Genomic DNA, 100,972 nt, shown 5'->3' on the forward strand with positions numbered 1-100,972 from the left:
CTGTCTTCAAATCTACTGTATACTTCTTTACCATTATGCTATTCACCGCCACACTTCAAATAGCTTACCAAAATCTGCATTCACCCGGCAAAGTTGAGTTGCCAGACCACTAGTAGTCTGCCAAGATAACTTTGCGTGGTGGCTGGCAGAGGGGCAGAGGGGCAGGGGAGAGAGTACCTTCATTCCCCCCTGCTCCCCTGCTCCCCTGCTCCCTTGCAGGGTCTACACAGCAATATTGGGTTGGTGAACTACTAGAGTGATAGTCAAGTTATCCCACAACTGTAGGTTTTCGTGGTTGGGAAGTTTCCACCACTTCGTAAAGTCTGGCCTCAAACTTCTCCATACAAGCAGACCAATCATACTGAAGAATAGAAGGACGAGCTTGTTCACTCATTGCGGCTTTGAGTTCAGGATTTTCTAGGATAGCGATTACCTTTTGAGCAAAATCTCTGGGGTTATTTGGTTCTGCTAAAAAGCCATTCTGACCAGGAAATACTTGTTCTGATGTTGAAGGTGCAGTTACGGCTACTACAGGAGTTCCCGAAGCTAAGGCTTCGTTAGTTGTGGTGCAGAAGTTTTCTGTTACTGAAGGGTTGACAAATATATCTGCACGCGCAAACCAACCTAAAAGTTCTGTACCGTGTGACTCACCCCAGATAGTAATACCAGAACCAAATTTTGCTGCACGCCGACGAATTTCGGCATCTAAGGGGCCGCTACCAACAATCACTAAATGCACATCAGGAACTTTAGCGGCAATTATTGGAAAAGCATCTATTAATTGAGGCACATTTTTTTCGGCTGTCACACGTCCTACAAAGAGTAATGTCGGACGATTATCATTCGGTATTGGATTATGAATGATATTTTGGGGATGAAATTTTTCGCAATTAATTCCTTGATAGGGAAGATATTCACTTCGTTTACATTGGAGGTTTTGATATTTTACAAGCTGTTCTTTAGAAGAAAATAAATTCAGATCGTAAGATTCACTAAACTGTTTAACTATCAGAGGAATAATCGGGCGCAGGAAGTTGAAAAATGTATCGCCTAAATAATATTTAATGTAGGCAACAATATCAGTATGAAAAACTGAAACAATTGGAGTATGAGTTTTTTTTGCATATCCTACTCCAACAGGACGACCATAACCTTGTAAAAAGGCTGAATACACTCCTCGCATTTGGGCTGCTTCTTCAACCACAATAATATCTGGTTGAAATTGTTTTAGTAGTTTATTATCACTCCAATGACGATAATTTAATGGTTGGGGAAGAGACTTATAAAAGATTAAAGGCTCTGTGGGGAATTTGTATGAAGAAAAAGTCGGAAAAGATTTTAACTCATCTAGCCCTGGCATGGGGCGATCGCTCACTTTTTTGGGATACTTATTGTTGATTTCTGGATGGACAAGTAAAACTTCATGTCCTTGTTGTAGCAACCAGCGAACTCTTTGATGGACTGCAACGGAAACTCCTGTCAGAAAAGGAGAGTATAATCCTGTAAACAGTGCAATGCGTAGCTGTTGCTTTTTCATGATTTTAGTTAGTTTGTTAATTTTTCTCGGAGTTTCATCGTTTGTGAGGAAAAAGATACTCGACTCCTCATAGCAATTCTGTATTAAGATGCACTGAATTAGAGAACGAACCACAAAGGTCGCATAGATGCGATAGCGGCTTCCCGTTCGCGCAGCGTCTCCGTCAGGAGAAGGGTAGGACACAAAGGAAGACGAGATAAAAGATTAAATGCAGTCTCACATAGAATTGGTATCACAAATCAGATAGGATTGCTATAAAATTCTGGCTCACACCGCAAAACGCTAATTTGAGGATTTACGCATTGCTAGAGAAATTCCTGAAAGCACAATTCAGGAGTCAGAAGTCAGAAGGATTAATAAATCAGCTTCTTTTCACACTCATTGCCGAGTGCTGAATAGTATGAAGATTACTTCTGACTTCTGAATGTTAGAGAGAAACTTTGCGATCGCTTGGCTGATCTTGTAAATGATAAGGACGATATTCTACAAGACGGATATTCCAAGGGCCTTGAACTTGATATGTCACGCCACGCCAATGAACTGTGGGCATCTGAAACGATGCTAACATAGCTAACCCATAAATCCATTGTGTGAAGGGCAAAGTTATTGCAATTTTCCCAATTACGGCTGCGGAAAGTTTTGTTACTTGTTGACCTTGAGCGCGAATTTCTGGCTGTACTCCTAACTCTAAAAAGAGGATCAGCATCACTAAAGCCAACATATAACTGACATACCAACTCAAAGCTAAGTTGGCGCTGTCTCCTTCTCCAATTAACAAAGCTGCGAAAAATACTAGCAATAAAAGATTCGGTAGCATGATTGTGAAAATCACATCAGTAGCTACAGCTATCCATAAAGGATGGTACAAGCGAGAAGATAACAATTGACGTTGAAACCAGTATCTTAAACTCGGTAAATCGCACTCTTCCTTATTCAACATAATCAAAGAAGGCACAAACTGAACTTTAAGTTTATGCTTACCTAAAACACTACGAATCATCGTATCTTCGCCAAAAGCTTGACTCCACTTATCTAACAGTCCAGTTTGATGAAGTACAGAGGTTTTGATTGCTAAAGTTCCACCCCAAGGAATGCCATAAAGAAACATCTGTACAAGTGCCGAAACATTCCAGATGTAACGGACTACAGTACCCCAATATCTACCTGTTGGAAGGTACCAACGATTCCCTGTAGTTGCACCGACTTTCGGGTTATTGAGAGGTGTGACTAATTCCCGCAACCAATTGGGATGCACAACTGTATCAGCATCAACTAAAGCCACAACCTCGTAAGACTCATCGAGTTCTGAGACAGCTTGAATCAAAGAACTACATTTGAGGCTGCAACTATGACGAACTATTTTGAGTGGTTGGATATCAACATTAGTCGCTCCTAGTTCATTGATAGTATTGTGGGCTATTTGCCATGCTGGATCGTCGATGCTATCCACAACCAACTTCAAATTATAGTTAGGGTAGTTCTGATGAAGTAGCGATCGCAAGCAATTTGGTAAAAACGGATCAGCACCACGCAAACAAAGAATTACTGCTGTTTTTGGCAGTTCTTCATCTAGTAATGGATCTTGTGGTCGTGAAGACAAACACCACAACAACGCCAACACCGAACACACTTGAACAGCTAACCAACTCAACAAGCACCGAGACAAAAATATTATTAACTCATTCATGTTTGAGAAACCCTACGCAATTGCATCTGAAAGACAAGCTATAAATAGCTTTTGTGACTCATGAAAAATAACAGTCAACTGACGCAGGATTTACACAGAGTTTGTTAGGATTTTGGACTTTTAGATCCCCGACTTCTCTAAGAAGTCGGGGATCTGATGATTGGCGATTAAAACTCTAGTACAGATTGGCGTAAATAAATAGATCATCGGTAATTATTAAAAGACTTGTGGTATCACGATTCTTTCTTTTTCCTTTTGACTTTTTACTTTTGCCTTATTGCACTAGCCCCTTTTAACTCACAAAGATATTTTGCTATCTATCGGTTGATCCAAAAAATCATAAGCTTGGTATTCCACTAAACGGATATTCCAAGGCCCTTGGACACGATAAATCACACCCCGCCATTTAACAGTTGATCTGACCAAAGAAGTAAGTAATGCTAAACCATATACCCATTGTGTTAACGGGATGGCAATCAACATTTTTAATACTGTGCCGATGGATAATTTTGTCACTGACTGACCTTGATTTAAAATTACTGGTCTGACTCCTATCTCTAATGTCAACATGAGTAAAAGTAGCCCCAGGGTGTAGATGCTATAAGAGCGAAATAATAAGGCGGCGGTTTGCCATTCTTCATCCCACAAAGAGGCTAGTAATAAAACAATAGTGATGGCGGGAAATAAAATACTAGAAATTACATCCCCAACTATAGCTATCCATTGCGGATGATAAAGTCGAGAGTATAAAAACATTCGTTTGAGATGATCTATTAAGCCGAGTAAATCAGATTCTTCCCGATTTAACATCATCAAAGAAGGTACAAACTTGATTTGCATTCCGTGTTTTTTCAAAACTTTGTGCATCATCAAGTCTTCATTTAAGGCTTTACCCCACATATCCAGTATCCCGGTTTGGCGCAGTAGTTGTGTTTTGATGGCTAAAGTACCGCCCCAAGGAATACCAAATAAAAACATCTGCACAACTGTAGAAACATTACCTGCATAGCGGACTACCGAACCCCAATATTTACCAGTTGGTACATACCAACGATTACCAGTTGTCGCGCCGACTTTGGGATGAGATAAAGGGCTAACTAATTCTCGCAACCAGTCGGGATGGACTACCGTATCAGCATCCACAAAAGCCACAACTTCGTAAGTATCATCTAATTCGGCAAAAACTTGCAAAAGGGCGCTGCATTTGAGGCTGCAATTGTGGCGAATCACCCTTAAATAGCTGATATCAACATTAGTTGCGCCTAGTTGACTGATAGTGTCGTGGGCTATTTGCCAAGCTGGATCTGTTTGACTATCGACAACTAGTTTTAAAGTATATTGTGGATAATTTTGAGTGAGAAGCGATCGCAAACATTCCGGTAAAAACGGATCGGCTCCACGTAAACAAAGAATTACCGCCGTTTTGGGTAGCTGCTCATCTGCTAATGAGCTTCTTTTACTGAGGCGCAAGTAGAACAAGAAAACAAGTGCTAGACACACCTGAATAGCCAGCCAACCCAGCAAAGACTTAGACAGGAATATCGTAAATGCTTCCATGTAATTGAGATGTGAGGAGGAGTTGAGGTGAGGGGGGAAGGGGGAGACAAGGGTGACAAGGGTGAGGGGGGAGACAAGGGCGACAAACATAGTTTCTACCTTGTCCCCTTGTCTACCTTGTCCCCTCTCTCCCCTTATGGATCAAGTGAATACTTCATGACAATATTGATGCTGGTGTTTTTGTTAACGACAAAACTAGCGTCACGAAATTTTGGTGTACCTGTTTGCACAGAAACAGTAGGATTTTTAGAAATACCAAAGCCTTCTTTAGGGATACCGAAGAAGTCTGTATTTAATTTGCGATCGCCATTTTGGTCGTCAACAATTGCTACTGCATAAGTACCATGTTTTAAACCAGAGAATTTTTTAACTACAGTGTTACCTGTAATTTTGGCGCAACCGCTTTGGACTTCACTTTTATCACTCATCGGGAATCCTTTTTCCCCAGCGTAAATGCGGAAGCACACATCACCTTTTTGATGGCGAACATTTTTGACTACAATAGTAAGTGTTGCAGTTTGTTCTGCGGTTACGGGTTTAATACAATAAATGCTGATTAAAGAAGAAAGCACAAAGTAAGACCAACGTGCAATTTTACGCATGATGATTCATGAAGAGGTAATGTTTATCTTTTAACGCAGAGGTGCGCTGAGGTTAACGCGGAGGTACGCTAAGTCTCTACCTAATCTCTGGATTATTTACTCTGCGTCCTTGGCGTTCTTGGCGGTTCGTGAAAAAATTAAGTAGATGATAGCCGATTACACTACTTAACTAGTTTTTGGATATCTGTTTTCTGCACCCATTCTGATGTTCTACGCAAGCCTTCTTCTAGGTCAATTTTGGGTTTGTAATCTAATAAGGTTTGGGCTTTAGCGATAGAATAAGCATAGGGACGGGTCATAAAATCAACTGATTCTGGGAGAATATCAGCTTTTTTACGAAATAGTTTTTGTCCTTGACTGCGGATTTTGAGAAATAGTTTGATTTCATCTTTTGGTACAGACATCGGAGCCTGTAAACCTTCAGTTGCAGCCAAGCGCATGAAATACTCTTTCCAAGAAGTTTGTTGACCGTCGGTGATGTTAAAAACTTCGCCGTAAGCTTCTTTTTGAATGGCTAAAAAGATAGCATCAATCAGATTATCTATATATAAATGGTTGATAACTCCTTGACCATCGTTAGCATAAGCAAATAGCTTTTGACGCATCATCAAAAGTGGTCTAATGATCCAAGGTATACAACCAGGGCCATAAACATCACCAGCACGAATTACAATCACACCAAAGTCTGGCTGAGAGTTTAGGGGTAAAAGTTCTTGTTCGGCTTCGATTTTGGTCTGACAGTAAGGATTATTATCACCAGATAAAGGGCCAGTTTCGCTTACGCCATCGGGATAATCAAAGCCATATACCATCGCACTGGAGAGGTGGACGAAGGTTTTTACACCAGCACTTTTGGCAGCTTTTGCGATGTTGAGAGTACCGTTAACATTGATTTCCCGAAACTCTTTGATGGGGCCAGCTTCTTGGGTGAGTTGTGCTGTGTGGAGAACAATATCTACTCCCTGACAAGCTTTTTGGGCAATTTTGGGGTCGGTAATGTTACCAGCGATCGCTTCTACATTCAGATTTTGTGGTATCTTGCGATCGCTAGAACTTTGCAACCCGCGCACTTTCATTCCCTGCGCTATGGCTAACTCGGCTGCACGCAACCCGATAAAATCATCAATCCCAGTAATCAGGAGAGTTTTGTTTTGTAAGTTCATCAGGGGTTATTATTTTACTAAAGTTTGAATGTTTAATGTGAGGGGTTAGGGGCTAGTACAAAAAGGCAAAAGTAAAAGGTCAAAAGGAAAAAGAAAGAATAGTGATACCACAAGCTTTTTAGTAATTCCTTATGGTCGGTTTATTTACGCCGAACTGTACTAGATAAAAAGAATTAGAAAAGTGAAAACCCTATTTAATCCCTACTCCCTACTCCCTACTCCCCACTCCCTAAAAAATATCTGCCGGGTCAGCAGAACGCAATTTATTAATTGCAAGTGCGCCAGAGGTAATACACATCAAGACTGCTGAGATAAACACTATCAAGGCATTTGTCGCATTCATCATGATGGGTAATTTTGTTGCTTCCCTTGCAAAGTCATACAAAATTATGGAAGTGAAAAATCCGGGAATATATGAGAGAAATGCCAAGATTAACGCTTGTTGAAATACCACCTTTAACAAATAAGAGTTGGGATAACCAATGGCTTTTAATGTCGCATAAGCAATAAATTGAGTGGCAATATTACTGTAGAGAATTTGATAAACAATCACCACACCTACCACAGAAGCCATTGTTAACATTAGATTCAAAATAAAACCAATCGGTGTTCTATCTGCCCAATATTGTTTCTCAAAGTTGATAAAGCCTTGACGAGTAAAAACTAGAACATCATTTGGTAAATTGCCTTGTAAACTCTTTAAAACTTTTTCTTTATCAGCATCAGGCTTGAGAGTAATTATGCCGATGTCGATTTTTTCTGCTGGGCGAGTATTGGGATTTATCCGCAAAAAAGTTGAGTCGCTGACAATTAAGTTTCCATCTACACCAAAGGAAGGGCCTAAGCTAAATAATCCCCCGACTCGTACGTTATAGCCAATTGGCCCATCAAAAGGAAAGATTTCAATTGTCTGTTCAGTATCTCCTTTATCAAAATTCGCAGCAATTGGCCCAAATTCTGGACGAGAATCGCGGTCAAATAGCATGACATCAGGAATTTTGAGCTTGTCCAAATTCTGCTCAATTTCTGGGATATTTAGTACCGGATTTCCTGGGTCAAAGCCAATCACATAAATAGAATATTTCTCACCATTGACGGGATTTTTTAACTTGGCAAATTGCAAGTACATGGTGCTAACAGATTCAACACCATCAAACCCCAAAGATTGATATAAACGAGTGCGAGAAAAGCTTTGATTAGATGTCAAAGACTTATATTGTGCGCTAACTAAAAATAAGTCCCCGCGTAGGCTTTGATGTACTGCAGTTGCACTAGAATAAAGTGCATCTTGAAACCCTAACTGGACAAACATTAGCAGCACAATGAAAGCAATTCCGGCTACAGCAACGACAAAACGAATCTTTTGTTGGGCAAGCTGTAGCCATGCTAAAGGAATCTTGAAATTCATGGATTCATTTGTTATTTGTTAATTGTCATTAGTCATTAGTCATTTGTTATGTTGACTATTGACTATTAACTTTTGATTGTTGACTAAATTTGAATAGATACATCCACTTGCAGATTTGTCATCCGAGCTACTTTTTGACTATCTGCGGGGTTATCAATAGAGATTTTGACTTCTACAATTCTGCGGTCGGTATCAGACCTGGGGTTGAGACTAAAGATGCTTTGTTTGTCAACTTGCCAACCAATTTCTTTCACAGTTCCCTGCAATTTTCCAGTAAATGCAGCACTAGTAATTGATGCTTTTTGACCGACACGTACTTTTTGAATATCGGTTTGATACACTTCTGCAATTACATACATTTGTGATATCTTACCGATTTCTGCAAAACCAGAAGTATTGATAACTTCGCCAGTTTTGGCATGAATTTTGAGAATCCTACCGTCAATGGGAGCTTTAATGTATGTTAATTCTTGGTCAGCTTTGGCTTGTTTAATTGCTGTGACAGCACTTTTAACTTCTGTTTGCGCGGCTTCAACATCTACAGAACGTACTTCTTTAATACTGCTGAGTCTGGCTTGCGCTTCTTTTTGTTGGTCTTGTAGAGTGTTTTGGGTACGAGTCAGCGCCGCTTGCGCTTCGGTAAGTTGTTGCTGGGCGGTTTTGAGTTGTAAAGCTTTGCTGTCTGCCACAGAAGCCGCGATCGCACCTTGTTTGTATAATTGCTGATAGCGATCGTTTTCTTTTTGAGCGTTATCTACTTCAGCTTTAATGCGGTTAATAGTTGCTTGTTGTGTGGCAACTTCTCCTTTTAATTGAGATGCTAAATTCGCAATGCTGGCTTTTTGCGCCTCGATATCTCCAGATTTTGCCCCAGCTTTTACCTGTGCTAATTTAGCTTTGGCAACTTGTAATTTATCTAAGGATTGTTGTAAAGCGGCTGTGGCACGATTATAATCTTCTAAATATGCCAATACCTGCCCAGCTTTGACTTCATCCCCTTCTTTGACCAACAGCTTTTCCACACGCACACCGTTGATAGAATTAGGCGCAGACAAATAAGTAACTTTACCTTCTGGCTGCAAACGTCCTAAAGCGGTGACTGCAACTTTTACAGGCGCGGGTTTTGGTGTTGTTGCTTGAGTGGTATGAACTGCGACACGGTTTGATTTTGGTGCAACAGTGTAAAAAGTTCCTAGCCCAGCCACAGCTACAGTAATAGAAGCTGCCAAAATTATTTGCCACCGACTCAAGGGTTTTGTAAACAAGTGGCCGTATCTTTTTAGTGCCATATTTTTATTCCAATCGTGCTATGCCAGGGAACAGCCGAAATGACTGATAATTAAGCTGAAAAATAAAGTCTGAAAATGTAAGCATTCAGGAGTCAGAAGGTAGGAGGAAAGAATAATTTATATTTCTCCTATCTTTTCCACTCCCTACTCCCTACTCCCTACTCCCTATTTCATAATTCACACTTCATACTTCATACTTGTTGTACGCCTTTACACCAATCTTGATAATTAATTGTGCGGATAACTAACAGAAGGCTGTACTCTAAATCTTTCTCAGTTTTAACTTAATTTCCTATCAAATCCAGTATTCTAAATTACGATAACGCTAACCCAAAAATTTAGTTTTCCTCAAATGAAGCGTTTAGAAAATCTGGATAAACTGTGTCCAATTATTGCAAAATTGTTTACTCTTGTCAACCGATTGGCATTGCTTAAGTTAGCTTTTAATGACTCAGCTATGTGCTTGGGAGTGGGGAATGGGGAGTAGGGAATAGGGATAAATTTTAACAATTATTTTCATGATTATTTTTTACCAAAATTGTGTAATTTCAAATACATTGTATAGATAGCTATTGCCAGACAGGTGAGAAAAATTGAAAAACATGAATGCTACAAATAGTAATACTTTCACCTTCTGCCTCCGGTCGCCGAGCGACTTGTACCGAGCGTTCGCGCAGCGTCTCCGTCAGGAGAAGTCGAGGTAAGTCGAGGTGCTGCATTCTCCTAAATTTCAGGAACAAAATTCTAGATTTCAACTCACTAAATAAAATGTGTGAAATTGACTTCGCGTGTTATCTTGGTTGTTTTAACTGAACTTATATGAAAACAGTAATTATGCCTGTTATTGCTATCGATCAAATTCATATAGGTGCTAACCGCCGTCCTGTTAATGCTCATAAAGTTAGTGAGTTAAAAGAATCAATTAAAGCCAATGGTTTACTCAACCCCATCACGGTAGATCAGAATTTGACCTTGGTTGCTGGTTTGCATCGCCTCACAGCTTGTCAGCTTTTGGGGTTAGAAACCATCGAATGTAATGTTGTTAACTATCAAGATGCTGACCAAGCGCGGCTGGCAGAAATTGACGAAAACCTGATTCGCAATGAGTTAGAACCCTTGGAGCGTTCAGAACTGTGGTTAGAGCGTGACCAGATTTTAGAGCGGATGGGGTTACGGGCGAAAGCTGGAGATAACCAACATACCTTCAAAGGTGGTGCAACCATTTCACCACCTAAAAGAACCATCGAGTTGGCGAAGGAAGTTGGATACTCTGAGCGTACTTTTCAACATGGAAAGCAAATCGCTAAAAGTATCCATCCAGATGTGAAACAGATGATTAAAGGTACATCTCTAGCTGACAGTCCTACAATACTACTGAAAATTGCCAGGGCTGGTAGCGAAGAACGCAGTTTAGCCGAAACTGCACAAAAAGCTTTGGAATTGGCCCAAAAACAGGGAGATGAACCAGCAATTATTCAGCAAACACAATTAATTGCAGAAGCTAACAAAAAGCAAAAAGAGTTACAGATATTAGCTTTTAAAAGTGCTATGGCGGAGAAAGAAGCGAAATTAGCCATCAAAAAGGTGCAACGCCAGGTAGAACAAGCAATTGAGCAAACCAAAGCCAATGTAGAACCCGCCATAAAAGTTGGTGAAGAATGGATGTTGGGAAGACATTTGGTTTATTGTGGCGATACTTACACTTCACAGTTTCGGAATTTGTTACCTTCAGATGCAGCACTGGCGATCGCTACTGTATCCTCTACATGGCAACATAATTATTTAGTAGACGAAGCCAGGGTTGTGGCTGTCCTCCGTTCTGAAGGACAAATTTACGATTTTTACAAACATAACAAAATGCCATTTCAATATGAGTTGTTAGTAAATAACCTTTATATAGGCATTTTTTCACATCATGCGATCGCTAAACCCCAATCACCAATTCACATAGAAGGTATAGAAGGTGTTGTCAATTATTTAATAAATTTCTACACCAGTCCCAATAATTTTATCATTGCGCCATTTATGGGGAATGGTGAAATATTGGCTACTTGTGAAAGGTTGGGACGCATCTGTTTTATTGGCGATGAAAATCAGCAATTAGTTAATCGCGGCGTGATGCGCTGGCAGCAATTGACTGGCAAGTTAGCAAAAAAAATGGTGAGTGTTTGATGAGTAGAAGGCAGTGGTTCGGCTTCGCTCACCAACCACGGAGGAGCTTTTGATTTGCCGTCCATTTGATTCAAAGTTAGATCCCCGACTTCTTGAAGAAGTCGGGGATCTGGAACACCTCATTTTCTGTAACGTTTTTAGCAGATATACATTTCAACACTCAAATGTTTGTAATTTGTGAAATGTCATCAAAGTATTGTTTATGCTGTACTTTCTAAAATTTTAATATTTGCTGATTCCTAACTTATTGGTGTTGTTTTTTGCCTTATTTTAAAAATTCATCAAAAAGTCGAATCAAATTATGATGCTACGTTGAAAATATCGGATATATACCCATGTATTTGCTTATGGATTGTCTACGGAATATGCTGATGGTGCTAATGGCTATGAAATTAAGCTGTATTTGGATTTGGGAGAGCGATCGCGTAAATGCACAACCACTAAATATGAGTTTGCAAATATACTTGAATGCAATATTGTGTTTAACATTGCCATCTACTAAAAGCCAGATTCTTTTCTTAAAATCCCTTGAAGAAATGATTTAGTTTATGTGAAGTGTGCTATTCTTTTTATTAATTCAACTCTTCAAAGCCCAACGGAAACAGAACACATTTATTGTGCTTGAAGATGAGAAACATACTATACAAAGTCGCATCACTATCACCTTGTAACTGTTGGTTAATTTCTTCAAATTACTGTGAAATTTAAAGTAGAGGTGATGTTCTTTCGGTAACGAACTTGTCAGCTTTTCTGGGTCGAATTCCGTACAATATATTATCCTGGACGTTGAAACTGGCTATGGCATTTATCAAGATACAGAACGTTGTCATTAATACCAGCTACGTTGCTGCTGTTAAGCTAGATAATCAAACGAGCTTGGGAGAAAAAAGCGTTTCTGTCCTCATGGCTACTCCTAAGTTTCCATTGTTCCAGCCGGATGCAATCACACAAAACTTCTACCATTACGAATGGCTTGAATTTACTGGTCAAGCTGCTAACGCGCTTCAAGATTATTTTACCAGTTTCAACAACGTTATTGACCTGCTACCACAATATCAGGAAAAGTGTGAAGTATGAAGTGTGAAGTGTGAAAGACTTCATTCTTAAGTAATTCGGCAGTAATAAACACCTGACAAATAAGCAATAAAAAATGATGTTTGTCCCGACTTACTTAATGTTTCGTACTTCATTTGTATTGTGTAGTGTTTGTTAGGAAAAAAGCATTTAGCCTTCATACATAGGATAGCTAGTTGCTTGTCACAACAGACAGATGATTTTTGATGGGTAACAAAGACTACTGTAGCTTCACAATCCACAGTAATTAAAAACTGTCTATGTCCTATGTCTGCTTATTCAATTGATACTGCTTTGGCGGAATTAGAAGCCCAGATCAACAGTTGTGAAAAAACTTTGATTCGGTATATAGAGGAAAAAAAGATGACGACAGACAAACCAATGTCGATTAACAAACTTAACAGACAACTGCAACAAAATCCTATAGCTATTGTGGGCATGGCTTCATTATTTGCGAAAGCCAGAAATTTGCGGGAATATTGGCAAAATATCATTAACAAAATCGATTGTATTACTGATGTTCCGCCCTCTCACTGGAGCGTAGAAGATTATTACGACCCCAACCCCAGAACCCCAGAAGATAAAACTTATTGTAAACGCGGTGGCTTTATTCCAGAGGTTGATTTTAACCCGATGGAATTTGGGATTCCGCCCAGCATTTTAGAAGTAACTGATGTTTCGCAATTACTCAGTTTGGTAGTTGCAAAAGAAGCAATGGAAGATTCTGGCTATGGTGAATCTCGTGAGTTTAGCCGCGAAACAACTGGGGTAGTTCTCGGTGTGGCGATGGCTAAACAGTTGGGAATGCCACTAGCTGCACGCTTAGAATATCCTATCTGGGAAAAAGTTCTTAAAAGCAGTGGTCTTTCTGACGAAGATACCAAAAAAATCGTTGACAAAATTAAAGCCGCTTACGTCAAGTGGGATGAAAACGCTTTCCCTGGTATGCTGGCTAACGTTGTGGCTGGACGTATCGCCAACCGCTTGAACTTCGGCGGAATTAACTGTGTAGTTGACGCGGCTTGTGCTAGTTCCTTCGGTGCGTTGAAATTAGCTATCAGCGAACTCATCGAACATCGCGCTGATATGATGCTGACTGGTGGTGTAGATACAGATAACACCATCATGGCTTACATCTCCTTCAGCAAAACCCCGGCGGTTTCTCCCAGTGAAAGTGTGAAACCATTCGATGCTAAATCTGATGGGATGATGCTGGGTGAAGGTATCGGGATGATTGTTCTCAAACGTCTAGAAGATGCAGAAAGAGACAACGATAAAATCTATGCCGTAATTAAAGGCATCGGTACTTCTAGCGATGGCCGCTACAAGAGTATTTATGCACCCCGCAAAGAAGGGCAAGTAACAGCCTTACGCCGCGCTTACGAAGATGCTGGTTTTTCTCCGGCTACCGTCGGTCTGATGGAAGCCCACGGTACTGGTACAATGGCTGGCGACCCGACTGAGTTCGGTTCTTTAAGAGACTTCTTTGGGGTACACGACCAGAAAAAACAGCACATCGCTTTAGGTAGTGTGAAATCCCAAATCGGACACACCAAAGCAGCTGCGGGTGCGGCAAGTTTAATTAAAACTGCTTTGGCACTGCATCACAAAATTTTACCGCCAACCATTAATATTACTGAGCCGAACCCCAAACTCGACATTAACAACTCGGCATTTTATCTCAATACTGAAACCAGACCTTGGATACGTGCTGAAGGCGACGCGCCACGACGTGCGGGTGTGAGTTCCTTCGGTTTTGGTGGGACAAACTACCACGTAGTTTTAGAAGAATACGAAGCGGGACAAAATAAACCTTACCGCATACACAGCACACCCCAGGAAATTCTGCTGTTTGCGGCTAACCCAGCGCAACTACTCAGCAAGTGTGAAGCAGATTTATGGAAGTTGCAATCAGAAGGCGGCGACAGACACTTTTCTCAGTTGGTGCAAGATAGTCAATCACTAGAAATTCCCCAAACTGCGGCGAGAGTTGGTTTTGTTGCTGAAAACCTACAAGAAGCTTGCAAGTTGCTGCAAATCAGTATCGACTGGTTGAAACTCAAAGGTGCAGCCGCATCTTGGGAACATCCCCAAGGTATTTACTACCGCGCCTCTGGGATGGAATTAGGCGGTAAAGTTGTCGCCCTGTTTTCTGGTCAAGGTTCCCAATACCTAGAAATGGGTCGGGAATTGGTGATGAACTTCCCTGAGATGCAACGGTTACATGGTTACATGGATAGCTTGTTGCTAAAAGATAACTTGCAGCCTCTCTCAGAAATTGTCTTCCCGCGCCCGACATTTGAAGAAGCAGAGAAAAATGCTCAAGTTGCAGCACTTCAACGCACAGAATACGCGCAACCTGCAATTGGTGTCTTTAGTGCTGGGTTGTATTCCATCCTGCAAAAAGCTGGGTTTAAATCTGATTTCGTTGCCGGACATAGCTTTGGTGAACTAACAGCATTGTGGGCTGCGGGTGTATTAAGTGAAGCAGATTACTTGTTCTTGGTGAAATCTCGCGGTCAAGCAATGGCAGCGCCAGAAGACCCAGACCACGACGCTGGTACAATGTTGGCTGTCAAAGAAGACATCAACAAAATTGAACCTATACTCAAGCAGTTCCCGCAAGTATCCATTGCTAACTTCAATTCTCCGACTCAGGTAGTGTTAGCAGGGCCAACCGCAGAAATCGCTAAAGTGCGTCAGACTTTGCAAGAACAGGGATATGCGGCTGTACAGTTACCAGTTTCCGCAGCCTTCCACACTTCGCTAATTGCCTTCGCTCAGAAGTCCTTTGCGATCGCCACAAAATCAGTTAAATTCAATACCGCTACAATTCCAGTTTTCAGCAATGTTACTGGCAAGCCTTATCCCCAAGACCCCACCGGAATGCAGCGCATCCTGGAAACACACCTGGCAAGTTCGGTGCTGTTTAAACAGGAAATTGAGAATATTTACGCGGCTGGCGGTGCTTGCTTTGTGGAATTCGGGCCGAAAAGGATTCTGACTAACTTAGTTAAGGATATTTTAGGCGATCGCCCTCATCTTACCATCGCTTTGAATCCTAGCACTCAGAAGAACAGCGATCGTTCTCTGCGGGAAGCAGCAGTACAAATGCGCGTCATTGGGATGCAGTTGAAGAATCTTGACCCTTATCAAGTTCAACCTGTATTACCTGCTGAGAAGAAGAAAACCTTGAGTGTGCGTCTCAATGGGATTAACTACGTTTCGGAGAAAACTAGAAACGGTTTTAAGGAAGCGTTGGAGAGTGGACATAAGGTTTCTTTACCTGCTGCGCCTGCACCGGTTGTTAGTGCTACCCCGGAATTTTCTGAGACTGTAGCACTCAAAGAAAGTAGTGTTCAAGAAGTTCTAGGAGAAACGAACCGCCAAGAGCGCCAAGAACGCCAAGAAATAAGAGTTTCAGAGAGTTCAGGAGTGAGTCTTCAATTTACTCAACCAGAACCAACACCAGAACCAGAAATGAATTCTGCGATCCTTTCTAATCAACTAGCCCAGGAAACTGATATGCCAACACCTGAAAACTTGGTAAATTACCAGCGAATGCTAGAAAGTTTAGAGTATCTGCTGACCCAATTTCAAAAGAATCAATCTGATAACTTACAAACTCACGGTCAGTATCTCAACCATCAGATGGAATACACTAAAGCATTCTTCCAACTGATGCAGCAGCAAAACGCTTTGTTTGCTAACGCCAAGTCTTCTCAAGAGGTAGCGCAACTGAAGCTAGTGGTTATGGAAGGTGTCGAACGCAGCATGATGCAGTTTCACTCTCAACAAGGTGAAACCCTCCGCATCCATGAACAATATCTTCTAGAACAGGTAGAATACGCCAAAAACTTCTTTAATCTCATTCAGCAGCAATATTCACAGTTGATTGCTGGCGGTGTCGCAGTTGAACCAACTCCTGTCAGTGATGCACCTGTACCTGCAACCACCAAAATTGTTGCACCAACTCCAGTAGTTGAGCCTGTAGCGAAAAACGGCAATGGTAACGGTTATGCTAAACCTGTTGAAATGCCAGTTGCACCAGCGCCTCAAGCTGTAGCAGTTGCACCTACGCCAGTAATTGAGACACCAGTTGCACCCGTACCTCAGCCTGTTGCTTTCACTCCCGCGCCTGTAATTGAAACACCAGTCGCACCTGCACCCCAGCCTGTAGTAGTTGCACCCGCACCAGTAGTCCAAATTCCTACACCTCAGCCTGTGGCGGTAATTAGCGTACCCATCGTAGCTACACCTGCTGTTGATATCTCCGATTTAGATAAAAACCTGCTGGCTATCATCAGCGATAAAACTGGTTACCCAGTCGAAATGCTCGAATTAGAGATGGACATGGAAGCCGACTTGGGTATTGACTCCATCAAGCGGGTGGAAATCTTGGGTGGTTTACAAGAAATGTATCCTAACTTACCCAAACCCAACTTAGAAGAACTAGCAGAAAAACGCAGCATCGGCGACATCATTACATATCTGCAATCTAATGCTTCGGGAAATCCTAGTGTCGGAGTTGCAGTGTTACCCGCCCCAGCAGCGCCAGAAATGCCAGTCGCTACTACCATACCTGTAGTTCCTGTAGCACCTGCACCTGAACCAGTAGTAATTGCTGAGACTCCAGTTGTCGAAACTGTAGAAGATACCACAGATTACGCAGACATCGCCCAAACACTTCTAGCCATCACCAGCGATAAAACTGGCTATCCAGTCGAGATGCTGGAACTGGAAATGGACATGGAAGCGGACTTAGGTATCGACTCTATCAAACGGGTAGAAATTCTGGGAGCAATGCAAGAAACCTATCCCAACTTACCCAAACCCAACGTCGAAGACTTGGGTGACTTGCGAACCATCGGTCAAATAGTTGAGTATCTGCAACGCCTAGTTGCGGGTGAAAAAAAAAAGCCTGATTCTAACTGGGACTTCCAGCCAGTCCAAGTAATCGATAACGTTGCGCGTCGTCCCGCGCAACTAAAAATCCTCCCACTACCAGACAGCTTAGAGTTCAGTTTACCAGAGGGACACATCTGCTTAATTACAGATGATGGCTCCCTCACCACCTCCCACCTAGTCCAAACACTGTGCGATCGCGGTTGGAAAGTAGTAGTATTAAGCTTCCCCCAAGCTATCATCGCTCAACAAGCACCCTTACCTGCTGGCGTAGAACGCATCACCCTCGCAGATATGAGTGAAGAATTACTCCAACACAAATTATCCGCGATCGCAACTAATATTGGCACAATTGGCAGCTTTATTCACATCCATCCCCAGGCTGTAGAACAGGACAAAGCGATAGTTAAGCACATCTTCTTTGTAGCTAAACACCTGAAGAAATCCCTCACCGAAACCGCCAATTACACCCGCAGTTCCTTCCTGACAGTGGTGCGCTTAGATGGAGCATTTGGGTTAGAGCATAACACTAATTATGGAGCGATCGCAGGTGGTTTATTCGGACTCACCAAAACCTTGAGATGGGAATGGCCAAAAGTATTTGCTCGCTCAATTGATTTGAGTCCGGTGATAGATGCACAAAAATCGGCTGAACATATTATTGCCGAACTGTGCGACTCGAATCTTTATATCAATGAAGTCGCTTATGGTTCTCAAGGGCGAGTTACTTTGAAGGCTTCCATTAAGTAAAAGCCTCACGCAAAGGCGCAAAGGCGCAAAGTCAAACTCTTCTCCGCGCCCTCTGCGCCTTGGCGGTTCGTTTAAATAAATTCTCAAATTCAAACAAATATGACAACAGCAACTCAGGTTCGTACCTCATCAGTATTTCTCGTCAGTGGCGGTGCAAAAGGAATCACCTCCCTCTGCGTTAAAAAACTCGCACAACAACAACCTTGCACATTTATACTCCTCGGCCGTTCCGAAATATTAGAAAACGAACCAGAATTCGCCAAAGATTGTTTTGAAGATGCTGCATTAAAAAAACGCATCATGGAAAATCTTCTCGCGCAAGGTGAAAAACCCACACCCATGAGTGTGCAGAAAATATATAACAAAATTGCTTCCAGTCGAGAAATTAAACAGACATTAGCAGAAATTCAAGCCACAGGTGCAAAAGTTGAATATCTGAGTGCTGATGTCACAAATATTACCGAACTACAACAAAAACTAGCAGCCACAGTTGCACGCACTGGCGCAATTACTGGCATTATTCACGGTGCTGGTAACTTAGCTGATAAATTAATTGAAAAGAAAACAGACCAAGACTTTGAAAAAGTTTATACCGCAAAAGTTCAAGGGCTAGAAAACTTACTGAATTGCGTTAACCCCAACCAACTAGAACAGTTAGTATTGTTCTCCTCCGTAACTGGATTTTATGGGAACATTGGGCAATCAGATTATGCGATCGCCAACGAAATTCTCAACAAATCAGCCCATCTATTCAAACAAAACCATCCCAATTGTCACGTAGTTGCAATCAACTGGGGCGGTTGGGATAGCGGTATGGTGACACCAGAACTCAAAAAAGCCTTCGCCGAACGGGGAATTGATATTATACCCATTGATATCGGCGCACAAATGCTAGTTAATGAACTGCATCCAGCACACCATGACTCCACCCAAGTAGTTATCGGTAGCCCCACAATTCGCCCACCCGCACCCTTAGATGCAGAACTCAAAAGCTACCGCATTCGTCGCCGCATTGTATTAGAAGCAAATCCCTTCTTATATGATCATGTCATCGCTGGTTCTCCCGTATTACCAGCAACCTGCGCCATGTCTTGGATGATTAACGCTTGTGAAGAATTACATCCAGGTTATCGCTATTTAAGTTGTAAAGAATTCAAAGTTCTCAAAGGAATTACCTTCGCTAACTCCAACGTCAGCGAACATATTCTGGAAATTCAAGAACTCGCCAAAAAAGAATCGGAATTTGTCGAATTACAAACCACAATCTTAAGCAAAACACCCGAAGGCAAAACTCATTATCACTTCCGCGCCCAAATCAAAATCGTGCGGAAAATGCCAGAAGCACCAGTTTACGAATCAGTAAACCTCAGCGAAGATAACATCATCACTACCACTGGCACAGACTTTTATCAAAAAGATAGCTCCTCATTATTTCACGGCCCAGCATTTCAAAAAATCACCAGAGTTATTAACATTACCCCCGAAAAAATCACCACCGAATGCTATTGGGCATCAATCTCACCCCAAACGCAAGGGCAATTTCCTATCAATTGGCATAACCCATACTGTAATGATTTAAGCACACAACCATTATGGGTTTGGCTAAACCATTTCCATCAAGAAATATGCTTACCAGGACAACTCACCCACTCCGAACAATTCCGCGCCTTACCATGCGATGAAATCTTCTACGTTTCCTGCGAAATCAAAGCAAAAACAGCCACAGGCGTAACCTCTGACTATTACATCCACGACCGCGAAGGTACAATTTACTCCCGCATCCTCGGAGCCAAAGCAGTAATTTGGCCTATGAGAATGATGAATAAATAACCGCAGATGAACGCAGATGAAGGCAGATGAAAATTCCCTTCACGCTGCGTTTAAAATAGCAATAGTAAACTAATCTCTATTTCTCTTTAGTCTCTCTTCTTTGCGCTCTTTGCGTCCTACCCTGCGGGAAGCCGCTTGCGCGTCTATGCGGTTCGTTAAAAAAATACTCTGGGAAAACAGACATCCCCACTCATAACTCTTTGCGCCTCTGCGCCTTTGCATGAGATAAATTTCCACTCCGGGGAACAACGTAAATCCAAAAGCCCACCCCAACGAGGACAACAACAGTGGAAAAAATAGCCATCATCGGTATATCCTGCCTGTTTCCTGACGCAAACAATCCCGAACAATTTTGGCAGAATATCACCGAACAAAAAAACTCAACCTCAGAAGTTACACTCACTGAAATTGGCGTTGATCCCACAATATTTTACGACACTGCTAAAGGCAAACCGGAAAAAATTTACTTCCTCCAAGGTGGATTTATTCGCAACTTTCAATTCGACCCCAGCGAATATAATTTACCACCAACCTTAGTAAATAGCTTAGATAACACCTTTAAATGGTCACTCTACGCAGCTAAACAAGCAGTGCAACATAGTGGCTATTTAGGTAATCAACAAGCCCTCGCCAAATGTGGCGTAATTTTAGGAACCCTTGCCTTACCGACAAAACTTTCCAATCAATTATTATCCCCCATTTATCGCCGCACAATTGATGGTGCGATCGCGCAACTTCTCCAAGACCAAGATTTCCATTTAGCAGCCATCCCCCCAACCAGCAAACCATCATCCTACAACGCGATGATCTCCGGCTTACCCGCCGCCCTCATCGCTCAATCTCTCTCATTATCAGGCACTCATTTCTGTATAGATGCAGCTTGTTCCTCAGCCTTTTACTCCATCAAACTAGCATCACACTATTTACAGACACACAAAGCTGATTTGATGTTAGCTGGTGCTATTAGTTGCTCCGATCCTCTATTCTTACGAATGCTCTTTTCTGGTATTCAAGGATATCCAGAAAACGGAATTAGCCGTCCCCTAGATAAAGCATCACGCGGTTTAGTAACCTCCGAAGGTATCGGTATGGTAGTTCTCAAACGCTACAGTGATGCTGTCAGAGATGGCGATAATATCCTCGCTACTGTTTGCGGTAATGGACTCTCCAACGATGGTAGAGGCAAACACCTACTCAGCCCTAACGCCAAAGGACAAATCCTCGCTTACGAACGAGCTTATCAAGAAGCCCAACTTAGCCCCAAAGACATTGATTATCTAGAGTGTCACGCTACAGGCACACTCTTAGGCGATACCACCGAATGTAATTCTGTAGAAAGCTTTTTTGGGGAACACCAAGCATCACCATTAGTAGGTTCTGCTAAATCAAATGTTGGTCATTTGTTAGTAGGTGCTGGAATGGTTGGCTTAACCAAAGCAATTTACAGCCTGAATCATGGTGTGATTCCACCCACCATTAATATTGATGAACCCATCGGTGCAGAAAATACTGTTATTTCTCCTAAAAACATAGTCAAAACAACAACACCTTGGCCTAACAATAATTCGACTAAACGTGTAGCTTTAAGCGCCTTTGGGTTTGGTGGAACTAACTCTCACATCATTTTGGAAAAAACCGCGAAGGACACAAAGGACACAAAGAAATAAGAGTTTTAGAGATTTCTAGATAAGTTTATAAAATTACCTATTGTCTCTCTAACTCTGTGTTCTCCCGAAGTTTGCTCAACGCGGGGAACCCGCGCACGCAACTTCTCTCTGTGTCTCTGTGGTTCGTTATTCCCTCTTTCCTTCGCGCTCTTTGCGTCCTTTGCGGTTCGTTATAAACTCTGTTTAGGTACTCAATAATGACCCAAGATAATAAAAACAAAATTGCCATTATTGGCATGGATGCCTTCTTTGGCGAATGCCATAACTTAGATGCTTTTGAACGTAGTATTTATGACGGTAAACAACACTTCATACCTCTACCTGAAAAAAGATGGTATGGCATTAACACCGAAAAAGACTTACTCCAAGACTACGGTTTAGCTGAAGGTAAACCCCCCATCGGAGCATATATCAAAGACTTTGAAATTGATACATTAGCCTATAAAATTCCTCCCAACGAAGTCGAAAAACTTAACCCCCAACAACTATTACTGCTGAAAGTTGCAGAACGCGCCATCAAGGATGCAAACTTACCAGAAGGTGGTAATGTTGCAGTAATTATTGCTGCTGAAGCAGAGTTATCTGTACACCAACTACAACAAAGATGGGATTTGTCTTGGCAAGTCAAAGATGGTTTGAATGCGGCAGAAATTACCTTACCACCAGAAAAGATTGCTCAATTAGAAACCATCGTTAAAGATAGCGTTCACCAACAAGTAGAGATTGGTGAATACTTAAGCTATATCGCCAACATCATGGCGAGTCGTATTTCTTCACTGTGGAACTTTACCGGGCCTGCTTTCACCCTTACGGCTGTAGAGACTTCAGCTTTCAAAGCTTTGGAAGTAGCGCAAATGTTACTGATGACTGGCGAAGCAGACGCAGCCATTGTTGGTGCTGTTGACTTGGCTGGTGGTGTAGAGAATGTATTGTTACGCAATCAAACCGCCAAGATTAACACTGGTGTCAATACGTTGAGTTATGACCAAAAAGCCAACGGTTGGAATGTGGGTGAAGGCGCGGGTGTAGTGGTTCTCAAACGCTACGATGTGGCGCAAGAGAATGGCGATCGCATTTATGCCACTATTGATGCTATCAGTATCGGACAATCTCTGGTCAATTCAGCTAACGAAGCCTTTCAGAGTGCAGGTGTACAACCCTCTCAGGTAAAATATGTAGAGGTTTGCGCTAGTGGTATTCCCCAAGAAGACGAAACGGAAATCACAGGTTTATTGCAAGCATATCCATCAGTAGGTCATGGTCTGCACTCTGCTATCGGTAGCGTCAAAGCCAATATCGGACACACTCAAGTAGCTTCGGGAATTGCCAGCTTAATTAAAACAGCGTTGTGTCTTTACTATCGCTACATTCCTGCTACTCCTAATTGGTCAGGTGTGAAAGCACCACAACAATGGGAAGGAAGTCCTTTTTATGTAGCTACAGAATCTCGCCCTTGGTTCTTGGGTAAAGACTCTGACCGTCGGATAGCAGCAATTAACGGTCTGGGTTGTGATGGTACTTTTGCTCATGTGATTATCTCAGAAGACCCCACCCAAGAAGAACGCCCTAGTCGATATCTGGAACAAATGCCATATCATTTGTTTCCGATAACTGCTAACGACAGGGATAGTATTTTTGCGGCTCTAGATAGTCTGCAAAAGAGCATCGAAACTAGTTCTTCTTTATCAGACTGTGCTAGTCAAGCCTTTGCTGCATACAAAGCCAACCCCCAAGCGCAATACGCCATCGCCATTAACGGACGGAACAAAAAAGAACTCCTCAAAGAAATTGAGTCAGCGCGTAAAGGTGTCAAAACGGCGTTTGAAAAAGGCACAGACTGGCAAACACCTATCGGTAGTTATTTCACACCGAAACCTCTTGGAAAGCATGGCGAAATTGCCTATGTATATCCGGCGGCGGTGAACTCTTATGTAGGTATGGGTCGAAATCTCTTCCGCCTATTCCCCAGAATCTTCAACGACTATATGGTGAAGAGTCTAAATAAGCGGGTAGCGGATGTAGAACTACGAGTTTTTCCCAGAAGTTTGAGTAAGTTATCCCTCAGACAGCTAGAGACTCTAGAAAAGCAATTGCTAGATGATTCTTTAGCAATGTTTGAAGCGGAAATGTTCTTTACCAGACTGCTTACTACAGTTATTTGTGATGACTTTCAACTCAAGCCGAAGTATGTATTTGGTTACAGCTTGGGTGAAACGAGCATGATGGTAGCGCAAGGAGTTTGGAATGATTTCTTCCAAGGTAGTAACTCCTTCAACTCCTCGGCGTTGTTTGGGAATAGGTTATCTGGGCCGAAAAATGCGGTGCGCGAGTTTTGGGGTTTACCAAACACAGATAATTCAGACAAAAACTTTTGGGGTAACTTCGTTTTGATGGCGAGTCCTGAACAAGTGCAGGAAGCCATCAAGAACGAGCCGCAAGTTTATCTCACACAAATTAATACACCGGAAGAAGTGTTAATTGCTGGTGAGCCAGCCGCCTGTAAGCGAGTCATTGCCGCCTTGGGATGTAACTCTTTTACGGCTCCGTTTGATCACGTTATCCACTGTGAAACGATGCGATCGGAGTATGGAGAGTTAGTTAAATTAAATACTTTGCCATCCCAGAATCTAGCAGGTGTTACCTTCTATTCTGCGGCTGAATATCAGCCTATTGTACTAGAGAGTGGTGCGATCGCTCGCAGCATCGCCACCGGACTTTGCCAACAATTAGACTTTCCGCGCCTAGTCAACCGCCTCCACGACGACGGTGCGAGAATCTTCATCGAAGCTGGTGCTGGTGGTGTTTGTTCACGCTGGATTGATAAAATTCTCGAAGACAAAGACCACATCACCGTATCCCTCAACCGCCGGGGGATGGATGACCATACTAATATTGTCAAAGCACTAGCAAAACTTCTCAGCCATCGCGTAGCTGTAGATTTATCACCACTCTACAACCTCACACCTGCGCCCAAACAAAATAAAGCTACACTACGCACTGTGACAGTCGGTGGTGAATCAATAACCGCCAGTATTTTGACTGAAGAAAACCGCAAACTTTTCCAAGATTTGCCAGGGAAAGCTAAAGGTATTCAATCTGAAAATCTGCATTCAAATATACCATTACCCGATGAAATTGATATCATCAAATCCCTGCAAGATACACATAAAATCTTAGGCGGTGAAATTCTGACGCAAAATGCAGAAGTTTCAATGAAAAATATCATTGAACACGGTTTTACAGCAGCAGAAAAAGTAGAATCTTCTGAGTTAATCGCCACACCGACACAAGCATCTGCTACCAATCAAGATTTAAATACCCTAATCAGAATGCTGGAGTTAAATACCTCTCACTGTCAAAAGCTGAACGCTAATAATGCTCGGATAACTCAAGCACATACAGCTTTTTTACAAGCACGGCAAGATTTTAGTCAGCAGATGCGTGAAATTATTCAATTGCAATTAGTTTGCGCGGAAGATTTGCTCAAAGAATAAGCTTGAATGCACGTTACCTCATGGTTTAAGGATAAAGATTTAACACACTTTATTCTTAGACCTTTCCTAAATTTAAAAAGTTCACGCAGAGGCGCAGAGACACAGAGGAAAAGAGAATGATATGAGAATAATTAATAAATACTCAACGTCTCTGTTAATCTCTCCGCGCCTCCGCGTCTCTGCGTGAGATAAAAAAACCAGATTAACAATCCGAGGGATAACTACTGTGACGACCTTCGATATGCCACTCAGCACCCAAGATAATGGCTTAAGATTCACCGCCTATACCTACAATCACAATCTTGTTTGGAAAGGGAATTTAGAAACAATATGCTTTGAACAGCAAGCCATCAAAAATAAATTACTGCTATTAGATAAACCTTGCTATCTTGTCAAAATTGCAGGTAAAATCGGCATTACAAATGAAGGATATTTATATCCTGCTGATAATAACACAACTTCCCAATTAGAATTAATCGCTTCTCTTGCGCCAATTTCTCTACAACAGTTAGGCGACCCTAGTTTTCTCGCTTGCTATGGCGTGAAATATGCCTATATGACTGGCGCAATGGCTGGCGGTATCGCTTCCGAAGAAATGGTGATTGCTTTAGGAAAAGAGAAAATTTTAGGTTCTTTTGGTGCAGGTGGTTTACCTCCCGAAAGAATAGAATCAGCAATTCAACAAATTCAACAAGCTTTACCAAATGGCCCCTACGCTTTTAATTTAATTCACAGTCCTAATGATATGGCGATTGAACGTCGGGCTGTGGATTTATATTTAAAATATGGGGTGAAGGTGGTAGAGGCTTCAGCATTTTTAGATTTAACACCCAACATTGTTTATTATCGACTGGCTGGGTTAAGTTTAAATGATGCCAATCAAATCATCATTAAAAATAAGGTCATCGCTAAAATTTCTCGCCGCGAAGTTGCGAGTAAATTTATGCAGCCAGCCCCAACTAAAATTGTCAAAGAATTAGTTGAACAAGGATTAATTACTGGGTTACAAGCAAAATTGGCAGAACAAGTACCAATGGCCGATGATATTACTGTGGAAGCTGATTCTGGCGGACATACTGATAACCGTCCGTTGATTTGTTTGCTTCCTTCATTGATTGCTTTAAGGGATGAAATTCAAACTAAATATCATTATTCCCAACCAATTAGAGTTGGTGCAGCCGGGGGAATTGCGACCCCAGAATCAACCTTAGCAGCTTTTATGATGGGTGCTGCTTATGTAGTTACTGGTTCAATCAATCAAGCTTGTGTTGAATCTGGTGCTTGTGAGCATACTAAAAAACTATTAGCACAAGCAGAAATGGCTGATGTAACTATGGCTCCCGCCGGCGATATGTTTGAAATGGGTGTGAAAGTACAAGTGCTGAAACGGGGTACGATGTTCCCGATGCGAGCGCAAAAATTGTATGAATTGTACCGCACTTATAACTCAATTGAAGAAATCCCGGCGGCAGAAAAAGAGAAGTTAGAAAAACAAGTTTTTCGGAAAACTATTGCTGAGGCTTGGGAAGGAACGGCTGCTTATTTATCACAGAAAAATCCTGAAAAATTGGGTAAGGCTGTGAATAATCCTAAGTTGAAGATGGCTTTGATTTTCCGTTGGTATTTAGGCTTATCTTCTCGTTGGTCTACTGCTGGTGAAAAAGGTCGAGAAGTTGATTATCAAATTTGGTGCGGCCCGGCGATGGGTGGTTTTAATGACTGGGTACGCGGTTCTTATTTAGCTGAACCAGAAAACCGCTCAGTTGTGGATGTTGCTGACCAGATTATGCAGGGTGCAGCATTTTTATATCGCATCCAAAATTTAAAAATTCAAGGTTTGCAAATACCTGATTACTACACTCAGTATCGTCCCGAAGTTTGTCAATAATTGGAAGAGGTAACAATGTCTTATAGTGCAGCAGATATTCAAGCGTGGATGGTGTCTAACCTCGCTGAGTTAGTAGGTGTAGAAACTGACGAAATTGATATCCACGAAAATCTCGAAAACTACGGTTTAGACTCAGCACAAGCAATGACTCTAGTAAGTAAATTAGAGGAATTACTGGGTTTTCAACCATCTCCTTTGTTGTTGTGGCATTATCCCAATATTGCATCTTTATCAGAGCGTTTAGCTGAGGAATTAGTCGAACAATCTGATGTACAAGATACAGGAATTATCAAACAAAGCAGTGGGAATCATGCTACTGACATCCCTACTCTCGATTTACAAGCTGAAGTAGTTCTTGACCCCACAATTAATCCTGGCGGTGCTGTTTACACACCTATCGACAAACCCAAGAAAATCTTCTTGACAGGTTCCACTGGCTTTTTAGGCGCGTTCATCATCCGGGAACTGCTAGAACAAACCGACGCAGAATTGTATTGCTTGGTACGCGCCAGCAGCCTCCAAGACGGTAAAAACAAGCTGCAAAAGAACCTGGAACAGTATGGAATTGGTCAGGATGAGTTAGATCCTCGCATTATTCCCGTCATTGGTGATTTGTCTCAACCAATGTTAGGCCTGGGCGCAGAACTGTTCCAAGCGTTAGCAACCAACATTGACACCATCTATCACAGTGCTGCTTTGTTGAACTATGTTTATCCCTACTCAGCACTGAAAACTGCTAACGTTTTAGGTACGCAAGAAATATTGCGCTTGGCTTGTCAAATCAAGGTCAAGCCGGTACATTACGTTTCCAGTGTGGCTGTATTTGAATCACCTTATTACGCGGGTAAGGTGGTGAAGGAAGATGATGATTTTAGCCACTGGGAAGGTATTTTCCTCGGTTACTCTCAAACCAAATGGGTGGCTGAGAAGTTGGTGAAAATTGCCAGCGATCGCGGTTTACCTGTTACAATCCACAGACCACCATTAATCGCCGGAGATAGCAACACAGGTATCGGTAACACCCACGACTTTATAAACTTAATGGTCAAGGGTTGTTTACAAATGGGTAGCTTCCCAGATGTAGAGTATATGTTGGATATGTCTCCTGTAGACTATGTAAGTAAAGCGATCGTCTATCTGTCAATGCAACCAGAATCGATAGGTAAAGCTTTCCACTTACAACATCCCAACCCAGTTTCTTTAAAATTCTTAGTTGAGTGGGTGAGTTCTTTCGGTTATCCCGTGCAAATTCTCCCTTACGATGAATGGCAAGCAGAGTTGATTAAAAATGCTGCTTCACCAGATAATCCTTTATATACCTTGCGCCCATTCTTGTTAGAACGCTGGTCTGAAGAACAAGTCACAATTCCTGATTTGTATCTGCAAACAAGAAGACCCACAATTAGCTGTGAAGCAACAGTGAAGGCATTAGAGGGTAGTGGAATTTCCTGTCCACCAATCGATTCTAAGTTGTTTATGACCTACACAGCTTATTTAATCGAAAGCGGCTTCTTGAGTGTCGCTTTGTAATATTTTGCTTGTTATGTATCGCAATATTACATTTGTTTATGTTGGCTATTTGCAGTTAAAAACATATTTTTAACAATCAACTAGCCTTGTGAATAAATGTAATAAATAGCCACATAACTGCTAAATAATTAGTTAAAAATACAAAACCCAGTTGTTTATCTAACTGGGTTTTTGGTTTATTATGCTATATCAGGAATATTGCTGTTTATCATCAAGTCAATTTACATCAAATCTTAATATTAAGGATATTATTTCTTAAAATTTTTGCTCACAAGAAATTTATATTTTTTAGTTTTGATTTATATATGTACTTTTATTTTACAAATTACAATAAAAACTCAGTATTCATTTTATGTTTTCAGCAACACGGCAGTATGTTGAACATTTTTATATAAAGATTGGATAAAAATTGAATTGTTAAATTTAGTCTAGATAAGCTTTAGATGAACTTATTTTAAATTGGTTTGATTTTTGAAGTTGCAAATACTGAAATTGAGTATTTGTATCAAAAGCAGTTAGATTACTGATGTAAACCAAAGTAGTCAAAAACTACATTAATGTCACTATTAAACCTGACACACTTTGGTATTAATTCTGAAGTAATCTAGCTGATGGAAATCTTCTCTGAAACTTTTTTTAAGCAAGCTTTTGACTTTGCCGAATTAGAACAGACAATAGCGTCTACTATCCGTCTGGTTGCACATAATCCGGTTGCTTTGTATGTATTCTGGCAACATTATACTTGTTTCAATGGCTACACATCCTCAGTAATTTCTCGGCTTGCGAGTTCAATTGCGATGTCTCGTTATTTATTTACTGATCCAGAAATTGCGGTGATTGAAGAAGCAGATCGCGGCTTTCAAATTTCTGCTGAGATTATGATTGCTGCGTCTGATGAAGGAGCTTATGGTATCACCCATCGAGAATTGGCTCAATTACTGTTAAAGACAGTAGGAGACTATGCAGGAATTTCCGTCGAGGAACGTAACCAACTTTCTCAGACTCCAGTTTGGCTGGACGACATTGTGCAAGCTGTCATAGCTGGCTACCAAGGAACTCCCGGCGATGCTGTTTCCTTGATTCGTTCTCTGGGATTTCATACGGCTTCCGAAATGTTGGGCGATCGCGAGTATGCACTATTGGATATGATTATCCGCTATGAAAATCAAGGCGTAGGATTTGACCGCTACCTCAAAGAGAAAACTACTCCCGTCGCCATTCGGGGTCATCGTTATGATCCTTGGTGTTATGTTGTCATCCACGGTAAACATGAAGGTTCCGGCGCAGAAGCCAGACACTTTGACCATGTTTTACAAGCCTTGAATATGGTAGTTCAGTATCGGCCTGAGTCAGAGCAGCAAATTATGGAGTGGGTGCTTGAAGGTTATCAAGCATTTACAGAGTTACAGCAGCGTTTATTTAGAGAAATTTATCGGGAATGTCTGCAAGTGCTAGAACCTCTAGAGACAGGTAATTTAGTTTCTGTATAACTTGCTGGCGATCGCTCCAGGGTGCATATACTCACTCTTGACGTTGATGTAGAAATTTTCTCAACTTGCATCTACTACTTATTCATCACAAATCATGTTTCATTGGCAAGAAGTCATTGGTATAGTCGCCGGGTTTCTCTCACTTTTAGGCTTTTTACCCTACATATTTAGCATCTATCAAAGAAAAACTCGACCTAACAGAGTTACTTGGTGGATTTGGACAGTTGTCGGGTTCATTCTTTGTTTTAGCTACTACTCCTCTGGTGCGGTTAATACAATCTGGGTTCCGGTGTGTTCTGCAATTGGTCATTTGACGATTGCTATTCTTGGGATTAAATATGGTGAAGGTGGTTGGAATCGTTTTGACCGATGGTGTCTATTAACTGCTGGTCTTAGTCTGATCCTTTGGTGGCGTTTTAGCTCTCCTAGTATTGCTCTCATGATCAATATCTGCATTGATTTTTTAGGAGCTTTACCAACCATCAGAAAATCCTACTATCAACCACATACAGAAGATATTTTCACATGGTCTATATTTCTGTTGGCGCATACACTTAATCTGTTTGCCCTTAAAAATTGGTCTTTTAACCTCTCAGTTTATCCACTGTATTTATTTGGCTCAACTTTCACTATATTTCTCTTACTTTCCCGTACTCAAATCCATAGTCAAGTGAATTTGTATAAACGACGCAGAAGTATAAAAATCTAGAAGAATAAGACACTTTTGTTTTAATTAACCAAACATTTTCCTACTTCATATAGCCAACCATAAAGATTTTCAGCAAAACCTAAAATCAGATATATAATTCATATTTGATTTTTATTTTTTCTGCCCATTGACTGACGACACTAGTATATTCTGTAATCAACCTAGATTCTTCTATGTCATCTAAGCTGCTCTCTAGAAAAATTCCTCAAGACGGCAAATCTCAAAAAATTTCATTACGTTTGATTCTGGTTGTGCCTTTTGTACTGCAAGTGATTACAGCTGTAGGACTAACAGGATATCTGTCATTACGCAATGGTCAAAAAGCTGTAAACGAATTAGCAAGTCGATTACTAACTGAAGTCAGTGGACGCATAGACCAACATTTAGATAGTTATATGCTTGTTCCGCAAAAAGTAGTTATACTCACTTCCGATGTAATTGAGATGGGCTTATTAGATTTGCAAGACAAACAGCAACTGGGAAAATTTTTCTGGAGACGGCTGAAATCATTTAATATTGGCTATATACTTTTAGGTTTCCAAACAGGTGATTACATTGCAACTGGCTATCTTTTTGGTGATCATCGCATTACTATTGATGAATTAGCTCCTAACAATTATCAAGGTAGTAATCATTTATATAGTTGGTCAACTGATAATCAAGGAAACCGAATTAAAATTGTTCAAGATAATGGAGAATTTATTGCTAAAAATGAAGGTTGGTATGCAGAAGCAGCCAACCAAGGTAAACCAACTTGGAGTCCCGTTTATAACTGGTTAGTTCCACCTTTTAACTTATCGATTGCCGCTAGTCATCCTATTTATGACTCGAAGAAAAAACTGCTTGGTGTCATTGCGGCTGAACAACGTCTTTCCCAAATTAGTGATTTCTTAGGTCAGTTGAAAGTTAGCCAAACTGGTAGAACTTTTATTATTGAACATAATGGTCTATTAATTGCTAGTTCAAGTGATGAACAACCCTTCAGCCTTCAAAATCAAAAACCGCAACGCCTATTAGCATCCAAGAGTAAAGATCCACTCATCAAAGCCACTGCTAACTATTTGACGACACATTTTGGCAGTTTTGAGAAAATTAGTGATTCTCAGCAAATGGATTTTTTACTCCAGGGTCAACGCCAGTTTGTCCAGATTACTCCTTGGCGCGATGAATGGGGACTTGATTGGTTAATGGTGGTTGTGGTTCCTGAAGAGGATTTCATGGCGCAAATTAATGCTAATACTCATACAACGATTCTGTTGTGTTTATTAGCTTTAGGTTTAGCAATTATTCTTGGGGTTTATACATCTGAATGGATTACGCAACCAATTCTGCAATTAAGTCAAGCTTCAGAAGCGATCGCCAATGGTAAACTAGACCAAAAAGTTCAGGAATCTCAAGTTGAAGAACTGCAAATTTTAGCACAATCTTTTAATATGATGGCTACTCAGCTACGCGAGTCTTTTAATGCTTTATCTAAAACCAATGAAGAACTAGAAATTCGAGTTGAAAATCGCACCAAAGAACTCAGGGAAGCAAAAGAAAGTGCTGATAGTGCCAATAAAGCCAAAAGCGAATTTCTCGCTAATATGAGCCATGAGCTACGTACACCCCTAAATGGAATTCTCGGTTATGCTCAAATTTTACAAGGTTCCAAAAATCTCACAGCAAAAGAAATAAAAGGCATCAATATTATTCATCAATGTGCTTCTCATCTATTAACTTTAATTAATGATATCCTTGACCTTTCTAAAATTGAGGCGAGAAAATTAGAACTACAGCCGACACAATTTAATTTTCTTTCCTTTCTCCAAGCCGTTGCTGAAATCTGTCTGATTAAAGCCGAACAAAAAGGAATTGAATTTGTCTATCAATTCGATGAACATCTGCCAATCGCTATCGAAGCAGATGAAAAACGTTTACGGCAAGTTCTGATTAATTTGTTAAGTAATGCTATAAAATTTACCGAGACTGGCAAAGTAATTTTTAAAGTAGAAGTTATTTTTCCTGGACATCAATTTTCCCAAGATGATATAAATATACCACCAACAACCACTTATAAAATTCGCTTCCAAATAGAAGATACTGGTATAGGAATTAAATCTGAAGAACTAGAGAAAATATTTTTACCTTTTGAGCAAGCAGGTAGTATTAAAAAACAATCAGAAGGTACAGGCTTAGGTTTGGCAATTAGTCATAAAATTCTCTCGATCATGGGCGGTGATTTAAAAGTTAAAAGTGTAATGAGTCAGGGAAGTATATTTTGGTTTGATTTAAAAATAGCCAAAGCTCAAGAATGGATTGATATATCTCAAAGTTACCAAAGCCGAAAAATCATTGGTTATAAAGGAGAGAAAAAGAAAATATTAATAGTGGATAATGTTGCGGAAAATCGCTCTGTATTTGTTAGTTTATTAGAAGTATTTGGTTTTGAATTAGTAGAAGCAGAAAATGGTCAAACTGCTTTAGCACAAGCCACAGAATTTAAACCAAACTTAATTATTACAGGTGCTTGTATGCCGGTAATGGATGGATATCAGATGTTATCTAATTTACGAGAATCTTTAGAATGGCAAAATTTGAAGGTGATAGTTTCTTCAGCTAGTGTCTTTGATGATGATAAACAAAAAAGCTTTGATGCAGGTGCAGATGACTTTTTAGCTAAACCTGTCCAACTGCCTGAACTACTCAATCAATTAGAGAAACATTTACGCTTGGAATGGATTTATGAAGAAAAAACTGTCGAGGCGATCGCACCTGTTAATATAATCGGATCTCACAAACAAAATGAATCTGAAATTATTCCGCCACCTCTAGTAGAATTGAATTATTTAAAGGAATTAGCTCTAAAAGGTCGGATAAAAGCTATTTCTAAACATTTAGAAAATATAGAGAAAATGGATGAACGTTATATTGCTTTTGTGCAGTATGTGAATCATCTAGCTCAAGGGTTCCAAGTTAAGGAAATTAGAGAGTTTCTCGAAAGAATATCGCAAATAAATTATTAATAAAAATTCCTCACTCCATCAAAATTTGAATAAGTATCAGGGGAAGAATTGTGCAGACTCAAGAAACCAATTTAATTTTAATTGTAGATGATACGCCTACCAACTTAGAAGTACTTTCGGAAGCTTTGACTGACGCTGGTTTTGAAGTTGCAGTCGCCACCAGTGGAGAAAGTGCTATTGAACAAATTGAATATGATCCACCAGACCTAATCTTATTAGATGTGATGATGCCGGGGATTGATGGATTTGAAACATGCTACCGACTCAAGCAAAATCCACAGACAAAAGATATTCCTGTCATTTTTATGACTGCTTTGAGCGATACGGTAGATAAGGTGAAAGGCCTTTCTTTAGGTGCTGTTGATTATATTACCAAGCCATTTCAGCAAGCAGAAGTGTTGGCGCGGGTTCAAATCCATGTGAATTTGCGAAACTTGAATTCAGCACTAGCAGAGAAAAATTTCCGTCTCCAACAAGAAATCCAAGAAAGGGCGATCGCTGAAGCAGCTTTACAGAAATTAACTCAAGAATTAGAACAAAGGGTATTGGAACGTACCCAAAAACTTACTGACGCACTTTGCACCTTAGAAAAAGCTCAAGTTCAGCTGGTGCAGTCAGAAAAGTTAGCCACTCTAGGTCAACTAGTAGCGGGTATAGCCCATGAAATTAATAACCCCGTGAACTTTATCCACGCCAATCTTTACTATGTCAGTCGCTATACCCAGAACTTGCTGGAATTAGTGGCACTTTATCAAAAGCAATTACCTGGCGCTACCCCGGAGATTAAAGCCAAAGCTAAAGACATAGACTTAGAATATTTGCTAGAAGACTTACCAAAAATTCTTTCTTCAATGGAAGTTGGGACTGAGAGAATTTGTGACATTATTAAATCTTTGCGTAGCTTCTCCCGCCACGATGAAGCAGAAGTCAAAGTGGTAAACATTCATGAGGGTATAGATAGTACACTCATGATTCTCAAGCGACACCTAGACGGAAAACCAGGACAGCCAAACATTAAAGTAGTCAAAGAATATGGCAACCTGCCCAAAGTAGAGTGCTATCCCGGCAAAATGAATCAGGTGTTTATGAATATTTTGAGTAATGCCATTGATGCTTTAACAGAAGCGATGGAACATTATCCGAGTTATGTACCATCACCGATGATTCGGATTCATACCGAGGTGGTAGACAGCGATCGCATTATTATTAGAATTGCTGACAATGGTCTAGGAATACCAGAACATATTCAACAACGAATTTTCGACCCTTTCTTTACAACCAAACCTGCGGGTAAGGGTACAGGGTTGGGAATGTCAATTAGTCATCAAATTATCACTGAACTACATTATGGCAGTTTGCGCTGTATTTCCCATCCAGAGCAAGGAGCAGAATTTATAGTGGAAATACCCATTCAACAGCCACAAGTTTGTCATACAGGCTTAGTTAAGCAAAAAGTTGTCGGTTCTGCCGTACCTGTGATGTTGAACTTTTAGTCAATGATTAGGTTAGGAAACGTTAGAGTCTTTGTAGATTTTAGTTTTAGTCTAGATTTTTACTCAGCGATTCAATATAAAATCTAAAATTCACTATTGCAAAATTACAATGGCAGACCTAACTCCTAATTCCAGTTTTAGTTTGACTCTGCGGTTGCAAATTCCCAACCGCGTCGGGATGTTAGCATCGGTGACACAGGCGATCGCAACCAGTGGTGGTAATCTGGGGCAAATAGATTTAATTGAACAAACCCGTCAAGAATCTACGCGCGATATTACCGTAGATGCAGCTAGTACAGAACATGCTGAAACCATTGTCCAAGCAATCAAAGAACTACCAAACATTAAGGTGATCGATGTTTACGATCGCACCTTTAATTTACACCGTGGTGGCAAAATTAGCATCACTAGCCGTATTGCCTTAAGAAGTGTTTCTGATTTAGCAATGGCTTATACTCCTGGTGTGGGGCGGATTTGTAAAGCGATCGCCGCCAACCCAGAAGAAGTTTACAATCTGACAATTAAACAAAATACTGTCGCCATTGTTACCGATGGTAGTGCAGTTTTGGGCTTGGGTAATCTCGGCCCGGCGGCGGCTTTACCTGTGATGGAAGGCAAAGCTATGCTATTTAAGGAATTTGCTGGTATCGATGCTTTTCCTATTTGTCTAGCTACCCAAAGTACCGATGAGATTGTTCAGGCGGTGAAGCAAATTGCGCCTGTGTTTGGCGGGGTGAACTTAGAAGATATTGCTGCGCCCCGTTGTTTTGAAATTGAACAAAGATTGCGTCAGGAATTAGATATCCCAGTATTCCATGATGACCAACATGGCACAGCGATTGTCACTTTAGCAGCATTATATAACGCGCTGAAATTAGTTAACAAATCAATGGCAGATATCCGCATTGTAATTAATGGTGCGGGCGCTGCGGGTGTGGCGATCGCGCGGTTACTGCGGAAAGCTGGGGCGCAAACCATTTTGATGTGTGACTCTAAAGGTATTCTTTCTGTTCACCGCACTGACTTGACAGAAGAAAAACAAGAATTTGCTGTCAAAGCCCAAGGAACATTAGCCGGCGCAATGCAAGGTGCAGATGTCTTTATTGGTGTTAGCGCCCCTGGCGTATTAACCCCAGAAATGGTGCAAGCAATGGCGAAAGATCCCATTGTGTTTGCCATGGCCAATCCCATTCCTGAAATTCAGCCAGAATTAGTGAGCAAAACTGTGGCGGTAATGGCGACAGGACGCAGTGATTACCCCAATCAAATTAACAATGTGTTGGCTTTTCCGGGAGTCTTCCGGGGTGCTTTAGATTGTCGTGCTAAAGAAATTACAACCACAATGTACTTAGAAGCGGCCAGTGCGATCGCTTCTTTAGTCAACCCCAGCGATTTGAGTCCTGAACATATTATTCCTTCTGTGTTTGATACCCGTGTCGCCCCGGCTGTGGCGGCGGCTGTACAAAGGGCAGCACGTCAAGAAGGTATTGCCAAGAGTTGAGTATAATTCTTGTGGGATAGGCAGCTTGCCTATCTCCCAGAAAAAGACAGTAAAGATCAAGTAACCGCAGATGTACGCAACGAAAAGTTGAGCCAGTGCGTTGGGCGGGTTCCCCGACTCCTTCACTGGCGTTGCGCGTCCGGCTTTCCCGGCGCAAAACTTTTTCAGACAGATACACGCAGATAAAATTCACTCATGCAGTATCCTTTTGGAAGCGAGTTCATCACCGAACTGCCGCTAATTTTGGCAGGGCCAATGCTACAACATACTGAATCAACAGCCGTGACGGTATGGATAGCCCTCAAGCAGTCTTGTCGGGTAGAACTGAAAATTTATGAAACAACAAATCAAGGCGCAACTCTAGGGAATTGTTTGTTGACTGGAGAACGCGCTACATCTGCTTTGGGTGAATATCTGCATGTTGTGGCGGTAACGGCTGAATGTCACGATGAAAATCATCTGCTGGGCGATCGCATCTACGCCTACACCTTACAATTTATCTGTGGTACAGAACAGCAAACCCTATCGCAGGCATTAAGTTCTGAGAATTTTGCCGCAGATAGCATTAGTTATTTTGACCATCAACAACCAACCTTTGTTTTACCTCCCAGCCGTCTGCAAGATTTAAAAATTGTCCACGCTTCTTGTCGTAAACCGCACGGACATGGGTTGGATGCGTTACCAATTCTTGATAGTTTAATTGCAACTACAGCAACTCAACCCCAACGCCGCCCCCAGCAATTGTTTCTCACTGGCGACCAAATCTATGGTGATGATGTTGCTGATCCTTCCTTATGGGTGGCGACTCATTTGGGCGATATTTTATTGGGTTGGGAAGAAAAGTTACCAGTCAGCCCAATTAGCTGTACTCCCAAGGAATTACCTACCAGACAACGGGCGGAAGTCGCAACAGAACAAGCAGGTTTCACCGCCGGATTACATAACAAATACAGTAAAGTAAACAGTCATCTGCTGAGTTTGGGGGAATATTACGCGGCTTATTTATTAACTTGGTCGCCTGTGTGCTGGCCTAGGAAATTTCCTCAAGGAACAGAAGTAACTAGCGATCGCCAAGGTATCAAAAACTGGAATCGAGAAGTCAAAGATTTACAACAATTTATTTATACTTTGGGAAAAGTTCGCCGTGCTTTGGCGAATATTCCCACCTACACAATTTTTGATGACCACGATGTTAGCGATGACTGGAATTTGAATCAAGCTTGGTGTTTGCGCGTTTTGGGCAAACCTTTGGGGCGGCGGGCAGTGCAGAATGCCCTGTTAGCTTACAGCGTGTTTCAAGCTTGGGGAAATACACCTGAACAATTTGCCTTTGGGGAATCTGGGGAAAAACTGCTGGCGGCGGCGGAAATTTGGTCAGCTTCCCACGGTACAGATAGTTATGCCGATCAAGCGATCGCCCTTTATCTTGGTCTGCCAGATACCGATTCTCTCACAGGCTTACCAACTTTTGCTCAAGATGATTCCACATTAGTTTTAGCCAGACATCCCCAATCCCTCAATTGGCATTACACCATTCGCAGCCCAATTCATGAAGTGATTGTTCTCGATACCCGGACTTGGCGGGGTTATCCAGCCGACGCGAAACCCATCGCCCCACCCAGGTTATTATCACCCCAGGCGGTAAAACAACAACTACTGACACCTTTACAAGCAAAAACTAATATTCCCGCCACATTTGTGATTGCACCTACCAATGTCTTTGGCTTAAAAGTGATTGATTGGGTGCATCATTGGCATTTAAAAAACGATAAGGTTTTTTCTACAGATGTGGGTGATGCGTGGAATATTCATACAGAAGCATTGGCGCAATTTCTCACAACATTATTTACCCAACGTCAACAAGTCATTGTCTTGTCGGGAGATATTCACTATAGTTCGGCGGTGCGTTTATCTCATCAAGATATTGATTCCCAATTGTTATCTGTATTGGTGCAGTTAACCTGTAGTGCCTTAAAAAATGAAGAATTTCTCACGCGGTTAATTCACACCAAATTGAAAAATTGGCTATTACCAGAAAAAGTCCGATATTGGTGGGGCTGGAGTCATCCTGCTGATATGGTGGAAGTTGCTGCTAAAAAATGGCAACGCCAAAACTCGTCCCGTCCTGACTGGCGTTGTGCGTTAGAGTTAATTCCTCGGCAAAAAACCCAAACTGCGAATTTAGCCATTGATGTATTAAGTTTTATTGCTCCCTGGAACCGCCCAGAAAAAGCGAAGTGGCGATCGCTACAATTTTTAATGTTTTGGAAATCCCCTTGGTTTCAAGATGGAAAAGAAGTAGTAGGCGTGAATAATTTAGCATTAGTGCAGTTTGAACCAACCGATGAAAGTCTTGCGAATAAAGTCATCCAAGATTTATACTGGTTTTCTTCCTGGTATACAACTGAACTGGTTTACTCCCGGTTTGAAACTCAACTGCTACCTGATCATGATGTATTTCATTAGGAATAGCATCAATGGGTGGTGTAGCTAATGTTAACCAATAAAACCCAATTACTCAGTAATTCAATCTTGCAGCCTGGAGATATGGAGCTTTAGTAAATATGATTACCTACAACAATGCTCAATTCCGTTCTATTTTATTTGGATTAGGATATCTAGCTCAAGATTTTGCTGCTTTGGGGCAGGGGTTTCCAGTTAGTAAAGATAATTCGCCACTCACAACCATTAAAACTGTACAAGCCATCAAAAATTTTCAGGCAGACTATGAACTGTTGGTAGATGGTATAGTCGGGCCAAAAACAATGGCGAAAGCGGAAGAAGTGATCAGAATTTTGCAATATGAATTGAATGTAGTAGTCAAAGCCGACTTACCTAAAGATCATCCCTTTTATGGGCCAAGAACTGTAGCCGCAGTCAAAAAATTTGCCGCCCAATATTTGGCTGAGGATGAAGGCGCAATTACTGGTGTTGCAACTTTAGAAATTCGCAAAAATCTTGATAGAGTAGCCAAACAGTTAATTTAAATCTATTAAAAACTTACAGCAGCATATTCTTAGAATAATGTAGAGACGTTATATGTAATGTCTCTACAGAGTTATAGATTTTATGCCTTTATTCCAATTCTATAAGCGACTGCATATAAACTCATCTACTCTTACCTATTTATATAAAAAACAATTTAATATCTCATTATTTTTACTTGAAAGATAAAATGTCGATTAACTTTACACCATCAATTTTTACAAATACATCAGTTTGCCTAATGATGATGGCGATCGCCATCAATATTTTTGCTCACAACCAGGTTTTAGCTTCAGAGCAATTGCCAGGAAATATATTAGGCGATCGCATGTTTACATTAGCAGTTAATTCTGCTACAGAACAGATTAGGCAAGTTGCTAAACAACAAAATGCCACCCTTATACAATATTCAATTATTAATAATGAATTTACGATTGCAGGCAAAAAACAAACGAGAGAATCAGAACTCTATATTTGGGTCATTAAACCTACAGGAGATATAACCTTTCGTCAGATTGATATTAAAGCATTGTGGCAAAAACAAAACACATCTCTGTCTGAGTTAATTGCTCAAAGTCGTTTGTCTCTTGGGGTGACAGGTAATTATAATTATCTCAAACGTAATCAACTTAAAGATAACTTCCAAAAATTGCATGAATTATTAATTAAACCTATTGAAAATTTATTACCTCAACAACCAAACACAAATATTATTTTCATTCCCCAAGGCGAACTATTTCTTGTACCTTTTGCTGCCTTACAAAATGCCAAAGGTAAATATTTAATTGAGCGATATACAATTGCCACTGCACCTTCCATTCAAGCCTTAGATTTACTTTATCAGCGAAAAAAACAATATCAAAATATCGGACAAGATATTTTAGTAGTGGGTAATCCTAAAATACAATCTGATCGAGGAGAACCGCTTCAGCTAATCGGTGCAGAACAAGAAGCAAAAGCGATCGCACAATTATTTAACACCCAACCACTCATAGGTAATGCAGCAACCGAAACCGCAGTTATACAGCGAATTTCGCAAGCAAAAATTATTCATTTAGCAACACAAGCATCTCTCAAAAATCAGCAAGGTTTAGCTTTCACACCCTCCACTCAAGATGATGGCTTACTCACACCCGCAGAAATTCAAAAATTAAAATTAACAGCAGATTTAGTTGTCTTAAGTGCCAACGATACAGCCATCGGAATAATCACAAATGACGGCGTAATTGGCTTATCACGTTCTTTCTTATCGGCAGGAGTTTCCAGCGTGATTGCTTCTTTATGGGATATATCAGATCAATCAACCGCATATTTAATGACAAAATTTTATCAAAAACTCCATGAAAAACCAGATAAAGCAGCAGCCTTACGTTATGCGATGCTAGAAACTAAGAAAAAATACCCAAACCCCAGAGATTGGGCAGCTTTTACTTTAATTGGCTTGTTATAGTTTGACATGAGGGTAAGAATTATGAGCGATGGACATAACGAGCTACGCCTACGCAAAATTATTTCAATCGCTTTCAATACTTTTCTCGTAACAATTGCACTGACATTTGGAAATAATTCCTACAAATTTTTCTTTACACAACAGGTTTTAGCGCAAACATCTACAAATCATCAAGCTGAAGCAGATAAACTGTGGCTCAAAGGTATTGAACAGTTTGATAACATTCAATTTTCAGCAGCATTACAATCTTGGGAACAAGCATTGTCTCTGTATCGAAAAAATAAAGACCGTCAAAGCGAAGGGAGAATTTTAGGAAATATAGGAATTGCTTACAGCTATTTATATAATTACAACAAAGCTATTGAATCTCTTCAAAAATCTTTACTTATTGCCCAAGAAATTAAAGACCGTCAAGGTGAAAGTTTGGCTTTAGGTTATTTAGGATTTATTCATTCTTATTATTTATTTGGAAACTATCAAAAAGCCCTTGAATACTATACAAGAAGTTTAGATATAGCGAAAGAAATTAAATATCGTCAAGGTGAATTATGGAATTTAGAAAATTTGGGGGAATTTTATTTTTATTATACTTATTTGACTTGGAAACATGCAATCATTTTTGATAGAAAAGCGATTGAATCTTATGAACAATCCCTAGCGATCGCCAAAGAAATAAATGATTATCAAAGCCAAGTATCTGCCTTGATGAATTTGTATAAATCTTATTTAACTTTAGGTGATTATAAAACGGCAATTAAATACAAACAAGAATATATAGATTTAATTAAAAAACTTCCCACACCTTTACCAGCTAATTTACTCCCACCATTAAGAACATCACAAGCATTAACCAAGACTACTGCTTTTCTTAAAGCTGAAGCTGAACGACTAACTGGAGAAGGATTGAATTCCTATCAAAATTTAGATTTTGAAACAACATTAGAAAGTTGGCAACAATCTCTACATCTATATAGAAAAATTAAAGACTCCTACGGAGAAAGTAAGACTCTCAGATATTTAGGTATGTCCTATATTGACTTAGGTAATTTTCCTAGTGCTATTGACTATTTTCAAAAGAGTTTAGCTATTGCTAGAAAAGCTAAAGACCGTTACAACGAAAGTTGGAGTTTGGGATTTTTAGGATTAGTTTATATCAAACTAGGTGAATCAAAGAAAGCTATTGGCTTTTTGAATCAAAGCCTAGTATTTAACAAAGAAATTAAAGATGATAATACAGAACTTTTTATATTAGATAATTTGACTAATCGAGAGTTATGGTTATTGAGTAATTTAGGTAAGGCTTATTTTTTAGCAGGTGATTATGCTAAAGCTCTTGAGAAATATCAGCAATCCTTAAAAATAGCAAGAGACACTCAAAACTCTTATATGGAAGCAACTGCTTTAGGTAATATAGGAAATATTCATCTTCAAGAGACTAATTATTCAAAAGCAATTGATTATTTAGAGAAAAGTTCAGCAATTTTTCTACAAAGATTTCAGACCGAGCAGAATGGTTATCAAGAGAGAGGTGAAATTTTAACTAAGTTGGGGGATGCTTATCGTAAATCTGGTAAGCTTGATGAAGCGGTCAAAGCACTATATTATGCAATTGATACATGGGAAGATGTCAGGCGGAATTTAACAGATATCAATAAAATATCTGTTTTTGAAACACAAGCTGATGCCTATCAAATATTACAACAAGTTTTCATTGAGCAGCAAAATTATGATTCTGCCCTAGAAACTGCTGAAAAAGGGCGTGCAAGAGCATTTGTTGATTTACTTAATACACGTTTATCTACTAAAATTAATGATAGTCTTACCCAAGATTTAGGAACTCAATTACCCAACCTCCAAGAAGTTGCTCAACAACAAAACGCAACACTTGTTGAATATTCAATTATTTATGATGAGTTTAAGATTCAGGGTAAACAACAAACTAAAGAATCAGAACTCTATATTTGGGTAATCAAACCCACAGGTAAAGGTACTTTCCAAAAAGTTGACCTCAAGCCTCTGTGGCAGAAAGACAATACAACTCTTTCTGAATTAGTTACTATGAGTCGTCAATCTATTGGTGTGAGAGGGCGTGGTATTATTATCAGTCAAAATTCTGATACTTTGAAAACAAAACAAAGATTCCGAAGACTACATGAACTACTAATCAAACCCATCGCCGAATTTCTACCCACAAAAGAAAGCGAAAAAGTTATCTTCATTCCTCAAGGTTCTCTATTCCTTGTCTCCTTTCCTGCACTACAAGATGAACAAGGCAAATACTTAATTGAAAAACACACAATTCTAACTGCACCATCAATTCAGGTTTTAGATTTAACCCGCAAACAAAAGTTGGCAAGTCAGGAATTGAGTAAAGAGGAAATTTTAGTAGTGGGTAATCCGACGATGCCGAAAGTAGAGTTGGAACCAGGAAAACCCCCCGAACAATTAAATAATTTACCCGGTGCAGAACAGGAAGCTAAAAATGTTGCTGCAATCCTCAAAACTCAAGCACTGACAGGTAAGCAAGCCAGCAAAACAGCTATTTTACAGAAAATTGCACAAGCGAGAATTATTCACTTTGCTACTCACGGTTTACTTGATGATAACCGGGGATTGGGAAGTGCGTTAGCCAAAGGCTTTGGTGGAGCCATTGCTCTTGCACCTTCCGATAAGGATAACGGGTTGCTTACGGCCGAAGAAATCTTGAATCTAAAGTTAAATGCAAACTTGGTTGTTTTAAGTGCTTGTGATACCGGACGTGGGAGAGTAACTGGTGATGGTGTAATTGGTTTATCTCGTTCTTTAATTAGTGCTGGTGTCCCCAGTGTCATCGTTTCTTTATGGGCAGTTGATGATAACTCCACATCGTTTCTAATGACCGAATTCTATAAAAATATCCAACAAAAACAAGATAAAGCGACTGCTTTACGTAAAGCTATGCTGACAACAATGCAGAAATATCCTCTCCCCAAAAATTGGGCTGCATTTACCTTAATTGGTGAATCTGAATAGTTTGTTTGGCGTATCTAGGTTGTATATTTTTCATTAAAAACATACAATATTTTTCCCCTCTCCGATGCGGAAATGGGTTAGGGGAGAGGTCAAAACAGACTTGTTGAATTCCCATCAAATTAAATGTAGAACAGCTTATTAGCTATTTTCAGAATCAACAACCTCAAACGAGATAGCCATTGCGGCTAATTTTTTACTATCAATACCACGCACTCCCGACGGTAATTGTATTTGCTGTGCAGAAATCCCGCCACGAGTACCTGCATCTAAATCATCTAATATATTGTTGGTTACATCTAAAATTTCATCGGTTACAGCAATAGGAGTACTACGATTAGCGACATTTCTTAAACTAGCAATTTTTTGCAAGGCTAAAAGTGAAGTTCTTAGGGGTGTTGTACTAGCAATAATTAACGCTTCTGAAATTCCTAAAGGTCTATCAACAGCTAAGATAAACTCATCATCTGTTTGGGGGATGAGTTTTGTTTTTTGTGCTTCTACTAAAGCCGCATTTTGTGTGGCAGACCAATTATTAGGGAATATAACCGTCATTTCTCCTTCCGCATCAATTACTAAAATGCTGACATAAATTGGTTGATTTTCATTGTTTTGAATTTTAAAAGCAATTTTGGTGCCGACGGCAAGTTGAGTCAAGCCGGAATTAGACAATTTAATAGCAGGTTTTGGTTGTTTCGAGATAGATCCACGAACTGGGAAAGATTCTGCTAGTAATTCATTACTATCTGCTACATTCATCGAAACAGCAACATTGATGCGGGATGAATTAATGTTACCCAAAATTTGCTTAACTACTCTAGCAGCTAGTAAAGATTTGAACTTCGGCTGTAAACGTTTTACAGCTTCAGTAACAGATTCACCAGCTTGACCAAAAGACTTAGGAATAATTTCATCTTGGCTAGGGAGAAATAACCCAAAACTACCAACTTCTGGCAACTGAGAAATGCCTTTTTTCTGTAATTCCTGATATTTAGGCTGAGTCATCTGCCCTAGAATATACTGTACTGATTGTTTTCCTAAAAGTTGCGGTTCAACACGTTTCAGGGATTTGAGAGCTTTTATGGCTTGCTGGGCATTGTTATTATTGAGAGATTCATCAATGCCTATTTTTAAAGTAGGATTGTTGGGAATACTGCGAATCCGTTCTTGTAATAAATTTCCTGGCTGTAATTTTAAAGTTGAGCGTGTACCTATATTAACTAATGTACCTTTACCAATTAATCCTTGACGAGATTCTAATTTGATTAAGCCAACTTCATCACCTTGAGGATTGACAACTGAAAATAAGGGATTATCTGTGAAGGCTTCTAAGCTTTGTGGATCTATACCACCCAACCACAATTGAACTTGATTACCCTTGACTTGAGTCACAACAGCTTCAGCCGGCACAGCTTGAATCGGAATAAAATAAATCGGTGGGTTGTTTTTGTTGCAGCTAAGATTTAATTCAAACTCTGGGTCTTGGAGATTACCATTTTCCCTCGCTAATATTTTAGTACTGCGTCCAATATTTGCGATCGCACTATTTACAGATTCATTACCAGCTTGTTGCCAAAGATACTGTGTCAACAAATAAGTAAACGCCCCAGCATGAAAGCCCTCAAACGGTGCATCCGCCGCAAATTGATCACTTCTCGCACTAGCAATCACAACTCCCTTCGCCACAGCTTGTCTACGTTTCTGGATAAATTCTTGCTGTGAAAGTCCCAGCCGCTTCAGCCATTGGCGTTGATATTCCAACTCTTCGGGACTGGGTTGTAGTGATGTACCACCATTCACCGAACGAACGCGCAAATTTCCCCGTTTACCACCACCAGAATGACAACTATCTAACACAACAGTCACATTCTCGGTTTTTAATGCAGACATCAACAAAAACAATGTGTGTCCCATAATGTGATTTACCGAACCGCGTCCGTTAGGTGGTAATTTGCCATCTATCGGAATAAATGTACTATTCAGTCCATCTGGCGCATCACCATCTGGATCTTTGACTCGTGTACCATGTCCAGAAAAGTGAAATAATACTACATCACTGGGCTTGGCTTGTTTAATTAAATGTTCTTCAAACGCCGTCAGGATGCCTTGACGAGTAGCTTGTTTGTCAGTCAAGGTGAGAATATCTTGGGGTTTAAAACCAAAACGATGAATTAATAATTCCTGCTGTAGCCTGACATCAGTAACACAACCAAAAAGGGGCGACAAACCATCATCTTCAGAATACTCATTAATTCCCACTAATAAAGCTAGTTTACGCCCTGTATTTTGTGCCAAGACTTTACCCAGATAATTACCCTGCTGCATAATATCCCATTGGCTTAAACCCAATGCAGCAAGGGTAGAAGCAGAAAATTGCAGAAAATGACGGCGTTTGATATTAGACATAAGATGTAATAAATATCTAGGTTAAAACTGTTTTAAAAAATTGTATTTCTAGCTTGTGTGAGATTATGCAAAATGTTCCAGATAATTTGATAGCGTTCCTCATTTACTGAACTATAGGAATCCGATTTGATTTCTGAATCTAGTTGTGTGGTGCGCGTTCGCAAAGCGTCTCGCAGAGAAGCGCAGCGCAAGCGCGATAGGCAGGGAGTAGGGAATGGGGAGTAGGGAGTAGGAAAGAAGCTTGACCTGGGTGTACTGATTTTTTTCATAAATCAAATATGAGTCCTATATAAATTTATCTGCGTCCATCCGCGTTTATCTGCGGTTAATTATTTCCCTATATAGCAGTCCTAAATAATTTGTAAAATTTCCATATCTTTTTCTTCTTTCTTATCTTTGCGTCCTTGGCGTTCTTGGCGGTTCGTTTCCATATCTATGTTTTTCACGACTCATTTAGGATTGCTACATATAACCCACAAAAGGCTTAAATTTTCAAAATCTACTCAGCTTCACCAATTAAACTAAAAGCAGCCCAATGTAAGGGATTTTGATATTTATCTTGTTTCATTGTTGTTAACATAGCTTGGCGTAATGCGGTGGCTTTATCTTGTTTGTTTTGGAGATTTTTATAAAATTCGGTCATTAAAAACGATGTCGAGTTATCATCAACTGCCCATAAAGAAACGATGACGCTAGGGACACCAGCACTAATTAAAGAACGAGATAAACCAATAACACCATCACCCGTTACTCTACCGCGTCCGGTGTCGCAAGCACTTAAAACCACTAAGTCTGCATTTAATTTTAAATTGAGGATTTCTTCTGCTGTCAATAAACCGTTATCTTTACCGGATGGTGCTAATGCTATGGCGCTTCCTAACCCTTGGTTATCATCTAATAAACCATGAGTGGCTAAATGCACAATTCGCGCTTTTGAGATTTGCTGTAAAATGGCAGCTTTTGTTGCTTGGCTACCAGTAATTGCTTTCGTTTTGAATAACGGTGCAATTTCTTTTGCTTCTTTTTCTGCACCTGGTAAAGCTGGTAATTGTGCCAATGGTTTGCCAGGTTCTAAAGCTACTTTTGGCATTGTGGGATTACCCACGATTAAAACTTCTCCCTGGCGCGAATTTTGATGTGCTAACTTTTGTTTACGAGTTAAGTCTAAGACTTGAATTGATGGTGCGGTAAGAATTGTATGTTTTTCAATTAAGTATTTGCCTTGTTCATCTTGCAGTGCTGGAAAGGGAACTAAAAACAAAGACTCTTGAGGAATAAATACCACCTTTTCGTTTTCTTTGTTGGGTAAAAGGTCGGCAATAGGTTTAATTAATAAGTCATGTAACTGTCTAAAAGAGTTTTTGGCTTTGGTTGGATTTGAGTTAGCAGTAACTTGAATTCCCCCGCGCCCTCTGACACCAATTGATTGACGACTCACAGTCACTAATTCTGCAAGAGAGGTTTTATCTTTTTCTTGTAAGGGTCTGAGGTCAGTTATGCGGAAGGTAATTTCACCTGTAGGTTTGACTACCCAAATATATAGCGCCTGCTCAAGAGTTGCTGATGCTCCTAAGCGAGAAGTTGTTTTAGAATCAATTGAATATTGAACTAAGGTAGCATTTTGCTGCTTTGCGATTTGTTTGAGAAGGGATAATGTTGGTTTTGCGATTGTTGGTAATTGTGGTGTAGTATTACCGCGAGTGCTAGGCCTTGACTGGCGGGAAGATAATAAATCTATAAACGCTCTGGCTCTACCTCGTTCTGAAACTTCTAGAGCTTCATTCGTTTTATTTTGGGCAATTAAAACTTTTTGTAATAATTGATAAGCTTGAATTGGCTGCTCAAAAAATGATATTTTATAACTATCATTTTCTCCTAATCTTTCGCGCAGTGATTCCCAAATTTCAATGGAAGAGTATAAAGCTTTTTCTGCTTCTGGGAGTTTGCCCAACTCCATCAAAGGAATACTTAAATTATAGAGTGTGATGCCTTCGCCCCTGGTATATTTCGCCTCTCTGGTAGCAACTAAAGCTTGCTGATAATATTCTACCGATTTATTATAATTCTTCACTTGCAGGTAAGCACTGCCCAAGTAGCCTAAAGTTTGACTTTCGTTGAGGCGATCGCCTACTATTCTGGATACTGCCAAATCTTTTTCTAGATAATCTATTGCCTTAGCTGCTTCACCTTTATTAATATACGCTAGTCCGATATTTCCTAATGCTAATCCCTCGGCTCTGCGGTTAGATTGGGAACGGGCAATAGACAAAACTTGCTCATAGTAATTAATCGCTTTATCATAATCTCTCAGATAATAGTAAATATTACCAAGAGAGTTGAGGGATTGACGTTCACTATCTTTATCTTGAATTATCCGAGCAATTTCTAAACTCTGCTGATTGTATTGAATTGCTTGATTATAATCAGCAATAAAATAGTAGGCACTGCTAATATATCGCAGAAAATCTATAACTGCTGTACTATTAGTTAATTCTTTAGCAATAACTAACCCTTTTTGAGAAACTTCAATAGCAGCAGCATAGTTTTCTAAATTAAGATAAGTCTCACCTAAATTTAACAGTGCGACTAACTCACTTTGACGGTCATTAATAGCTCTCGCAAGTGCTAAAGCTTGTTGGTAATAATCAAGAGCTTGTGGTAAATTATTCAGGGCTGCGTAGGTTCTCCCTAAATTTCCAAGGGCGGCTATGCGATTTTGACTATCTTGATTTTGCTGGTCTAGGGCTAAATATTGTTGATAATATTGTATCGCCTGATTGTAGTTTTTTTGCAGGCGGTGAGCATTGGCTAACTTAACTACAATTTCGCCTGCATTGGGGCGCTTGGGTAATTTCTGGACTATCTGCCAAGATTTTTCATAATAATCAATTGCTGTTTTGTAGTTATTTTCCTGTTCATAACTAATTCCTAAAAATACCAAAGCAACAGACTCACCTTGGCGGTCATTAACTTGTTGATAAATACTTAAAGCCTGTTGTAAAGCTTGTCTGGCTGAAGTGATTTGTTTGTTACCTAAAAGTGCAGCCGCTTGCCTAATTAATGTATTGGCTTGTTGTGATTTGTTATTAGATGTTTGTGCCAATACTGGTGAATTAAAAAATATTAAATTCAAGTTTGACGGGGTAAACCCAATAGTCAAAATGGCGGTGATAAACGCGGTTAAATTTATTCTGCTTAAGCGTAGCCCATTGTGGGAATTGCTCATATTTTTATCTAGCATTTGATATATGAACAAGATAGGTAGAGAGGGGGACAAGGAGGACAAGGTAGAGTGTGTTTTATTTAGGATTGCTATTGTAATCAGCTAAGAAAGTTTAGGTTGCATATCCGAATTTAAGTTAAGGTGGGTATATTGCCCATATTATGCAAGTTAAATGTGCAGTAGCTGATCAATTAACGTTTTTGGTTTTGATTTCTTTCATAACTAAGAATACCAAGAATATTAGTTAATCTCGACTCGGTTTCTTTATCATTTATCTCGCGGGCAATATTTAAACTCTGCTGGACATACTCTAAAGATTTATCATATTGTTTTAAGTGATAGTGAGCCTCACCTAATTTTTCTAGAAAAAACATTGCCCCTGGTTTATCTTGTAAATTTTTGACTAGTGCTAAACCTTGCTGAGATACTTCAATAGCTGCGGCATAGTTTTTGACTAAAATATGACCAATTCCTAAATTACCTAGTAATTCTTTTTCATTTTTAGTATCTTTATTTTTTCTGGCTAACACCAAGGCTTGCTGATAATATGCAATAGCTTGGGGATAGTTTTTAGATTGTTGATAGGTATCACCTAATAAACGAACAATGGCATATTCATTTTCTCGTTTTGGTAATTGCTGGACAATTTTTAAAGCGCGTTGATAGTAATTAATCGCAGCATCATAGTTAGTTTCTTTGTTGTAAGTAATCCCCAACAATAACAGCATTGCTGATTCACTTTGTGGCTTTTTTGCTGCTTGATACAGTGCCAAAGCTTTTTCAAAAGACTGTCTAGCTTCAGGTACTTTTTGATTGTTTAAATATTCCACACCTTGTTTGAAAAATTTGTCTGCTTCTACTTCTTGACTGTTTTGAGCTTGTGCCAATACCTGCGTTGATGGCCAGATGAACGAATTTGCCGGGATCAATCCAACAGCTAATACCAGTGTAGTAAGTGCCGTTAAGCCAATAGCGCGATAAGACATGGTGCTTTTACATATAAATATTTTTGTAATTTATTACGTAGGTGGATATTCTTAGCCAATATAGAGATAAATTTTAAGAATTCAGTACTCCCCTTCCCTCGTCTACGGTGTACACACAAATCAGGGTTGAGTGCATCTATCCGCTCAATTCAAACTGGTATAAGTCCTGTCACCAATATTTCGGATATCTAGCTTCACGGGAAAGATTATTAGACTTATCATAAAACCCGCAGGGGGCAGGGGGAGAAAGAGTTTTGTCTTTCTGCACAGATTTCTAGAATCATAACTGATTAACCGGACATGATATGACATCTTTTACTGTCTTGAAGTACAGTTACCGCAAAAGCAGTATCCAGCAGTCATGCCGTACTCTAGCAGCCTAACAGACGAAGAGTGGGAAATCCTTGAACTCCTACTGCCGACTATAATTGCCGCCTAAGAAGCAGACCAGACCCTCGAATTGGACAATAATTGGCTCGCAAGGGGTGAAAAACACTTGTAATGCTAGTGTTGAGTCGAAAGGATATTGTTTCTACAAATCGACGAATAGAATTAAGAAGCATCTAGCCGTTGATACGTTGGGGTTTCCCTTCTTTACTTACTGCTAAAGTTGATCGCTTTTTGTTTTCTATAGTAATTCTAAAAAAATTATTAACATATCTCTACCTTGTCTCCCGTGTCTACCTTGTCTCCTTGTCTCTTTTATTTATATATCAAAATTATAAATAATGTGGTTTTAACTACGCTCTGAGATGGGTTAGATCAGATAAACTTTTCAAGGTGAATGTCATTAAATGCTGACTTTCGTGATGTTACAAAATAGGACAGCCTAGCTATGAGTAGAGATGTAGTCAAAGTCATCTTATGGGAAGAAAAGCAAAAAGAGTATCTCAAAAAGTTGTATGATTTACAATTTATTCCCCGAATCGGAGAAGAAATTTACATAAATAGGGAGAATTGGAAAGTAACGAGAATTGAACATGATGTGGAAGTTAGTGAAGTGAATATCTATATGGAAATAGCCAAAAAATCCAAAACAGAAAAAGAAAAAGAAAAAGAAAAAGAAAGAGAAAGACCATCCTCAAATTCATAAATATGTAGTCAATAAGGTGCATTTACCTATTGAGGTGGGGAGTAGGGAGTAGATTTATTTGTAATTTTTTTAGGGATATTATATCTGACTTCTGAATTCTTATTCAAATATTTCTCAAATTAATCATTGTTTCACTGCTTTTTTGATTTTATTTTGTTGCATAGTGCAGCACTTGTAAAGTTAGCGATCGCTCAAACTAACTATCATTTTGCTCATAGTATTTACTCAGTGACTAGAGTTATCAGAATTTACGCAAGAAAATGCAAAATTAAGGGTGTAGGGGTGTAGGTGTTCAAAACCCCTACACCCGTATCTCTATACTGCTACAGACTCATTCACAGCTTCACTAGCAACAACACCATTAGTCAGAATTGCCTGCCGCGTTTTTAAGTTAAATTTATAACCATGTGGCAAAATGTGTAACTTCGCACCGCAAATTGCTAAAGGTTCATCGCGGAGAATTGTATCTGCGTTGTTATATGTAGATTCAGATTCATCCACGATTGTGACTGAACCTTCACCAATAATTTCGATTTGGTCATCAGTGATTGCGATCGCAGTATTCTCATCAATCCCAAATCCTAACACCGCAGGTTCACGGACTAAGGCTGTAATCAAACGTCCTAAGCGTCCCCGTTGCAAGAAATGTTGGTCAATCACCACCCCTGGAAGAAAACCAAGGCCTGGCCCCATTTCCACAATTTCCATCCTGGGTGTACTTTGAGAATCACCCTCAACAATCATTTTATCGGGCATTACCGCCGCACCCGCACTCGTCCCGGCGATTACTGCGCCTTCCGCGTAACGTTTGTGAATCGCCGCATCAATTTCGGTATCTTTGAGGATGCTAGTAATTCTGGCTTGGTCTCCACCAGTAAAAAATATCCCGGTTGCTTTACTAATTGCTTCTAAAGCAGTCGAAGAAGACGCATCTTCACGAGTTTCAGTATCAACAATCCGCACCTTTTCTGCACCTAAGCGTTCAAAAACTCGAATGTAATTTTCGCCCACCTCTCTAGGTAATTCGGTTGCGGCTGTCATAATTACAATATTGGCTTTTGTACCTCCAGCCCGACGGACAAATTCTCGCAGAATCACGCAATCGCCTTCTTTATCTTCTGCACCGCCAATAATTACCAACTGGCGTTTATGTGTAGCCTCTGTCATAATGCCTCCCGGATAACCGGATTAAGAATTTAATTTAATTAATTTCAATAAAACATGACAATTACGACAATCCAATCAGCCCTTTGGTAGATTAATTTTTAATAGGAGAAGCTAAAATTTGTATAATTCTATGTATACTTAAATCTCATGAATAAGTAGGTGGACATAATTATTTAGAATACGCCTTTCGACTACGCTCAAGGCACGTCGCTCAATGCTCGTCATAACAATTGCTACAACAATAAGACCCAAAGAGATAGAAAAGCATAGCAGTAATTGGTAATTTATTTAGCAGAATTACCAATCACTAATGTATTAAGAATGTATTTATCCCTCTTCTCGAACGGGCTTTTTTACTGCCCTGAAATTATATAGCGTTTTTCATTCCAATGAAGTAAATCAATCTAGCCTCTATCCCCTATCAACTTGTACTGCACTCAACCACAAAACGCTATAAATGTGGATAATAATCTCCACATTTATTCAGGGAAATTGCTACTGCGGGCGAATTTTGTAAAGTAAGTTAACTAAAAATAGACGCGCTTGTTCCAGAGGTAAATGTCGTGGTTTACCTTGATAAACAATTTGAAATTCGTTGATATCTGGGCCATCACCATAGCCAGAAATCAGTTTACAGTGAAAAGCTTCCTCGGCGAGTTGTCTCACTTCATCTCTGAGAGCAGCTTTTGTGCTATTCATGTTTGGCTGTCTCCTCTAACCCTATTTTTCTACTTATATATTTTTCTGAATCAAAAAGCACCCTTCAAAGGTTATATTTTTATCTTGACCAATTGCGTGTAGAATCCTATTGATTTGAGTCAAACCCACAGAAATTTATTTATGCCCTGAGATAGTTGAAAATACTTAATAAATCGATTTAGGGTGAAATTAACAAAGTATAAGAAGAAAGTTACAGATTGCCTAAGCTAATGTGAATCAATTTACAATAATTGATTGAGTCTAAGCAACCACAAATTACAGTTGAAATTTCAGGGTGTTTAGCAAAGGTTGAGAATCAATGATTCAAGAAAAAAGTACCAATGTAGTCCGTGTGAATGCCAGAAGAACAGATGTGTTTGATGTTTTCAACTTCCAGCATTATGCCGGGCCGAACCCCTATTTAGATAGAGGCGCACTAGTATTTGATTTTGTGCTGACTGGGTATAGAGAACCTTTGCCCATTGAAGACTATGTTAAAAAAATTAGCGATCGCTATCCCCTGTTAGGTAATCAAACTTATGAATCTTATGCTCATTTGTTTGCACGCACCGCCTCAGAAGTGGGAAAGTTAGACATGGATTTGCACCTCACTCACTTCTATGTGAAACCAGAGGACAAATTTACCCGCATTAGTATTCAATCACTGCATCCCCGCACAACCAGAGCCGTAATTTATTGTATTTGGGATTGGTTTGAAGCGATCGGGCAAGACGAAGATTTTCTGTTGGATGACCAACTAGTCAGCTTACAAACCAGATTCCGCGAATCTGTCTATGGTGGCCCCACCGTTTACGCCTTGTTACGCACCGCCGATGAAAAAGGTATCCCCACCTTTTATCTTTGGGATGAAGGATTAATGCAATACGGCTGGGGGAAAAAACAAGTCCGGGGTGTCGCCACAACTTTTGACTGTGATAGCCATATAGATTCCGACTTCACCACCCGCAAAGACGACTGTAAAGACTTTTTGGGTAACTTAGGTTTTCCAGTTCCCCAAGGTGAAATCGTCACTACTGAAAAAGAAGCCTTGATAGTAGCTAGAGAAATTGGCTACCCCGTCGCCGTTAAACCTGTAGTTGGTCATAAAGGAATCGGTGTCACCGCCGCCGTACAAGACTCCTACGAGTTAGAATCAGCTTACGATCGCGCCTTAACCGCCATTCCAGAAAATCAACCTACACGGATAATTGTCGAAAAAAGCATTACTGGTAAAGATTTTCGCTTGCTGTGTGTCAACGGTAAATTTGTTGCAGCCACAGAACGCCGTCCCGCATCCGTCACAGGTGATGGTTACTCCAGCATTCACGAATTAATTCGCCAAGAAAATCGCAAACCAGAACGTTTAGACTCACCCACCTCAGCAATGAGCAAAATTCAAATTGATGAGGCGATGGAACTGTATTTAGAGGAACAGCGTTTGTCTTTAAAAAGTGTCCTCGAAAAAGGTAGAAGTGTCTTTTTAAGGAAAGTTGCTAATCTTTCTGCTGGTGGTATGAGTATCAATGCTACCCACACAATTCATGACGATAATATTATCTTGGCGCAAGACATTGCCCAACATTTTCGTTTAACTTGTCTGGGTATTGATGTGATTACCGAAGACTTAGCGGAATCTTGGAAACAAGGTAACTTTGCCATCTTAGAAATTAATGCTGCACCCGGTATTTTAATGCACCTCAACCCCGCCGTAGGTGAAAGTATTGATGTCCCATCCCGCATCCTCGAAACTTTTTTTACATCGGGAATTGATGCGAGGATTCCTACTATTACCTTTAACAAAATCTCAGTTCAAGAACTACAAACCACAATTGACCATATTTTATTGCAGCATCCAGAATGGACAATAGGTGCTGTATGTCGGGAAGCTGTTTTGATCAATCGCTCCCAAAAAGTTTTGCGTCCAGATTACAACAGTAATATTCAAAGTTTACTGCGGAATCCCAAACTTGATTTGTTAATTGCAGAATATGACTCAGAAACTTTAAATACAGAAGGGATGTTTTATCAAGGCAGTAATATTGTAATCTTAGATAACCCCACTGAAACGGAAATGATGTTAGTGCGTGATTTAGTGGATGGTTCAACAGTGGTCATTAAAAAAGGTAATGATATTTCCATTAAACGCAAAGGATTAATTGAAGACTACACCTTGGGCGAAGATGAACCATTTACCAGAGTTTATTTGAAAGAAGTTAGTACCATTTTATCTACATAGAATTCAGGAGTCAGAAGGAAGTACGATATTTCGTCAAGCTCAGTGCATCGCCGCCGGATGAATAAGCGGGTTGAAGACCGCTACTAATTGATTCTGACTCCTGAATTCTGAATTATTCTTCAAGCAAAGTGCTGAGTTCCACCATCTTTATAGGTGGTGGTTTTTAGTGTCTCCTTATTTTTTATAAATTTCAGGAAATGTAGCTTGAAGTTTAGCTAATTTTGGTAGGTCATGGGCTACGACATAGCGACTATCAGGATTACGAGCTATATAATTTTGATGGTATTCTTCTGCTTTGTAAAAACCTTTTAATGGACTGATTTCGGTAACAATTTTTTGATCAAATATTTTCTGTTGATTAAGTTGATTAATATATTTTTGTGTTTCTTGCTTTTGTTGGTCGTTTGCAAAAAATATTACTGAACGATATTGTCTACCAGAATCTGGCCCTTGGCGATTTAACTGTGTTGGGTCATGGGCTACTAAAAAGTAAATTTTTAATAGTTGTTCGTAGGAAATTTTGGAGGGGTCATAAGTGATTTTTACTGATTCCGCATGATTGGTAAAGCCAGAACTCACAAGTGAGTAGTCTGCTGTCATTGCATCGCCGCCAGAAAAGCCAGAAACAACATCAGAAACACCATTGAGATGCTCAAACACTGCTTCCATTCCCCAAAAGCAGCCACCACCAAAAACGGCTATTTGCTTTGTTTGGGGTGTAGTGGTGGAAATATCACTGGCGGGAGTGGGAAATAGTACACGCGCTGCACCATACAAGAGTATGAAACTCAAAGATATGATGGACAAGTTGCGTACTAAGTTGCGAGAAAGTGTCAAGTTACTATTTGACATATTTATATAAATTCCTTTGATGATTAATTTAGTTTTTTAGTCATAAGATAGCGATCGCTATCTTTAAATCCCACTCGGTGATAAAAATTTTGGGCAGATATATTTTCTCTTTCAACTTCTAAATGTAATGCTTGAATATTCAGAGAAATGCAGACCTCTTCTAAAAACTTAATTGCTTGTTTGCCAATGCCTTGACCTTGATAAGCTGAATTAATATATATTTCATCAATAAAAGCATCTCGTCCTCCGTATTCTAAACTATAGCCAAATGAGAGAATAACATAACCAATTGCTTGACTTTGGTCTTGAATTAACCAAACCTGACCTATTGATTTTTCATTCAGTAGTTGCATCAACGCATGACGCACAACAACTGCATTAAATGAGAGATAGCCATCTAGTTGATAAAATTCTTGGATTAAAACTAAAAGTGTTTCAACATCATTATTATCTCCTGGTTTAAAGTTAATGTTCATATAGGAATACGGTTTGATTCCTGAATCTAGTTGTGTAAGCAGGGAGTAGGGAATGGGGAGTAGGGGGTAGGAAAGACTGCTGATCTGAGTGTACTGATTTTTTTCATAAATCAAATATGAGTCCTATATAGCAATCAAATTTAACTCTTGAACTTACTCTTGAAGGTAGGGAATAAGATTTTCTGGTTTTTTTCCTTTTACTTCTAATGCAGGTAATTTCAAGATAAAACTACTACCATACCCAAGTTCCGAGCGGAGTTCAATTGTACCGCCAATACACTCTACAAGGCGTTTGACGATACATAAACCCATACCAGTACCGCCTGTAGCACGAGTGCGAGAAGAATCTAGGCGATAAAATGGTTCAAAAATGCGGGACTGTTCTAATAAGGGAATACCACATCCTTTGTCGCTGACTTGAATCATTGCCAAATCTTCCGTTTGGGTGAGTTGTAAAATAATTGGCTCACCAGTAGCGGAATATTTCACGGCATTGGTAATCAGATGGTTTAATATCTGCATTAGCTGTTGGCGTTCGGCTTTGACTTGAACAGGAAAGGAAGTGATATTTAACTGAATTTCCCGATGATGAAATTTTTCGGTCATCTCGGCTACGGCTACAACTACATCATTAAGTAAAATTGTTTCAGTTTCGCCGGGACAGGGAATGGCGCTGTTATCCGCCCGTGCTAAGTCTAGTAAGTCTTGGAGGATATGATTCATTCTTTCGGCATCAGAAACAGCCATTTCGAGAGTTTCTTTTTGGGAAGCGGCTAAATTATGGCTACGTTGGAGACTTCTTTGCAGATATCCATAAACCATACTCAAGGGTGTGCGTAACTCGTGGGCTAAATCACTGAATAACTGGCGTTGCTGTTCTTTGGAGTCAGAAAGTTTGGTTAAAAATTCTATCCATGTCTGGGCTAATTCTTGAATTTCGGTTGGTGTTTGATTTAAACCTAACTGCTGGGGAGTGAGTTCAGTTGTGCAGGTTTCTGCCCATTGATTGATCTGTTGTAATGGTAAGAGCGATCGCTTAATAAATAAAGTAGTCAAAACTGTGGTGATAGTCAGGGAAAAAATACTCATCATTCCCAAACTTTGAATCACAGTTAATAATTGATAATTGTCAGCTATTCCATAATTTTTATCAGCAATCATCAAACATTCTTTGATTTCCCAACCAGCCCAGAGTGTAAAGCTACTTAGTCCCAGGGTCACAATTAAGATAATGCCAACAGTCAGCCGGAAATGTAGTGAATCTGGGTCAATTCTGGCGACCAAAAATTCAACTAATTTTCGTTTAAAACTTTCCGCAAAATTTATTGTCATATCTTGATATATGAACCAAAGAGACAAGGTAGACTAGGCAGACAAGGTAGATTCATACCTTGCACTTTCCACAGTTCAAATTTAATCGATGTTTCTGCCAGAAAAATGAGTTTTTCCTGAATAGAGTTAAAGCTTTTGCTGAAAGCTCTTTCAGAGCGATTTGGTATCATAGCGTTTACTATAGGAATCCGATTTGATTTCTGAATCTAGTTATGTAGGTAGGGAGTAGGGAATGGGGAGTAGGGAGTAGGAAAGACGGCTGATCTAGGTGTACTGATTTTTTTCATAAATCAAATATTATGACTTACGCACTGTACAAAATAACTATCTTGTGTATCAACGGAAATACGTTGTTTCAGCCTTTGATCAATCACTCTAGATTAGGTGCGATCGCTAAAATATCATTGAAAAATCTAGCTATAAACCTTAAAAACCCTACCTGTTATTTTGGTTTGTCTGTCAATGCGTAAGTCCTAAAATATGAGTCCTATAGTACAGGTCGGCTTAAATAAACAGACCACACTTCGACCACGCAGTAGTTGAATCTCGACACTTCTCCTACCGGAGACGCTACGCGAACGACAAGCTCAGTGCATCGCTTCGCTCGATTACCGCGAAGCCGAAACTCAGTGACCATAAGAAATTGCTAAAAGGCTTGTGGTATCGTTATTATTTCTTTTTCCTTTTGCCTTCTTAGGGACTTTTTTCTTGTGGGGTGGACATCTTGTCCGCCCCTAGCCAAGGGCGGGCTAGAAGCCCACCCCACAAGATTGGATAATTTATTTGTTGGAAATCCCTTACAAAGTTAGGCGGGACGGAAACCGACACCGCCTACTTTGCGCTTTTTACTTTTGTCTTGTTGTACTAGGCTTAATCATTGAACAAACCCAAGAAGGAATCACTGTGTAATTCTTACGGGATACCAAATAGATTCTAGGGTGTGGGCTAGATGATTTGCAGTTTCTGGATTATATTCATTCAGCAAAACTGTAACATGCCCCAATTTCCGCCCAGGACGAGATGTAGTTTTGCCATACCAGTGAACGCTGGCTTGGGGAATGGCGGCTAATTGTTGGCGCTGGCTTTGATAGTCACTCTCAGAATTTTCATATCCCAGCAAGTTGACCATGATAGCCATTTGACAGTGTAAGTCAGGATTGCCCAAAGGTAAACCACACACGGCTCTGAGGTGTTGTTCAAATTGGGAAGTTTCGCAAGCATCTATTGAGAAATGTCCTGAATTGTGGGTGCGGGGGGCTATTTCGTTGACTAAGACTTTACCTTCTTTGGTGAGAAATAGTTCTATGCCAAAAATACCGACTACTTCGAGGCTATTTAATAAGATATGAGCGATCGCTTGACTTTGTTCGGCTTGATTAGGTGTAATATCCGCAGGTGCTATCACGCGCCGACACACTTGTTGTTCTTGTTGAGTTTCTACCACTGGATAGATAACCACTTCACCATTTACCGAACGGGCTGCAATTACCGCTAGTTCTCGTTCAAATGGTACAAATTCTTCAATTAAGAACTGTGATTGATTTGCTGCTTGAGCTAACTTTTCCTGTAAAGTTGCTAAATCTTGGATAATAAATGTGCCTTGTCCGTCGTAACCGTGACGACGGGATTTTAAGACAACCGGAAAACTTAAATCTTCTAGCTTGGATGCTAAATTCTCGACATCATCCACAGCAAAAAATTGCGGTACAGGTAAACCTAAATCTCGCAAATAACAACGCTGATGATATTTATCTAATAACGGCGATAAAGCTTCTAACCTCGGACGAAAGCAAACACCTTGATTAGCTAATACACCTAAAGCATCAAGGTCAACAAATTCATTTTCAAAGGTGATGACATCACTTTTTTGGGCTAATATTTCTGTGGCTTTTGCATTATCAATTGCCGCAAACACTGTATCTTGGGCAATAGCTACAGCCGGGTCAAATTTACTAGGAGTTTGTACAATTAATTCTACTCCTAGTTTTTGCGCTGCATCCCCCATCATCCAGGCTAGTTGCCCACCACCAATTACACCAACACGCTTCATCGACATCCTAAAGATTCACGGGTATCTACGCCAGTTTTGGAATTTACCCCACTGGCTTTACGGCACAGTTCTTTGATTTGCGCTCTATCCAAAACTGCATCGGTGAAGTCTGCACCTTGAATATTCACATCTGTAAACAGGGCGCGAAGTAACAATGCTTCTTTAAAAATGGCATCACTTAAATCTGCCCCTGTTAAGTTTACCTGATCCACCATCGCATTAGTTAAATCGGCTTGGTGAAGATTGGCTTTTGTCATCACTGAAGCACTTAAGACGGCTCCGCGCAAGTCAGCACCAGTAAAGTTCGCCATTTCCATATTCGCGTTAGAAAATTCCGCCGCTTGCAAAGTTTCTCCCGAAAAGTCTCTTCTCGCCAACTGTGCATTACTAAATGACAAGGGATGAGTCCAGTCTACGGCTAAGGCGGGAGCAGGCAGAAGGCAGAGAGTAAGAATACTCAATATCAAAGCCGGAATGGGATTTATGACTCTGTGATGATTGCTTTTTATGTAAATCAAGCAGAATAATAAAATTCCTAAAAGTAATGCTAATCCTGGCTGCCACAACATATTTGTTTTTTAGGTATAGTTGATGACCTTAGCTTAACATTTTGTAATCTTAGGCGATCGCTAAAACATTTTTGGGAAACGACTGGATGAGTCGAAGAGATAAGGGAGATAGGGGAGACAAGGTTGACAAGGGAGACAAAGAGAGGGATGTTTGTCAATCAATTTAGGATTTCCATATATTAATCAATCCCTTTTTTACTGTTCCCTCCCTACGCAAATATGTTCATTAATCAAATCAGGTTAATATATATAACCAAAGGCTGATTTTTATCACTAAATATAAATTACTGCGAACGCTCACGTTAAACTTTACAATTCTTGATTTAAAAAATTGCGTTTTGCGATATAAGTTGCGATATAAGTATTCTTATTAAAGAAATTCATAAGTTGTTAATCATGAGAACATCTCATAAATAAACATCCACAAGGAATATTCCCTAATCGCTAATAAATTAATTAGTTACATTTCTTTATGATTTATTTTCCAAGTAAAGTTTATTAACTTTTGCTGTTAACCTCAATTCTCCCCTGTTAGTCTTCTTATTAAGGTGAGTGAGTCAGCGTTGCTTGAGCATATTAATTATCTGTCTTGGATGCTTGACCAGCTACACCAGAGGAGAATTAACTTTAGTTTCATAAATAGTTGCTTGGCTACGACAAGAGGCAGGAGGAAAAGAAAGTTCAAGAGGTCACAAAATAGGTTTTAACCTTCTCTAACGGTTGGTTTATTTCTATTGCCACTTGTGAGTCAGAAACTCATCAGTTTATATTCAGCAACTACCCAAAAATTCGTAAGCAGTAAGTATTAGACAAATGGTGAAACATTATTCTCTGGAATGGATTGAAGCTTGGTGCCAAGAAAATGGCTGGACAGAGTTATTTGTAGAGCGACGCAACAATTATTGGGCGTTTCCTCCTGGTGGAGTGATGCCAGAACCAATTCCATCTCATGTGTTGAGAGGAATTAAAGCCGAAAAAGGACTCACCGTTGAAGAAAGAATTTGGTCATTGTCGGCTGTAATGGGTACAGTTGTAGCTGTCGTTAGCACCTTTATACTCAGATGTCCTATGCCTTTGGTATTGGCCTTTGCCTTTAACGCTGTAACGGTGGCTCAATTTGAATTAGAAGATGTTTAACGGTTAAGGTGGTCATTTGTCCTCTCTTACAAAGTTCTGATCGGAGGAAGCCTCCGCTCAGACTTTGCGCTTTGTTCTTAGTCATTAGTAAGGTTTCGAGATTTACGTTTTGTAACCTAATTGTTGTTGATTTAACAAATGACAAATGACTATTGCCCAGATTCTTTAGAGACTTTTTCTATTTGTTGGGTAAAGTAAGATTCTTCGTGTTTGAGTTGCTGTGCTAGTTGTAAGCCTTGCTGAAAGGCTGAGAGTGCTTGAGGATAATCTTTTTGTTGTAAATAAATTTGCCCAATTTGGTCGTAAGCTTGCATTAAGCCGTAAGAGTTATAGGCTTTGCTTTGGGTTTCGATGAGAATTTGACTGGTTTGTAATGCTGCGTCAATTTGTCCTTGGGAACGGTAAAGGACAATTAATTTTTGTAAAGCTTCCGCCGCTATAACAAATTGTTGTGATTCCCAAGCAGTTGTATAAGCTTGTTGATAGTTATTAAAAGTTTCTTGAATTAGGCTAGGATTTTCTTTGGCTAAAGATTCGTAGTTACTAGCGATCGCTAATTTTAATTCTGGTATTTTGAGAATATTTTCTGGGTCAGTATACAGTAACGCTAACTTATTTAAGGTATCTATAGCCTGTTGTGGTTGTTTGTTTTGCTGGTAAACATAAGCTAACTGTTTGAGATATGTTACCTCACTGGTGCGATCGCCCTCAACAGTCGCTAGATTTAATAATTCTTGATATGTGGCGGCGGCTTTAGGATAATCGAACCAAGCTAGATTTAATTCAGCGATGGTTTGCAGGGTTGATAACTCTGCGGTTTTATCTTGTTGCTGGCGTACGGCTGTCAAAATTTGATTGTAAACTTCTAAAGCATTTTTGGGCGATCGCACATTTTGATAAGCTGCACCTAAAGCCTGTAATAATTCTAAATTTACGCCTTGTTGAGCAACGGTTTTGGGTGATAAAGCCTGTTTTTGAATTGCTTGCAACCTTTGAGTTATATAAAATAACTGCTGACGGTCGTTTTGATTCCAAGCGATCGCACCTACTCTAGATAAAGCATCAATTTCCGGTATTGTTCCCAAATAGCGTCGCAGACGGATTTCCCGGTTCCAAATTTCAAACGCTGTTACCTTATCTCCCGCTTGTAACGTTTCTGCTGCTTGTTGATTTAATTCATCTAACGCAGTGGCTAAAGTTTGCTGTTCCTCCGTCGTTAACGGTTCTTTATCAGCCGAAGGCCGCACTAAAGGATCAGGTGTGGTAACTTCTAAAGGACTAGGGGGAAATTTATCTGCTTGATTAGGATCTTTCGTTGCTGCCAGGGTGACAGAGTTATTTAATAAGATAGTGAAAATTGCGATCGTGCATAAGCGCCTGAGCATAAATACTTTACCTGACTAAAAGTTAGATGATAATTAGTTACTAGTACAACAAGGCAAAAGTCAAAAGGAAAAAGAAAAAATAGTGATAACACAAGCCTTTTAGCAATTCCAGATGCTCTATTTTATTTACGCCGACCTGTACTAGCTCAATAATGACGATATTTTTCTAAAAATTCTCCAGGCGCGAGGATATAACATTTCTGTTTTCATCCCCTTACGGAGTAAATGGTTTGGATACTCTTCGCTCAGGGGCGTTTACCTACTGTGTACACACAAGTCAAAAATTTTCAGGTTCAACCACATCCCGCCTAGAACTAAAGTTCCAGACTCATGGCCAAAGTCCACAAAGCGTGGACTGGAATACATTTTTAGTCGAGTCATCTGAAGATGACTTGCGCTATGAGACTCGGAATGAATTCCGAGGCGGGACTGTAAAGAAACTGGTTTAAAAAAAATTTTCCCACATCTGCCAAGAGGCTGCATAAAAAAATCTAGGTCAACCTATTGAGTTAGTGAAGGGGTTAAACCCCAGAAACAAGCAAGAAAACATTAGGAGACTAGATCATGAAATTCCGTAATATCACCAGTTCTTTATTGACCGCTACTGCACTTTTGACCACTACATTCCCCGCTTTTGCTGGCCCCTTTGATGTCAGACCATCTGGAATATTCCGCCCCAATGATGTGATTCCTGGGGCTGTTGGTAATGTGAATAAATCTACACCCAGCACACCCAGCAACCCAGTCGGTAATAGTGAAATTCAAGGCTTAGGCGACCATCAATCTTGGGTTGACAACAAAACTCTCGCCAATGACCCCCGCGCTTTGTGCAGTGATGTTGGCTTAGGTAACAACACCCGCACTAGTTCCAGCAAAATTGCTTTAGCAACCTCTACTAGCACTCGTACCAGTTCTTCTCGCAGTCATAATGATGGCGGTGGCGGTGGTGTCAGCATTTTGGGAATTGGTGTTAGCGGTAGTGGTGCTAGTCAAGGTAGTCAAAATAATAGTGAATCTCGTGACAGTCGCACCAACCGCAACGAAGAAAATAGCAGCAGTTCTGCAACTGTGGTTCAAGGTAAGAATTGCGATGCTTTTGTTAACGCTGCTGCGGCTAGAGATATCAACTACCAAGACAACTTAACCCGCCGCTATGAAATTAAAACAGGTCGTCGCGGACAACAAGTTAATCAACTCCTGCAAGATAAGTAATGCGATGTTCGATATTAGCTTGGACATCTTGTCCAAGCTACAAGAAATATAAAAATAATTAACCTGAAAACGCCAAGGTTAGCGCCTTGGCAATTCTCATTCTGAGTTCTGACTTCTGCTGTAGTTTTGACTACTTTTCTGATTTTTTAAATAGTTCTAAATAAGCAGCAACTTAATGATAATGCTGTTAAATCTTTGTTAAGAAAAGTTACAACGCTCTTAACACAAGGAAATATTATTATGGTTGTCACAGGTGAGAAGAATACCAAACATCAGGTAGTAATTGTAGGTGGTGGCTTTGGGGGATTATATACAGCAAAATATTTGGGTAACGCGAATGTAAACGTTACCCTCATTGATAAACGGAACTTCCATTTATTTCAGCCACTGTTATATCAAGTTGCTACAGGTACGCTATCACCCGGTGATATTTCCTCACCATTACGATCTGTATTCAGCAAAAGTAAGAATACTCAGGTATTGTTAGGAGAAGTCAGCGATATTGACCCAAAAACCCAAAAAGTGATGATGGGTAATCAAGTAATACCCTATGACACTTTAATTGTGGCGACAGGTGCAAATCATTCTTATTTTGGTAAAGAACACTGGAAAGATTTGGCTCCTGGTTTAAAAACTGTGGAAGATGCTATCGAAATGCGCCGCCGGATATTTGGTGCATTTGAAGCCGCCGAAAAAGAAACTGATCCTGAAAAGCGTAGTGCTTGGTTGACTTTTGTGATTGTGGGTGGTGGCCCTACAGGTGTAGAATTAGCAGGTGCGATCGCGGAATTGGCATACAAAACTCTCAAAGAAGATTTCCGCAGTATCGATACATCCGAAACCAAAATTTTACTATTGCAAGGTGGCGATCGCATTCTGCCACACATTTCACCAGATTTGTCAGAAGAAGCAACCGCATCCTTAAGAAAGTTAGGTGTGGTGATTAACACTAAAACCAGAGTCACCGACATTGAAAATGACATTGTTACTTTCAAGCAAGACGGTGAAATCAGATCCATTCACTCCAAAACTATCTTATGGGCAGCAGGTGTGAAAGGTTCGACAATGGGGGCAATTTTAGCAGAACGTACAGATGTAGAACTTGATCATGCCGGACGTGTAGTTGTAGAACCAGACTTGACTGTTAGAGATTACAAAAACATTTTTGTGATTGGAGATTTAGCTAACTTTTCCCATCAAGATGGCAAACCCTTACCTGGTGTTGCACCAGTCGCCAAACAACAAGGAGAATATGTCGCTAAACTGATTAGACGACGCTTGAGAGGTTCGACTTTGCCACAATTCCACTACAACGATGTTGGTAGTTTGGCAATGATTGGGCAGAATTTAGCTGTTGTCGATTTAGGTTTCCTTCAACTGACAGGTTTCCCAGCTTGGGTATTTTGGCTCATAATTCACATCTATTTCTTAATTGAGTTTGACACTAAATTACTCGTAGTATTCCAGTGGGCTTGGAACTATATCACTCGAAATCGTCGCTCTAGATTAATTACAGGCCGAGAAGCATTTACAGAACCGCAAACACCTGTTAACAAGAGCAGTCGTTTACTAGATGCTTAACGGCGTAAATAATTATTGTTGGGGTAAGCAGAGGAAACAGCACCTCGACTTCTCCTAACGGAGACGCTGCGCGAACGCTCGGCGACCGGAAGCAGAGGTGTAGAGGGATTTGTATTAGTAATTTTGTGAATGGTATTATTAGCTTTCGTTGTCGAGTTCTTGAATCACCCGTGAAAACTCTTGGGTGAGAAAGTCGGAACCAGTTGCAGTATAAATTTCTTGCAACTGTTGATAAAACCATAAGGTTCTTTCTCTACCCGCCTTAAACTCTTGCCAAATGCCGTTACCATGTTGGCGTAAATCCGCTAATAATGACCTAGCATTGTGTAGTTTATCGGCTAACGATACCAGTCGAATTGAAGGTGAAGCAAAACGCAGATTTTCTAAATACTTTTGTTTACGTTCTTCCCAAGGTGGTTTGGGGTATGTGTCAGATTCTGTGCAACCATCGACAATGGTAACGACTGTCTCACCGAAACGCTGGCGGATTTCTTCACGGGTGGATTTTCCGCCTTGGTCTTCGATACTATCATGTAGTAGAGCTGCGATCGCCTCTGCTTCTGTTCCGCCTGCCTCTAAAACCAGTGCTGCAACACTTAGTAAATGACTGATATAAGGAACACCACTAATTTTGCGAGTTTGATTTGTATGCAGACGAGTTGCATACACTAATGCTGATTCAAAATTGGCTGTTAATTCTGCTGTATTCATAATTCATCTTGATGATAAAGCTGAAATTCTTGAGCGACATCAGCCGCAATACTTTGTCTAAGTTCATAAGGAAATAGAACTTCACATTTTGGTCGCCAAGCACGTAAACGCATCATCACGTTATTATCTCGATTTTTAGCATCTTGATATCTAATAAATACTTGATAATAAGCATCTGCTGGTGAACGATGGGCAAGAATTTTTAATAAAGCTTTTTGTTGTTGTGGTTGTGTAATTTTTTGTTTGATTAAATTTTGTGCTTGTTGGTAAGAAATTGATTGAAATGTTTCATGGCGTTCCGTACCTTTAACATAGCGATCGCCAAACTCTCTATCAAACCGCAACAACATCAATTGTGCAGGTAAATAAAAATCAAACCCCCAAGCCTTAGCCATTTCTAAAGCTACATAATCGGGCGTAGGTAAAGTATGTCTTTGATAATTTTGTCGTAAATTTGCTGGAATTTGGGCATGATCCCAGCTTAAAGGCTGCATTTTTTGAATATGGTCAAGGCGGAAGTTATACCATTTTTTCTGAACATCAGGACTTTCACCATAAGCGCATAAATAAACTGCCCTTTGAATATAGTAAATACAGACTGGGTAAACAATACAATCAATTTTACTTCCCGCCTTGGCACTGTTATAAGTTAGTTTGATTGGTGGTACTAAAGTTTTTGTCCATAACTCTCTTAACTGATGTTGCCAATCATCAACAGCATCCAAATTACTGCGGGGTGTAATATAATCTAACTTGAGAAAAAATCTTTGAACTCCGTTAATTTTCTGCGAGTGATTTTCGGCAAATCCTACTAAGTCTTCGTGCAGAAAATTCAATTCATAATTATTATCAGCTTTGGACAAAATTGGACGCGATGGAAATTCACTGACACGATAATATTTATCATTTTGATAAATCAGCCAATTCAAACTAACTAAAATTTGTAAATCGCCATGCAAAGAACGACGAGTTACAGCAAATAATCTTCTCTGTAGAACTTTATCTAATTTAGGTTTTGTAATATCAGTATGTGCAATTATTAATTCCTGCCATTGGTGAGCAACTATTCCAGTATTTTCATTAAATAACCATTGGGCTGTTGTTTTCGCACAAGCACAACGAGAGTCATGTAAATGGGGAATTTCTTCGCCTTTAGTGTGAGTAGGGCTAAAAAAAGCATCCCGCCACTCTACATAAGTAAAGCCATCATTCAACATTAACCGTTCTTGATGACCACCGTATAACGAACGCAACCACACCCACAAGCGAATTGTCCGCAACAGTTTCTGCTTGAGTGAACCCCTAGCTAACCATTGCAGTAAATCAACTTGGGGTAAATCTTGAAATACCAATTCAGACACTAAGTTAATCTCAACAAATAACTTTCCTTAAGATACAGCCTATTGGAAGACAACTTTTCCAACGGCGTGTATGATATATCCAGCAAATCAAGGCAACGCTAATGTCTACCTACAAAATTGAAATTAAAGAAGATTTATTAAGAGTTAGTTTTGGTGAACCAGCCCAAAATGATCAGATTGTACGTGATGCAGCCGCCAGATTAGAAGAGATGTCTGCATCAGGGGAATTAGCCGGAGGACAGTTACTCAAAATTAACGGGCCGATTTCTATCCCTGTAGCATTTGTTTTAGCACACAAATTGGCTCACATATATGGAGCAGTTGCTTTTTACGATCCTAAGTTGGGTAAGTATGTAATTTCTATTACACACAATCCAGCGTATAAACTAGGAGATTTAATTGATTGATATTTGATGTGCCGACCAACTAGAGGATGAGATTGGTTTGATAAACTTGCAATAATTATGACTACTTATTATGTAGAGTTACAGGGTGACATCCTTAAAGTAGGATTTGGCAGTACGCAAGCTACAGGCGATCGCATCGTCCGTGATGTAGCCGCTAAGTTAGATGAGATGATAACTACAGGAGAGTTACCCGGTGGTAATCTCATCAAAATCAATGGGCGGATTTCAGTATTAGTTAGTCAGATTTTAGCCGATAAATTAGGGAAATTGTATGATTCCATAGCTTTATTAGATCCCAAAATCGGCGAACCAGGAATAGATAGATATGTCGTCACCATCAGCCGAAATCCTAACTATCAAGTCGGTGATATTTTAGATGTCGTGCGAGAATCTCATCAAACTAACCTGAAAGTTGTCTTGTGTGGCTTTGCGAATACCGGAAAGACTTGCTTTCGGGAGGGATTAAAACAAGCACTATTGCAGATTCCCGACGCACCAGAATCATACTTTATTTCCGGTTGTCCCGATGGCGATGGTTCATGGTACAGCGAAACCGCCAGACGTGATCCTGATTTAGCCGCAGAGTTAAAAGCACGTTACAAAGCTGGATTTAGTCCAGAGTTCGCCAAACTGAAGGCGCAGGAAGTTCGAGGTGTGAATACTCCCATCTTCGTCTTTGATATTGGGGGAAGAATCTCCGACGCGAACCGCTTGATTATGAAAGAGGCTACCCATGCGGTGATTTTAGTCAAAGATGAGGCGGAGATTGAGCCTTGGGTGAAGTTTTGTGACGAGTTGAAGTTAGAAGTTATTGCGATCGTTTTTAGCGATTATTTTGGGAATAATGACGTTATTAAGTCGGAATCACCGATTTTGCGCGGTACAGTTCATAGATTACAACGAGGTGAGGATGTATCGCAGCGTCCAATTATCCAGGCTTTGGCGCGGTTGTTAGTGGGTTTGAGTATGGAAATAATATAAAAAACACAAATATTACTCGAAAGGTAAAGCGAGCAAAGGCTAGGTATCAGCTTTAATTTTTGAGTCCCCTTACGGGGATGAAATAAAGAAACTGATTTAGCTAACTAGCCTCGATACTTCAAACTGCGTACTTCAATCCCCTTACGGGGAGTTTGTAGCTATAAGCTTTAGTGATGAAGGAACATTTGAAGTTTTGGCTGAAGCTAACTAGCTAAATATATATAAGTTTTTGCGTAAAAGTCAAGACAGAATAATAAAGCTAAAGTTTATTTTTTAAAGTGTTATGTATTTTTCCAGACCATTCCTGTTTAAATTCAACTAGAATATAATGAACAAATTCACTTATTAAGGAGTTCCGTATGAGGCTCTATTTGGATAGCTTGGCCAAAGCCAGCGATTATTTACCTAACCAGCCTATGACCCAAAAAGCGTACTTAGATAGTAATGTTCGACTTTTACCAAATGACCAGTCGAGTTCAATACTCACCCACACCGCTATCTGGGTTCTCCTTGCTTTAGTTCTTATTATTGCTGTCTCTACGTCACTGCAAAACTTTCAATCGACCCGTTCTAGCACCATTTGGACTATTCAACTTGGTAAGTTGTTTTTGATATCGTTTCGCAACGAATCCAGCAAACCTCAAAAATAGATCAAGTAAGGTTACAAGTTTTTAATATAGCTTCAGAGCGTATAGAGTTATGTATCGTACTTGCGCTCTGTATGCTTTCCTATAGATAGGATTCGTTTTTGACTCAAGCTAACAATACTGAGATTAGTTTTTACAAAAGTTTGATTTAGTCTCAAACTATCTGATTGGTGTGAGTTTGCATCCACAAATTCGTAATCTGCTATATCAGAATAATTCCCAATCGTTATATGTAAATATGACCATGACTCATACACAAAAATCTTTTAATGTTGCCTTACGAGTTATCCAAGAGTCAGTAAATCTGATTATAAAATGGGTTGATCCAAAATTAGTTAAAAAACCTTATGTTTCACTTGTAGAAGATTATGTTGAGGAAGCGAAACAAATCTTATCTTGGCCAAGTCATAGTCAACCAGATTTTTTAAGACTCATATTTGATAGTGTCAAAATTTATCAACGTCATGATAAAGAACATTATTGGTTTCCTAAAATCATTGAAGATAATAATCCTATAATTCATTACCCTGACACAAATAAGCCAAGTGATGATATTCTTATTGAGATTAAATCAGAGATCAAGCAATATATAAATATTCTGACAGATGATGATTGGAATAATTTATCATTACTGACTTTATTTATAGAAAAATTCGCATCGTTTCTCAGTTTGGGTGCAGCTAACGTATCTTTGTTAGATATGGCAAGAACTACGGCCGCAGTAGCAGTAGCATTAATTAATAATCCTGATAGTGAAGTTAGTTTAATTTCTGGTGATTTATCAGGAATTAAAAAATTTATTTATACTATTTCTTCTGATGGTGCTTTAAAATCCCTTAGAGCTAGGAGTTTTTATTTAGAATTGGTCACAGAAGAAGTAGTCCAGCAATTACTATCGAGATTAGAAATTCCCCGAACTAATGTAATTTATGCTGGTGGTGGTAACTTATATATTTTGGCATCAGGAACTGAAGAAAATAAAAAGATTGTTCAACAAGTACGACAGCAATTTAATAAATGGCTTTTGGAAGAGTTTCAAGGTAAAGTATTTCTAGCTTTAGACTGTTTAAACTTTCCAGTTAAAGAACTTGCCTGTGATAAATTTTCCAGTCATTGGTCAAATGCAACCAAAAATCTGGCTGTACATAAATCTCAGAAATTTGCCGACCAAATTAGCAATTTTATTATCCCAAGTCATAGTCATGAACCTTGTCGTGTTTGTCACCGTGATGATGTAGAACTAGAAAAATTAAAACCTCTTAACAAAAATGAGCCAGATTCAGTGATTGCTTGTGAAACTTGTCGCAGTATGTTCGATTTGGGAAGTAATTTATTTGGAGTGAAAGCTATTGTACGCTCAAGTCGTGAAAATGTAGATAGTAAGTTACCTACACTGTCATTTAAACTTCCTGCTATTGATGACTCTCCTGCCGTTAATATTTATTATCACTGCTTTAAAACTTGGAAGCCAATAGTACCAGAATCCGACACAGTTTTATTAGTCAATGATTGGAACTTAGAACATTATCAATTTAAGCATTTTAAAAATGTTTCTACCTTGTTATTAGGTAACTATGGTAAGGAAAGTGAAACAGATAAAAATCATCAAGAAGAAGTACAAGGCTTTATGCGTGCTGAAGAAATGGCAGCAAAAGCCAAAGGTATTGATAGAGTTGGCTATTTGAAAATTGATGTAGACAAACTTGGACAAATATTCGCTAAAGGCTTAGGTGAGAATCAATCTTTACCTAGATTAGCTGGATTATCTCGCCAAATTAATTACTTTTTTAAGGTATATTTGAATAGTTTAGCAAATCAAAGGAATATTAATATTCCTGATCAAATTACTCAACCTACAACCAAAAATGAGCCATATAATATACTATTTATATATGCTGGTGGGGATGATGTATTTATTAGTGGAGCATGGAACGAAATTGTAGATTTTTCATTTGATGTTTATCAATGCTTTCGTGCTTATACTGGCAACAACCCAAATATTACTTTGTCAGGTGGAATTAGTATTGATGATGCCAAGTTTCCTCTATATCAATCTGCTGAATCTTCAGATAATGCAGAGAAGGCAGCCAAAAATAATGGCAGAGATAGTTTAAGCCTATTTGGTCAAGTTTTTAAATGGGATGAATGGTTAGGAATTAGCAGAGAAACTGATTTTGATACTTTTAATAAAAATTATAAGAATCCAGAAACCAATAAACCTTCACTTTTGGGAATTTTACCATTTGTTCAGAGATTAGAACAGCAAAATATTGGGGTTAATTATGCTCGTAACTTTGTACGTAATCTGTTAATCACCGCACAGATACAAGAGCAAGCATTGAAAAAGTTTGAAGAAGATAATAAATCAGAGGAGGCTTTAGGAACTCGCTATTATTTGCATTTACCAAAGATTGCTTATACTTTAGCGAGATTACCCAAGAATGTACTAGATGATAATGACTTTAGGACTTCTTTAAAAAGTCCATATAATGCGCCTTATTTTCGGGCGATCGCAACTTGGATTGAACTCTTAAACCGCTAGTAATTTATATGCAAGAACAACATAAACCCAAACAATCTTATCCACCAGGAAATTCCAGAACATCAAACCCTCAAACTAATACTAGTACAACACAGAATATTGTTGATCAAATCATCAAAACCATTAATGATTTGACAGATGACTTAAAAACATATCCTATCCGTGAGTTAGTTAAACACGCAGAAGAATTTGGCCCCTATCTCAAACAGCAGAGGTTAGAAACTAATCAAGTTCGTAAATTTTTAGATGCTGTAAATCGGTTAAAAGCTGACTTAGCTGAAACAGGTGATTTTGCCAAAATTGAAACAGAAGTAGTTCTGTTGAAACCCAAATTAGCATACGCAGCAGCTAGACAAAAACCTGCAAAACCATTAGGTGATGTCATGTCAGTCGCTATTGATAAAGTTCACAGCAAAGAAGATTTTGAACGTCTAGTTCAATTAATTGAATCAATTATTGCTTATCACAAAGCTGAAGGTGGAAAATAATTATGCCAGTATCATACGCACAAAAACCCCTGCTCGGTAAATTAACACTTACTAGCCATCTTTCCGCCGAAACTGGATTACATATTGGTGGTGGTGGCGAAAATTTAGATATCGGTGGATTAGATAAACCTGTAATTCGTGATCCTTTAACTAAATATCCTTATTTACCAGGATCATCAATTAAAGGAAAGCTACGTTCTACTTTGGAAAGGTTGTTAAATAAGCCTCTAAATCGCACTGGGGGAAGTGGTACTTGGCGTTATGAAAGTGATGATTTAGCAGATGGATTTACCGAAGTAGAAAACGGGAATTTTGTTGCTTACGAAGGTGCTAGAACCTGTCAAGTTAGTCGCTTATTTGGTTCTACTGGTGGTTCTGGTTTTTGGATGCCAATAGAAACTGCAACAGAAGAAGGATTATTTTCAGACAAGAATCGTACACGCACAATTGAAGGTCAAAATTGCGTCCAAGTTAGTCGAGGACGTAATGCACCAGCTAGATTAATTATTCGTGATAGTCATTTAGTAGCAGAATCAGCAGAGAAGTTAAAGCAAGTTGATACTGGTTTATACATGACCGAATGGAAATTTGAAAACGGTATCGACAGAGTAACAGCAGCAGCCAACCCCAGACAGTTAGAACGTGTCCCAGCAGGGTCAAAATTCAAATTTGAATTAGTTTACACTGTAGAAGATGCCAGTCAAGCTATAGAAGACTTACAAAATATTGCCATAGCTCTTGCCATCCTTGAAGATGACGCACTCGGCGGACATGGTTCAAGAGGTTACGGGAAAGTTAGATTTCAACACTTCAATTTTTCCTATCGCAGCTTGGCACAATACCGCCAAATGACCAATACTCAAGGGACATCTGAGATTCAACCATTTCAACCCATCGCTAACACTCAAGAACTTTTAGAGAACTTCGGAAACTTACGCAACTACATTCAACGATTATTGCCAGGAAACGAATCATGAGTGTTTGGAAATTAGTAAAACTCAACTTTGGACGAAGCCCGGCGCACTTTGGTGAAGTGGGAATTGGGATGGAAGAAACAAGCGATCGCGTCCGTTCCGATGCTTTGTTTAGTGCTTGGGTAAGTATTTATGCACGGTTGTTCGGTAAAGAAGCAGTTGAGGAGTTGTTACAGCAATTCCCCACTAAAGACAAACCACAACTAGCACCCCCATTCCGTATCAGTTCTACATTTGTTTACAGGGAAATAGGCAGAGGCGATCGCACAATCTACTATCTTCCGCGTCCTCTTAAATTTCCTACTAACTACCCTGATGATGATTTAGCGTTTTTTAAAACATACAAAAAACTCAACTACTTACCGCTAGAAGTTTGGCAGAGGTGGTATCAGGGAACAGGATTTGATAAAAATGCTGATACTCAAGAGTTAGAGAACTATACCAAAATAGGCGAATCGAATGGAAACTTAAATATATTCGGCACATTTGACTACACAAAAGCCTTTAAAATTGATAAAGTTCCCAAGATTGCCGTTGATAGAGTCACCAGAGCAACCAACCTTTATCATACTGGCTTTGTGCAATTTGCTTGGGAAAAAGAAAAAGCGGGTTTATACTTTCTGCTGCAATTATCTCCAGAAGGTGAAAAATTAGCAGATAAATTACACGCTGCGTTAGAACTATTGGGAGAAGAAGGAATTGGCGGAGAACGTTCTAGTGGTGCGGGAAGATTTGAAGTTAATTGGTTAGATTTACCTGAAATTTGGAAGCAGATAGTTGACTTTAAAGATGGTAAATACCACAGCATTATCAGCTTATTTTGGGATTCTGAAATAAAAGCAGATTGCTTAAAAAATGCCAGTTATGAAATACAAGAACGGGGTGGTTGGATAGCCGAAAGTCAGCTAAGGCGCAAAATGGTACGAATGTTTGCCGAAGGTTCTGTTTTCCTTTCATCACCAAAAGGAATGTTAGCAGATGTGACACCTCAAGAATTTAAAAAACTCAAAAAACATATAATTTACCGTAGTGGTATTAGTTTAAGTCTGCCAATTAAAGCCAAGGAAAAATAAAAATATGGTGGCTTCTCTTCCTTCGCATCTCCAAAAACCTGAATTTTATCAATCAAAAATAATACAGTTAACCAGTCCTATTCTGCATATTGGTTCATCTGTATCTCGATTAAATCCCTTTGAATATGTACAGACAGATAAAAAAGTCTATCTACCTAATCAAGAAGCATTAGCTAAGGGTTTACTATCAAAAGGTGGAAGCTTCTTTAACGATTATATTCAAACAATAGAAGAACGTCGAGACATCACCAGTCTTTTGAAACAAGCCTTTGGTAATGAGTGGTGGAATGCTAAAGATACAAATGATAACCCAATTTTTCCGAAAGAAGCTATCAGCCAAAAGCTAACATCAGATAGAATTACTGATTTACGTCCCATGATTCGCAATGGTATGGGAAAATTATTCATTCCTGGTTCTTCAATTAAAGGCGCAATTAGAACCGCCATAGTCTATCATTTACTCAAACACGCTGACCAATATAAAGTACCTTTATCTAAAAGGGTTAGTGCAATTGAAGAAACCTTAAGGCAAAAACTAGGTCAACTCAACCCATATCAACAGAAATTCTTAGATGATGAGCTATTTATGAATAGCCTGTTTTCTGAATTTCAACTCACATATCAAAATAGGCGATTTTCTGCGAAAGGGCCAAACGCAGATTTTTTACGAGCAATTAAAGTCACAGACTCACAGCCATTAATAGAAAATATAATTACCACAAAAAAAGGTCAAAAAATACCTGTTAACCTTCCTGTTGTAGCAGAAGTAGTTATTTCTAGTCGATTTTCTGATTACTTAGCCAAGTATAAAGCATCTATATATGCTGAAATGGTGCGTAATATTCAAACAGAATTTACACTGACATTAGATACAGAAATGCTATCTTGGTTTCAACATCAAAAAGGCATGAGGCTACCATTTAATAACCTTGATGAATTAGTACAAATATGTCAAGAATTTACACAAGAACAATGGGATTATGAACATGATTATTGGCAAGATATCAAAAATAATCCCAAAGCATCAGGTAAAAATCTAGATTTTAATTACATTCGAGAATCTTACGAATCAGAAAAATGTCCCTATAGCCTCAGATTAGGTTGGGGTAGTGGAATGACAGGAACAACTATAGATTTGTTATTTGCAGATGAACTGCGTGAAAAAATCCGCGATACTTGTGGTTTAAAAGCACCTGGATTTGAAGCCCCAAAATCTCGAAGAACAGTAATGAATCCCAATGGTGAAATTAAGTTTGTACCTGGATGGGTTAAATTTAAGAGTTTATCAAAATAATGCTAATTCGTTCTACATGGACACTCAGTGTATCTGAATCAACGATTTTACCTCGTTCCTATAACTTGGAATTAGTTAAGCAAATACATCAACAACTAGGCTTAGAAATAGGAGGAGATAAACCTGCTGTTTCTTATTCTGGAATTATTGGTTCATATTCTAGGACAAAAGAATTTTTAACCTTTTATCCAGAGGAATTTTATAAATTATCACTTTGTGGATTACAAGATATAGCATCCAAGACAATTTCCCACTTTAATTTTGCTGATTCCTTAGAATTATTCGGAGCTAAATTTAATATCATCAACCGCGAGGACGAAATTACCAGCTATGAAGAACTATACACAACTCTTGTAGGAAATGAGCCAGAACCATCTAGACGCTTTGACTTGCAATTTATCACCCCCACAGCTTTTGCTCAGGGTGCAACAAATTTACCTGTACCTGTACTAACTTTAATGTTCCGTAGTTGGTTAGAACGTTGGAATCATTTTGCACCTGTTTATTTAGGAGGTGATGAGTTAATCGCTTATCTGAGTAATGCAGTTATGATTAAAAGCCACAAAATTCAAACGCGAAGTTGGCAATTACATAAAGGGTTTGTCAATGGTTTTGTTGGCGATGTAACTTTACAAGTTTTCAACCGTGCTGATCCCTTACTAGCGAATGTCGCTAATTTATTAGTTCAATATGGGCGGTTTGCTGGTACAGGAATGAAAACCCGCTTGGGTATGGGACAGACAATAGTAAAATAATTATCGTTTGATTTTTACATTGATTATTTTTCATTGGAGCAACTACTTATGCAGAAATCAAAGTTAGTTTTGACACCTGTAGGGGCATTGATTCTAGCCCCTAACCGCTTGTCTGAATCTGAAAAAGAAGAATGGAATAAACTTGAAAAAAACAACCTAATTAATCTTCAAATGGGAAGTGTGAAAGGTCAAAAAGAATTAGAAGAACAGCTAGTTAGTAAACTGAAGAGTTTGGACATAAATACTGAAGATGGATTACGCAAAACCTCTCCAGAAATTAAAAGTTTAGCCAAAATCGGAATTAATAGTGATGATAAGGTTATCCTTTATGCTAGTGAAACTCCCGAAGGTATAGTCACTGCCAGAGTTATAGGTGAGTTTATAAAGCAAGTGTGGAAATGTAATTTTAAAGCAGAAAATATAGAGGTAGTTTCTGGATTACAAGTTGAAGATGCTGGTAAATTTCGGAGTTTGGGCGTTGTAAGTTATGTAGAAAGTGTAGTTAAGAAAATTAACGATCCTAACAATTTTTATAGTAATGAAATTATTTTGAACGCAACAGCTGGTTTTAAAAGTTTAGTCCCATATACAACATTGATCGGACTTTTATTTAAAATACCAGTCAAATATATTTTTGAGACTTCTTCAGAATTACTAATTTTACCCCCAATTCCTGTTGATTTTGATTTGGTATTTTTTGATAAAATTAAATTTATCTTAGATGAAATAGACCTAAACAGTAAAATTACAGAAGATAAAATAAGAAGACAAATTGAGCCAGAAGTTTTTGAGCAATTATTACCTCTGTTAGAATTTACTGCTGGTGAGTATACTCTTTCTTCTTTAGGAATCATAGTTTACGAACGTTACAAATCTCCTCCTGCTTTAAGCAAATCAAAACGCCATCCTAATGATAAAGATCATACTCGTGATTTTTCTCAAGAGCCACATAGAACAACTGAGTTTGAAAATTTTAAGGAACGTTTAAAAAATTGCGAATGGGTTGACGGTTTTTGGTATTTGAAAGGAGCAGATAGGTTTCGTCAAGAAGTTAAACAATTAGGAAATGTATTTCATGTTGCTTATGGTGGAATTGAACTTAAAGTGGAAGTTACAGCCACTCATCAAAGTCACTACGATATTATAAAAGCTGCTATTGAAGAATTGATGTAATTAACTTCTTTATACTATCAATAAGTAAGATAGCGATCGCACTCCCCAAACCCCCAAATTCCCAACTTCAATAGCGATCGCACTCCCACACCTCCAAATTCCCAAACTCAAGAGCGATCGCACTCCCCACACCCCCAAATTCCCAACCTCAAGAGCGATCGCACTCCCCACACCCTCAAATTCCCAGCCTCAAGAGCGATCGCACCCACCCCACACCTCCAAATTTCCAACCTCAAGAGCGATCTCACTCCCACACCTCCAAATTCCCAACCTCAAGAGCGATCGCACTGCCTACACCCCCAAATTCCCAACCTCAAGAGCGATCGCACTTCCCACTCTCCCAAATTCACAACTTCAAGAGCGATCGCACATCCCCAAATCCCCATATATCCTACGCAGAAATAACATTTACACCATATTGGCTAAACTGAGCATCTCTGCTAATAATTATCAAGTTTTCGCTCATAGCCTGAGCAATTAACATTCTATCAAAAGGGTCGTTATGATAATTTGGCAAACTTCCAGCCTTCAACCCATGTTCAATACTAATCAAAAGTGATTCAAAGCAGTTAACAGAAATTGCTTCTGCAAGATTATCTGGTGCTGATAACTTGCCAGTTGCTTTTTTAATGGAAATTTCCCAAGCACTAACCGCACTGACAAAAATTTTATTTTCTGGATTAGAAATAATCTCTCTTGCTTCTCTAGACAGTTTGAGATCATTATTTAACCACCATAACAATGTATGTGTATCTAATAAATAATTCATTCTTCACCCATAAAAGCATTAATGATTTCATTGGGTGTCACATCAAAATCATCAGACATTTTTACCTTTCCCTCCCAAAAACCTGGAGTTCTGGGAGTAGCAACAGGAGAATAACGAACCAATTTGACTAAAGGTTTACCAGCTTGACTAATAATTACTTCCTCACCCTGTAAAGCATATTCGATTAATTGAGGAAGATTATTTTCCGCTTCTTCAAGATTTGCTAATTTCATTTTATTTACTGAGAAATTAAGGCTACTATTAATTAGTATAAGATATGTAATCCTACAAATTAATGAAGTTGAGCGATCGCACCCCCACACCCGCAAATTTTCAACCTCAAGAGCGATCGCACCCACCCCCACAGCCCCATTTTATTTCTCTTGTTCCCTGATCTGTCCCCTTACCCATTCCCTGATTGCTTGTCGAAATACCCTTTTTCCTGCCATACGGTATTTTTCAATTAGTGAGGGAATTTCTAAAATATTTAAATGGGGAAATACTAAACTTGTTTTTGTTTGAATATATTCTTCCCCTTGCAATTGGTAAATTTTGATTTCTCCAGTGTCATAACACCAAATTTCCGGCACACCTAACCTTGCATAAATTGAAAATCTATCTAACGATTTACTGGTAACATCAATTTCTAAAGCTAAATCGGGAGGAGGGTCTTGATTTAAATCAAACTTGAGCTTACCTCTAATTAATGCTTCATTTTGAAAATAAAAGCAATTATCAGATTCTATTCCAGCTTTTTTTAATTCTTGTTTCCAGGTGGCTGAACCATAACACTCGTAATCTATCTCTAAAATTTCTGCCGTATCTTTGATGATGTCACCAATTATTTCTTTGTAATATTCGTGTTCTGGTAATGGTGTCATAATCTCTAATGTGCCATCATCGTAAGCTATTTTAGCGGCTCGGTTCTCACCTAAGTCTACTAGTAAACTCTCAAATTTTTGCCAACCAATATTATGGAGAACTACTCGGTCAGCACGACGTTCAGTTAATAGCATAATTCCTCGCAGTCTCAGTTAACTATAAATAGCAATCAGGAATCAGTGAAAAATCAAGTATATGTTGAAAATTCATAACTGATGACTGAGCCACATCACAATTTATGTTTATTTATTCTATCAATGATGATTGATGAAGAATTTTCCCCTTTTGGGGATGGAATTGCTTAGAATATTGAACATCAGTTAAGTATCTTATAGCAATGCCACGAGCAGCTACAACCACGAAGCGTCAGCCAAAAGCTAAGTCTGCGTCTACGTCTTCAGTTCTTATACCATTTCACTCTAAACATGATACAGATAGGCAAGCAGCGCCTCGACTCCGCTCGGCGACCGGAAACAAAGGTGTAGAGGAAGTGATTTGTATCAGTAATTTCGTGAATTGGTATTACATGGGCGGATGAGACTGAATTAGTGGGTTTGGTGTTTGATTTGGAAGCAACGGTTTCTGCTTCGCTTTACTCACAGTATACGATTGGGCTTCATGCTTGGTTTCTTGATCAGGTGCGACAAGTTGATCCTGAGTTATCAGCTTATCTCCATGATGGCGAGTCGGAAAAACCTTTCAATATTTCGGCGCTAGAAGGTCAATTGTTACCGAGTGGGAAGCAACTGAAGTTAGTCGCTAACCAAATTTACCATTGGCAAGTCAATGCACTATCGCCAAAAGTAGCATTATTTCTTCAGCAGTGGTTGACTCATTTACCCAAAACTATCGAGTTGAGTAGTACACCTTTAGCAATTAAACAGGTGAATATTGCCCATCCTCCCACGACTTATGCACAATTGCTAAAGTCTTCAAATCATCTATCTGTTGTTAATCTGAGTTTTGTTTCACCCACTAGTTTTCGCCGCAAAGGTCATCATTTCCCGCTACCAGTCCCTGAAAATTTGTTTCACAGTTACTTGCGGCGATGGAATGATTTTTCTGGGATGTCTGTAGAAGCAGAGGCTTTTTTGAAATGGGTTGATGAAAATGTGATTATTCATCAACACCGTTTGGAATCGATGAAAGTTGCAGCCGGAAAACAAGGTTCTGTTACAGGTTTTACGGGGGCGATTTCTTTGGGTTTGAGTAAGGTGGGTTTGGCAAATACTGAATTTACGCAGTTATTTTATGCTTTGGTGAGACTTGCGCCCTACTGCGGTACGGGACATAAAACAACTTTTGGTTTGGGACAAACTCGCTTGGAGTGGGTAGAACAAAACTCAACAACAACGGCGCAGTTGTTAACCAATATGTTGGCAGAAAGAATTGAAGAACTGACGGAATTATTTACAGCCCAACGCAAACGTAAGGGGGGCGATCGCACTGATAAAATTGCTTCTACATGGGCAACTATCTTAGCGCGTCGAGAAATGGGAGAATCATTACAGGCGATCGCAGATGATTTACAAATGCTCCCGGAAACGGTGAAAACCTATGTCAAGTTAGCGCGGAAAGCTATTAAGCAGCAAGGAAAGTAAGGAAATACAACGCTTTACTAGTTGTTTAATCAGCAATGTTATAATGTTACCTCACGTTGTGAATGCGTCACCTCACATTGTGAATGTACCAAGTCACATTGTGAATGTACTCAGTCACATTGTTAATGTGTTGCTTCACATTGTTAATGCACCGGGCTTACTTATTAATTCATTATGAGAAGTCTTTGAGAGAACAGAATATTAAAGCAATAACGCGATGTGCGACTTATTCTTGAAACCCCTTTCCAAACCTCTCCCCGAAACGGAGAGAGGCTTTGAATCTTGCTCCCCTTCCCTGGTAGGGAAGGGGTTGGGGGTTAGGTTTGAGAGAAAGTCGCACACGGCGTAGCAATAAGGTTTATTTAAGTCTTAAACTATTGGTTAAAGTCAATTTTTTTAACGAACCGCAAAGAGCGCAAAGAGCGCGAAGAGAAAAAAGAGATTACTAACTGAAGCTGTGTATATAGTAGGGGTATGAGAGGATGTTTGAAAAGTCTTTGGTGGTGGATCAAATAATTTTAGATCCCCCTAAATCCCCCTTAAAAAGGGGGACTTTAAGAGACTCTTAGCCCCCCTTTTTAAAGGGGCTTGGGGGGATCTATAAGTGCCGATATACACAACCAACCACTTTTCAAACAACCTTTAAGATAGAAAAAGTTTTTTAGCTACTTGATTACAACTAATGTGTTGTATGTTGGGTAAAGCGATCGCTCCACCCAACTGACTTTGTTATAATCTGTTACCTCTCACCTCTTCCCTGAATATTTAAAGCTCGTCCTTGAACTGTGGGAGCAGAGGGAACGTTTAGTAAACTGTTGATGGTTGGAGCAATATCGATATTGCGAATCCTGCCAATGTTACCACGACGCTGAATGTCAGGGCCAGCAGCATAAAAGATGGCGCTGAGACTGGGAATTGTGGGATCATAACCATGCGCCCCGTAGAAATTTGGTACGGAAAATACAGAATTATCTGTGTCTCCTAAACGGGTGATGATGGGATTTTGTATACCGTCAAAGTTGTATCCCGATCGCATAATTGCAAACACATCACCAGTATCTTGACCGACAAATTCGCTTGTACCTAAGCCAAATTTTGGATCGTTGACATCGCTGGGTAATGGGCGAGGGTAAATTAAGTCAAAAACTGCTTGTTGTCTTCCCCGCAAGTAATTAGGATTGTTATCTACTAATTCTCGCAATGCTGTGATCAGTTGCTGCTGTAACGTAATATATTCTGCACGACTGACAACCCCGTTTGGTTCACGTCCTTGGAGATTAATATAAATGTTGGCGGCTGGCCCTGATGTGACGGCGCGGACTTTAGTTAAGTCAAAGCCGCGATTTCTCAGGTAGTTATTTAAGTTAACAGCTGTGTGAAAGGGAGCAAAGCCATGATCGGAAACAACTAAAATGTTACTGTTGGGTGTACCTTGGCGATTTGTCCCCACTGCGTTGATGATGCGCTGAACGGCATTATTAGCGGCTTGATAGCCGGCTTGTACGTAAGTTCTATATCGCGCTACTTTGGCTTTATCTTGTCTAGCGCCAATGGATAATGGATTGGTCGGATCACTAGGTTGACGAGAATCAGTTAATAAAAATTGGTGTTCTGAGCCATCTGGTTGTTCAATATAAACCATGACTAAATCTGCATTGGGATTTTGGTTAATGGCTCTCAATGCGAGTCGAGTTTGATAATCAACAAACAGTTGCACTTGGTCTTCGTAAATATCTTCTAGTTCGCTGTCGGGGAAAGTGGTAAATCCTGGGCTGAGGCGTTCTGGAATGCGGAAATCAGCTTGGGGCGACCAAAAACCAACGTTACTAAGAACATCATCGACACTGGTTTGCACTGCGGGGTTACGGGGAATTGCATTTGCAGAATAACGTGCAATGCGAACGGTACTCAAGTCGGGTGCGAGATTGCTGACGTAAAATGCTGTACCTGCTTGATTAGAACTGCCTTCTAAATAAAATAAACTAGATTTACGATCGCTCGCCTTCACATAAGCCGGGCCAGTTGCAGGTAAACTAAAAGTCCCTGTGGGAATACCAAGTTGAGCATCAAAAAATACTAATGTGTCGTAATTGGTGCGGCGATCGTTTGTTGTATCTAGTGCGGCAACTTGAATATTATAATTGACACCACCAACAGTAAACTGATCATTTAAACTTGCTTGTAAAATCGGGCTGTAAGAAATTCTGCCTGCGTTATTTAATTGCGTCACTATCAAACTAGTTGCAGAACTAAATTCAGCAGCAGTTAAACTAAAACCTCTTGCACCTACCCCCGCAAACGCCCCAAAGGGAACGGTGTAAGATACAGTTCTGTTGCTGGCTGGTTGAATAATTGGGCTATTAGTTAAACCAGGAACTCTGACATCAACTCCATCTGCACCGGGAAAGGTAGCCGCCACCACTTGCTTACCATTGCGCTGAAGCCCGACCCAAATTGGTTCTGCCGTTGGTTGTACACTGGCGCTAGGGCCGATTGTAGAATAACCACCAATTGGTGCGCCAAAACCACTAATGTTAGAGGTAAAGGGACTGGCAACTAAGTGAAATGTATTAGAGTTAATATCATTGCGGGCAGCAGTGGAACCTGTACCAATAGCTACATGACAAGCCGCAGTTAAAGAGGCACTGCAAGTAATATTTCTTTCAGCATACACACCTTGTCTTCTGAGTAATCCTAATCCTTGGCTGCGGTTTAATACACCATCCCTTAAGTACTGCTCGACAAAATCGGGTGTGGCACCATCGAGAGAAATTAAAATGACTTTGGGACTGGGTGTATTAGCTACTGGTTGAGCCGCGATAGAATGCACACCTAAACTCAGGAAAACAGTCACCAGCACTATTGCAGATAAGCGGAAAAATAACTTATGTCTAAAAGTCTGCCTTAGCCACTGCCATGTTTGATTTATGCCATAGAATTTTAAATACTTGCTCACTTGTCCTCCGTTAGTCTGCGACCGTCATTTGCATAGGATGATTGCTGATCAAATTTATTGACGGTACGTTAACGAAAGGCTATGAAAATCTTAAGTCGAGAATTCTATCGGAATTTGGTTTGATGGATGAATAGACAAGGGAGAGAGGGGAGACAAGGTAGACAAGGGGGATAAGGGACAATTGTTAGCGCCGAATTATTTGGGAGAAAATAGCAATGGAATGCGATCGCACTTTGGCGATCGCATTTTAGAAGCCACAACTATAGCGGTGAATGCTTTACTCACCATTGATAACTTTGATGAAGCGGTGAAGACGGCTTTACAAGTGATGGGTGAAAGTTTAGATTGCGATCGCTTGGGTGTGATTGAACATTTTCCCATTCCATTATCTACTCTACCTGGTTGGCGATCGCTGTATGAATGGAATGCACCGAATATCATTGCTCAAATCTCCCATCCCACAACAGCCCAAGGAACCTACACCGGGATTGAGGAATGGTATCAACGCCTGCAAGCAGGTGAAAGTATTAGCTGTTGGCTCGAAGAAATGCCAGAACCGTTTCGTAGTGGACAAGCGGCAATTGGTGTGAAAGCATTGTTCGCTGTGCCGATTTTTGTCGAAGAACTATTTTGGGGAGTTTTGAGTTTTGATCACTGTCGTCAAGCCAAACACCCCAGCACCGCCGAATTAACATTGTTAAAAACCGCCGCCGCTTGTATTGGTAGTGCCATTCAGCGTCAACGTATTCGCCAAACCGAACAAAAACGCACAGAAGAATTAGCAAAAGTTAACCAAGAGTTACAACAACGCGATCGCTTACTGTCTGTAGTTGCCCAAGTTACCAAAAATCTCTTAGATGCAGAAGATATTGATGTAGCAATTCCTCAAGCTTTACAAGCCATTGGTACAGTCGCCAAAATTAGTCGCGTGCAAGTCATCCTTGAACGCCAAAACCCAACCACCCAAAAATTACAACACTGCATCACCTATGAATGGGTAGCTGGAGGTATTTCTCCCCAAATTCATCATCCGACAATGGCAGTTATTGATAATGATGATGCCGAAATTTTACTGAAAGAACTATATGCAGGTCGTTCCATCTGGTATTTAATAGATGACTTACCCCATTCCCTCAAAGCGCAATTCCAATCACTAAACATTAAATCTTCTGGAGGTGTACCCTTATTCATCGAAGGACGCTACATCGGTTGTGTGGCTTTTGATGATTGTGTTACGCCGCGCCATTGGAGTCAGCAAGAAATGGATGTCCTCACCACTGCGGCGGAGGGAATTGGAGCCGCGCTGCATCGCAAACAATTAGTAGCACATCTGATTCAAGAACGCGCCAGTACTGTAGAAAAACGAGTCGCAGAATTAGTTAGAGCCAATGAATCACTGCGTGGTTGTGTGAATCGATTGGCAGATGAACCAGATTTAGAAACATTCTGGGAACATATTTTACTAGAAGCCTCCGCCCAAGCCAAATCCTATGCCGCCGCTTTGTTTTTGTATGACGCATCAACTAACACTAGTTTGATGAAACGTTATGTCAGAGAAGGTAAAGTGATTCCGATCCACACAGATCCCGAATTTGTGCAATTTCGTCTGCCAATTTCCGCAAATATTTTTTCTTATTGGCAAGAGGCGCTATTTAAGGGCGAGGTAATTTTTTTTAATGTCGAGGATAACAAGAAATTGCTCGGCGCAAGAATTAAATGGCATCGCGCTCAAGGACATCGTTCTATTGTACGTGTACCTTTAATTTTGGGCGATCGCCCCTTGGGATTCATTGGTTTGTGTTTTCGAGAACCCAGAACGGGTTTACCTGCAAATATTGAATTGATTATTGCCCTAGCACAGCAAGCCACCTTAGCCATCCATTTAACTTCTCTCGCAGAACAAAGTCGTCAAGCCGCAATTTTAGAAGAACGCAACCGCATGGCTAGAGAAATTCATGATACCCTAGCGCAAGCCTTCACTGGTGTGATCGTTCAATTGGGTGCAGCTTCCCGCATCATTCCCCAAGATTTACCAGAAGTCCAAGAACATATCACCCAAGCCAGAGAACTAGCGCGGGAAGGTTTAGCCGAAGCGAGGCGTTCGGTAAATGCCCTACGTCCCCAAATTTTAGAAACGCAGAATTTACCCACAGCCTTTCATCACCTCGTAACGCAGATGTCGGCGGTGATTGATACTCAGATTATCTGCAAAATCATCGGGGAAGCTTATCCCTTAACAGTCGATGTTGAAAATAACTTGTTACGCATTGGCCAAGAAGCATTGACAAACGCTATTAAACATGCGTTTGCTAGTGAAATTGTGATTGAATTAGTGTATGAACCGACGCAATTGATTTTAAGGGTGAAAGACAATGGTAAGGGATTTGCACCAGAGAGTTTAGCTGTTGTTAAAGGTTTTGGCTTGATGGGAATCAAAGAAAGAAGCGATCGCATCAAAGCTCAGTTAACCATTAAAAGTTTGCCACAACCAGGCACAGAAATTACTATCCTGATTCGTCGAGACTAAACCATGACTGACAACCAACCCATCCGCATCTTGATAGTTGACGATCATCCCGTCGTGCGTCAAGGTTTAGCCGCCATGATTGACCGCGAAGCAGATATGACAGTTGTCGGACAAGTTTGTAATGGATATCAAGCAGTAGAAATATTTCCGCAACTACAACCTGATGTCACCTTAATGGATTTGCGAATGCCAGAAATGGACGGCGTTGCAGCAATTACCGCTATTTGTCGGGAATTTGCCAATGCTAACATTATTGTCCTCACCACCTACGACGGCGACGAAGATATTTATCGCGGCTTGAAAGCTGGCGCGAAAGGTTATTTACTCAAAGATGCCGAACCAGATGAATTACTCTTAGCAATTCGCATCGTCAACACCGGACAAAAATACATTCCCACATCCGTCGGTGCTAAATTAGCCGAACGAGTAGGAATATTGCAACTCAGCAGTCGAGAACTCGAAGTGATTCGGTTGATGTCCACAGGGAAAACCAACCAAGAAATTGCAGCAGTATTGCAAATTTCCGAAGGCACTGTCAAATATCACGTTAATCATATTCTCAGCAAACTTGGCGTAAGCGATCGCATCCAAGCCGTCATCACCGCCCTCAAACGCGGAATTGTCACGTTGCACTGAAGAAGAATTCAGGAGTCAGAATGAACACCGAGCGGATATCTAATTTTCTTGTACAAGAACCTTTTTCTTCTTTCTTACCTTTGCGTCCTTGGCGTTCTTGGCGGTTCGTTTCCATATCTATGTTTTTCATGACTCATTTAGGATTGTTATAGCTCATTTTAGGTAGTTGATTCAGAACTAAACACCACTGAAACACATATTTATACTTCATACCTTTTCCACTAGTACAGGCTGGCGTAAATAACCAGACTATAAGAAATTGCTAAAAAGCTTCTGGTATCACTATTCTTTCTTTTTACTTTTGCCTTTTTCCACTAGCCAAAAGTTAAGGTCATATCCCCATCTCTGAGTTAGTCATCAACTCACCTTGTGGTCTATGTAAAACTTCAACTTTGGACTAGGGACAAATGTTAGCCGATTTTATAAAGTAATAGCAATTTGAAATCCGTTGGTTCTGCGCCAGTTTTATTGAGATCACGTCGTGCTAATTCTGCAATGCTCAAACTTATGACGTTGTTACTAGTCAGCAGCATGACTGTGATGGCTAATGTAACCATTTCCTCTGCCTTACCGCCTATAGAAGCATCTGATATTGAGAATTTCTCAGAGCCGAATACTTTAGAGCAAGTCCCGACTGTTAGCCAATTCGCCGATGTGCAACCTACAGACTGGGCTTTTGTGGCACTGCGATCGCTCGTTGAAAAATATGGCATCATTTCTGGTTATCCTGATGGAAGATATCGAGGTAATCGGGCGATGAGTCGATATGAATTCGTTGCGGGTTTAAATCTTGCCCTCAGACAAATTCATCAACTCATCGCGGCGGGTGATACCGTTTCCCCAGAAGACTTGACATTATTACAAAAACTCCAAACAGAATTTGCGGCAGAATTAACCACCCTGCGATCGCAAGTTGAGCAGTTAGAAGCCCAAACAACTGTATTAGCATCCCAGCAGTTTTCTACAACCACAAAACTATCAACCCAAGTCATCATCGCTGGAAATGCAGGCGGATATACAAGCGATCGCATCATTGCCCCTAGAGGTGCTGTAATTACCGAAAATCAACCAAATGCCACCATAATCTACCGAGTTAGCCTTAATTTCAACACCAGTTTTACAGGTAAGGACTTATTACAGGTACGCTTAGTAACTGGTAGCGGTAGTGCTGATGACAACACAGCAGGTTTTTTAGAACCAAATTTAGGAAGTACTCTAGAGTTCTCCATCCCTGGTAGAAATAACCAAATCAGCCTAGCGCGTCTTTATTACACTTTCCCCCTGGCTCAAGACTTGAGTTTAACCTTGGGGCCATCAATTACCGCCCCCGATTTTGTTGATAAAAATCGCTATGCCAACCTGAGTTTTCTGGATTTTTCTACTCAAGCCTTAGTGAATAACTATGTACTGTTTCCCAGAGCCAGAGGAGCAGGTGCGTTTCTGGAATGGAATCCAGGTGCAGGAGCTTTACATTTACGCGGAGTTTACCTAGCTGGAGATGCTAACAATACCCTACCAGAGAATGCCCAATTGTTTGGCGGTGGTAGACCACAAGACATTCGCCTGTTTCCCGTTGGGGGTGGTGGTGCAACAGGCGGTTTATTTGGCGATCCTTACCAGGGAATCATCGAATTAGAATATGCACCGAGTCAGAGTTGGGCGCTACGTCTGCAATATGGCGGGGGCAGAATTTTTGGCAGTGATTTTGCTGCTTTCGGAGTCAATTTTGACTGGGCATTGAGTAATCGCTTGGGTGTATTTGGTCGATATGGCTACAGTTCTTACAGTAATACCACTGTCGGCGATATTCACCCAAATTATTGGATGGCAGGGTTAGCCTTTCCTAATTTATTCGTGAACCGAGCCATAGCCGGCATTGCGATCGGTCAGCCATTAATTGAAAATGCTGTGGGTAATGCAACTCAAACTAATTTTGAAGCCTTTTATAATTTCCCCCTCACAGAGCGAATCCGCATCACTCCCTTAATCCAAGTCATTACCAACCCCGCCAATCAAGATGCCAACGGCACAATTATTAGCGGCACTATGCGAATGGTTTTATCGTTTTAACCTTTTTCTTGATGACAAATACAGCCTATGAAAGTACCATGTCAATATCCATCGCCTGGTGTAATTGCGATCGCTCGGCGTGTCAAACCAGGGTTAGAAGAAGCTTTTGAGGAAGCAACCAAAGGTGTGATTCTCGCAGCCAGCACCTTTCCCGGCTATATGGGGAGTGATGTGTTATTTCCCCTCACGAAAAAAGGCGAGTGGCAGTTAATTTTGCGGTTTGACACCGCTAAACATTTACAAGAGTGGGAAGAATCGGTAATTTGTCAAGGTTGGATTGCTCGCGCCGAAGCTCTCACAGTAGATGGAGCCAAGGTGATGCGCGTCAATAGCTTAGAAGCTTGGTTTGCTCTCCCAGAAATCCCCAACGCCTCACCGCCCCCTAAATGGAAAACTGCGATCGTCAGCGCAGTCGGTCTTTATCCTGTGATTTCGATTCTGCCGAATTTCCTCAGACCAATTACTAGTGGGCTACCGGTTTGGATAGCTAGTCTAGTGAACATTAGCATCATGATGCCCTTGATGACTTGGGTGATTATGCCCCAAGTCACACGTTTGTTTAAAGGTTGGCTTTATCCATCTAAGAGTAAGAAGTAGTAGGACACAGAACAAATGACCAACAATCAAGATTTATTCTCACCCATCCAGCTTGGTGATTACACATTACCCAACCGAATTGTTATGGCTCCCATGACGCGCAATCGGGCTGGGGAAGGCAATGCACCAACACTGCTAAATGCTACATACTACGCTCAACGTGCCACGGCTGGGTTGATTGTCACCGAAGGTTCGCAAGTATCACCCCAAGCTTTGGGTTATCCAGCTACACCAGGAATTCACTCTCAAGCACAAATTACAGGTTGGCAAGGGGTAACAAGAGCAGTACATAGTGCAGGTGGGAGAATCTTTTTGCAACTATGGCATACAGGACGCATTTCTCACCCTTCTTTACAAGCAGATGGCGGATTACCTGTAGCGCCATCAGCGATCGCACCTGCTGGTAAAGCTATGACTTATACTGGTGATCAACCCTTTGTTACACCTCGCTCCTTGGATTTAGATGAAATTCCTGGTGTGGTTGATCAATTCCGTCAAGGCGCGAAGAATGCCCTAGAAGCTGGTTTTGATGGTGTGGAAATTCACGGAGCCTTTGGGTATCTAATTGATCAGTTTTTACAAGATGGTGCTAATCAACGCAGCGATCGCTATGGTGGTTCTATTGAAAATCGGGCGCGGTTTTTGTTGGAAGTCACAGAAGCAGTATGTAGCGTTTGGGGTTCAGCGCGGGTAGGGGTGAAACTATCACCCAGCAACACATTTAACGATATCCATGATTCTGATCCAAAATCAACATTCAGCTATGCGATCGCTGCCCTCAAGAACTTTAACTTAGGATATCTGCACTTGATGGAACCCACACCCGCCGATATTCGCCACGGCGGTAAACCAATTCCCGTTGCAGAATTTCGCCCTTTATATCCTGGGGTGTTGATAGCCAATGGTGGTTACGATAAACAAAAAGGTAATGCTGCGATCGCTAATGACAATGCAGACTTAATTTCCTTTGGTGCATTATTTCTCGCCAATCCCGACTTACCCAAACGTTTTCAGTTAGATGCACCCCTCAATCAAGGCGATCGTAATACCTACTATGGTGGTGATGAAAAAGGTTACACAGACTATCCTTTTTTACCCTCTTAGTGCTGAGTGCTGAGTCATAAAAAAGTACTCAGCACTTTAAAAATCTACTAGCGTGATCCGTGCAAAATAGCTGTTCTTGGAGTGAGATAACGCCGTGTGCAACTTTCTCTCAAACCTAACCCCCAACCCCTTCCCTACAAGGGAAGGGGAGCAAGATTCAAAGCCTCTCTCCGCTTGCCTAACGGCAGGCTAACGCCAACGGGGAGAGGTTTGGAGAGGGGTTTCAAGAATAAGTTGCACATCGCGTGAGATACAGAAAAAATAAAATTAACCGCAGATGGACGCAGCGAAAAGTTGCGTGGGCGGCTCTGCCGACTTGAGCAAACTTTTCAAGACAGATAAACGCGGATGAATTTGTAGAGTGACGCGATAAAGCATCCCGCGTATGTAAAAAAGTAAAAAGTTGTACCAAGCGGAGTGCAAAGAAGTTGATTAATCAACCCTGTCGCCATCCAAAATTCAACATGGTATTACCCTCTACATACACGGGAAACTCATAAATTACACCGCTACCATTTCTGGTTCTGACTGGATTACAGACAAATTACCAAAAAAGTCGTAGTGATCTAAGGCTTCTAAGATTCCCCAAGCATAGCGGCCTTGAGCAAAGTAAATTTGAGGATAGCCGCGTAACTTGTGAATTTCTTTGCTGTAGTTCCCGACGACGACTGCCAAAGTATTGCCAGTTAGCATCGATTCATCATTACCAGATGCACCTGCCACTAAGAACTGTTTCACGGGTAATCCCCATTTCAAAGCAACATAGCGCAGTGCATCTCCCTTAGAAGCGCGGAATGGCAATAAGTCAAGATACATATTGTGACTAAAAATGCCTTTGACGGGGAGTTGTTGCTGGCGTAGATGGCGGATAATTTCGCGGAAATGTGGTGCTTTGTCAGCATCAACAAAGTAGCTAATTTTAAACTTACCTTGGGTATCTGGTGGCTGTAATTCCAGTCCGGGGATATCTTTCATGGCTTCTCGAATTGCCGCAGGTTGCCAATTGTAGCTGATGTGTTTCTCCCAACTGGTATCTGTCACGATTTTGGGGCCGTAGTAAATTTCACTACCTGCGGAAGTAATCAGCAAATCTGGCATGGGAAATTCCCATTCTTCCAACATATTTAAGGTACTGCGGAGGTTACGTCCAGTAGCAATGCCGACACCAGTGGTATGTCCTTCAGCACGAATGCGGTGAATTAATTTGTGCAGGGCTTCTTGATCGCCTAATAAGGTATTGTCAATTTCGGTAACGAGAAAGCGATCGGCGGTTGGGAGATGGTTTGTATCGGGGATTTTCCATTGTGGGCGATCGCTTGTGGGAAATTCTCGCACCGGCGACAGTAAAGACTGCACTTTCTGTTGGGGAAATAGTCGGACTTTCTCTAAGTATTGTTGTACATGACTTTCCCAAGAGAAAGATTGACGCACATTCACCAAGCCATTGCTAGACCAGTCTTGCCATTGGGCGGTATTTGTTAAAGCTTGATGCAAGGCTTTTTGAATGTCTTGGATATTTAGCGGATCAATCAATAAACCATTTTGACAAGCGCCAATAATATCCCGCGGCCCACCGTCACAGGTGGCAATAATTGGCACACCGCAAGCTGTAGCTTCAATTAAAGTCAATCCAAATGGTTCTGTGAGTGCAGGATTAATAAATACTCCACCAGTTTTTGCGGTCAAGCGATATAAATCTGGGACATCATCAGAAACATGGTGTTTGGGATAGGCTACATGGCCATACAGATCATAGCGATCGATTAATTGAAAGATTTCGGAAAATACCTGACGTGGCCCAGATTCCATTGTTGAAATGTCTTCTCGCTGTCCTAGAACAATGACGAGATTAGCCAACTCACGTAGTTTGGGATCTTCCCCAAAGGCTTTGATTAGCCGACCAACGTTTTTGCGAATTGCTGGCCGAGAAATGGCCGTAATCATCGGCTTTTCTGGTTCTTTGAGGAATCGCTGTAATTGCTTGTAAATGGGGGGTTTTGGCCAATCTGCGGGGGCGGGATAAAATTTCTCTAAGGTTACTCCTGGCGGGATGACCACCATTCTTTCTGGTTGATAGCGGTCGTAAATACTGTACTGTTCCTCAATTTCTTGACTTGTACTTGCAATCACTAAGGCTGCACCACCAAGGGTAATTTCTTCGGCTTCAATGCGGGTACTAATATGAAAGTGGTCTTCAATGGCTTCGAGTTTGGTTCCTTGTTCGAGTAATCGTTGCTGTTTGACTCGTCCCAGGGAATGACCTGTGTGTACTAGTGGCGTTCCCAACCAACCAGCCACTCGACAACCAACATATCCTGCATCGGCGTAGTGAGTGTGAATGACGTTGGGAATCCTGCCAACTTTGCGGATATGTCTGAGTAATTCATCGGCAAATGTATCTAAATGCGGCCAGAGAACTTCTTTGCGGAGGTAGCGACGTGGCCCACAAGCGAGGCGAATAATTTGGGCTTTGTCTGAGAGAATTTCTACAGGCTTGGCGTAGTCGGAACTGATTTTGGGGTCATCGATTAAACGTGTTACCAAGTCAACTCTTTCTACTTGGGGATGTTTGGCTAAGGTACAGGCAAGTTCAACTACATACTTTGTTTGTCCACCAGTGTCAGCATCTCTGCCTAATTCGAGATTTTCTCCCCTAATCAAGCCGTGAACACTGACTAGTAGAATATACAACCCTGAACTATGTGATATCATGTCTTCCTCTGTGGTTGATTGTAGATAGGTAATGCTATAGTTCGCCTGATGAATTTTTAATTTGTTGGGAGAGTTAAAGACAAAACATCGATCATTCGGTAGCCTTACTCAAATGTTTGATACTTATTTTTCCTGACTATGGACTAAATCATTAAACAACTAACTGCGAAAACCAAGGTATTTTGTGTGTTTTTGCCTTGGCAAAAATGCCAATTAATGGTCAAAAAATTGGAATTTGAGGATGGATGATGACAAAATTCGGCTATGATGTATGCTTTGTCATTTTTAAATCGACAAACTGGATTTTTATTTCGTAAAATAAATCACTCCTTGAATCATCGCTAAAAATTGCTGGTGAAAAAAAGCGTGGTACTTGGTTTTTTGTTCATCAAGATTATACGATGAGATAATTTTATATTCGTCTCCTTTATGGACGATTTAGTGCAGAAAATAGATAATCATTTTTTATAAAAATCATCCCAAAAGCTCTATGTCTTGGTCTTCTACCTTATCCCAACTGTTACAAGTGATTTCGGCTCAATCTGCTAATTTATCAGAGACGGCGTTAACTCAAGTTAGTATTGGTGTCCAAACAGATACTCGAATTCTTCAACCAAAAGAAGTATTTCTGGCTTTACGGGGTGAAAAGTTTGATGGTCATGATTTTATCCCCACTGCGATCGCCAAAGGCGCATTAGCCGCAATTGTCGATTTTGACTACGAAAATTTGGAATTTCCAGTTTTAAAAGTCAAAAACACCTTAGCAGCTTATCAACAAATTGGTCGATGGTGGCGCGATCGCTTTGAAATCCCAGTGATTGGGGTAACGGGTTCTGTGGGTAAAACGACAACCAAAGAATTAATCACGGCTGTTTTATCTACCCAAGGCAAAGTACATAAAACCTTCGGCAATTTTAATAATGAAATTGGTGTACCGAAAACTCTCTTAGAATTAAATGGCGAACATGATTATGCTGTGATTGAAATGGCGATGCGGGGTAGAGGGCAAATTGCCGAACTCACCCATATTGCTAGACCAACGATTGGGGTAATTACTAATGTTGGCACAGCCCATATTGAGTTATTGGGATCAGAAGTAGCGATCGCCCAGGCAAAATGTGAATTACTCGCCGAAATGCCAAAAGATAGCGTGGCAATTTTAAATTACGACAGTCCTTTATTAATTGCCACAGCCAAAAAAGTCTGGTCGGGTGAAGTTTTAACTTACGGTTTATCGGGCGGCGATATTCACGGTAAATTGATTGATACTGAAACTATAGAAGTCGCTGGGATAAAATTACCTCTGCCTTTAGTGGGTCGTCATAATGCGACGAATTTTTTAGCAGCTTTGGCTGTAGCTAAGGTGTTGGGGATTGATTGGTCTACTTTAACAGAAGGCGTGGCGGTGGATATGCCGACCGGGCGATCGCAACGTTATGCTCTGCCCAATGATGTTGTAATCTTAGATGAGACTTATAATGCTGCACCAGAAGCAATGTTAGCAGCGTTGCAATTATTGGCAGACACTCCCGGAAATCGCAAAATTGCCGTATTAGGTGCGATGAAAGAATTGGGAGAGCGATCGCCACAATTACACCAAAAAGTCGGTGAAACAGTCCGTAACTTGCATTTAGACGGTTTACTAGTGTTGGTAGATGGGCAAGATGCGGCAGAAATAGCCCACAGTGCCGAGGGTATTCCTGCCGAGTGCTTTACTACTCACAGCGATTTAGTCGCACGGCTCAAGACTTTCATTCAACCAGGCGATCGGATTTTATTTAAAGCCGCCCATTCGGTCGGCTTAGACCGGGTTGTTAATCAACTGCGAACAGAATTTGCTGCAAAGTGCTGAGTTGAAAGTGCTGAGTGCTGAGTGCTGAGTACAAGTACTAACCTCCAGCCTGTAACCTGTCAATCTATCAAATTTAGTTCAACAAAAACGGAACTGGTCGCGCCACCCCATAACCTTGGGCATAATTTACCCCAAGGTTTTGAATTACTTTTAAAATTTCGTTATTTTCCACAAACTCAGCAATAGTTTGAATACCCATAACTTGACCAATTTTATTAATCGCATCGACCATTGCTAAATCAATTGGTTCTTCTACAATATGCTTGACAAAACTACCATCTATTTTTAAGTAATCAACTGGTAAATTTTTGAGATAAGCAAAAGAAGACATTCCACTACCAAAATCATCTAAGGCAAAGCAGCAACCAAATTCTTTAAGTGCGCGAATAAATCCAACCGCTTTACCTAAGTTTTTGATAGCGACGGTTTCGGTAATTTCAAAGCAAATTACTTCTGGGGGAATTTGGTGTAATGTAAACTGGTCACACACAAAATCAATAAATTGGTCATCGTTGATACTCGCACCAGACAAATTAATAGTATATAAACAGCCCCGCGAATTTTTAAATCCAGGACAATGATTTTTTTGAAAATCTACACACTGCGCTAAATGGGTAAAAAATGTGTGAATTACCCAACGGTCTATAGTTTGCATCAGATTATAGCGTTCAGCAGCCGGAATAAACGCCATTGGTAAAACTAACTTACCTGTTTCATCAACTAGTCGTAAAAGAATTTCGTAATGTGTTGTTTCTGAGTTGCTGTTTGTTACGGGAACAATCGATTGATAATAAAGCCGGAAGCGATTATCTTCTAGTGCTTGTGTGATTTTGCTTACCCATTGCATTTCACCATATTGTCTGACTAAATCCAAATCATCAGCTTGGTAAATATGGACACGATTACGTCCTTGGTTTTTAGCAACATAACAAGCTGCATCCGCCGCACTCAAAGCGCGATTCATATTTGGTGTATCGTGATTTAGGGCAACTAAGCCAATGCTGATGCTGAGATTAAAAACTTTATCTTGTTGCCAAACAAAGCGAAATTTTTGGGTTTTTTCTCTGATGGTATTTGTAATCAATACTGCGGCTTCAAGAGAACAGTTGTGGAAAATAATGCCAAATTCATCTCCGCCTAAACGTGCCAAGGTATCGCAAGAACGGATATAGGTCTGAAACAAATGGGCAACTTCACATAATAGTTCATCTCCAGCCGTATGACCGCAAGTATCATTGACAATTTTGAATTGGTCTAAATCTAGATAACACAATATATGTTGTTCTTTGCCAGTTTGGGCGTTGTTCACCGCTTGGGTGAGGCGGTGTTCAAACTCGCGTCTGTTGACTAGTCCTGTTAAGCTATCGTGGCTGGCTTGCCAAGATAATGTCACTAAAGCCAGTTCTTTTTCCGCAAACAAAGCTTGTTCAGTAATTTGACGTTCGGCAATTTCTTGTTGTAATTGTTCTAAAGCTGTTAATAACTCGTTTGTGCGGTGGGTAACTCTTGTTTCTAATTCTTCATTGGTTTTTTTGAGGGCAACTTGCGATCGCCTGCGTTGATGATCAATAATGTTGAGCGATCGGGCATTGCGCCAAATCAACACGGCAAACGTAATCATATTCAAAATACTTAAAATACACAGTCCAAATTCCGCAGTATAAATCTCCATTCGATACCCAAACAAAACTAGCCAGAAAATAACCGGCGAAAACACAATTACTGCTGGTAATAAATTCCTCGCCATGATTCCGCCTGCGCTTTGACTCGTGACTATCATCATTAACCCACGCTCTAGACAGGCAAACAAAATGCCAAGGATTAGTAATATAAATGCAATTTCTGTATGTATTGCTATTGATGTGAATGAGCTAAATTGATAAAAATGTGCATTTATCAAACCAATAGCAGTGTTAGCTTTCATGGCTATCCATCCTGGTATAACGCTTTTCAGCACTTCAATATCTTTCATGCAGCCAATAAGAACTAAACAGCTAATCACAATGACTGCAATACTCGTTTTTTTGTGAATCAGACTGGAATACAGGGTTGAGTGAGGAAGACTGGAAACAAAATTGAACATGATGAATAGTCATAGTTAATTTAACCAGCAAATATCATGTTACATGCTAGTTTGGCATAAAAACCACATATATGAAAGTATGCAATCTTGAAATTCACACTAATTTTTGGTTAATACTAGTTCTTGATAAAGTTGTTATGGAGATTTTATACACAGCATCTCTACAAGATTTACAGCATATTTCGAGTAAATGAGGTACAAGCGTAAAACCCAAAACCATGTAGAGACTTTATATGTAACGTCTCTACAGTATTCCACGAATATACCAACTGCTGTATTTATCACCGCTAGTTTATTCAATAAATTGTTCCGCTATAAACCTGAATAAAAAAAGTCCGCTAATGCGGACTAAATATAAGGGCTAATTGTTACTTGTATGGGCAAGAAATACTCCATCTGGCATTTTTATTATTTCTAATTTGAGTCCATAAATCAAGGTGATAAACTTATTTTTCGGACATAATTAACAAGGAAATAAGGAATAGTACGTGATAATTTTATGCAAAAAAAAGTCCGCGAATGCGGACTAAGGACATTGGATAAGGTTAGGTTGTCACCAAGATCGCTTACTCTTTATGAGAGTTATTTTTATTCTGATCTACACGCTCTTGAAAATCAAGTATTATTCAACAGGTATTTAGACATAACTCCTGATATTCTGTCTCTTGATAATCTAATATTCTGAAATATTAATCAACCAATTGGTGGAATTTTGAATATTAATTTCGGCGATTATCTACCGCGATCGCCTTCTAAATCTTCAATCACTCTTTGCAAATACCACTCATCTGATCTGCCAGGATAATCATCTTGTTTTTGGTCAATTAAGCGTTGAGCAATTTCCCAATAACCGCCAACCAAGCGTAAAAGTTTTTGTCTGAGTAAGTTATATTTTTGTTTATTAGACTCTGGATAAGCTGTTTGAATTTTTTGCAGACTATCTAAAACTTGTTGATAATTATCCCAATCTTCTTGTTCACAAAAAATACTCGCGGCGCGTTGATAATCGGCAACAGCACTTTGCATTTCTTCAAGTAATGTATAAGCAATGCCGCGATTATAGTAAGCTTGGGCATCATCAGAGTTAATTTGCAAAGCTTGACTATAATCTTGAATTGCGCCTAAATAATTACCCATTGCGCGATAAACATTACCTCTGGCAACATATATCAAAGCATCTTCGGGCTGCATTTGCAGTGCTTGGTTAAAATCTGCGATCGCACCTTGATGATCTCCCAACAAAGCACGAGCTTTACCTCGGTTACGATAAACAATCGCATCTTGAAACTTGAGTAACAGTGCTTGGTTAAAATCTGCGATCGCCTCACGATAACTACCCATTTTGCACCACACCACACCCCGACAGCAATAAGCCTGAGCATCTTGAGGATCAGCTTGTAATACCCAGTTTAAATCTGCGATCGCTGCTTTGGTATCTCCTTGTTCAGCTTTGTCTAAGAGTTGGGTAAAATAATCTTTCGTAGAGATAATTGGCGCAGTTACAGAATTTTGGGGTTTTACTGCTGGTTTTGCTGGCGGTTGTAGCTGTTTAATTTTTTCCAGACACAGACGACAATTTTCCTTATCTTTTTGCTCTAAGTATAATTCTGCCGCTTGTTTAAAACTAGCGATCGCATTAGTAATTAACCCTTGCTTGCGTTGGACTATTCCCCGCAAACTATATGCGGCTGCATAATTTCCCCGCAGATGAATCGCCTGTTCCACATCATCCAACACCCCAGGTAAATTTTTCAAGGCTAACCGCGCCAATGCACGACTGTAGTAAGCTTCTACAAATTTCGAGTCTATTTTTAAAGCTTCGGTATAATCGGAAACTGCCGGCAGAATTTGTCCTGAATCATAATACGCCAAACCTCTGTGCAGATAAGCCTCAGTATCGAATGGCGCAACTTGGATAACTTCACTAAAATCTGCGATCGCCCCAGCATAATCTTTTTGCTTGGCCTTTTCTAGCCCCTGAAAATAGAGTTCGTGATGATTCATAATCAGTAATTTATAAGTGTATGTTGCAATCTGCTCACCGTAACTCCTATCTTGCACCATAATGAACTACCCCTGGCTAACTTCGTTTGAGCCAGGGGTTTCTACATCCCCTAGCGTAGCCTGAGATTTTTGACGCTTCATTTGACCCAGGTTCTTCATGCTTCCCGCAGTCTT

70 protein-coding genes are annotated in these 100,972 nt (G+C 40.0%); 40 read left to right on the forward strand and 30 right to left on the reverse strand.

Annotation, left to right across the window (positions count from 1 at the left end):
- Nucleotides 1-268: 268 nt before the first annotated feature.
- From H6G79_RS23360 to H6G79_RS23395, 8 genes are all read right to left on the reverse strand, one after another.
- Nucleotides 269-1,537, reverse strand: coding sequence for a glycosyltransferase (locus H6G79_RS23360; protein ID WP_190592274.1), 1,269 nt, complete (start codon nucleotides 1,535-1,537; stop codon nucleotides 269-271).
- A gap of 427 nt (nucleotides 1,538-1,964) precedes the next feature.
- Nucleotides 1,965-3,224: a glycosyltransferase family 2 protein gene (locus H6G79_RS23365; RefSeq protein WP_190592275.1), complete on the reverse strand. Its 1,260-nt coding sequence runs from the start codon at nucleotides 3,222-3,224 to the stop codon at nucleotides 1,965-1,967.
- Nucleotides 3,225-3,521: 297 nt separating this feature from the next.
- A complete protein-coding gene (locus H6G79_RS23370; protein ID WP_190592276.1) occupies nucleotides 3,522-4,781 on the reverse strand; it encodes a glycosyltransferase family 2 protein in 1,260 nt (419 codons plus the stop codon).
- A gap of 134 nt (nucleotides 4,782-4,915) precedes the next feature.
- Nucleotides 4,916-5,383 carry a DUF2141 domain-containing protein gene (locus H6G79_RS23375; protein ID WP_190592277.1) on the reverse strand — a complete coding sequence of 156 codons (468 nt, stop codon included), beginning with the start codon at nucleotides 5,381-5,383 and terminating at the stop codon, nucleotides 4,916-4,918.
- 161 nt (nucleotides 5,384-5,544) lie between these two features.
- Nucleotides 5,545-6,546 carry an NAD(P)-dependent oxidoreductase gene (locus H6G79_RS23380; protein ID WP_190592278.1) on the reverse strand — a complete coding sequence of 334 codons (1,002 nt, stop codon included), beginning with the start codon at nucleotides 6,544-6,546 and terminating at the stop codon, nucleotides 5,545-5,547.
- 229 nt (nucleotides 6,547-6,775) lie between these two features.
- The gene (devC, locus tag H6G79_RS23385) at nucleotides 6,776-7,954 is read right to left on the reverse strand and encodes an ABC transporter permease DevC (protein ID WP_190592279.1); all 1,179 of its coding nucleotides are present in this window, start codon (nucleotides 7,952-7,954) and stop codon (nucleotides 6,776-6,778) included.
- An 83-nt stretch (nucleotides 7,955-8,037) separates the two neighbouring features.
- Complete coding sequence (locus tag H6G79_RS23390) at nucleotides 8,038-9,243, reverse strand: ABC exporter membrane fusion protein (protein ID WP_190592280.1); 1,206 nt, start codon at nucleotides 9,241-9,243, stop codon at nucleotides 8,038-8,040.
- 569 nt (nucleotides 9,244-9,812) lie between these two features.
- Complete coding sequence (locus H6G79_RS23395; RefSeq protein ID WP_190592281.1) at nucleotides 9,813-9,962, reverse strand: hypothetical protein; 150 nt, start codon at nucleotides 9,960-9,962, stop codon at nucleotides 9,813-9,815.
- Between the two features lie 115 nt (nucleotides 9,963-10,077).
- Between H6G79_RS23395 and H6G79_RS23400 the strand changes: the two genes are divergently transcribed.
- From H6G79_RS23400 to H6G79_RS23485, 18 genes are all read left to right on the forward strand, one after another.
- On the forward strand, nucleotides 10,078-11,415 hold the full coding sequence (locus H6G79_RS23400) for a ParB N-terminal domain-containing protein (protein ID WP_190592335.1): 1,338 nt from the start codon (nucleotides 10,078-10,080) through the stop codon (nucleotides 11,413-11,415).
- Nucleotides 11,416-11,767: 352 nt separating this feature from the next.
- Nucleotides 11,768-11,917, forward strand: a complete 150-nt coding sequence (locus tag H6G79_RS23405; RefSeq protein WP_190592282.1) for a hypothetical protein — start codon at nucleotides 11,768-11,770, stop codon at nucleotides 11,915-11,917.
- Nucleotides 11,918-12,213: 296 nt separating this feature from the next.
- The gene (locus H6G79_RS23410; RefSeq protein WP_190592283.1) at nucleotides 12,214-12,492 is read left to right on the forward strand and encodes a hypothetical protein; all 279 of its coding nucleotides are present in this window, start codon (nucleotides 12,214-12,216) and stop codon (nucleotides 12,490-12,492) included.
- A 264-nt stretch (nucleotides 12,493-12,756) separates the two neighbouring features.
- Entirely contained in the window at nucleotides 12,757-18,144 is a 5,388-nt protein-coding gene (locus tag H6G79_RS23415; protein WP_190592284.1) for a type I polyketide synthase, read from the forward strand.
- 99 nt (nucleotides 18,145-18,243) lie between these two features.
- Nucleotides 18,244-19,974, forward strand: a complete 1,731-nt coding sequence (locus H6G79_RS23420; RefSeq protein WP_190592285.1) for an SDR family NAD(P)-dependent oxidoreductase — start codon at nucleotides 18,244-18,246, stop codon at nucleotides 19,972-19,974.
- Nucleotides 19,975-20,261: 287 nt separating this feature from the next.
- Nucleotides 20,262-21,641 (forward strand): polyketide synthase, encoded by a 1,380-nt coding sequence (locus H6G79_RS23425; RefSeq protein ID WP_190592286.1) that lies wholly within the window; start codon nucleotides 20,262-20,264, stop codon nucleotides 21,639-21,641.
- Between the two features lie 197 nt (nucleotides 21,642-21,838).
- Nucleotides 21,839-25,135: a type I polyketide synthase gene (locus tag H6G79_RS23430; protein WP_190592287.1), complete on the forward strand. Its 3,297-nt coding sequence runs from the start codon at nucleotides 21,839-21,841 to the stop codon at nucleotides 25,133-25,135.
- A gap of 241 nt (nucleotides 25,136-25,376) precedes the next feature.
- Nucleotides 25,377-27,023, forward strand: coding sequence for a PfaD family polyunsaturated fatty acid/polyketide biosynthesis protein (locus H6G79_RS23435; RefSeq protein ID WP_199334034.1), 1,647 nt, complete (start codon nucleotides 25,377-25,379; stop codon nucleotides 27,021-27,023).
- Nucleotides 27,024-27,038: 15 nt separating this feature from the next.
- Entirely contained in the window at nucleotides 27,039-28,553 is a 1,515-nt protein-coding gene (locus H6G79_RS23440; protein WP_190592289.1) for a thioester reductase domain-containing protein, read from the forward strand.
- Between the two features lie 611 nt (nucleotides 28,554-29,164).
- Entirely contained in the window at nucleotides 29,165-30,043 is an 879-nt protein-coding gene (locus tag H6G79_RS23445; RefSeq protein WP_190592290.1) for a hypothetical protein, read from the forward strand.
- Between the two features lie 94 nt (nucleotides 30,044-30,137).
- Nucleotides 30,138-30,752, forward strand: coding sequence for a hypothetical protein (locus tag H6G79_RS23450; protein ID WP_190592291.1), 615 nt, complete (start codon nucleotides 30,138-30,140; stop codon nucleotides 30,750-30,752).
- 173 nt (nucleotides 30,753-30,925) lie between these two features.
- Nucleotides 30,926-33,757 carry a hybrid sensor histidine kinase/response regulator gene (locus tag H6G79_RS23455; RefSeq protein ID WP_190592292.1) on the forward strand — a complete coding sequence of 944 codons (2,832 nt, stop codon included), beginning with the start codon at nucleotides 30,926-30,928 and terminating at the stop codon, nucleotides 33,755-33,757.
- Between the two features lie 50 nt (nucleotides 33,758-33,807).
- Complete coding sequence (locus H6G79_RS23460; RefSeq protein WP_190592293.1) at nucleotides 33,808-35,250, forward strand: response regulator; 1,443 nt, start codon at nucleotides 33,808-33,810, stop codon at nucleotides 35,248-35,250.
- 109 nt (nucleotides 35,251-35,359) lie between these two features.
- A complete protein-coding gene (locus tag H6G79_RS23465) occupies nucleotides 35,360-36,751 on the forward strand; it encodes a malic enzyme-like NAD(P)-binding protein (RefSeq protein WP_190592294.1) in 1,392 nt (463 codons plus the stop codon).
- A gap of 195 nt (nucleotides 36,752-36,946) precedes the next feature.
- Complete coding sequence (locus tag H6G79_RS23470; protein WP_190592295.1) at nucleotides 36,947-39,217, forward strand: PhoD-like phosphatase; 2,271 nt, start codon at nucleotides 36,947-36,949, stop codon at nucleotides 39,215-39,217.
- 98 nt (nucleotides 39,218-39,315) lie between these two features.
- A complete protein-coding gene (locus H6G79_RS23475) occupies nucleotides 39,316-39,738 on the forward strand; it encodes a peptidoglycan-binding protein (RefSeq protein WP_190592296.1) in 423 nt (140 codons plus the stop codon).
- A 188-nt stretch (nucleotides 39,739-39,926) separates the two neighbouring features.
- Nucleotides 39,927-41,186 (forward strand): CHAT domain-containing protein, encoded by a 1,260-nt coding sequence (locus H6G79_RS23480; protein WP_190592297.1) that lies wholly within the window; start codon nucleotides 39,927-39,929, stop codon nucleotides 41,184-41,186.
- 21 nt (nucleotides 41,187-41,207) lie between these two features.
- The gene (locus H6G79_RS23485) at nucleotides 41,208-44,198 is read left to right on the forward strand and encodes a CHAT domain-containing protein (RefSeq protein ID WP_190592298.1); all 2,991 of its coding nucleotides are present in this window, start codon (nucleotides 41,208-41,210) and stop codon (nucleotides 44,196-44,198) included.
- A 138-nt stretch (nucleotides 44,199-44,336) separates the two neighbouring features.
- Here the strand turns inward: H6G79_RS23485 and H6G79_RS23490 are convergent, their stop codons facing one another.
- The 3 genes from H6G79_RS23490 to H6G79_RS23500 all read right to left on the reverse strand — a co-directional run bounded on the left by H6G79_RS23490 (nucleotide 44,337) and on the right by H6G79_RS23500 (nucleotide 50,810).
- Nucleotides 44,337-46,601 (reverse strand): caspase family protein, encoded by a 2,265-nt coding sequence (locus tag H6G79_RS23490; protein ID WP_190592299.1) that lies wholly within the window; start codon nucleotides 46,599-46,601, stop codon nucleotides 44,337-44,339.
- 499 nt (nucleotides 46,602-47,100) lie between these two features.
- Nucleotides 47,101-49,827, reverse strand: coding sequence for a CHAT domain-containing protein (locus tag H6G79_RS23495; protein WP_199334030.1), 2,727 nt, complete (start codon nucleotides 49,825-49,827; stop codon nucleotides 47,101-47,103).
- A gap of 188 nt (nucleotides 49,828-50,015) precedes the next feature.
- Nucleotides 50,016-50,810 carry a tetratricopeptide repeat protein gene (locus H6G79_RS23500; RefSeq protein WP_190592301.1) on the reverse strand — a complete coding sequence of 265 codons (795 nt, stop codon included), beginning with the start codon at nucleotides 50,808-50,810 and terminating at the stop codon, nucleotides 50,016-50,018.
- An 835-nt stretch (nucleotides 50,811-51,645) separates the two neighbouring features.
- Here H6G79_RS23500 and H6G79_RS23505 point away from each other — a divergent pair.
- A complete protein-coding gene (locus tag H6G79_RS23505; RefSeq protein ID WP_190592302.1) occupies nucleotides 51,646-51,903 on the forward strand; it encodes a hypothetical protein in 258 nt (85 codons plus the stop codon).
- Between the two features lie 315 nt (nucleotides 51,904-52,218).
- On the opposite strand, the gene H6G79_RS23510 is transcribed toward H6G79_RS23505, so the two are convergent.
- Together H6G79_RS23510 and H6G79_RS23515 are read right to left on the reverse strand one after the other, a co-directional pair.
- The gene (locus H6G79_RS23510) at nucleotides 52,219-53,070 is read right to left on the reverse strand and encodes a cyanophycinase (protein ID WP_190592303.1); all 852 of its coding nucleotides are present in this window, start codon (nucleotides 53,068-53,070) and stop codon (nucleotides 52,219-52,221) included.
- A 495-nt stretch (nucleotides 53,071-53,565) separates the two neighbouring features.
- On the reverse strand, nucleotides 53,566-53,769 hold the full coding sequence (locus tag H6G79_RS23515) for a hypothetical protein (protein WP_190592304.1): 204 nt from the start codon (nucleotides 53,767-53,769) through the stop codon (nucleotides 53,566-53,568).
- A 319-nt stretch (nucleotides 53,770-54,088) separates the two neighbouring features.
- Between H6G79_RS23515 and H6G79_RS23520 the strand changes: the two genes are divergently transcribed.
- Nucleotides 54,089-56,005: an acetate--CoA ligase family protein gene (locus tag H6G79_RS23520; RefSeq protein WP_190592305.1), complete on the forward strand. Its 1,917-nt coding sequence runs from the start codon at nucleotides 54,089-54,091 to the stop codon at nucleotides 56,003-56,005.
- A 174-nt stretch (nucleotides 56,006-56,179) separates the two neighbouring features.
- On the opposite strand, the gene msrA is transcribed toward H6G79_RS23520, so the two are convergent.
- The 5 genes from msrA to H6G79_RS23545 form a co-directional block, all read right to left on the reverse strand.
- The gene (gene msrA / locus H6G79_RS23525) at nucleotides 56,180-56,857 is read right to left on the reverse strand and encodes a peptide-methionine (S)-S-oxide reductase MsrA (RefSeq protein ID WP_190592306.1); all 678 of its coding nucleotides are present in this window, start codon (nucleotides 56,855-56,857) and stop codon (nucleotides 56,180-56,182) included.
- Nucleotides 56,858-56,880: 23 nt separating this feature from the next.
- Nucleotides 56,881-57,333, reverse strand: coding sequence for an N-acetyltransferase (locus tag H6G79_RS23530; protein ID WP_190592307.1), 453 nt, complete (start codon nucleotides 57,331-57,333; stop codon nucleotides 56,881-56,883).
- Nucleotides 57,334-57,486: 153 nt separating this feature from the next.
- A complete protein-coding gene (locus tag H6G79_RS23535; protein ID WP_199334031.1) occupies nucleotides 57,487-58,665 on the reverse strand; it encodes a cell wall metabolism sensor histidine kinase WalK in 1,179 nt (392 codons plus the stop codon).
- An 898-nt stretch (nucleotides 58,666-59,563) separates the two neighbouring features.
- Nucleotides 59,564-60,715, reverse strand: coding sequence for a 5-(carboxyamino)imidazole ribonucleotide synthase (locus H6G79_RS23540; protein ID WP_190592308.1), 1,152 nt, complete (start codon nucleotides 60,713-60,715; stop codon nucleotides 59,564-59,566).
- A complete protein-coding gene (locus H6G79_RS23545) occupies nucleotides 60,712-61,284 on the reverse strand; it encodes a pentapeptide repeat-containing protein (RefSeq protein WP_190592309.1) in 573 nt (190 codons plus the stop codon). The genes H6G79_RS23540 and H6G79_RS23545 overlap by 4 nt, the downstream gene beginning before the upstream one ends.
- Nucleotides 61,285-62,097: 813 nt before the next feature.
- Here H6G79_RS23545 and H6G79_RS23550 point away from each other — a divergent pair.
- The gene (locus tag H6G79_RS23550) at nucleotides 62,098-62,421 is read left to right on the forward strand and encodes a hypothetical protein (RefSeq protein WP_190592310.1); all 324 of its coding nucleotides are present in this window, start codon (nucleotides 62,098-62,100) and stop codon (nucleotides 62,419-62,421) included.
- Nucleotides 62,422-62,570: 149 nt separating this feature from the next.
- Here H6G79_RS23550 and H6G79_RS23555 read toward each other — a convergent pair whose 3' ends face one another.
- Nucleotides 62,571-63,806: a lipopolysaccharide assembly protein LapB gene (locus H6G79_RS23555; protein ID WP_190592311.1), complete on the reverse strand. Its 1,236-nt coding sequence runs from the start codon at nucleotides 63,804-63,806 to the stop codon at nucleotides 62,571-62,573.
- Nucleotides 63,807-64,370: 564 nt separating this feature from the next.
- On the opposite strand from H6G79_RS23555, the gene H6G79_RS23560 reads away from it, so the two are divergent.
- Nucleotides 64,371-65,018, forward strand: a complete 648-nt coding sequence (locus H6G79_RS23560; protein WP_190592312.1) for a hypothetical protein — start codon at nucleotides 64,371-64,373, stop codon at nucleotides 65,016-65,018.
- 240 nt (nucleotides 65,019-65,258) lie between these two features.
- Nucleotides 65,259-66,599: an NAD(P)/FAD-dependent oxidoreductase gene (locus tag H6G79_RS23565; RefSeq protein WP_190592313.1), complete on the forward strand. Its 1,341-nt coding sequence runs from the start codon at nucleotides 65,259-65,261 to the stop codon at nucleotides 66,597-66,599.
- Nucleotides 66,600-66,737: 138 nt separating this feature from the next.
- Here the strand turns inward: H6G79_RS23565 and H6G79_RS23570 are convergent, their stop codons facing one another.
- A complete protein-coding gene (locus H6G79_RS23570) occupies nucleotides 66,738-67,310 on the reverse strand; it encodes an HD domain-containing protein (protein ID WP_190592314.1) in 573 nt (190 codons plus the stop codon).
- On the reverse strand, nucleotides 67,307-68,671 hold the full coding sequence (locus H6G79_RS23575) for a TIGR03985 family CRISPR-associated protein (protein WP_190592315.1): 1,365 nt from the start codon (nucleotides 68,669-68,671) through the stop codon (nucleotides 67,307-67,309). The genes H6G79_RS23570 and H6G79_RS23575 overlap by 4 nt, the downstream gene beginning before the upstream one ends.
- A 101-nt stretch (nucleotides 68,672-68,772) precedes the next feature.
- Between H6G79_RS23575 and H6G79_RS23580 the strand changes: the two genes are divergently transcribed.
- The 10 genes from H6G79_RS23580 to H6G79_RS23625 all read left to right on the forward strand — a co-directional run bounded on the left by H6G79_RS23580 (nucleotide 68,773) and on the right by H6G79_RS23625 (nucleotide 79,005).
- On the forward strand, nucleotides 68,773-69,078 hold the full coding sequence (locus H6G79_RS23580) for a CRISPR-associated protein Csx3 (protein ID WP_190592316.1): 306 nt from the start codon (nucleotides 68,773-68,775) through the stop codon (nucleotides 69,076-69,078).
- Between the two features lie 57 nt (nucleotides 69,079-69,135).
- Entirely contained in the window at nucleotides 69,136-70,059 is a 924-nt protein-coding gene (locus H6G79_RS23585; protein ID WP_190592317.1) for a CRISPR-associated protein Csx3, read from the forward strand.
- 359 nt (nucleotides 70,060-70,418) lie between these two features.
- Nucleotides 70,419-70,709 carry a hypothetical protein gene (locus H6G79_RS23590; protein WP_190592318.1) on the forward strand — a complete coding sequence of 97 codons (291 nt, stop codon included), beginning with the start codon at nucleotides 70,419-70,421 and terminating at the stop codon, nucleotides 70,707-70,709.
- Between the two features lie 241 nt (nucleotides 70,710-70,950).
- Nucleotides 70,951-73,248 carry a type III-A CRISPR-associated protein Cas10/Csm1 gene (gene cas10 / locus H6G79_RS23595; RefSeq protein WP_190592319.1) on the forward strand — a complete coding sequence of 766 codons (2,298 nt, stop codon included), beginning with the start codon at nucleotides 70,951-70,953 and terminating at the stop codon, nucleotides 73,246-73,248.
- An 8-nt stretch (nucleotides 73,249-73,256) separates the two neighbouring features.
- Nucleotides 73,257-73,736 carry a type III-A CRISPR-associated protein Csm2 gene (gene csm2, locus H6G79_RS23600; RefSeq protein ID WP_190592320.1) on the forward strand — a complete coding sequence of 160 codons (480 nt, stop codon included), beginning with the start codon at nucleotides 73,257-73,259 and terminating at the stop codon, nucleotides 73,734-73,736.
- A gap of 2 nt (nucleotides 73,737-73,738) precedes the next feature.
- Nucleotides 73,739-74,713, forward strand: coding sequence for a type III-A CRISPR-associated RAMP protein Csm3 (csm3, locus tag H6G79_RS23605; RefSeq protein WP_190592321.1), 975 nt, complete (start codon nucleotides 73,739-73,741; stop codon nucleotides 74,711-74,713).
- Nucleotides 74,710-75,783 carry a type III-A CRISPR-associated RAMP protein Csm4 gene (csm4, locus tag H6G79_RS23610; RefSeq protein WP_190592322.1) on the forward strand — a complete coding sequence of 358 codons (1,074 nt, stop codon included), beginning with the start codon at nucleotides 74,710-74,712 and terminating at the stop codon, nucleotides 75,781-75,783. Before csm3 ends, csm4 begins: the two co-directional genes overlap by 4 nt.
- A gap of 4 nt (nucleotides 75,784-75,787) precedes the next feature.
- The gene (gene csm5 / locus H6G79_RS23615; RefSeq protein ID WP_190592323.1) at nucleotides 75,788-77,077 is read left to right on the forward strand and encodes a type III-A CRISPR-associated RAMP protein Csm5; all 1,290 of its coding nucleotides are present in this window, start codon (nucleotides 75,788-75,790) and stop codon (nucleotides 77,075-77,077) included.
- The gene (cas6, locus tag H6G79_RS23620) at nucleotides 77,077-77,832 is read left to right on the forward strand and encodes a CRISPR system precrRNA processing endoribonuclease RAMP protein Cas6 (RefSeq protein WP_190592324.1); all 756 of its coding nucleotides are present in this window, start codon (nucleotides 77,077-77,079) and stop codon (nucleotides 77,830-77,832) included. Before csm5 ends, cas6 (H6G79_RS23620) begins: the two co-directional genes overlap by 1 nt.
- A gap of 48 nt (nucleotides 77,833-77,880) precedes the next feature.
- Nucleotides 77,881-79,005, forward strand: a complete 1,125-nt coding sequence (locus tag H6G79_RS23625) for a putative CRISPR-associated protein (RefSeq protein WP_190592325.1) — start codon at nucleotides 77,881-77,883, stop codon at nucleotides 79,003-79,005.
- A gap of 9 nt (nucleotides 79,006-79,014) precedes the next feature.
- Here the strand turns inward: H6G79_RS23625 and H6G79_RS23630 are convergent, their stop codons facing one another.
- The 4 genes from H6G79_RS23630 to H6G79_RS23645 form a co-directional block, all read right to left on the reverse strand.
- Entirely contained in the window at nucleotides 79,015-79,176 is a 162-nt protein-coding gene (locus H6G79_RS23630; protein WP_190592326.1) for a hypothetical protein, read from the reverse strand.
- A 220-nt stretch (nucleotides 79,177-79,396) separates the two neighbouring features.
- Nucleotides 79,397-79,774 (reverse strand): type II toxin-antitoxin system VapC family toxin, encoded by a 378-nt coding sequence (locus tag H6G79_RS23635; protein ID WP_190592327.1) that lies wholly within the window; start codon nucleotides 79,772-79,774, stop codon nucleotides 79,397-79,399.
- Nucleotides 79,771-80,007 carry a type II toxin-antitoxin system Phd/YefM family antitoxin gene (locus tag H6G79_RS23640; protein WP_190592328.1) on the reverse strand — a complete coding sequence of 79 codons (237 nt, stop codon included), beginning with the start codon at nucleotides 80,005-80,007 and terminating at the stop codon, nucleotides 79,771-79,773. Before H6G79_RS23640 ends, H6G79_RS23635 begins: the two co-directional genes overlap by 4 nt.
- A 141-nt stretch (nucleotides 80,008-80,148) precedes the next feature.
- The gene (locus tag H6G79_RS23645; protein ID WP_190592329.1) at nucleotides 80,149-80,790 is read right to left on the reverse strand and encodes a Uma2 family endonuclease; all 642 of its coding nucleotides are present in this window, start codon (nucleotides 80,788-80,790) and stop codon (nucleotides 80,149-80,151) included.
- A gap of 381 nt (nucleotides 80,791-81,171) precedes the next feature.
- Between H6G79_RS23645 and cas6 (H6G79_RS23650) the strand changes: the two genes are divergently transcribed.
- Nucleotides 81,172-82,257 (forward strand): CRISPR-associated endoribonuclease Cas6, encoded by a 1,086-nt coding sequence (gene cas6, locus H6G79_RS23650; RefSeq protein WP_190592337.1) that lies wholly within the window; start codon nucleotides 81,172-81,174, stop codon nucleotides 82,255-82,257.
- Between the two features lie 739 nt (nucleotides 82,258-82,996).
- Here cas6 (H6G79_RS23650) and H6G79_RS23655 read toward each other — a convergent pair.
- Nucleotides 82,997-85,213, reverse strand: coding sequence for an alkaline phosphatase family protein (locus H6G79_RS23655; RefSeq protein ID WP_313934088.1), 2,217 nt, complete (start codon nucleotides 85,211-85,213; stop codon nucleotides 82,997-82,999).
- 181 nt (nucleotides 85,214-85,394) lie between these two features.
- On the opposite strand from H6G79_RS23655, the gene H6G79_RS23660 reads away from it, so the two are divergent.
- Entirely contained in the window at nucleotides 85,395-87,740 is a 2,346-nt protein-coding gene (locus tag H6G79_RS23660) for a GAF domain-containing sensor histidine kinase (protein ID WP_190592330.1), read from the forward strand.
- Between the two features lie 3 nt (nucleotides 87,741-87,743).
- Entirely contained in the window at nucleotides 87,744-88,376 is a 633-nt protein-coding gene (locus H6G79_RS23665; RefSeq protein WP_190592331.1) for a response regulator transcription factor, read from the forward strand.
- On the opposite strand, the gene H6G79_RS37440 is transcribed toward H6G79_RS23665, so the two are convergent.
- Nucleotides 88,363-88,491, reverse strand: coding sequence for a hypothetical protein (locus tag H6G79_RS37440; RefSeq protein ID WP_277877316.1), 129 nt, complete (start codon nucleotides 88,489-88,491; stop codon nucleotides 88,363-88,365). The genes H6G79_RS23665 and H6G79_RS37440 overlap by 14 nt on opposite strands.
- A 323-nt stretch (nucleotides 88,492-88,814) precedes the next feature.
- Between H6G79_RS37440 and H6G79_RS23670 the strand changes: the two genes are divergently transcribed.
- Genes H6G79_RS23670 through H6G79_RS23680 form a run of 3 tightly spaced genes read left to right on the forward strand, consistent with a single transcriptional unit; the run spans nucleotide 88,815 to nucleotide 92,147 of the window.
- Nucleotides 88,815-90,446, forward strand: coding sequence for an iron uptake porin (locus H6G79_RS23670; RefSeq protein WP_242048526.1), 1,632 nt, complete (start codon nucleotides 88,815-88,817; stop codon nucleotides 90,444-90,446).
- Nucleotides 90,447-90,473: 27 nt separating this feature from the next.
- On the forward strand, nucleotides 90,474-91,043 hold the full coding sequence (locus H6G79_RS23675) for an antibiotic biosynthesis monooxygenase (protein ID WP_190592332.1): 570 nt from the start codon (nucleotides 90,474-90,476) through the stop codon (nucleotides 91,041-91,043).
- 15 nt (nucleotides 91,044-91,058) lie between these two features.
- Entirely contained in the window at nucleotides 91,059-92,147 is a 1,089-nt protein-coding gene (locus H6G79_RS23680) for an alkene reductase (protein ID WP_190592333.1), read from the forward strand.
- Between the two features lie 501 nt (nucleotides 92,148-92,648).
- Here H6G79_RS23680 and H6G79_RS23685 read toward each other — a convergent pair.
- Nucleotides 92,649-94,859 (reverse strand): HAD-IIB family hydrolase, encoded by a 2,211-nt coding sequence (locus tag H6G79_RS23685; protein WP_199334032.1) that lies wholly within the window; start codon nucleotides 94,857-94,859, stop codon nucleotides 92,649-92,651.
- 490 nt (nucleotides 94,860-95,349) lie between these two features.
- Here H6G79_RS23685 and murF point away from each other — a divergent pair, with 490 nt between their 5' ends.
- Nucleotides 95,350-96,711, forward strand: a complete 1,362-nt coding sequence (gene murF / locus H6G79_RS23690; protein WP_190592334.1) for a UDP-N-acetylmuramoyl-tripeptide--D-alanyl-D-alanine ligase — start codon at nucleotides 95,350-95,352, stop codon at nucleotides 96,709-96,711.
- Between the two features lie 73 nt (nucleotides 96,712-96,784).
- Here murF and H6G79_RS23695 read toward each other — a convergent pair whose 3' ends face one another.
- Nucleotides 96,785-98,683: an EAL domain-containing protein gene (locus tag H6G79_RS23695; protein WP_242048527.1), complete on the reverse strand. Its 1,899-nt coding sequence runs from the start codon at nucleotides 98,681-98,683 to the stop codon at nucleotides 96,785-96,787.
- 843 nt (nucleotides 98,684-99,526) lie between these two features.
- Nucleotides 99,527-100,798, reverse strand: coding sequence for a tetratricopeptide repeat protein (locus H6G79_RS23700; RefSeq protein WP_190592342.1), 1,272 nt, complete (start codon nucleotides 100,796-100,798; stop codon nucleotides 99,527-99,529).
- Nucleotides 100,799-100,972 lie beyond the last annotated feature (174 nt).

Source organism: Anabaena sp. FACHB-83 (assembly GCF_014697485.1).
Taxonomy (GTDB): Bacteria; Cyanobacteriota; Cyanobacteriia; order Cyanobacteriales; family Nostocaceae; genus Nostoc_B.

What these genes read in the sequence shown, in the direction of transcription:
- H6G79_RS23565 (WP_190592313.1), top strand. Translation starts at nt 65,259, where the DNA reads ATGGTTGTCACAGGTGAGAAGAATACCAAACATCAGGTAGTAATTGTA.
- msrA (WP_190592306.1), bottom strand. Translation starts at nt 56,857, where the DNA reads ATGTCAAATAGTAACTTGACACTTTCTCGCAACTTAGTACGCAACTTG.
- H6G79_RS23450 (WP_190592291.1), top strand. Translation starts at nt 30,138, where the DNA reads ATGTTTCATTGGCAAGAAGTCATTGGTATAGTCGCCGGGTTTCTCTCA.
- H6G79_RS23490 (WP_190592299.1), bottom strand. Translation starts at nt 46,601, where the DNA reads ATGTCTAATATCAAACGCCGTCATTTTCTGCAATTTTCTGCTTCTACC.
- H6G79_RS23505 (WP_190592302.1), top strand. Translation starts at nt 51,646, where the DNA reads ATGAGTAGAGATGTAGTCAAAGTCATCTTATGGGAAGAAAAGCAAAAA.
- H6G79_RS23400 (WP_190592335.1), top strand. Translation starts at nt 10,078, where the DNA reads ATGCCTGTTATTGCTATCGATCAAATTCATATAGGTGCTAACCGCCGT.
- H6G79_RS23635 (WP_190592327.1), bottom strand. Translation starts at nt 79,774, where the DNA reads ATGAATTATTTATTAGATACACATACATTGTTATGGTGGTTAAATAAT.
- H6G79_RS23470 (WP_190592295.1), top strand. Translation starts at nt 36,947, where the DNA reads ATGCAGTATCCTTTTGGAAGCGAGTTCATCACCGAACTGCCGCTAATT.
- H6G79_RS23560 (WP_190592312.1), top strand. Translation starts at nt 64,371, where the DNA reads ATGAAATTCCGTAATATCACCAGTTCTTTATTGACCGCTACTGCACTT.
- H6G79_RS23445 (WP_190592290.1), top strand. Translation starts at nt 29,165, where the DNA reads ATGGAAATCTTCTCTGAAACTTTTTTTAAGCAAGCTTTTGACTTTGCC.
- murF (WP_190592334.1), top strand. Translation starts at nt 95,350, where the DNA reads ATGTCTTGGTCTTCTACCTTATCCCAACTGTTACAAGTGATTTCGGCT.
- H6G79_RS23440 (WP_190592289.1), top strand. Translation starts at nt 27,039, where the DNA reads ATGTCTTATAGTGCAGCAGATATTCAAGCGTGGATGGTGTCTAACCTC.
- H6G79_RS23550 (WP_190592310.1), top strand. Translation starts at nt 62,098, where the DNA reads ATGGTGAAACATTATTCTCTGGAATGGATTGAAGCTTGGTGCCAAGAA.
- H6G79_RS23535 (WP_199334031.1), bottom strand. Translation starts at nt 58,665, where the DNA reads ATGACAATAAATTTTGCGGAAAGTTTTAAACGAAAATTAGTTGAATTT.
- H6G79_RS23585 (WP_190592317.1), top strand. Translation starts at nt 69,136, where the DNA reads ATGACTACTTATTATGTAGAGTTACAGGGTGACATCCTTAAAGTAGGA.
- H6G79_RS23480 (WP_190592297.1), top strand. Translation starts at nt 39,927, where the DNA reads ATGTCGATTAACTTTACACCATCAATTTTTACAAATACATCAGTTTGC.
- H6G79_RS23530 (WP_190592307.1), bottom strand. Translation starts at nt 57,333, where the DNA reads ATGAACATTAACTTTAAACCAGGAGATAATAATGATGTTGAAACACTT.
- H6G79_RS23555 (WP_190592311.1), bottom strand. Translation starts at nt 63,806, where the DNA reads ATGCTCAGGCGCTTATGCACGATCGCAATTTTCACTATCTTATTAAAT.
- H6G79_RS23665 (WP_190592331.1), top strand. Translation starts at nt 87,744, where the DNA reads ATGACTGACAACCAACCCATCCGCATCTTGATAGTTGACGATCATCCC.
- H6G79_RS23580 (WP_190592316.1), top strand. Translation starts at nt 68,773, where the DNA reads ATGTCTACCTACAAAATTGAAATTAAAGAAGATTTATTAAGAGTTAGT.
- H6G79_RS23695 (WP_242048527.1), bottom strand. Translation starts at nt 98,683, where the DNA reads ATGAAAGATATTGAAGTGCTGAAAAGCGTTATACCAGGATGGATAGCC.
- H6G79_RS23625 (WP_190592325.1), top strand. Translation starts at nt 77,881, where the DNA reads ATGCAGAAATCAAAGTTAGTTTTGACACCTGTAGGGGCATTGATTCTA.
- H6G79_RS23520 (WP_190592305.1), top strand. Translation starts at nt 54,089, where the DNA reads ATGATTCAAGAAAAAAGTACCAATGTAGTCCGTGTGAATGCCAGAAGA.
- H6G79_RS23680 (WP_190592333.1), top strand. Translation starts at nt 91,059, where the DNA reads ATGACCAACAATCAAGATTTATTCTCACCCATCCAGCTTGGTGATTAC.
- H6G79_RS23570 (WP_190592314.1), bottom strand. Translation starts at nt 67,310, where the DNA reads ATGAATACAGCAGAATTAACAGCCAATTTTGAATCAGCATTAGTGTAT.
- H6G79_RS23410 (WP_190592283.1), top strand. Translation starts at nt 12,214, where the DNA reads ATGGCATTTATCAAGATACAGAACGTTGTCATTAATACCAGCTACGTT.
- H6G79_RS23545 (WP_190592309.1), bottom strand. Translation starts at nt 61,284, where the DNA reads ATGTTGTGGCAGCCAGGATTAGCATTACTTTTAGGAATTTTATTATTC.
- H6G79_RS23380 (WP_190592278.1), bottom strand. Translation starts at nt 6,546, where the DNA reads ATGAACTTACAAAACAAAACTCTCCTGATTACTGGGATTGATGATTTT.
- H6G79_RS23375 (WP_190592277.1), bottom strand. Translation starts at nt 5,383, where the DNA reads ATGCGTAAAATTGCACGTTGGTCTTACTTTGTGCTTTCTTCTTTAATC.
- H6G79_RS23540 (WP_190592308.1), bottom strand. Translation starts at nt 60,715, where the DNA reads ATGAAGCGTGTTGGTGTAATTGGTGGTGGGCAACTAGCCTGGATGATG.
- H6G79_RS23645 (WP_190592329.1), bottom strand. Translation starts at nt 80,790, where the DNA reads ATGCTATTAACTGAACGTCGTGCTGACCGAGTAGTTCTCCATAATATT.
- H6G79_RS37440 (WP_277877316.1), bottom strand. Translation starts at nt 88,491, where the DNA reads ATGGAAACGAACCGCCAAGAACGCCAAGGACGCAAAGGTAAGAAAGAA.
- H6G79_RS23640 (WP_190592328.1), bottom strand. Translation starts at nt 80,007, where the DNA reads ATGAAATTAGCAAATCTTGAAGAAGCGGAAAATAATCTTCCTCAATTA.
- csm4 (WP_190592322.1), top strand. Translation starts at nt 74,710, where the DNA reads ATGAGTGTTTGGAAATTAGTAAAACTCAACTTTGGACGAAGCCCGGCG.
- H6G79_RS23700 (WP_190592342.1), bottom strand. Translation starts at nt 100,798, where the DNA reads ATGAATCATCACGAACTCTATTTTCAGGGGCTAGAAAAGGCCAAGCAA.
- H6G79_RS23515 (WP_190592304.1), bottom strand. Translation starts at nt 53,769, where the DNA reads ATGAATAGCACAAAAGCTGCTCTCAGAGATGAAGTGAGACAACTCGCC.
- H6G79_RS23675 (WP_190592332.1), top strand. Translation starts at nt 90,474, where the DNA reads ATGAAAGTACCATGTCAATATCCATCGCCTGGTGTAATTGCGATCGCT.
- cas10 (WP_190592319.1), top strand. Translation starts at nt 70,951, where the DNA reads ATGACTCATACACAAAAATCTTTTAATGTTGCCTTACGAGTTATCCAA.
- H6G79_RS23590 (WP_190592318.1), top strand. Translation starts at nt 70,419, where the DNA reads ATGAGGCTCTATTTGGATAGCTTGGCCAAAGCCAGCGATTATTTACCT.
- H6G79_RS23365 (WP_190592275.1), bottom strand. Translation starts at nt 3,224, where the DNA reads ATGAATGAGTTAATAATATTTTTGTCTCGGTGCTTGTTGAGTTGGTTA.
- H6G79_RS23475 (WP_190592296.1), top strand. Translation starts at nt 39,316, where the DNA reads ATGATTACCTACAACAATGCTCAATTCCGTTCTATTTTATTTGGATTA.
- H6G79_RS23435 (WP_199334034.1), top strand. Translation starts at nt 25,377, where the DNA reads ATGCCACTCAGCACCCAAGATAATGGCTTAAGATTCACCGCCTATACC.
- csm2 (WP_190592320.1), top strand. Translation starts at nt 73,257, where the DNA reads ATGCAAGAACAACATAAACCCAAACAATCTTATCCACCAGGAAATTCC.
- csm3 (WP_190592321.1), top strand. Translation starts at nt 73,739, where the DNA reads ATGCCAGTATCATACGCACAAAAACCCCTGCTCGGTAAATTAACACTT.
- H6G79_RS23455 (WP_190592292.1), top strand. Translation starts at nt 30,926, where the DNA reads ATGTCATCTAAGCTGCTCTCTAGAAAAATTCCTCAAGACGGCAAATCT.
- H6G79_RS23510 (WP_190592303.1), bottom strand. Translation starts at nt 53,070, where the DNA reads ATGACAGAGGCTACACATAAACGCCAGTTGGTAATTATTGGCGGTGCA.
- H6G79_RS23370 (WP_190592276.1), bottom strand. Translation starts at nt 4,781, where the DNA reads ATGGAAGCATTTACGATATTCCTGTCTAAGTCTTTGCTGGGTTGGCTG.
- H6G79_RS23495 (WP_199334030.1), bottom strand. Translation starts at nt 49,827, where the DNA reads ATGAGCAATTCCCACAATGGGCTACGCTTAAGCAGAATAAATTTAACC.
- csm5 (WP_190592323.1), top strand. Translation starts at nt 75,788, where the DNA reads ATGGTGGCTTCTCTTCCTTCGCATCTCCAAAAACCTGAATTTTATCAA.
- H6G79_RS23430 (WP_190592287.1), top strand. Translation starts at nt 21,839, where the DNA reads ATGACCCAAGATAATAAAAACAAAATTGCCATTATTGGCATGGATGCC.
- H6G79_RS23685 (WP_199334032.1), bottom strand. Translation starts at nt 94,859, where the DNA reads ATGATATCACATAGTTCAGGGTTGTATATTCTACTAGTCAGTGTTCAC.
- H6G79_RS23420 (WP_190592285.1), top strand. Translation starts at nt 18,244, where the DNA reads ATGACAACAGCAACTCAGGTTCGTACCTCATCAGTATTTCTCGTCAGT.
- H6G79_RS23390 (WP_190592280.1), bottom strand. Translation starts at nt 9,243, where the DNA reads ATGGCACTAAAAAGATACGGCCACTTGTTTACAAAACCCTTGAGTCGG.
- H6G79_RS23465 (WP_190592294.1), top strand. Translation starts at nt 35,360, where the DNA reads ATGGCAGACCTAACTCCTAATTCCAGTTTTAGTTTGACTCTGCGGTTG.
- H6G79_RS23360 (WP_190592274.1), bottom strand. Translation starts at nt 1,537, where the DNA reads ATGAAAAAGCAACAGCTACGCATTGCACTGTTTACAGGATTATACTCT.
- devC (WP_190592279.1), bottom strand. Translation starts at nt 7,954, where the DNA reads ATGAATTTCAAGATTCCTTTAGCATGGCTACAGCTTGCCCAACAAAAG.
- H6G79_RS23395 (WP_190592281.1), bottom strand. Translation starts at nt 9,962, where the DNA reads ATGCAGCACCTCGACTTACCTCGACTTCTCCTGACGGAGACGCTGCGC.
- cas6 (WP_190592324.1), top strand. Translation starts at nt 77,077, where the DNA reads ATGCTAATTCGTTCTACATGGACACTCAGTGTATCTGAATCAACGATT.
- H6G79_RS23500 (WP_190592301.1), bottom strand. Translation starts at nt 50,810, where the DNA reads ATGTCTTATCGCGCTATTGGCTTAACGGCACTTACTACACTGGTATTA.
- H6G79_RS23485 (WP_190592298.1), top strand. Translation starts at nt 41,208, where the DNA reads ATGAGCGATGGACATAACGAGCTACGCCTACGCAAAATTATTTCAATC.
- H6G79_RS23415 (WP_190592284.1), top strand. Translation starts at nt 12,757, where the DNA reads ATGTCTGCTTATTCAATTGATACTGCTTTGGCGGAATTAGAAGCCCAG.